This is a genomic window from Algibacter miyuki, assembly GCF_030409805.1.
Lineage (GTDB): Bacteria > Bacteroidota > Bacteroidia > Flavobacteriales > Flavobacteriaceae > Algibacter > Algibacter miyuki.
This window is the reverse complement of the sequence record NZ_JAUFQP010000007.1, coordinates 692058-807400: the sequence shown is the minus strand read 5'-3', so window position 1 is coordinate 807400 and position 115343 is coordinate 692058. Positions and strand designations below refer to the sequence as shown.

General features: G+C 34.4%; 97 protein-coding genes and 1 tRNA gene (2 of these 98 cut by a window edge). 67 read left to right on the top strand and 31 right to left on the bottom strand.

What is annotated here, in order from left to right; all coding sequences use genetic code 11:
* From QWY92_RS06505 to QWY92_RS06450, 12 genes are all read left to right on the top strand, one after another.
* On the top strand, nucleotides 1-999 hold the 3' portion of the coding sequence (locus QWY92_RS06505; RefSeq protein ID WP_290269514.1) for a vWA domain-containing protein. It extends 9 nt beyond the left edge of the window; only the last 999 of its 1008 coding nucleotides appear in the window; its start codon lies beyond the left edge, outside the window; its stop codon occupies nucleotides 997-999.
* 82 nt (nucleotides 1000-1081) lie between these two features.
* Nucleotides 1082-2119 carry a vWA domain-containing protein gene (locus QWY92_RS06500; protein WP_290269512.1) on the top strand — a complete coding sequence of 346 codons (1038 nt, stop codon included), beginning with the start codon at nucleotides 1082-1084 and terminating at the stop codon, nucleotides 2117-2119.
* 56 nt (nucleotides 2120-2175) lie between these two features.
* Nucleotides 2176-3039, top strand: a complete 864-nt coding sequence (locus QWY92_RS06495; protein ID WP_290269511.1) for a tetratricopeptide repeat protein — start codon at nucleotides 2176-2178, stop codon at nucleotides 3037-3039.
* Nucleotides 3040-3118: 79 nt separating this feature from the next.
* A complete protein-coding gene (locus QWY92_RS06490; protein ID WP_290269509.1) occupies nucleotides 3119-4891 on the top strand; it encodes a BatD family protein in 1773 nt (590 codons plus the stop codon).
* Between the two features lies 1 nt (nucleotide 4892).
* Entirely contained in the window at nucleotides 4893-5651 is a 759-nt protein-coding gene (locus QWY92_RS06485) for a tetratricopeptide repeat protein (protein WP_290269507.1), read from the top strand.
* 63 nt (nucleotides 5652-5714) lie between these two features.
* Nucleotides 5715-6011: a hypothetical protein gene (locus tag QWY92_RS06480; RefSeq protein WP_290269505.1), complete on the top strand. Its 297-nt coding sequence runs from the start codon at nucleotides 5715-5717 to the stop codon at nucleotides 6009-6011.
* Between the two features lie 99 nt (nucleotides 6012-6110).
* A complete protein-coding gene (locus QWY92_RS06475) occupies nucleotides 6111-7703 on the top strand; it encodes a SulP family inorganic anion transporter (protein WP_290270006.1) in 1593 nt (530 codons plus the stop codon).
* Nucleotides 7704-7709: 6 nt separating this feature from the next.
* Nucleotides 7710-8522, top strand: coding sequence for a universal stress protein (locus tag QWY92_RS06470; protein ID WP_290269503.1), 813 nt, complete (start codon nucleotides 7710-7712; stop codon nucleotides 8520-8522).
* Between the two features lie 17 nt (nucleotides 8523-8539).
* Nucleotides 8540-9166, top strand: a complete 627-nt coding sequence (locus QWY92_RS06465) for a carbonic anhydrase family protein (RefSeq protein ID WP_290269501.1) — start codon at nucleotides 8540-8542, stop codon at nucleotides 9164-9166.
* Between the two features lie 21 nt (nucleotides 9167-9187).
* Nucleotides 9188-9853, top strand: a complete 666-nt coding sequence (locus QWY92_RS06460) for a DUF2490 domain-containing protein (protein WP_290270004.1) — start codon at nucleotides 9188-9190, stop codon at nucleotides 9851-9853.
* A 67-nt stretch (nucleotides 9854-9920) separates the two neighbouring features.
* A complete protein-coding gene (locus QWY92_RS06455) occupies nucleotides 9921-11783 on the top strand; it encodes a SulP family inorganic anion transporter (RefSeq protein WP_290269499.1) in 1863 nt (620 codons plus the stop codon).
* Between the two features lie 48 nt (nucleotides 11784-11831).
* Nucleotides 11832-12458, top strand: a complete 627-nt coding sequence (locus QWY92_RS06450) for a carbonic anhydrase (protein ID WP_290269497.1) — start codon at nucleotides 11832-11834, stop codon at nucleotides 12456-12458.
* Nucleotides 12459-12553: 95 nt separating this feature from the next.
* Here QWY92_RS06450 and trhO read toward each other — a convergent pair whose 3' ends face one another.
* The 4 genes from trhO to QWY92_RS06430 form a co-directional block, all read right to left on the bottom strand.
* Entirely contained in the window at nucleotides 12554-13630 is a 1077-nt protein-coding gene (trhO, locus tag QWY92_RS06445) for an oxygen-dependent tRNA uridine(34) hydroxylase TrhO (RefSeq protein WP_290269494.1), read from the bottom strand.
* Nucleotides 13631-13994: 364 nt separating this feature from the next.
* Nucleotides 13995-14855 (bottom strand): reverse transcriptase family protein, encoded by an 861-nt coding sequence (locus tag QWY92_RS06440; RefSeq protein WP_290269493.1) that lies wholly within the window; start codon nucleotides 14853-14855, stop codon nucleotides 13995-13997.
* Nucleotides 14855-15145 carry a helix-turn-helix domain-containing protein gene (locus QWY92_RS06435; protein ID WP_290269491.1) on the bottom strand — a complete coding sequence of 97 codons (291 nt, stop codon included), beginning with the start codon at nucleotides 15143-15145 and terminating at the stop codon, nucleotides 14855-14857. Before QWY92_RS06435 ends, QWY92_RS06440 begins: the two co-directional genes overlap by 1 nt.
* Nucleotides 15146-15179: 34 nt before the next feature.
* Complete coding sequence (locus QWY92_RS06430; RefSeq protein ID WP_290269489.1) at nucleotides 15180-15425, bottom strand: hypothetical protein; 246 nt, start codon at nucleotides 15423-15425, stop codon at nucleotides 15180-15182.
* A gap of 930 nt (nucleotides 15426-16355) precedes the next feature.
* Here QWY92_RS06430 and recA point away from each other — a divergent pair.
* From recA to QWY92_RS06410, 4 genes are all read left to right on the top strand, one after another.
* The gene (recA, locus tag QWY92_RS06425) at nucleotides 16356-17363 is read left to right on the top strand and encodes a recombinase RecA (protein ID WP_290269487.1); all 1008 of its coding nucleotides are present in this window, start codon (nucleotides 16356-16358) and stop codon (nucleotides 17361-17363) included.
* Nucleotides 17364-17545: 182 nt separating this feature from the next.
* A complete protein-coding gene (locus QWY92_RS06420) occupies nucleotides 17546-17959 on the top strand; it encodes a hypothetical protein (protein ID WP_290269485.1) in 414 nt (137 codons plus the stop codon).
* Nucleotides 17960-17983: 24 nt separating this feature from the next.
* Complete coding sequence (locus QWY92_RS06415) at nucleotides 17984-18526, top strand: RNA polymerase sigma factor (protein ID WP_290269483.1); 543 nt, start codon at nucleotides 17984-17986, stop codon at nucleotides 18524-18526.
* Nucleotides 18526-20037 (top strand): hypothetical protein, encoded by a 1512-nt coding sequence (locus QWY92_RS06410; RefSeq protein WP_290269482.1) that lies wholly within the window; start codon nucleotides 18526-18528, stop codon nucleotides 20035-20037. The genes QWY92_RS06415 and QWY92_RS06410 overlap by 1 nt, the downstream gene beginning before the upstream one ends.
* A gap of 84 nt (nucleotides 20038-20121) precedes the next feature.
* On the opposite strand, the gene QWY92_RS06405 is transcribed toward QWY92_RS06410, so the two are convergent.
* Entirely contained in the window at nucleotides 20122-20859 is a 738-nt protein-coding gene (locus tag QWY92_RS06405) for a lysophospholipid acyltransferase family protein (protein WP_290269480.1), read from the bottom strand.
* 117 nt (nucleotides 20860-20976) lie between these two features.
* Here QWY92_RS06405 and trpS point away from each other — a divergent pair, with 117 nt between their 5' ends.
* Together trpS and QWY92_RS06395 are read left to right on the top strand one after the other, a co-directional pair.
* Nucleotides 20977-21945 (top strand): tryptophan--tRNA ligase, encoded by a 969-nt coding sequence (gene trpS / locus QWY92_RS06400; RefSeq protein WP_290269478.1) that lies wholly within the window; start codon nucleotides 20977-20979, stop codon nucleotides 21943-21945.
* A 49-nt stretch (nucleotides 21946-21994) separates the two neighbouring features.
* Entirely contained in the window at nucleotides 21995-22804 is an 810-nt protein-coding gene (locus QWY92_RS06395) for a DUF1853 family protein (protein ID WP_290269476.1), read from the top strand.
* A gap of 11 nt (nucleotides 22805-22815) precedes the next feature.
* On the opposite strand, the gene dprA is transcribed toward QWY92_RS06395, so the two are convergent.
* A complete protein-coding gene (gene dprA / locus QWY92_RS06390) occupies nucleotides 22816-23919 on the bottom strand; it encodes a DNA-processing protein DprA (protein WP_290269473.1) in 1104 nt (367 codons plus the stop codon).
* A gap of 103 nt (nucleotides 23920-24022) precedes the next feature.
* Here dprA and QWY92_RS06385 point away from each other — a divergent pair, with 103 nt between their 5' ends.
* The 4 genes from QWY92_RS06385 (at nucleotide 24023) to QWY92_RS06370 (ending at nucleotide 29173) form a co-directional block, all read left to right on the top strand.
* Nucleotides 24023-24958, top strand: a complete 936-nt coding sequence (locus QWY92_RS06385; protein ID WP_290269471.1) for an HU domain-containing protein — start codon at nucleotides 24023-24025, stop codon at nucleotides 24956-24958.
* Nucleotides 24959-25028: 70 nt separating this feature from the next.
* Complete coding sequence (locus QWY92_RS06380) at nucleotides 25029-25538, top strand: acyl-CoA thioesterase (RefSeq protein WP_290270003.1); 510 nt, start codon at nucleotides 25029-25031, stop codon at nucleotides 25536-25538.
* A 235-nt stretch (nucleotides 25539-25773) separates the two neighbouring features.
* On the top strand, nucleotides 25774-26538 hold the full coding sequence (locus QWY92_RS06375) for a UDP-2,3-diacylglucosamine diphosphatase (RefSeq protein ID WP_290269469.1): 765 nt from the start codon (nucleotides 25774-25776) through the stop codon (nucleotides 26536-26538).
* 214 nt (nucleotides 26539-26752) lie between these two features.
* On the top strand, nucleotides 26753-29173 hold the full coding sequence (locus tag QWY92_RS06370; RefSeq protein WP_290269467.1) for a TonB-dependent receptor: 2421 nt from the start codon (nucleotides 26753-26755) through the stop codon (nucleotides 29171-29173).
* Between the two features lie 63 nt (nucleotides 29174-29236).
* Here QWY92_RS06370 and QWY92_RS06365 read toward each other — a convergent pair whose 3' ends face one another.
* On the bottom strand, nucleotides 29237-29770 hold the full coding sequence (locus QWY92_RS06365; RefSeq protein ID WP_290269465.1) for a hypothetical protein: 534 nt from the start codon (nucleotides 29768-29770) through the stop codon (nucleotides 29237-29239).
* A 311-nt stretch (nucleotides 29771-30081) separates the two neighbouring features.
* On the opposite strand from QWY92_RS06365, the gene QWY92_RS06360 reads away from it, so the two are divergent.
* The 3 genes from QWY92_RS06360 (at nucleotide 30082) to dusB (ending at nucleotide 34404) form a co-directional block, all read left to right on the top strand.
* Complete coding sequence (locus tag QWY92_RS06360; RefSeq protein ID WP_290269462.1) at nucleotides 30082-32547, top strand: hypothetical protein; 2466 nt, start codon at nucleotides 30082-30084, stop codon at nucleotides 32545-32547.
* A 116-nt stretch (nucleotides 32548-32663) separates the two neighbouring features.
* A complete protein-coding gene (locus QWY92_RS06355) occupies nucleotides 32664-33317 on the top strand; it encodes a hypothetical protein (RefSeq protein WP_290269461.1) in 654 nt (217 codons plus the stop codon).
* A 91-nt stretch (nucleotides 33318-33408) separates the two neighbouring features.
* Complete coding sequence (gene dusB, locus QWY92_RS06350) at nucleotides 33409-34404, top strand: tRNA dihydrouridine synthase DusB (RefSeq protein WP_290269459.1); 996 nt, start codon at nucleotides 33409-33411, stop codon at nucleotides 34402-34404.
* Between the two features lie 261 nt (nucleotides 34405-34665).
* Here dusB and QWY92_RS06345 read toward each other — a convergent pair whose 3' ends face one another.
* The 5 genes from QWY92_RS06345 to rbfA form a co-directional block, all read right to left on the bottom strand.
* On the bottom strand, nucleotides 34666-35400 hold the full coding sequence (locus QWY92_RS06345) for an SDR family oxidoreductase (protein ID WP_336622090.1): 735 nt from the start codon (nucleotides 35398-35400) through the stop codon (nucleotides 34666-34668).
* Between the two features lie 43 nt (nucleotides 35401-35443).
* Entirely contained in the window at nucleotides 35444-36238 is a 795-nt protein-coding gene (locus QWY92_RS06340) for a haloacid dehalogenase type II (RefSeq protein WP_290269457.1), read from the bottom strand.
* Between the two features lie 56 nt (nucleotides 36239-36294).
* Entirely contained in the window at nucleotides 36295-36897 is a 603-nt protein-coding gene (locus QWY92_RS06335) for a TetR/AcrR family transcriptional regulator (protein WP_290269455.1), read from the bottom strand.
* Between the two features lie 306 nt (nucleotides 36898-37203).
* A complete protein-coding gene (locus tag QWY92_RS06330) occupies nucleotides 37204-38409 on the bottom strand; it encodes an ABC transporter permease (RefSeq protein WP_290269453.1) in 1206 nt (401 codons plus the stop codon).
* Between the two features lies 1 nt (nucleotide 38410).
* Nucleotides 38411-38809, bottom strand: coding sequence for a 30S ribosome-binding factor RbfA (gene rbfA, locus QWY92_RS06325; protein WP_290269450.1), 399 nt, complete (start codon nucleotides 38807-38809; stop codon nucleotides 38411-38413).
* Between the two features lie 274 nt (nucleotides 38810-39083).
* On the opposite strand from rbfA, the gene mce reads away from it, so the two are divergent.
* On the top strand, nucleotides 39084-39488 hold the full coding sequence (mce, locus tag QWY92_RS06320) for a methylmalonyl-CoA epimerase (RefSeq protein WP_290269449.1): 405 nt from the start codon (nucleotides 39084-39086) through the stop codon (nucleotides 39486-39488).
* Nucleotides 39489-39536: 48 nt separating this feature from the next.
* Nucleotides 39537-39610: transfer RNA gene (locus QWY92_RS06315), tRNA-Ile, on the top strand.
* Nucleotides 39611-39749: 139 nt separating this feature from the next.
* Here QWY92_RS06315 and QWY92_RS06310 read toward each other — a convergent pair.
* Nucleotides 39750-41834 carry a T9SS type A sorting domain-containing protein gene (locus QWY92_RS06310; RefSeq protein WP_290269447.1) on the bottom strand — a complete coding sequence of 695 codons (2085 nt, stop codon included), beginning with the start codon at nucleotides 41832-41834 and terminating at the stop codon, nucleotides 39750-39752.
* Nucleotides 41835-42476: 642 nt separating this feature from the next.
* Nucleotides 42477-43064: a riboflavin synthase gene (locus tag QWY92_RS06305; RefSeq protein WP_290269446.1), complete on the bottom strand. Its 588-nt coding sequence runs from the start codon at nucleotides 43062-43064 to the stop codon at nucleotides 42477-42479.
* 76 nt (nucleotides 43065-43140) lie between these two features.
* On the opposite strand from QWY92_RS06305, the gene pdxA reads away from it, so the two are divergent.
* The 8 genes from pdxA to QWY92_RS06265 all read left to right on the top strand — a co-directional run bounded on the left by pdxA (nucleotide 43141) and on the right by QWY92_RS06265 (nucleotide 49328).
* The gene (pdxA, locus tag QWY92_RS06300) at nucleotides 43141-44211 is read left to right on the top strand and encodes a 4-hydroxythreonine-4-phosphate dehydrogenase PdxA (protein ID WP_290269445.1); all 1071 of its coding nucleotides are present in this window, start codon (nucleotides 43141-43143) and stop codon (nucleotides 44209-44211) included.
* 130 nt (nucleotides 44212-44341) lie between these two features.
* Entirely contained in the window at nucleotides 44342-44884 is a 543-nt protein-coding gene (locus tag QWY92_RS06295) for a YceD family protein (RefSeq protein WP_290269444.1), read from the top strand.
* A gap of 9 nt (nucleotides 44885-44893) precedes the next feature.
* The gene (rpmF, locus tag QWY92_RS06290; RefSeq protein WP_042496062.1) at nucleotides 44894-45094 is read left to right on the top strand and encodes a 50S ribosomal protein L32; all 201 of its coding nucleotides are present in this window, start codon (nucleotides 44894-44896) and stop codon (nucleotides 45092-45094) included.
* Nucleotides 45095-45272: 178 nt separating this feature from the next.
* Nucleotides 45273-46274, top strand: coding sequence for a beta-ketoacyl-ACP synthase III (locus QWY92_RS06285; RefSeq protein ID WP_290269439.1), 1002 nt, complete (start codon nucleotides 45273-45275; stop codon nucleotides 46272-46274).
* 22 nt (nucleotides 46275-46296) lie between these two features.
* Entirely contained in the window at nucleotides 46297-46773 is a 477-nt protein-coding gene (accB, locus tag QWY92_RS06280; protein WP_290269437.1) for an acetyl-CoA carboxylase biotin carboxyl carrier protein, read from the top strand.
* Between the two features lie 89 nt (nucleotides 46774-46862).
* Nucleotides 46863-48215: an acetyl-CoA carboxylase biotin carboxylase subunit gene (gene accC, locus QWY92_RS06275; RefSeq protein WP_290269434.1), complete on the top strand. Its 1353-nt coding sequence runs from the start codon at nucleotides 46863-46865 to the stop codon at nucleotides 48213-48215.
* A gap of 241 nt (nucleotides 48216-48456) precedes the next feature.
* On the top strand, nucleotides 48457-48918 hold the full coding sequence (locus tag QWY92_RS06270) for a 3-oxoacyl-ACP synthase (protein ID WP_290269431.1): 462 nt from the start codon (nucleotides 48457-48459) through the stop codon (nucleotides 48916-48918).
* Nucleotides 48919-49073: 155 nt separating this feature from the next.
* Nucleotides 49074-49328 carry a hypothetical protein gene (locus tag QWY92_RS06265; RefSeq protein WP_290269429.1) on the top strand — a complete coding sequence of 85 codons (255 nt, stop codon included), beginning with the start codon at nucleotides 49074-49076 and terminating at the stop codon, nucleotides 49326-49328.
* A 94-nt stretch (nucleotides 49329-49422) separates the two neighbouring features.
* Here the strand turns inward: QWY92_RS06265 and QWY92_RS06260 are convergent, their stop codons facing one another.
* The 3 genes from QWY92_RS06260 to QWY92_RS06250 all read right to left on the bottom strand — a co-directional run bounded on the left by QWY92_RS06260 (nucleotide 49423) and on the right by QWY92_RS06250 (nucleotide 54017).
* Complete coding sequence (locus QWY92_RS06260) at nucleotides 49423-50796, bottom strand: hypothetical protein (RefSeq protein WP_290269427.1); 1374 nt, start codon at nucleotides 50794-50796, stop codon at nucleotides 49423-49425.
* 129 nt (nucleotides 50797-50925) lie between these two features.
* On the bottom strand, nucleotides 50926-51837 hold the full coding sequence (locus tag QWY92_RS06255) for an ABC transporter ATP-binding protein (RefSeq protein ID WP_290269426.1): 912 nt from the start codon (nucleotides 51835-51837) through the stop codon (nucleotides 50926-50928).
* A gap of 26 nt (nucleotides 51838-51863) precedes the next feature.
* Nucleotides 51864-54017 carry a prolyl oligopeptidase family serine peptidase gene (locus QWY92_RS06250; RefSeq protein ID WP_290269424.1) on the bottom strand — a complete coding sequence of 718 codons (2154 nt, stop codon included), beginning with the start codon at nucleotides 54015-54017 and terminating at the stop codon, nucleotides 51864-51866.
* 126 nt (nucleotides 54018-54143) lie between these two features.
* Here QWY92_RS06250 and QWY92_RS06245 point away from each other — a divergent pair, with 126 nt between their 5' ends.
* The gene (locus tag QWY92_RS06245) at nucleotides 54144-55100 is read left to right on the top strand and encodes a M28 family metallopeptidase (RefSeq protein ID WP_290269422.1); all 957 of its coding nucleotides are present in this window, start codon (nucleotides 54144-54146) and stop codon (nucleotides 55098-55100) included.
* A gap of 61 nt (nucleotides 55101-55161) precedes the next feature.
* Here QWY92_RS06245 and QWY92_RS06240 read toward each other — a convergent pair whose 3' ends face one another.
* From QWY92_RS06240 to QWY92_RS06225, 4 genes are all read right to left on the bottom strand, one after another.
* A complete protein-coding gene (locus QWY92_RS06240) occupies nucleotides 55162-56151 on the bottom strand; it encodes an aspartate-semialdehyde dehydrogenase (RefSeq protein WP_290269420.1) in 990 nt (329 codons plus the stop codon).
* A gap of 135 nt (nucleotides 56152-56286) precedes the next feature.
* Nucleotides 56287-56688: a large conductance mechanosensitive channel protein MscL gene (gene mscL, locus QWY92_RS06235; RefSeq protein WP_290269418.1), complete on the bottom strand. Its 402-nt coding sequence runs from the start codon at nucleotides 56686-56688 to the stop codon at nucleotides 56287-56289.
* A gap of 54 nt (nucleotides 56689-56742) precedes the next feature.
* Nucleotides 56743-57849, bottom strand: coding sequence for an alanine racemase (gene alr, locus QWY92_RS06230; protein WP_290269417.1), 1107 nt, complete (start codon nucleotides 57847-57849; stop codon nucleotides 56743-56745).
* Nucleotides 57842-58489 (bottom strand): thymidine kinase, encoded by a 648-nt coding sequence (locus QWY92_RS06225; RefSeq protein ID WP_290269415.1) that lies wholly within the window; start codon nucleotides 58487-58489, stop codon nucleotides 57842-57844. The genes alr and QWY92_RS06225 overlap by 8 nt, the downstream gene beginning before the upstream one ends.
* A 173-nt stretch (nucleotides 58490-58662) precedes the next feature.
* Between QWY92_RS06225 and QWY92_RS06220 the strand changes: the two genes are divergently transcribed.
* The 7 genes from QWY92_RS06220 (at nucleotide 58663) to QWY92_RS06190 (ending at nucleotide 64600) form a co-directional block, all read left to right on the top strand.
* Complete coding sequence (locus tag QWY92_RS06220; RefSeq protein WP_290269414.1) at nucleotides 58663-59406, top strand: DUF8457 domain-containing protein; 744 nt, start codon at nucleotides 58663-58665, stop codon at nucleotides 59404-59406.
* Nucleotides 59406-60080, top strand: coding sequence for a 16S rRNA (cytidine(1402)-2'-O)-methyltransferase (gene rsmI, locus QWY92_RS06215; RefSeq protein WP_290269411.1), 675 nt, complete (start codon nucleotides 59406-59408; stop codon nucleotides 60078-60080). The genes QWY92_RS06220 and rsmI overlap by 1 nt, the downstream gene beginning before the upstream one ends.
* A 79-nt stretch (nucleotides 60081-60159) precedes the next feature.
* The gene (locus QWY92_RS06210; RefSeq protein WP_290269410.1) at nucleotides 60160-61515 is read left to right on the top strand and encodes a dihydrolipoyl dehydrogenase family protein; all 1356 of its coding nucleotides are present in this window, start codon (nucleotides 60160-60162) and stop codon (nucleotides 61513-61515) included.
* 3 nt (nucleotides 61516-61518) lie between these two features.
* Nucleotides 61519-61863: a HopJ type III effector protein gene (locus tag QWY92_RS06205; RefSeq protein WP_290269407.1), complete on the top strand. Its 345-nt coding sequence runs from the start codon at nucleotides 61519-61521 to the stop codon at nucleotides 61861-61863.
* A 5-nt stretch (nucleotides 61864-61868) separates the two neighbouring features.
* Nucleotides 61869-62441, top strand: coding sequence for a uracil-DNA glycosylase family protein (locus tag QWY92_RS06200; protein ID WP_290269999.1), 573 nt, complete (start codon nucleotides 61869-61871; stop codon nucleotides 62439-62441).
* A 99-nt stretch (nucleotides 62442-62540) separates the two neighbouring features.
* Nucleotides 62541-63551: a dipeptide epimerase gene (locus tag QWY92_RS06195; protein WP_290269405.1), complete on the top strand. Its 1011-nt coding sequence runs from the start codon at nucleotides 62541-62543 to the stop codon at nucleotides 63549-63551.
* Nucleotides 63551-64600 (top strand): aminotransferase class I/II-fold pyridoxal phosphate-dependent enzyme, encoded by a 1050-nt coding sequence (locus QWY92_RS06190; protein ID WP_290269403.1) that lies wholly within the window; start codon nucleotides 63551-63553, stop codon nucleotides 64598-64600. The genes QWY92_RS06195 and QWY92_RS06190 overlap by 1 nt, the downstream gene beginning before the upstream one ends.
* An 88-nt stretch (nucleotides 64601-64688) precedes the next feature.
* Here QWY92_RS06190 and QWY92_RS06185 read toward each other — a convergent pair whose 3' ends face one another.
* The gene (locus QWY92_RS06185) at nucleotides 64689-66188 is read right to left on the bottom strand and encodes a SusD/RagB family nutrient-binding outer membrane lipoprotein (RefSeq protein WP_290269400.1); all 1500 of its coding nucleotides are present in this window, start codon (nucleotides 66186-66188) and stop codon (nucleotides 64689-64691) included.
* A 10-nt stretch (nucleotides 66189-66198) separates the two neighbouring features.
* Nucleotides 66199-69375 (bottom strand): SusC/RagA family TonB-linked outer membrane protein, encoded by a 3177-nt coding sequence (locus QWY92_RS06180; protein ID WP_290269399.1) that lies wholly within the window; start codon nucleotides 69373-69375, stop codon nucleotides 66199-66201.
* Between the two features lie 162 nt (nucleotides 69376-69537).
* Here QWY92_RS06180 and QWY92_RS06175 point away from each other — a divergent pair, with 162 nt between their 5' ends.
* From QWY92_RS06175 to QWY92_RS06125, 11 genes are all read left to right on the top strand, one after another.
* Complete coding sequence (locus QWY92_RS06175) at nucleotides 69538-69960, top strand: OsmC family protein (protein WP_290269397.1); 423 nt, start codon at nucleotides 69538-69540, stop codon at nucleotides 69958-69960.
* 63 nt (nucleotides 69961-70023) lie between these two features.
* Complete coding sequence (recJ, locus tag QWY92_RS06170; protein WP_290269396.1) at nucleotides 70024-71718, top strand: single-stranded-DNA-specific exonuclease RecJ; 1695 nt, start codon at nucleotides 70024-70026, stop codon at nucleotides 71716-71718.
* A 112-nt stretch (nucleotides 71719-71830) separates the two neighbouring features.
* Complete coding sequence (locus tag QWY92_RS06165; protein WP_290269394.1) at nucleotides 71831-73099, top strand: MFS transporter; 1269 nt, start codon at nucleotides 71831-71833, stop codon at nucleotides 73097-73099.
* A gap of 243 nt (nucleotides 73100-73342) precedes the next feature.
* A complete protein-coding gene (locus tag QWY92_RS06160; RefSeq protein WP_290269392.1) occupies nucleotides 73343-74173 on the top strand; it encodes a cupin domain-containing protein in 831 nt (276 codons plus the stop codon).
* A gap of 69 nt (nucleotides 74174-74242) precedes the next feature.
* A complete protein-coding gene (gene lepA / locus QWY92_RS06155) occupies nucleotides 74243-76039 on the top strand; it encodes a translation elongation factor 4 (RefSeq protein WP_290269390.1) in 1797 nt (598 codons plus the stop codon).
* 1015 nt (nucleotides 76040-77054) lie between these two features.
* Nucleotides 77055-78257, top strand: coding sequence for a glycogen synthase (gene glgA, locus QWY92_RS06150; protein WP_290269388.1), 1203 nt, complete (start codon nucleotides 77055-77057; stop codon nucleotides 78255-78257).
* Between the two features lie 36 nt (nucleotides 78258-78293).
* Nucleotides 78294-79562 (top strand): glucose-1-phosphate adenylyltransferase, encoded by a 1269-nt coding sequence (locus tag QWY92_RS06145; RefSeq protein WP_290269386.1) that lies wholly within the window; start codon nucleotides 78294-78296, stop codon nucleotides 79560-79562.
* 126 nt (nucleotides 79563-79688) lie between these two features.
* Complete coding sequence (locus QWY92_RS06140) at nucleotides 79689-81626, top strand: alpha-1,4-glucan--maltose-1-phosphate maltosyltransferase (RefSeq protein ID WP_290269384.1); 1938 nt, start codon at nucleotides 79689-79691, stop codon at nucleotides 81624-81626.
* A gap of 1 nt (nucleotide 81627) precedes the next feature.
* On the top strand, nucleotides 81628-83256 hold the full coding sequence (locus tag QWY92_RS06135; protein ID WP_290269382.1) for a trehalose synthase: 1629 nt from the start codon (nucleotides 81628-81630) through the stop codon (nucleotides 83254-83256).
* A gap of 6 nt (nucleotides 83257-83262) precedes the next feature.
* Nucleotides 83263-85170 carry a 1,4-alpha-glucan branching protein GlgB gene (gene glgB, locus QWY92_RS06130; RefSeq protein WP_290269380.1) on the top strand — a complete coding sequence of 636 codons (1908 nt, stop codon included), beginning with the start codon at nucleotides 83263-83265 and terminating at the stop codon, nucleotides 85168-85170.
* Between the two features lie 329 nt (nucleotides 85171-85499).
* Nucleotides 85500-87896, top strand: a complete 2397-nt coding sequence (locus QWY92_RS06125; protein WP_290269378.1) for a glycoside hydrolase family 31 protein — start codon at nucleotides 85500-85502, stop codon at nucleotides 87894-87896.
* A 400-nt stretch (nucleotides 87897-88296) separates the two neighbouring features.
* Here the strand turns inward: QWY92_RS06125 and QWY92_RS06120 are convergent, their stop codons facing one another.
* From QWY92_RS06120 to QWY92_RS06105, 4 genes are read right to left on the bottom strand one after another with little or no spacing between them, the layout of a single operon-like run.
* Complete coding sequence (locus QWY92_RS06120; RefSeq protein WP_290269371.1) at nucleotides 88297-89460, bottom strand: hypothetical protein; 1164 nt, start codon at nucleotides 89458-89460, stop codon at nucleotides 88297-88299.
* Between the two features lie 18 nt (nucleotides 89461-89478).
* Entirely contained in the window at nucleotides 89479-91080 is a 1602-nt protein-coding gene (locus QWY92_RS06115) for a SusD/RagB family nutrient-binding outer membrane lipoprotein (RefSeq protein WP_290269369.1), read from the bottom strand.
* A 22-nt stretch (nucleotides 91081-91102) separates the two neighbouring features.
* Entirely contained in the window at nucleotides 91103-94177 is a 3075-nt protein-coding gene (locus QWY92_RS06110; RefSeq protein ID WP_290269367.1) for a SusC/RagA family TonB-linked outer membrane protein, read from the bottom strand.
* 15 nt (nucleotides 94178-94192) lie between these two features.
* Nucleotides 94193-95419 (bottom strand): M14 family metallopeptidase, encoded by a 1227-nt coding sequence (locus tag QWY92_RS06105; protein WP_290269365.1) that lies wholly within the window; start codon nucleotides 95417-95419, stop codon nucleotides 94193-94195.
* 252 nt (nucleotides 95420-95671) lie between these two features.
* Between QWY92_RS06105 and QWY92_RS06100 the strand changes: the two genes are divergently transcribed.
* Nucleotides 95672-96073: an MFS transporter gene (locus QWY92_RS06100; RefSeq protein WP_290269363.1), complete on the top strand. Its 402-nt coding sequence runs from the start codon at nucleotides 95672-95674 to the stop codon at nucleotides 96071-96073.
* 22 nt (nucleotides 96074-96095) lie between these two features.
* Here QWY92_RS06100 and QWY92_RS06095 read toward each other — a convergent pair whose 3' ends face one another.
* Nucleotides 96096-97931, bottom strand: a complete 1836-nt coding sequence (locus QWY92_RS06095) for a cation:proton antiporter (RefSeq protein ID WP_290269361.1) — start codon at nucleotides 97929-97931, stop codon at nucleotides 96096-96098.
* Between the two features lie 101 nt (nucleotides 97932-98032).
* Here QWY92_RS06095 and QWY92_RS06090 point away from each other — a divergent pair, with 101 nt between their 5' ends.
* From QWY92_RS06090 to QWY92_RS06040, 11 genes are all read left to right on the top strand, one after another.
* Nucleotides 98033-98881: a universal stress protein gene (locus QWY92_RS06090; protein ID WP_290269358.1), complete on the top strand. Its 849-nt coding sequence runs from the start codon at nucleotides 98033-98035 to the stop codon at nucleotides 98879-98881.
* A complete protein-coding gene (locus tag QWY92_RS06085) occupies nucleotides 98878-101073 on the top strand; it encodes a SulP family inorganic anion transporter (RefSeq protein ID WP_290269356.1) in 2196 nt (731 codons plus the stop codon). The genes QWY92_RS06090 and QWY92_RS06085 overlap by 4 nt, the downstream gene beginning before the upstream one ends.
* Before the next feature lie 54 nt (nucleotides 101074-101127).
* The gene (locus tag QWY92_RS06080) at nucleotides 101128-101988 is read left to right on the top strand and encodes an MBL fold metallo-hydrolase (protein ID WP_290269354.1); all 861 of its coding nucleotides are present in this window, start codon (nucleotides 101128-101130) and stop codon (nucleotides 101986-101988) included.
* Between the two features lie 20 nt (nucleotides 101989-102008).
* Complete coding sequence (locus QWY92_RS06075; RefSeq protein WP_290269352.1) at nucleotides 102009-103616, top strand: S8 family peptidase; 1608 nt, start codon at nucleotides 102009-102011, stop codon at nucleotides 103614-103616.
* Nucleotides 103617-103672: 56 nt separating this feature from the next.
* Nucleotides 103673-105514, top strand: coding sequence for a M1 family metallopeptidase (locus QWY92_RS06070; RefSeq protein ID WP_290269997.1), 1842 nt, complete (start codon nucleotides 103673-103675; stop codon nucleotides 105512-105514).
* A 272-nt stretch (nucleotides 105515-105786) separates the two neighbouring features.
* Nucleotides 105787-106632 carry a hypothetical protein gene (locus QWY92_RS06065; protein WP_290269351.1) on the top strand — a complete coding sequence of 282 codons (846 nt, stop codon included), beginning with the start codon at nucleotides 105787-105789 and terminating at the stop codon, nucleotides 106630-106632.
* A 5-nt stretch (nucleotides 106633-106637) separates the two neighbouring features.
* Entirely contained in the window at nucleotides 106638-107042 is a 405-nt protein-coding gene (locus QWY92_RS06060) for a hypothetical protein (RefSeq protein ID WP_290269349.1), read from the top strand.
* A gap of 83 nt (nucleotides 107043-107125) precedes the next feature.
* Nucleotides 107126-107500, top strand: a complete 375-nt coding sequence (rnpA, locus tag QWY92_RS06055) for a ribonuclease P protein component (protein ID WP_290269347.1) — start codon at nucleotides 107126-107128, stop codon at nucleotides 107498-107500.
* A 10-nt stretch (nucleotides 107501-107510) separates the two neighbouring features.
* Nucleotides 107511-109145 carry a S41 family peptidase gene (locus QWY92_RS06050; RefSeq protein WP_290269345.1) on the top strand — a complete coding sequence of 545 codons (1635 nt, stop codon included), beginning with the start codon at nucleotides 107511-107513 and terminating at the stop codon, nucleotides 109143-109145.
* A gap of 101 nt (nucleotides 109146-109246) precedes the next feature.
* Nucleotides 109247-110125 (top strand): OmpA family protein, encoded by an 879-nt coding sequence (locus tag QWY92_RS06045; RefSeq protein ID WP_290269343.1) that lies wholly within the window; start codon nucleotides 109247-109249, stop codon nucleotides 110123-110125.
* 3 nt (nucleotides 110126-110128) lie between these two features.
* A complete protein-coding gene (locus tag QWY92_RS06040) occupies nucleotides 110129-111541 on the top strand; it encodes a T9SS type B sorting domain-containing protein (RefSeq protein WP_290269341.1) in 1413 nt (470 codons plus the stop codon).
* 41 nt (nucleotides 111542-111582) lie between these two features.
* On the opposite strand, the gene QWY92_RS06035 is transcribed toward QWY92_RS06040, so the two are convergent.
* The 3 genes from QWY92_RS06035 to QWY92_RS06025 are packed head-to-tail and all read right to left on the bottom strand — an operon-like array spanning nucleotide 111583 to nucleotide 113411.
* Nucleotides 111583-112026, bottom strand: a complete 444-nt coding sequence (locus QWY92_RS06035) for a GNAT family N-acetyltransferase (protein ID WP_290269339.1) — start codon at nucleotides 112024-112026, stop codon at nucleotides 111583-111585.
* Nucleotides 112027-112061: 35 nt separating this feature from the next.
* Nucleotides 112062-112976: a cation diffusion facilitator family transporter gene (locus QWY92_RS06030; protein WP_290269337.1), complete on the bottom strand. Its 915-nt coding sequence runs from the start codon at nucleotides 112974-112976 to the stop codon at nucleotides 112062-112064.
* Entirely contained in the window at nucleotides 112977-113411 is a 435-nt protein-coding gene (locus tag QWY92_RS06025) for an RpiB/LacA/LacB family sugar-phosphate isomerase (protein ID WP_290269334.1), read from the bottom strand.
* A gap of 1095 nt (nucleotides 113412-114506) precedes the next feature.
* Here QWY92_RS06025 and rnr point away from each other — a divergent pair.
* Nucleotides 114507-115343: the start of a ribonuclease R gene (gene rnr / locus QWY92_RS06020; protein ID WP_290269332.1), read on the top strand. Its footprint extends 1368 nt past the window's final position; the window shows 837 of its 2205 coding nt (coding positions 1-837); the start codon lies at nucleotides 114507-114509; its stop codon lies beyond the right edge, outside the window.

Below are 115343 nucleotides of genomic sequence, written 5' to 3'. Positions count from 1 at the left end.
GGCATCGAATTTGTAAATAAAGAATTTTTCTGGTTGCTACTACTGCTGCCACTTGCTATTGTTTGGTATATTTTAAAACACAACAAACAAACAGCAGAACTTAAAATGTCGAGTTTAAATGGGTTTAAAGTGACCAGCTCATGGTTAACCAAATTAAAACCTATCATGTTTGCGCTACGTTTATTGGCGTTGGCATTTATAATTATGGCCTTGGCTCGTCCTCAAACCGTTGATGTTTCATCTAAAACAAAAACTACGCGAGGTATAGATATCGTTATGGCTATTGATGTTTCAGCAAGTATGTTAGCCAAAGATTTAGAGCCAAACCGATTAGACGCATTAAAAAATGTAGCTGCAGAATTTATTAAAGGTCGCCCAAACGATCGTATTGGTTTAGTAGAGTATGCCGGAGAAAGCTACACAAAAACACCAATTACCAGCGATAAAGCCATTGTGTTACGCTCGTTAAAAAGTATAGAATACAATAATATTATTGAAGGCGGAACTGCTATTGGTATGGGTTTAGCCACATCGGTAAACCGATTAAAAGACAGTAAAGCCAAAAGTAAAGTCATTATTTTACTTACCGATGGTGTTAATAATTCTGGGTTTATCGATCCGAAAATAGCGAGTGAACTTGCTGTTGAATACGGCATAAAAACGTACACTATCGGTCTAGGAACAAACGGTATGGCACTATCTCCTGTAGCCATTGACCCTAGAACAGGACAGTTTCAATATGGTAGAGTAAAGGTGGAAATAGACGAAACACTTCTTAAAGAAATCGCAACCGTAACAGGTGGTAAATATTTTAGAGCCACAAATAATAAGAAATTAGAAGAAATTTATAGCGAAATCAATAAGCTTGAAAAAACCGAAGTTGAAGAGTTTAAATTTTATAATTACGAAGAAAAATACAGACCATTAGTGCTTATAGCAGGTTTATTACTTTTAATAGAATTGCTATTGCGAAATACAATTTTCAAAAGTTTTGTTTAAAAACATAGGCAAGTACTGAATCACGGAGTACGACCCCGTTTAACTTAGAAAACTGAATACTGAAAAAACAGAAGATTAAAAAATGTTTCAATTAGAAGAAAAAATATGGTTTTGGACACTAGCGATTATTCCCGTAATAATCCTACTTTTTTTGATGCTTCAATTTTGGAGATACCGCGCACAAAAAAAGTTTGCCGATAAAGAATTATTAAAACGTTTAAGTCCAAATAAATCGGTATTTAAATCCGTTTTAAAAGTGGTTGTTTTATGTTTAGCTTTTTTATGTTTCACCATTGCTTTGGTAAACCCGAAAATTGGCACAAAACTTGAAACGGTAAAACGTGAAGGTGTAGATATTGTGTTCGCAGTCGATGTTTCAAAAAGTATGCTTGCCGAAGATATTGCGCCCAACCGTTTAGAGAAATCGAAACAATTGGTTACGCAAATCATCAACAACTTGGCCAGTGACCGTGTGGGTATTATCGCTTATGCGGGTAAAGCCTTTCCACAGTTACCAATTACCACCGATTACGCTTCGGCTAAAATGTTTTTAAACAACATGAATACCGATATGCTGTCCTCACAAGGTACTGCTATTAGCGAAGCTATAAAATTAGCAACCACATATTTTGATGATGAAGAACAAACCAATCGGGTTTTAATTATTATTTCGGATGGTGAAGATCATACCGAAGAAGCTGCAGCCGTTGCCGAACAAGCACACGACGAAGGCATTCGAATTTTCACTATAGGTGTTGGTGATGAGAAAGGTGGCCCAATTCCTATTAAACGAAACGGTGTTGTTTTAAATTATAAGAAAGATAAACAAGGCGAAACAGTAATTACACGTTTAAACGAAGATACTTTAAAGAAAATTGCAGACGAAGCAAATGGCGCTTACATCAACGGAAAAAACACCACTGATGTAGTTACCAATATTAGAGAAATATTAAATGGTATGGACAAAACAGAGTTCGAAGCCAAACAATTTGCCGATTTTAAAGATCAATTTCAATGGTTTTTAGGTCTTGGACTTTTCTTCCTATTTATAGATATTTTCTTATTAGAAAGAAAAACAGGATGGCTTAAGAAATTAAATTTATTTAATGAGAATTTTTAATCGCATTATAATAACCAAATAACTGGGTTTAATCACTTAGAAAGCACACATTAGAGATGAAATATTTAGCAACTTTTATAATCCTATTTTCAACCTTTTGTTCTTTTTCACAAGAAGCAGAAGAGGCGCAATTACTAGCTTTAAAAAAGGCTAATAATTATGTTTACGAAGGCAATAGTTTAATTAATGAATCTGATTATGTTTCTGCAGAAATGGAATACAGAAAAGCCATCTCTGAAAATCCAACAAACATTGCCGGAATTTATAATTTAGGCAACTCCTACTACACAAGTGGCAGCATGGACGAAGCCTTATTTCGTTTAGAAGAAGCTGCAAAAACGGCCACTTCAAAATCTGAAAAACATAAAGCATTCCATAACATCGGCACCATTTTAATGAAAGGTAAAAAATGTAAAGAAGCTGTTGAAGCTTATAAAAGTGCTTTACGAAACGACCCGACAGATGATGAAACGCGTTACAACTTAGGCATTGCTAAAGCTTGTGCTGAACAACAAAAAGACCAGAACAAAGACGACGAAAACAAGGACGATAAAGAGGACAAGAACGAAGACGATAAAAAAGACCAAGATAACAAAGACGAGAATAAGGATAACAAAGACGGCGACGACAAAGAGGACAACAAAGATAAAAAGGACGAAGGCGATCAAGATAAAAAGGAAGGCGACGACAAAAAAGATGAAGACGGCAAGCCTAAAGACGAAAAAGAAGATAAAAATAAAGAGGACGGCAAAGGCGATCAAGACAAAAAAGAACAGCCCCAACCACAACCTGGCCAAATGTCGCCACAGCAAATGAAAAACTTGCTAGAAGCCATGAATAATCAAGAACAAAAAGTACAAGAGAAAATGAACGCCGAAAAAGTAAAAGGCGTTAAAGTGCAAACAGATAAAGATTGGTAAAACGCAATGTTTAAATAGCATTATATTTTCAAAAAATCCTACATCGTTTTAACGCTTTGTAGGCTTATAAATTTAACAAATGAAAGTAGTAAAACACATATACATTTTAGGTTTCATTCTTATTACAAGTATAGCTTCTGCACAGGTTAAATTTGAAGCAAAACTTAGTAAAACGACCTTAGGCATAAACGAACGTTTACGCATTGATTTCAACATGAATCAGGACGGCGATAATTTTAATCCGCCCGATTTTTCAAACTTCAATGTTAGCGGTCCGAACCAATCGGTAAGCAACTCCTGGATTAACGGTGTTCGATCTTACAACAAAACATACACCTATTTTTTAACGCCAAAATCCCGTGGAACTTTCACTATTGGCCAAGCCGAAATTACTATTGCAGGTACTTTATACAAAACCGTACCAAGTAAAGTAGAAGTTACAGCCGCTGTAGATAAACCAAAAGACCCAAACGACCCAAACTTTATTGCCGGAGAAAACATTCATTTAGTTGCTGAAATTTCTAAAACCAATCCGTACTTAAACGAAGCTATTTCTGTGGTTTATAAACTTTACGTATCACCAACGATAGCGGTAGATAATTGGAACGAAATTGATAGCCCGAGATACAACGATTTTTGGAGTCAAACTATAAATACTCAAGGTCAGAAAGTACAAAACGGAAAATATAAAGGTAAAGATTATCGTTATTTAGTACTACGTAAAACAGTGCTATACCCACAAAAAACAGGCGAATTAAACATTGAGCCTTTAACTTTAAACTTATCGATGCGCGTGCCAACAAACCGTCGCGATATATTTGGTGGTGCATTAATGACGCGCGTAAGCAAAACCGTATCGGCAGGAAATAACACTATTACAGTAAAGCCTTTACCTGAGAATGGAAAACCAGCTGATTTTACTGGTGCTGTAGGCGATTTTAGTTTCGATGTTTCTGCTTCTAAACAAGCGCTAGATGCTTCGGAATCGCTTCAAATTAAAGTAGGCGTTAAAGGAAGTGGAAATTTAAAACTATTTAAACTCCCTAAACTTTCATTACCAAGTTCTTTGGAAGTTTATGAGCCGGAACATGCTGAAAACGTGAAAACAAATTCCGCAGGCATGCAAGGTGATATTTCGGATAGTTATACTGTAGTGCCACAATTTAAAGGTAAATATCCAATTCCAAGTATTTCATTTTCCTATTTCGATTTAAAAACAAAAACTTATAAGCGTTTAAATTCAGACGAAATCATAATAGATGTGCAAAACGGACCGTTAAATACGCCTGCCACCACTTCGGAAAACGGAACTGCAAACAGCAATAAGCAAGTAGTTACAGCCAATAATGATCAGTTTGCATTCATCAAAACAAAAACAAATTTCACGAAAGTAAAACCTGAATATTTCTTTAAAACCACACTATTCTGGTGCTTATTATTATTGCCGTTTCTAGCGATTCCGATAGCTATTGTAATACGAAATAAAAAAGCAACCCGGGATGCTGATGTTTATGGCAACCGCATTAGAAAATCGGATAAACTCGCTAAGAAATATTTAAGCAATGCTAAAAAATCTTTAGGTAAAAAAGAAGCCTTTTATATTGCTTTAGAGAAAGCTTTACATCATTATTTAAAAGCCAAATTACACATTGAAACCAACGATTTAAGTAAGGATAAAATCAATGATTTCTTACTGAACAAACAAGTGGATGCCCAAGTTATTAAAGATTTCGAAGGTATTTTAGAAAGCTGTGAACTAGCGCGATACACCCCAATAGACATTGTAACCATGCAAGAAGATTACAATAAAGCCGCTAAAACTATTTCGTTAATTGATAAACAAGCTCGTTAATATGAAACATTTACTATACATACTTTCGTTTTTGTTCTGTTTTGGAGTATTTGCTCAAAACAATGCCCTTTTTGAACAAGGAAACGCCCTTTACAACGATGGAAAATATGCGGAAGCTATTGAAAAATACACTACCGTTTTAAAAACGAAAAAACATTCTGCCGAACTATACTACAATTTGGCCAATGCACATTATAAACTCAATAACGTAGCGCCTAGCATTTTTTATTATGAAAAAGCCCTACAACTAGCGCCAAACGATAAAGACATTAAAAACAACCTCGCATTCGCTAAAAACATGACCGTTGATGCCATTAGTGTAGTGCCTGAAGTTGGTTTTTCAAAATTATTTAAAAACATTACTCACAGCATGTCTTTTGATGGTTGGGCAAAAACAACTATTGGTTTAGTGTTTGCCTTTGTTATTTTGTTTTTACTGTATTATTTCGCGTACTCTACGGGCCGTAAGCGCTTAGCATTTATAGGCAGTATTCTATCTTTAATTTCATTATGCATCACGTTAGCTTTTGCCTTTCAAAAATATGCTTTAGACAAAAAAGATAACCCCGCTATTGTTTTTGCACAAGAAAGTCAAATAAAAAGTGAACCTAATGCCCGTGGCGAAGAAGTTTTTAGATTACACGAAGGCACTAAAGTACAGGTTATTGACTCGGTTAATAATTGGAAAAAAATAAAATTATCAGACGGCCAAACCGGTTGGATTACCGATAAAGACATCAAAATCTTAACAGCTTTTTAATACTTTTATTTTAAATACATCGATTTTAAGAACTATATTTGTGGCTTATTAAATTTATAATAAATGCCAAGAAACCTTGTTTCTATCTTCTTTTTATTAAATTTCCTGGTGTTTTTATCAGCACCAACCATCATCTCTATGGTAGATGATTCTATTGATGTATCCTTATTTTACAGCACCGCAGAAGAAGAAGAACATGGCAACGGTAAAAGTAAAAACGTTAAAAACTTTATTTTAGAAAATACGGACAACGAAGAGTTCTTATGCTTAAAAGAAGAAAAAAACCTCTTAAGCTATTATCTTAAAGACTACTCGAAACCGTACCTTAATTTAATTTCTCCTCCCCCAAAATTCGCTTAATAATATTTTAGTCAGTGGATAGTTTTGTCCCATCCGATTTATCAAAAAAATTATTAAAATCACTAAAAAGCCATGCTTTTTAGTCTAAGTGAATACATTATGTTTAAAAATATTAAGAACGACTTTCCAGCGAGTATAGTCGTGTTTTTCGTTGCATTACCATTGTGTTTAGGTATTGCATTAGCAAGTGGTGCGCCACTATTTTCAGGAGTTATTGCCGGTGTTGTAGGCGGTGTTGTTGTAGGGAGTTTAAGTGGATCTAACCTTGGGGTTAGTGGTCCTGCTGCCGGATTAGCAGCCATTGTTTTAACTGCCATTGGCACTTTAGGAGGTTATGAAAACTTCTTGGTTGCGGTGGTTTTAGGAGGTGTTATTCAAATTGTTTTTGGAATATTAAAAGCTGGTGTTATTGGTTATTATTTTCCATCTTCAGTTATTAAAGGGATGTTAACCGGTATTGGTATCATCATCATCTTAAAGCAAATTCCTCACTTTTTTGGTTATGATGCCGAAGTAGAAGGTGCTGATAGTTTTGTGGAAGCTTCGGGAGAAAACACATTTTCTGCTATACTAAATATTACAGACAACCTTATTTTAGGCTCACTAGTTATAGGCCTAGTAGGTTTAGGTATTATCCTTTTTTGGGATAAAGTTTTAGCTAAAAAAGCAAAAATATTTACCGTAATTCAAGGCCCATTAGTAGCCGTAGTGGTTGGTATTATCTATTTTGCTTTAACCCAAGACCACGATACTTTAAGTATTGCATCAACACACTTAGTAAGTGTCCCTATTCCAGATGATTTTGCATCATTCATTGGCCAATTTAGTTTTCCAAATTTTGCAGCCATAGCCAATCCAGATGTTTGGGTTATTGCCTTTACAATTGCATTAGTAGCTAGTTTAGAAACATTGTTAAGTGTTGAAGCTACCGATAAATTAGATCCGCATAAAAATGTAACACCAACCAACCGTGAGTTATTAGCGCAAGGTACCGGAAACATTATTGTTGGTTTAATTGGAGGTTTACCTATTACACAAGTAATTGTACGTAGTTCAGCAAACATTCAATCGGGAGGTATGTCTAAAATGTCTACCATCATCCACGGATTTTTATTATTAATATCAGTAGTGGTTATTCCGAAGTTATTAAACATGATTCCTTTATCGGTTTTAGCAGCAATTTTACTTGTTGTAGGTTACAAACTAGCCAAGCCAAGTTTATTTGTGAAAATGCATAAAATGGGATGGAAACAATCTATTCCGTTTACCGTAACCGTTTTAGGCATTGTATTTATCGATTTACTTTGGGGTATTGGTTTAGGTCTTGCTGTAGGTGTAGTTGTTATTCTTTTAAAAAGTTACCAAAACTCACATTTCCTTCATATTGAAGATAATAGTAACGGAAAACATAAAATAAAAATGACCCTTGCTGAAGAAGTTACATTTTTCAATAAAGGTGCAATTTTAAAAGAATTAGATAGTTTACCTATTGATACTCAGTTAGAAATCAACCTGATTAAAACACGTTATTTAGACAACGATATCATCGAAATTTTAGAAGATTTCCTTTTTAAAGCTGAAGAAAGAAACATCGATATCAAATTAGTTTCTAAACGTGGTATTGTTGACAACCCATCGAGTTTTATTAAATTTTTCAACGAAAGAGAAAAATCAAACTTAAGTTTAAGCTAATGCACTATGAAAAAACTAAAAATCTTAGTGCTTGCCGATCTTAAGAAGCACACTAACAGCACCGTAAAAAGTGCTGTTAGTTTATCTAAATTAATAAATGCTAAAGTCGATTTATTTCATGTAAAAAAAGCAACCGACGTTATTGCGAGCGACAGCCAATTATCGGCCATGCGTACTATAAATGAAGAGCAAAACCAAGCGAGAAATCAACTGGCAACGGTTTTAAATCCTTTTGCAGAAAACTACAATGTAAATATTACATCTCGTGTAGGTATGGGGCATGTAAAATCTGAAATTGAAGCATATATAAAAACATCGAACCCAGATATTATTGTTTTAGGCCAACGACAATCTAAAACACTAAAAATTGCAGGTGATAACGTAACCGATTTCATTCTAAAAACTTACAATGGCACGGTAATGATTGCTTCTAGCGAAAACGGTTTAGAGCCAGAAAGCGATTTGCATATTGGTTTTCTTAACGGAAACACAACAACATCTAACACCGCTATAACCAACGATTTATTAGCACAAACCAACACACCGCTAAAATCGTTTAACATTGTTAGCAATGCCGACCAAAAAGCAGCACAAACCAGCAATTCAACAAATAAAACTATAGATTACGTATTTGAAAAAAATGATAATACAATTAAAAATCTATCACATTATTTAGAGAAAAACCAGGTAAATCTGTTACTTATAAATAGAGATAACAACACAGAGTCTAAGTCTGAAAAATCTGAAATTAAAGATGTTATAAATAAAGTAAATATCTCTTTATTTATAACCAGTAACACACAAAAACAAGCTATTTAACCTTAAAAAAACATATCATGAAAGCACACACAAGAGAAACTCAAGCAACATTAACCCCACAAAAAGCAATCGATTTTTTAAAAGAAGGAAATCAAAGATTTCAAGGAAATTTAAAAGCGAATAGAAATCTTTTAGAACAAGTTAATGATACTAGCGACGGGCAGTTTCCGTTTGCAACCATATTAAGTTGTATCGATTCTAGAGTTTCAGCAGAATTAGTTTTTGACCAAGGATTAGGCGATGTTTTTAGCGTTCGTATTGCAGGAAACTTTGTAAACGAAGATATTTTAGGAAGCATGGAATTTGCTTGTAAACTTGCAGGCACTAAATTAATTGTAGTATTAGGACACACTAGTTGTGGTGCAATAAAAGGCGCTTGCGATCATGCTGAAATGGGCAACCTGACTAAATTAATTGAAAAAATTACACCAGCCGTTAATGCCGTTACAGAACCTAAAGATGAAAGCCAAAGAACCTCTAAAAATTTAGATTTCGTAGATAGCGTATCTAAAAAGAACGTAGAGTTAACTATTGACAGAATCCATGCTGAAAGTCCGATACTTACTGAAATGGAAAAAAATGGTGAAATAAAAATTATTGGTGCTATGTATGATATTAATACAGGAGCCGTAAATTTTTACTAAACCCATATGTGTAAAAAAATGATGAAAAAGAAGTTGAATATGGTAGCACTAACTTTAGTGTTAATGCTACCATTATTTACTCAGGCTCAAGAAAGCGATTTAGGCAATTGGCTTATTTACATCGGCAACAAGAAACTGGATAGCAAATGGAATATTCATAACGAAGTACAGTACAGAAATTATAATGCTGTTGGCGATTTAGAACAACTGCTTTTACGTACCGGATTAGGCTATAACATCACCGAAAAAAACAACATTTTACTAGGATACGGCTATATTCTATCGGAAAATTATATTGGAGATACAGACGAAAAAGAATCGGTTAACGAGCATCGTATTTTTCAACAATTCACAACAAAACAAAATATTGGAAAAATAGGTTTAAGCCACCGATACCGTTTTGAACAACGCTTTGTTGAAGACGATTTTAAACTGCGCCTCCGTTATTTTTTAGGTATTAAAGTACCGCTTCAGTATAAAGAAAATGGAAAAAACCCATTATACTTATCAGCTTACAACGAGATTTTTTTAAATACAAAATCATCGGTATTTGACAGAAATAGGGTTTATGGCGGACTAGGTTATACCTTTTCTGAAAAGCTAAGATTAGAACTTGGATACATGAATCAGTTTTTTGAAACCACAGGGCGCGACCAAATTAATGTTATTGCTTTTGTGAATTTCTAAAAAAAAGGATATCTTTTTTGCGATATTAAAAATTAAGCTACCTTAGAGCAAAGTTAAATATTTGTATATGAAGAAACTATTTTCAAACATTAAAGGTGATGCCTTTGGAGGAATTACCGCTGGAATTGTTGCACTACCACTTGCACTAGCATTTGGAGTGTCGTCAGGTTTAGGCCCAGAAGCAGGCCTGTATGGCGCAATATTTATTAGTTTTTTCGCAGCACTTTTTGGAGGTACTAGTACACAAATTTCTGGACCAACCGCCCCGATGACCGCTGTTAGTATCGTTATTATCGCAGGAATGGTTGCAGCAAACGATGGCAGCGTAGAAAAAGCCATGCCAGCCATTTTAACCGTTTTCTTATTAGCGGGAATAATGCAAGTAGGTTTAGGCCTTTTAGGACTCGGAAAATACATCAGATACATCCCTTATCCTGTAGTTTCTGGCTTCATGACGGCCATTGGTGTTATTATATTACTAACACAAATTTTACCTGCAATTGGATACTATCCAAAAGAAGACACCGAATTTGTTGAACAATTCAAACCTCTAGCCGAGGAAGTTATTCTTGAAAATATTCTTAAAGAAGAAGCAGGCGAAGGCATTTTGGTTCTTGAAAATTTCAAAGAAACCATTACACAAGCCAATGCCATTACTCCAGAACAAATATTAAACGAGTCTCAAACCTTAGCCGCAAAAGAAGCTTCTGGTACCGTTGGCGCCATAAAAGTAATGCCACGTGCCTTACAAAACATCAATTGGTTGGAATTTGCTTTAGCACTTGCTACTATATTTATTATTTACGGTTTTAAGCGTATTACCAAATCTATACCAAGCACACTAGTTGCCTTAATTGTGGTTTCTGGAGTTGCTTTTGGCTTCGGATTACCTTACCGCCCAATTTCTGAAATCCCAGGCGGTATCCCTATTCCGCATCTTGAAATATTTACCAATTTCAATATTGGAAGTATAACGCCGTATATATTTACAGCTTTAACTTTAGCCTTATTGGGTGCCATAGATTCTTTACTTACCAGCGTAGTTGCCGATAATATGACAAAAACCAAACACAAGCCAAACAAAGAATTAATTGGCCAAGGTATTGGTAATTCTATCGGTTCTATTTTTGGAGGCATTCCGGGAGCCGGCGCAACCATTAGAACCGTTGTAAACATCAATGCAGGTGGAAAAACAAAACTCTCTGGAATGATTGCCGGTATCATGCTTTTAGTGATTATGTTAGCCCTTGGCCCTGTAGCTTCCAAAATTCCTGCGGCAGTTTTAGCGGGTATTTTAGTTACCGTTGGTATTGGCGTTATGGATTATAAAGGTTTAAAAGCCATTCCTAGTCTACCAAAAGACATCAAATTAGGCCCTTTAAAACTAAGTTCAGAAGTATTAATTATGCTTGTTGTATTAGTATTATCAACTTTTTGGGATTTAATCTATGCTGTTGGTATTGGCCTTATTATTGCATCTTTAATGTTCATGAAAAAAATTGGTGATTTAACCGCCGAACGTTCCGATGTAAAAACATTAAAAGAAGAAGTCTGGGACGACGAAGTTGGTTTCCCTCAAGATTTAAAAGATCAAGTTTTCATTAAACACCTTAAAGGTCCTTTGTTTTTTGGCTCTACCAGTGACTTTCAAGCCTTATCACTTCAAATTCCAAGTACAGCACGAACAGTTATTTTACGCCTTGGCCGTATGCAATATATGGATCAGTCCGGCTTATATGCTATGGAAGATATGCTTCAGGAACTTAAAAAGAATAATATTGAAGTCCTGTTTGTTGGCCTACTAAAACAGCCAAGATACATGATGGAACGTATTGATATTATTCCAGATTTTATACCAAACGAACACATTTTTAAAACATTTAAATCCTGTATCCAATGGGTTAAGGACAACTTAAAAGACACAGATTAACCTATTTTCGCTTCCGCTGAAAATAATAAAACAACACTTCTACTACCAATGAATTTAGATAATGTATTTAAAAATAATGAAGCTTGGATTAAGCGACAATTAGCCACTTCTGAAACCTATTTTGACGACTTAGGAAAAGGGCAAAGTCCAGAATTACTCTACATTGGTTGCAGTGATAGCCGTGTAACAGCCGAAGACTTAATGGGCTTAGGTCCAGGTGAGGTTTTTGTACATCGTAATATTGCAAACATGGTTTCCGGTACTGATTTCAATGCTATGAGCGTGGTAGAGTATGCCGTAACCCACCTTAAAGTAAATCACGTTGTGGTTTGTGGTCATTATGCCTGTGGTGGCGTAAAAGCAGCCATGCAATCTGCCGATTTAGGCGTATTAAATGGTTGGCTTCGTAATATTCGCGACGTTTATCGCATACACAAAGATGAGCTTAACGCTATTACAGACGAAGAAGAAAAATACGATCGCTTAGTAGAATTAAACGTAAAAGAACAATGTGTAAACTTGATAAAAACCGCAGCAGTACAAAAGGCTTACCGCGATAGGGGTTTAAAAGTTCACGGTTGGGTTTTCGATGTGCACACCGGAAAATTAATCGATTTAAAAATTGATTTCGAAAAATACTTAAAAGATATCATGGAAATTTATCACTTAGATTAATTTCATAAACATCAAATTTTAGAATATAAAAAGCCGCTCTAATTGTAGAGCGGCTTTTCTATTTCAGAATTAATATTTCAAAGTAAAACCATTTACTACGCCTCTTTTTGAGGTTTCAAAACATCAAAAATGTTGCGTAAATCCTTTTTATACGGTAAGTGATCGGCACGACCTTTCTTGAAAATATCGTTGCTATTTCCTTGTCCTTTGCGAAGTTCTTTTTGTTCCTCGTAAGGCAAAGCGTGTATTTCTTTACAAGCTGTAGAACAACAACTATCCATTTCCGTTTTACAATTATCACACTGTATAAATAGCAAGTGGCAAGCCTCGTTAGCACAGTTTGTATGTACATCAAATGGTGTTCCGCATTGGTGACAATTTGCAATAACATCGTCGCTAATACGCTCAGCACGTCGCTCATCAAACACAAAATTTTGACCTAAAAACTTGTTCTCAAGCTTGTCCTCCTTCACTTGGCGCGTGTATTCAATAATACCACCTTCCAACTGAAAAACATTTTTAAATCCTTTATGCTTAAAATACGCACTCGCCTTTTCACAACGAATTCCGCCAGTGCAATACATCACTAAATTTTTATCTTCTTTGTGCGCTTTTAAATCGTCTTCAATAATATCTAAAGATTCTCTAAACGTATCCACATCTGGTGTTACAGCATTTTTAAAATGCCCAATTTCACTCTCATAATGGTTTCGCATATCCACCAAAACGGTGTTTTCATCTTCAATTAAATCATTAAATTTCCCAGCATCTACATGCACACCAATATTACGCACATCAAACGTATCATCATTTAAACCATCGGCAACTATTTTGTTACGCACTTTTACTTTCAACTTCAAAAACGACTTATTATCCTGCTCTACGGCAATATTTAATCGAATATCTTTCAAAAAATCTATGGTATCCAAATGCGCTTTAAACTCGTTAAATCGATCGGCTGGTAAAGATAATTGTCCGTTAATACCCTCGTGGGCCACGTAAATTCTGCCTAAAACCTCCATCGGGTCCCAAGTTAAAAACAAATGATCTCTAAAAATTTGTGGATTGCCAATTTTGGCATACTGATAAAAAGAAAGTGTTAATCGACTTTTTCCTGCGTTGTCAATTAATTCAGCTCTTTCTTCGGCGCTTAATTTGTTGTACAGTTGCATGCTATACTAAGTTTTTAAGGTTAAGAAATTATTTTAAGCCACAAAGATAATATTTTCAAAATAACTTAACAGTATAACAACACTATTTTGGGCGCTACCCGAAAAGGGTCGGGCTTTCACTACTCAATCTTTTTGTTTTTAAAGGAAAAACAAAAAGGATTTCAAACATACCGTTCAATCCCTAGCGCGAGTGTTTGCCGAGGCTTGGATAGTTATAAACAAATTAACTTACAATAAACGTTACCTATCCAAAAAAGAAAAGCCTTTACTGAAAAAAGAATGAAAAACCAGCGATTGTTATTACAAGTCAAGTCTGATTTACGATAATAACTGTTGGAGTAATTTAGTGAGTTTCACCTATTTTTTAGCACAGTACTTTGTTGGCAACTGGCTTTTTTCCGTAATTAGCTTTTGAAATCTTCTCTTTATACATTAATAAACCTGCATTTTGTTCAGGTGTTCTTTCTTCAGTTGATTCCAATTTATCCATAAACGACTTAGGTAATTTTAAGTGGTTGTTCATTGGATGCAATCCAGTAATATTTGGGTTTCTTGAGTAATTGGTCTTTTTGTGGCTTATTTTATATTCAGCTGTAATAATCTCTAATATTTCAGGAAGCTTTGCTTTAAAGTCATTTGCAGATGAAAAAGTCATATCGTCAACAAAAGATGTAAATGTCATATTGTGTTGCTGAGCATATTCATACAAAACGTCTCCAGTTTTCATAAAAACTAAATTGGCAAGCGTAGATGACGTTGGTGCTCCTTGTGGAATTTTTCCTTTGAATGTAGTGAGTTTAGTTAAAATACCAGAAACTTGATAAGAGAAACCTTGGCTAACGAACATTTCATTAACAGCTTTATTAGTAATAGAAGGAAAAAAATCTTTTAAATCAGTTGTGAATTTATATTTTTTTCCTTGATGCTGTTTAGCATTATCGACATTGTCTTTTCCTTTAACAGCACCAAATGCATAAGGCGGTAATTCTATCTTTAAAAGTATATTTTTTTGGATTCTTTTTTGAATTACTTTAAGCCTATTAATACTCGGATTTATAATTCTTTGTTTGGGAATTCCATTTTTATCAAGTTTTGGCTTTCCAAACTTGTCCAATTTTATGACAATCTTTTCTCGATAATGATTATCTATATTTTGTATTATGGATTGAATTTCTTTGAAATCAACTTGCAATGAATAGGCGAGATGCTTAGTTGATTTAATCATTACACAGCGAAAAACTGATTAACCAATGATTTTATAGAAGGTGCAATCATCTTAAAAGCTTCCTTTTTTTCTGGATTTATATCATCATTATCTAATGATAAAAAGAATAAAATTGGTAATGGTGTTCCAAGGTTATTAGAAATAATCTTTAAAATAGAAAGATTAGGTTCCTTATTGTTATTCTCTATTTGCGATAAGTACGAAGGTGTAATTTCGCAAAGCTCAGCAAATTGGTTTTGTTTTAAACCTTTTTGTTTTCTAATCGATTTTATTGCAAGTCCTAAGTCCATATTATTTGATTTTAAAAAAATTAAGGGGTGTCAGTTAAAAAAAATCATTCAAGTTTTCAAGGTTGGTAAATACCTTTAAAAGTATTTCAACTGCTTTAAAAACAATACTCCAATCAATAGGTTTTTCAACGTCTACTTTTTTAGAGTTTTCTAAATAACTAATAGTGTTATTTAATTGAACTTTTTCTTCTTCCGATAATGAACAACGGTCCTCGGAAAGGATAGCCCTTATATTCAATATAAGGCTATCGATGTTTTGATAATCTGTGCTTCTACGCATAATTTAATAGATTTAATTAGAGACGGAATTGTCCCTTGCCTATTTACAATACGCTCGTAATTAAATTCAATATGCGTTGCCCACATTATCACCCCAAAATTATTCTTGCCTTTATTAAAAGATTTAATAGAATAGCAGTTATTGGTATTACTCTTTTCAGAATATGACTTCTAACGTTTTTAGGGGTTGCCTAAATCAGTTTATAACATTTCATCAATAGCGTTAACGCGTGTGACTGGATGTGCTGTCGCCAATAGAACCATAATTGGTTGTGTAACTTAATACACTTTAATTGTTTTTGAATTTAATTACTTCAATTTTCAAAACTCTTTCAAAGAACTATGATGCAAATATAGAATGGATAATTCAATTACACAAGAAAAAACGTAAAAAAATTAACTGTGAGTTAAATAATATTACATTTTGATGTGTTTAAGGAAAATTTTAAATGTGCCGAAAGTGTTTTTTCAGCTTGTTGCCAACTTAATTATATGGATTAATAATTCGTCTATAATAAATTAAAAAGGAGGGATAAGCTTACTTTTTCTAGATAAATCCCATCCATATACTTATTTAACTTTATAAATATATGCTTTTTTTAAAACCCCTAACTCACTTACAACATCAAATTTTCCTACAACCAATAAACCGCATAAAAAAAGCACCTAAATAATAAATATCTAAGTGCTATTAAAATAGTTTGAGCTAGTCGTTATCAAGTGCTCGTTTGTTAAATTTCACAGCAAACAATTTTCCCTTTTTCATTTAATAGATGCAAAACAAACTAAAAGGTTGCGTAAATAGTTTCATTTTCTTCCAAAAACCAATAAATCAACCCTATTACAATCTAAATTATGTTGAAAACTATTATTGTGTTCTCCCAAAAGATGTAGTATTTTAGCAGACAAATCTTCAGAAAAAAAATATATAATGAGCAGCGAAAAAGAAGCGAAATTAAAAGCCCTAAAACTTACTTTAGATAAACTAGACAAAGCCTACGGAAAAGGTACGGTAATGAAAATGAGCGATGCCGCTATTCAAGACGTTGAAGCTATTCCTTCAGGTTCTTTAGGCTTAGATATCGCATTAGGCGTTGGTGGATATCCACGAGGCCGTGTTATTGAAATATACGGACCAGAATCGTCGGGTAAAACCACATTAACGTTACACGCTATTGCCGAAGCTCAAAAAGCAGGCGGAATTGCTGCTTTTATTGATGCAGAGCACGCTTTCGATCGTTTTTATGCTGAAAAATTAGGTGTAGATATTGATAATTTAATTATTTCTCAACCAGATAATGGTGAGCAAGCATTAGAAATTGCCGATAACTTAATTCGTTCTGGCGCTATTGATATTGTAGTAATCGATTCTGTTGCTGCATTAACACCTAAAAGTGAAATTGAAGGTGAAATGGGAGATTCTAAAATGGGATTACACGCCCGTTTAATGTCGCAAGCCTTACGTAAACTTACAGGATCTATTAGTAAAACAAATTGTACTGTAATTTTCATTAACCAATTACGTGAAAAAATTGGTGTTATGTTCGGTAACCCAGAAACAACAACAGGTGGTAACGCATTAAAATTCTATGCTTCTGTACGTTTAGATATTCGTCGTTCAACACAAATTAAGAATAGCAATGGCGATGTTTTAGGTAACAAAACCAGAGTAAAAGTTGTAAAAAATAAAGTTGCTCCACCATTTAAAATGGCCGAATTCGATATTATGTACGGTGAAGGCGTAAGTAAAGTTGGTGAAATTCTTGATGTTGCTGTAGAATACGAAATTGTAAAGAAAAGCGGTTCTTGGTTTAGTTATGATGAAACCAAATTAGGACAAGGTAGAGATGCCGTAAAAGCTATTATAAAAGACAATCCAGAGCTTTTTGACGAGTTAGAACAAAAAATAAAAGTCGCTATTAAAGAAAACCTGAAATAAGGAACACTTTTTTACTGAAAACATTAAAATCCCGATATATTCGGGATTTTTTTTTGCTTAAAAACGTACAACTGCTAACACATTTCAAACTAAAAATTAATGCCTGTTTATTACGCAACCTTTTAATAAAATGCGCATCTATTAAACAAAAACCCTATTTATTAATTTAAATAATTATTGAAATGAAAAAGTTACTTCTTATATGTTTAACGCTAATTTTAGCGTCATGTAGCATCGATGACGACGGTACAAACTATAGTTTTGAGATTTTACCTGTAGAAAGCGTAGTAATACCAGACGAGTTTACCTTAGGCGAAACCTACCCTATTACGGTGTCATACTATCAACCTTCCACGTGCCATACCTTTAGAGAGTTTTACTATCGTAAAAACAATAATATCCGCACTGTTGCGCCAATAAATTATGTTTTTGAACGCGACGATTGCGAAACACAAGACGATGTTTTAGTAGAAAATACGTTTAACTTTGTTGTAACAGGCAATGGCTCTTATATATTTAAGTTTTGGACTGGCGAAGATGCTGAAGGTGAAGACGAATATATCACCATTGAAGTACCCGTTGTAGAAGCGAACTAATTATTAATTAACACGTGTTTAATTTTGAGTTTAAATCAACTCATAGAAAATTGTAAAACTAACGATACTAAGGCACAGGGAGAACTTTACAAACGCTTTGCGAGTAAACTTTTCTCTGTGTGCCTTAAGTATTCGCGTAATTATACCGAAGCAGAAGATAATTTGCAGGACGCTTTTTTAACCATTTTCAAAAAAATAGACCAATTTAAAAATAAAGGTTCTTTTGAAGGTTGGCTAAAACGTATTACAGTAAACACGGTAATGCAGCGCTACCGAAATGAAAAAGTTTTCGATATTATAAACGAAAACACCATTGAAGATGTGGAAGTCGATATTGATGACACCGACCTTTCTATTGATTATTTACTGCGCATTATTCAAGAATTACCCGACAGATACCGACTCGTTTTTAACCTGTATGTACTAGATGGTTATTCGCATAAAGACATCGCAGAAATGCTAAAAATAAATATAGGCACTTCAAAATCTAACTTAGCGCGTGCCCGTCAGATTTTGAAACAAACTATAGAAACCCATAAAACCGCAACTAGTTTGCAATCATTATAATGCGTGATAAAAAACATATAGACCGAATTTTTCAGGAAGGCTTAAAAGATTTTGAAGCCATGCCAACAGATGCTGTCTGGAAAAACATAGAAGCACAACTTAATAAAGACGAAAAAAAGCGTCGCGTAATTCCTATTTGGTGGCGTTATGCTGGTGCTGCTGCTGCATTGATTTTACTTTTAACTATTGGCAGATCTTCTTTTTTCACGCAAAGCGAAGACTCCGAAAGCCTACATCAAGTTGTTGATACAGAAACCACACGCTCTTCTAACAACAGCAACCAAAGTGAACAAATTAAAGAAGTATTACAGGATACGAACGCAGTTATTTCTAAAAATCAGACTTCGGAAAATATCATAAATAATGCTTCAGAAACAGATAAAAACCATCAAAAAACGAACAATACTCATCAAAATACATCAAAATCAACGTTGAGTCCTGGAGTGAAATCATCAATCAACAAATCCAACATTCAACAAAATTCAAATAAAACATCAGTAGCCTATACTGCTTCCAAAGAAGAAAAAGAACAATCTTTAAACAAAAGCAACAGCACTAATGCCGTAACCAAAAACACTTCCGAAGAAGAAAATAACAAAAAAGAAGTTACAAGCCCAAATTCAACATCCAACAAAGCTACTTATTTGGCTACAACAAAAAACACTACTGAAACTCCAGAAAACATAGCTAACAACAAAGCCGCTAAAACTAAAATGACAATTGAAGAGGCTTTAGATGAAGTTAAAGATATTGCCGAAAACACCACTCCAATAAACCGATGGAGTCTTGCGGCTAATGCTGCGCCAGTATATTTCAATGCCGGCGGGAAAGGTTCGTCTATAGATCCTCAACTTAATAACAACTCCAAAACAGGCGAAATAAATATGAGTTATGGCGTTACGGCAAGTTATGCTGTAAATAAAAGACTTCGTGTGCGTTCGGGTGTGAGTCGCGTAAATCTTGGCTACAACACTAATGATGTGTTACTTTACCAATCTATTGGCTCTAGTGCTACATCAAGCACGTTACAAAATGTACGCCCGAATAACAACGAGATTAGCGATAGTTACCCTCCTTCAAGTAGTTTATCAGTTATTAACGCTGGAAACTTAAGCGAAAAAGGTACCGCAGATTTCCTAAAAACATCAAGTACCTCTATAAACCAGAGTTTAGGCTACATTGAAGTGCCGTTAGAATTGCAATATGCTGTTTTGGCTAACAAATTTGGCATCAATGTTATTGGCGGATTTAGCTCGTTATTTTTAAATAATAATGAAGTCTATTCTGAAGGTTCTACGGGTAGTCGTACGTTTTTAGGTGAAGCTAATAATATTAATAAAGTAAGTTATAGTGCCAATTTCGGACTAGGGTTAAATTATCAGGTTACAAAAAAAATAGATTTGAACTTAGAGCCAATGCTTAAATATCAAATAAACACATTCGAAAATACTTCTGGTGATTTTCAACCGTTCTTTGTGGGGGTTTACACCGGGTTAGCGATTAAATTTTAGGTTTTTGATTTAATCTAAATACTCATTTTCTTTTAACCAGAAAGTGATTTTCAGAAACTGCTCTAATTAAACTTAGGGCAGTTTCTACTTTTTAAAGCGTTGCAGTTGATTAAAAATAACCTCACGAGCTTTTCCATTCAAAGTTTTAGTGTCCTGAATAGTTAAACCTTCGGTTGGGATAAACTTATGGATTTTAGCACGCATTCTGCCTGGGCTTCCGCTAAAAAAAGTATAAGAAAAACGTTTTTTATTATCGGCAAAAGTAATGGGCACAATTGGAATTTGATGGTGTATCGCCAACCGGAAGGCGCCATCTTTAAAACTATCTAAATCTACTGCTTCATCCGGCACACCGCCTTCAGGAAAAATACAAATACTCACTCCTGTTTTCAGTCTACGTTGTGCTCTTAAAAACACAGCTTGTCTACTTTTAGGCGAACTTCTATCCACCAAAATACAAGTGCGTTTATAGAAAAATCCGAATAGTGGAATTTTAGCTAATTCAGCCTTTCCAACAAAAACAAAAGGGTTTTTAACCGAAACCAACATGAGCATAATATCAGCCATAGAAGTATGGTTGGCAATAAACATATAGCTTTTATGGCGTTCGGGAGTTTGTTCGCGTTCAATTTTATAGACAAACCCCATACCTACTAAAATTATTTTAGCCCAAAAACGTGCTAACCTAAAAAAAAGTGGATACCACGATTCTTTGGCAATAGAGACTAACAGTATCGGGAACAAGATAAGTATTGGTAAAGCGACCAATATATAAAACCAAATGCGGTATAAAACCCAGAAAATATATTTAAAAACCTTCATCGCACCCAAAAATACATAATTGTATTGAGCAATTCTATTAAAAAAATTACCTTTGCTTACATATAAAAATATTGAGTTTAATTTTAACGAGATTCCCAAAAACTAGGGAATGAGCACATGGCAAGAATACTTACAGGCGTACAAAGTACAGGAACACCACACTTAGGCAACATTTTAGGAGCTATAATTCCAGCAATAAAAATGGCCGAAGACCCAGAAAATAATTCGTTTTTATTTATCGCAAACATGCATACTTTAACACAAATTAAAGATGCAGCCACGTTACGCGAAAACACCTACTCTACGGCTGCAACTTGGCTAGCTTTTGGTTTAGATGTTGAAAAAACGGTGTTTTACCGCCAAAGTGATATTCCGCAAACCACAGAATTATCGTGGTATTTAAGCTGTTTCTTCCCTTACCAACGCTTAACTTTAGCCCATAGTTTCAAGGATAAAGCCGACCGTTTAGAAGATGTAAACGCAGGACTTTTTACTTACCCAATGCTTATGGCTGCTGATATTTTATTATACGACGCCAATATTATTCCGGTTGGAAAAGACCAATTACAACATATAGAAATGACACGTGATGTAGCATCGCGTTTTCATGCTAAAATGGGAGAAACTTTTGTATTACCAGAAGGTAAGATACAAGAAAACATCATGCTTATCCCTGGAACCAACGGAGGTAAAATGAGTAAAAGTGCTAATAACACAATCAATTTATTTTTAACCGATAAGAAGTTACGCAAGCAAATTATGTCTATCGAAACCGATAGTACAGCCCTTGAAGATCCAAAGGATTGGAGTACTTGCAACTGTTTTGCTATTTACAGCTTACTTGCCACCGAGGCACAAATTGCAACCATGAAAGCCAACTACGAAAACGGAAATTATGGCTATGGACACGCAAAACAAGCCTTGTTTGAGTTAATTGTAGAAAAGTTTGCAAAACAACGTGAACTCTACAGCTATTACATGAACAATTTAGATGAAATCGACGCAAAATTAGCTATTGGTGCCGAAAAAGCACGAGCGGTTGCTAATGATGTATTGAACCGTGTTCGAGAAAAGGTTGGGTTTTAAACAAATCCCTCTTCTTTTATTTAATCGCTTATGAAAACCCTGTGAATTCATGACAAAACGCATCCAAACCGTCCAAGACAGATACGAAGGTTTTTTAAAAACACCCTGTTTATGGAAAAATGATGCAGTTTTTGGTATGCAACAATTCGAGATACATTCTGAATCGATAAAAATGGATTTAGAAATTGATGACACACTTCGTGTTGGAAAATATATTGAACGCTTAGTTTCTTTTGAATTAAAACAAAACTCAACGATTAAGATTTTAAGTGAAAACCTTCAAATTCAAGACGAAAAAATTACTTTAGGAGAAATAGACTGTTTACTTTTAAAGGATGAAAACCCCATTCACCTTGAAGTTATTTATAAGTTTTATCTGTACGATAGTAGTGTTGGTGTTTCTGAAATAGATCATTTTATCGGCCCTAATAGAAAAGATGCCTTAATTGAAAAACTCAAGAAACTAAGCCAAAAGCAATTGCCTTTACTTTACTCAAAGGCTTGCAAACCGTACTTAGAACACCTGAATTTAATTGCTTCTGAAATTACTCAGCTGGTTTATTTTAAAGCGCAATTATTTATACCTTTAGGTGAAGATATTATGCTGAAAACTTTAAACCAAGAGTGTATTGCAGGTTTTTATTTGTCACGGAAAAACATAATGCAATTTTCCGACTGTAAATTTTATATTCCGAAGAAAATAGATTGGATAATTGCACCACATACCCAAGTTAACTGGTTAAATTACAATTCATTTTTAGAAATATCTCAACCCTATTTAGACCGTCAATTTTCTCCACTTTGTTGGGTGAAGCTTCCTAATGGTGTGCTTCAAAAGATGTTTTTAGTTTGGTGGTAACAAAAAGCTTGCTAAATAATCTCAAACAATTTTCCCGGCAACGGCCTTACAACGCCTTTCAATTCCATGGATAATAAAATGCTAGCCAATTTAAAAGTGGGTAAATTACAATTAATGGCAATCACATCGAGCTGTTGTTTTTCGTTATCTTTTAAGTAATTATAAATTGTTCGCTCTGTATCATCCAATTCAACAAACAACTGTTTTTGAATCGCAGGTTTTTGAGCATTTTCCAATTGCCAATTTAAAATATAAGGCACATCTAAAGGTGTTGTAAGCATGTGTGCACGCTGCTGTTTTATCAAATTATTACAACCAACACTTTGTATATCCGTAGTTCGGCCTGGCACAGCAAATAACTCCCGATTATATGATACCGCAATATCTGCCGTTACCAAACTTCCGCCTTTTTCGGCAGATTCTATCACAATAGTTGCTTCGCTTAATCCGGCAATCACCCGATTTCGTTTTAAAAAATTATTTCTATCAAAGGTATCCGTACTCCAAAAATCGGTGAAAAAGCCACCATTTTTCTCCATATCTACCATGTACTTTTTATGGACTTTCGGATAAATTTGGTCCATGCCATGCGCCAAACATGCCACGGTTTGTAAATTATGTTTTATAGCGGCTTTATGCGCGGTAATATCTGCCCCGTAGGCAAAACCTGAAACAATAACAGGATTGTAAGGCAATAACGTTTCTACCAATTTTTCGCAAAAGGCGACACCTTGTGTTGTAATTTTTCGAGCGCCAACAATACTAATAATACGCTGTTGTTTCAAATTAATATTTCCCGATTGAAATAGTACAATTGGCCCATCAATACAATGTTTTAATTTAGAAGGATAATCTTCTTCTTCAAAATACAAGGCCTTTATATGGTTTTCTTCAACAAAACGAAGTTCTTTCTCTGCTTCTTTTAAATGGTGTGTTTTAGCCAAACTATCTAAAATAACCTTACCAACACCATCAATTTTAACCAAATTCTGTCTTTTTTCATTCAAAACAGCTTCCGCAGAACCACAATGTGCAATTAATCGTTTTGCTGTAATGTCTCCAATATTAGGCACATGTTGTAGGGCTAAAGCATAAAGCAGGTTATTTTCTGTCATTCTAAAAGTCTTATTTTCAATATACAATAAAAGAATTTTTAATCTGTTAATAAAAACATTGTTATAAATTTTACCGAAAACTATTATTTTCTAACTTTGTTCTATGCAATTAGAAAACTACATAAGCGACTTATTATTTAGATACGAATGCGTAACCATTCCAGGATTTGGTTCATTTTTAACACAATCCGTATCTGCAACTATCGACGAAGCCACGAATGCGTTTTTTCCTCCTAAAAAAGTATTATCTTTTAACGAGCAAATTCAAAAAAACGATGGTTTATTAGCACATTACATTGCCGATGTAGAAAAAGTTCCTTTTGAAGTAGCCAACAAAAAAATTGCAAAACGCGTTAAAACTTTAAAGGCATACCTAACCGAAGGTGAAACTTTAACCTTTGAAAACATAGGGGAAGTTGTTTACAATAACGAAGGTCGTATTTTATTCGAACCATCGTACCATTTAAACTATTTAACCGATGCTTTTGGTTTATCTCAATTTGAAACGCCTGCTGTAACACGCGAAGTTTACAAAGCTGAAGCCGAACGTATAGAAAAAGTAATTCCAATTGCTGTAACTAACGAAAAACGCAAAAGAAAATCGTATTTAAAATATGCTGCTATAGCTGTAGTTGCTTTAACTCTTGGCGGATTAGTTGCTTCTAATTTTTATGTAAATCAAATTGAAACACATAACCAATTAGCACAACAAGAAGCTACAAAACAGTTAGACACAAAAATACAACAAGCCACTTTTAACCTAAACCCATTACCAGCTATTACTTTAGATGTTGCCAAACAATCGGGTAATTTCCATATTGTAGCAGGTGCTTTTAGAGTAGAAGAAAACTGCGACAAAATTGTATCAAATCTTAAAGCTGACGGATTCGATGCGCGTAAAATAGGCACCAACAAATACGGCTTACACCAAGTAGTTTATGCTAGTTACGAAACTCGTTTAGAAGCTACAAGAGCTTTAAACAGTATAAAAAGCAAACATAATAAAGACGCTTGGTTATTGGTAGAAAAACTAAATTAGTTTTCTTAAAACCCGCATGTTTTACTCCCATTATTGTTAACTTTGCCACATCATAAACCTAATTTTTTTGATGCAAGCAAAAACACCCGAACAATCTAGAACCGTAATGACCGATTTGGTTTTACCTAGTGAAACCAACCCATTAAACAACCTTTTTGGAGGCGAATTACTAGCCCGAATGGATCGTGCAGCCAGTATTGCCGCTCGTCGCCACTCGCGCCGCATCGTAGTAACCGCATCTGTAAACCACGTAGCCTTTAACCGCGCCATACCACTAGGTAGCGTTGTAACCGTAGAAGCCAAAGTATCACGCGCCTTTAAAACCTCAATGGAAGTCTATATCGACGTTTGGATCGAAGATCGCGAATCTGGCGACCGCGCCAAAGCCAACGAAGCCATTTACACCTTTGTAGCCGTAGACGAAACAGGACGACCTATACCTGTTCCAGAAGTTTCTCCAGAAACCGAACTCGAAAAAGAACGTTTCATTGCCGCACTACGCCGCAAACAATTAAGTCTGCTTTTAGCCGGAAAAATAAAACCAAGTCAAGCCTCAGAATTAAAAGCCCTTTTCGATTAAATCTTTAAAATAATTTGGGCGTTACCACAAGGGTCGGGCTTTCCGCTATATCTTTTTTTGGTCAACCTAAAATAAAACAGCCTAGATATTAAATCCACCACAGTTTTTAAAATACGATTTAAGCCAAAAAGATAAAAAAAGGATGCCGCATCAATCCCTAACGCGGGCTTATCTGCTAAGGGCAGTTCAAAAACCAAAATATTAATTTTCCGCCTAAAAAAGTTATATTTACAGCATGCAAATTCCCAAAGGAAAAAAAATATATTTCGCCTCCGATAATCATTTAGGCGCACCCACAAAAGAAGCATCTTATCCTCGCGAAAAAAAATTCATTGCGTGGTTAGATGAAATCAAGCACGATGCAGCCGTAATATTTCTAATAGGCGACCTTTTCGATTTCTGGTTCGAATACAAAACCGTAGTCCCAAAAGGCTTCACCCGAACCCTTGGAAAACTAGCCGAAATATCCGATTCGGGAATCCCAATTCACTATTTTGTAGGCAACCACGACCTTTGGATGAATGGTTATTTTGAAGAAGAACTCAACATACCCGTTTACCACAAACCAAAAGAATTCACCTTTAACAACAAAGTGTTTTTTATTGGTCATGGCGATGGTTTAGGTCCACACGACAAAGGTTACAAACGCATGAAAAAAGTGTTTACCAACCCATTTTTTAAATGGCTTTTTCGTTGGTTACATCCCGATATTGGTGTAGGTATTGCGCAATATTTATCGGTAAAAAACAAACTTATTTCTGGCGACGACGACGCCAAATTCTTAGGAGAAGACAACGAGTGGCTTGTACAGTACGCTAAACTAAAACTAGAAAGTAAGCACCGCGATTATTTTATATTCGGGCACCGCCACCTACCTATGGAGGTTAATTTAGGTCAAGATTCCCAATACCTCAACATTGGCGATTGGATTCAATATTTCACCTATGGTGTTTTCGATGGTGAAAACCTCGAACTTAAAACATATAAAAACGAAAAATAGCTGTTTGTAAATTTTCTTGTTAGCATCATTTAATATGTAAACTTAAATTCTTACCAACAACATTCAACCTATCTACCCTAAAAAATCAGCGTTTCTATTTTCCATTTCAACCTTACTACAACATTTATTCAATTCAAAATTAAACCTTTGGGTGTTTTTAAAGTCTAATTAACAATCTTAAAAGTTAACCATTTTTAAACATCTTCATTTTATAATGCCAAACCAGCTAATAAAAAAATTAAACCTAATAACTAAAAGCATTATTTTATTAATTGTTACTGCCTCTGCGGTAAATGCACAAGAAAAAAAGGAAGTACCAGATATTGAAAGCATATACTTGCACACCGATCAAACTCATTATACACTTGGCGAATCGTTGTGGTATAAAGCCTATTCCGTATACCCTTACAACAATCAACTTTATAGTAAAAGCAAAATTTTGTATGTAGAATTAATAGATTCTGACTCTAAAATTATTGCACGAAACAAAACAAAATTAGAAGATGGCTTAGGTAATGGCGACTTTAAACTAACCGATTCTACAGGGGTAAAAAAACCAGGCACTTATCAATTACGTGCTTACACCAATTGGAACAGAAATTTTGACGAAAGCTTTATTTTCAACAAAGAAATTGAAATTTTAAGTGTTTACAGCAGCCAAGAAGACAATAAAACCTCTGCTAAATCTAAAAAAAACAAAACAAAATCTGAAGAAATAAAACACCCCTTAAATATTCAGTTTTTTCCTGAAGGCGGCTCTCTTTTAGAAGATGTTAATAGTGTAATATCATTAAAAGCAGTGGACAACAACGGTTTCCCTATGAAAGTAGAGGGCGCAATTTACACCGCTAATGATTCGTTAGTTACTATTTTTAGAACCATTCATGATGGTATGGGAAAATTTCAATTAACCCCAACAAAAGGAGATAGCTATTATGCAAAAACATCCAGCATAAATGGTAATGAAGATGTAAAAACGATGCTACCACAAGTAAGACCTCAAGGTTATGTTTTAAGCTCTAGACAAGTTAAAGACAAACAAATGATTGTGGTTAAAACCAATAATAACACCCTTTTAAGTGAGCAAAATAAACCTATTAAAATTATTTGCACATTTAAAGGCGTGACATATTTTGAAATAGAACAACCCATTACCAATAACACTGTTTGGTTCGAAATTCCAAAAGCTCAACTTCCCGCAGGCATAAATCAAATCACTTTATTTGATGCCAACGAACGCCCACAAAGCGAACGTCTTATTTTTATTGATCAAAATGATGATCTCAACATCACCCTTAATACTGATAAAAAAATATACAAACCCAATGAAAAGGTAACGGTTACCGTTTCATCAAAAACAAAAACAGGCGAAGCGGTGCCTGCCAGCTATTCTTTAAGTAGTATTGATATGAATGGTTTGGAAGATAATAGCCTAACCTCAAATATTTGTTCTTACTATTTAATGGAGTCTGATATTAAAGGTAAAGTACACAACCCAGGACATTACTTTGATAAAAACAACCCTAGCCGACTTGATAAATTAGACTTACTATTATCAACACAAGGTTGGCGAGATTTTTTATGGAAAGAAATGCCTAAATTTAAAGACAATAGAGCTCCGTATTTGAGTGAGCAAGGCCTTAATTTAAAAGGCAGACTAACTCAAACTTTTGGTAATAAAGGCAAACCCGATAATCATATTACTTTGACCTTATATAATAAAGGTAAATTAAATATGCTCACCGCCATATCCGATGAATTAGGTCAATTTAGGTTTAATGATTTAATGTTTTACGGAAAATCTGATATGATATTGAGTTCCGTAAACGACAAAGGAAAAGGAAAGGGAATGATATCTTTAGATGACACGAGAGCACCTATGGCAGTAAACTTTAAACCAGCACTTATAAAGCCCGAAACCATACAAACAGAAGTTCTAAAAGAACATGTTTTAAAAAAATATGTCTCCTTTGGTGTAATGACAGAAAACGTTTTAGATGAAATTGAAATAACCGGAAAGAAAAAGGAAGAACCTAAGAGTATTTATGGCTCTCCCGACCATAGTTATTCCTTTGATGATGAAGTCCGATCGTTTTCAACAATTTATCAACTTATTCAATTTACCGTTCCGGGTTTAAGCATCAGTGGTAGCTCCATTAAATTTGCAAGAAACAATGGACCAGCACAAATAATGGTTGACGGTGTGCCATGGCCACAAAGCGATATTTCCTTTATGCAACCCGATGATGTTGCAAAAATAGAATCTTTTAACAGCGCGAGCACAGTAATTTTTGGATCTGACGGCGCAAATGGTGTCATATTAATTTACACCAAAGAAGGTGCGCTTAATAGGACTAAAAACGTTAATCATACCATAAAACAAGAATTAGAAGGATTCTATGAGGCTCGTGTTTTTTATACTCCAGAGCCTAAATCTATTTCCTTTGAAAACCAAAAAGAAGCCGTTAGAAACACGTTATACTGGAATCCATACTTACATCCGGGTGAAACAGGAACTACCCAAACAAGCTATTACAATAGCGCCGTAGAAACTAATGTAAAAATTACTATTGAAGGCGTTACGGCTACAGGTGTCCCGGTGGTTGTAAAAACTAATTATGCTATTGAAAAATAACCAAAAGCAGCATAACCGTATAAACCTAGATAAAAACTACTTATAGTCAATCTATAAAACAATTTACAAACCTAATATTTTAGCATCAACCCTAAATTTGGTATCTATAATAATCTCATGAGTTTCGCTTACTGTTTCATCAATAGTGGTTTTAACCCGTAAACTGTATGAATCTTTTTTAATATATGCTTTCAACTCTTGGTCTAAAACATCCAAATCTAGAGCGCTAGAGTTTGTGTTTTCTAAATCGTACATATTCGCTATTTCTAACTCGTCCAAGCCATCTGCTTCTATATAAACATGAATTTCTTTCAAGAAATTAAAGTTCCCATCTTCTGGTGTTTCAATGCTTAATTTTATATTTTTCAGCTTAATGCTTTCAATTAAATCTTTATTGGTGTTGTTATTTTCAAAAGTCGATTCCGATTCTGTGGTTACGTCAGGTGTTGCTAAACTCGCCGGAACATTCACTATTGTTGAAGCTGGAATGGAATATCGCGTTTGTAAGTCTAGATCAAATTTAGTTAACTCATCTAATACACTGCAACTGAAAAGCACAGCAAAAACGACAGAAAGTAGAAGTAGGTTCTTTTTCATGGGGAAAGTTTTTTTGTAAAGGTACTGCTTTACTTTTAACCCGTTTTTAGGTTAATTTTTGGTCATCACAAATACTACAGAGCGCAAAACTGATTACGATCAAAATAATACTTAACAAGAAGAAATATTACGCATTATGCAATTGTATTTCTTAAAGAAACTAGACAAATATTATTTATACAGTCTCAAAACTAAACCTTTACAGCGTTTTTAAGTCTTATTTATTTATTTATTTATGGCTACCGCTTAATTATAGAAATAATCTTATATTATAAAAATTTTACTTAAAACACCTAATTCGCATACTGTACATGAACCAACTACTGAAATGCTTTTTTATAATTATAGTCTCCACCACATCGCTATTTTCTCAAGAAAAAAATACAATTCCAGATATTGAAAAAACGTATATTCACACCGACAGATCGAAATACGTTGCTGGCGAATCGCTATGGTATAAAGCATATACGGTTTATGCTTACAACAATTTTTTATTTAATCACAGTAACATTCTTTATGTAGAATTAATTTCGGCCGACTCCAAAATAATCACCCGAAATACCACTAAATTATTAGGCGGATTGGGTCATGGTGATTTTGAACTAACCAAAGCCGCAGGTGTAAAACCCGGTAAATATCAAATAAGAGCATACACCAATTGGAGTCGAAATTTTGGCAAAGATTTTGTTTTCAAAAAAGACATTGAAGTTCTTGATGTGTTTAATGAGTTTACAGAAACCAGTAGCGAAGCAACTGCTGAGAGTTCAGAAACAAATAGCACCAATTCTACTACAAACGAAAAAGAAACTTTAAAAGTTCAGTTTTTTCCAGAAGGCGGATCGCTTATCCAAGATGTACCAAGTGTTGTCGCTTTTAAAGCGGTAGACCTTTACGGAAATCCAATAAAAGTACAAGGCAAAGTGTTTGATTCTAACAACGAACTTATTACTTTTTTTATGAGTGTTCACGATGGCATGGGCGTTTTTCAACTACAACCTGAGGCAGGCAAAACATATTACACTAAAATAACAGCTACAAACCACAATGACATAGAAGTCCCTCTTCCTGCTGCAGATTCAAAAGGAATCCTGTTAAGTTATAACGATATCAAAGGCCGAAGCATCATCACCATAAAAACCAACGAAGCTACACGTTTAGAGCATGCCGAAAAACCCATTACATTGCATTATAAATCTAAAGGACTTTTATATTTTGAAGAAAAACTAGCCTTATCAAACACCAAGTTATTGCTAGAATTACCTCAAGCCGAACTTCCGGAAGGCATTAGTCAAATCACGTTATTCGATAGTGATTTAAAACCACAAAGCGAACGTTTAGTTTATGTAGAAAAAAACGAAAATGTAAAAGTAGATTTAACCACAGATAAAACCACGTACAAACCAAACGAGAAAGTTACTGTAAACATAACATCAACAGATAATTCAGGCGCAGCAGTTCCTGCAAGTTATTCACTAGCGGTAACCGATCTTAATGGTGAAAAAAGTTTAAATAACAACGAAAGCAATATCAGTTCTTATTTTTTAATGGAATCTGATATTAAGGGTAAAGTGTATAACCCTGGCTATTATTTCGATGCTAATAATACTGCTCGATTGCCGCATTTAGATATGCTGCTATTAACACAAGGTTGGCGCGATTTTCTTTGGAAACAAGACCGAAAAGTTATTGAAAACCCAGATTTCAAAGTTGAAAAAGGCATTAATATTTCAGGACGTGTTAAGCATCTTTTCTTTCCCAAACCAAGCGTTGGTAATACAATTTCTCTAACCTTATTCAATAAAAGTATAAAAACCTTAAATAAGATTACAGATTCCTTAGGCATGTTTAATTTCGAAAACCTAGATATTATAGGTAAAGCCAGAGTTATACTCACTACTAAAAACAAAAGAGGAAAGAAAAACGGCATGTTTGTTTTAGATTCTATTTTTAAATCTCCCATGAATGTTAGTCCGATACCTAAAATACCAACCATTAGTTTTTCACCAGAAGTAAAACAGGTTAAACAAAATATTTATAAAAAATATATTGACTTTAATGTTATGCCTGAAAATGTTTTAAATGCAATTGAAGTTACCGGAAAAAAAGCAAAAGCAGGCGAAGACATTAACATACAAAGCAATATAACCAATGGCTATGTTGTAGATGAAAGCTCGCCAAAATTTGCAAGTATTTTTGAATTGTTAGAATACGCCATTCCAACACTCGATGTTGGTAATCGTGAAGTCATTAAATTTAGCCGAAACCCTGCAGGTGCATTAATATTAATAGATCAAAACCGCATACTAAACCCATTAGTAGAAGGAACGGATATAATTATTTCCATGTTAACCGATATCCAACCCGAAGAAGTCCTGAAAATAGAATATGACAACAGCGCTGTTTCAACTATGATGTATGGAAAAGAAGGACAATATGGCTCTATTAAGATTTATACAACACACAATTCAAATTCTAATTTTGGTAACGAAAGTCCTAAAGAAGCCTTACAAACCGTAAATAAACACATAGAAGGTTATTATGAAGGGCGTATTTTTTATTCACCCGATTTAGAGATTATAGCCGATAGTAAAGATAAAAACGCCTCTATACGTAACACACTATATTGGAACCCGTATGTTCATCCTGATACTACAGGTATTTCAGAACTTCATTATTACAATACTCGGGTTGAAACTAATGTAAAATTAAGTTTAGAAGGCATTACGGCAAGCGGTATTCCGGTTGTGGTAAAAACAACCTATTCTATTAAAAAATAGATTATTTTAAGGAGAGATTTGTTTTTCAACCAAACAAAATAATGGCGCATAAAGCATCAAAAGAGATAATTAAGAAATAAACATTAATTTTGCACTAACAATCAATACAAAAATTCATGTTTAAAAAGTCAATTGCTATACTCTCTCTCTTCCTTGTTTTAACCTCTTGTTGGAAAGATAAAAGCCCAGAAGATTTAATTCGATTAAAAGACAAATTCAAATCTCAAGTTGCTACGTTCGAAAGCAAAAAAGAAGTCGCCAACAAAAACGTAAACAAAGGTTTGGAATCTTTAGGCGCTTTAAAATTAGCTTTAGAAGATGCTAAAAACGAAGATAAAGAATTTGCAAAAGTTTATGGCGATTGGGAAAAGGTGGATAAACGCGTAACGAATTTAAATAAAGAATTCGAAGATTTAAAAACTAAAGCGGCCAATTTATTTACCGCTATGGAAACCCAAACCAATAGTTTAAGCGATGAACAAAGTAAAACCACACTCTTATCGGCTATAAATAAAGCTAAAACAAAATACAATGCCACACTAGCCAACACCTCTAAAGCCATCGATAAACTAAAACTTTTGCATAACGATGCCGTTGAAGTTGTTAAAGCTTTGGAAGTTGCTGCAGCATTAAATTCTTTCGATTCTATTAACGGACAAATGAAAAGTATTGAAGATCGTGTAGACGGTATTATGCAAGAGCTAAATGTAGCTATTGTAGAAAGTAAAAACCTCTACGAAAAGAAAATCACCGAATTAGACGAGCATTAATTTAAAGCCAAAGTCATTAAAAATTATCCGGTTGTATAAAACCCAATACATTTAAGTAAAAAACCTTAATTTTGCCCAAAAACAGAACCCATTGGTAAAAATAGATCACATAGAATTGCCCGATTTCCCATTGCTTTTAGCGCCAATGGAAGATGTTAGCGACCCGCCATTTCGCGCACTTTGCAAAGAACAAGGCGCCGATGTGGTTTACACCGAGTTTGTATCCAGCGAGGGTTTAATTCGTAACGCCGCAAAAAGCGTTATGAAACTCGATATTTACGAAAAAGAACGCCCTGTAGGCATTCAAATTTTTGGAGCAAACTTAGATAGCATGCTACAAACCATAGATATTGTAGCCGAATCTAAACCCGATATTATCGATATTAATTTTGGTTGCCCCGTAAAAAAAGTAGTCAGTAAAGGCGCAGGAGCAGGCATTCTAAAAGATGTTTGTTTAATGGAGCAACTTACCGCCGAAATGGTAAAACGCACCAATATTCCAATAACCGTAAAAACCCGTTTAGGCTGGGATCACGATTCTATTCGTATTTTAGAAGTAGCCGAACGCTTACAAGATGTAGGCTGTAAAGCCATTGCCATACATGGCCGCACGCGCGCTCAAATGTATAAAGGCGATGCCGACTGGAAACCTATTGCGCAAGTAAAAAACAACCCACGAATGCACATTCCTGTGTTCGGAAATGGCGATGTTACCACGCCAGAACGTGCCATGGAAATGCGAGACGAGTACGGCTTAGACGGCTGCATGATCGGTCGTGCTACCATCGGAAATCCTTGGTTTTTTAAGCAAGTAAAGCACTTTTTTAACACCGGAGAACATCTAGCACCAATAAGTTTAGAAGAACGCGTAGAAGCCGCCCGTCGTCACTTACAAATGGCCATCGACTGGAAAGGCGAAACCCTTGGCGTTTTCGAAACCCGTCGCCACTACACCAACTATTTCAAAGGCATTCCACACTTTAAGGAACACCGCATGAAAATGGTAACATCCGATCATTCCGAAGATGTTTTTGCGGCTTTCGATACCGTTTTAGAAAATTTTGCAGGTTATCAATTCACAGAATAAACCCTAAAACAGTTCAATTATAAAAATCAGGGCAAATGGCAAGCCACCCCGCTATCCGCTGTATCTTTTTGCGAAAAACAAAAAGGATGCCGCTACTATCGCTTTTGCAACAATCCGCTAGCACTATTACATGTTCTATAGTTTCTGTGTACTTTTAAAAGTCATTTCGACGTAAGGAGACATCACAAAATCTTTGTAGACGAAATATCTGTAATGTCTTCTATCGTCGAAATAACAGAAGATATATTATTTAAAGTAGAATTAAACCAACGCCCCGTTAGCGCCAATAACTTGCCCCGAAATCCATTTAGACTCATCGCTTGCTAAAAACACAATTACGTTTGCAATATCAATCGGTTTAGCCAATCTATTAAAAGCATTCATACTGCTCAATTTATCAATAAACTCATCCGATTTCCCTTTTAAAAACAGTTCTGTTTCCGTAGCTCCAGGTGCAATCGCATTTACCGAAATACCACGACCAATTTCCTTAGAAAACACACGTGTCATTTGCTCTACTGCAGCTTTAGACGCCGAGTAAAGCGCATACGTAGGAAACATTAATTTTACCGTACTAGACGACACATTTATAATATTTCCGTTATCGGCCAACTTACTACTTGCTTCTTGTAAAGTATTAAAAACACCACGCACATTAACATCAAACTGTTTAGTGAAATCATCTTGCGTATTATCTTTTAAGAGTTTACTTCGCATAATTCCAGCATTGTTTATCAACACATCAACACGGCCATAAGCTTCAATAGCCGTATTAAATAAATGAGTTACGTCCTCTTTTTTACTAACATCGGCTTTAACAACCAAAGCTGTCCCGCCATTTTCAACAATAGCATCAACCACGGCTTGCGCTTCTGTTGCACTATTTGAATGGTTTACAACAACTTTCGCTCCTTTTGCAGCTAACTGAATAGCCACTTCTTTTCCAATTCCTTTTGATGAACCGGTTACTATAATAACTTTATTTTCTAATGACATAATCTGCACTTTAGTTAAATAAATATTTTAATGTTTCATGGGGTTATTTCAATGCAATAAGGCGTTCCGCTATTAATGTTAAATCCGATTCTATAACTTCTGGAGCTACTGCCAAAGGATATAATTGCGCCCCTGGACGACTTACAAAAGCACCACGCCAACCCGCCCAAAGCGCACCAGCGATATCCCAACCATGTGCAGCAACTAGCATACACTCACTTGGATTAACGCCCATTTTTCGTGAAGCCCAATGGTAAGCATCGGTATGAGGTTTAAATTTACCAATATCCTCAATACTTAATCGTTCATCAAAATAATCGGTTAACCCTGCATTTTTAAATTGCGTTTCTACGCCTTTATTAGACGAATTTGTAAAAGATACCAACGTATATCCAGCATCTCTTAATTTTTGAAGCGCTGCTTTCACTTCTGGATGAGCCGGCAACGAACGAATAGGGCCTAATATAGATTCTTTTGCAGCCTCTTCCGTAATAGTAATGCCATGGTTAGCGGCTACCATTTGTAATGCCGCCGCACCAATAATTCCAAAATCTTGATATTGTCCACCTACTGTAGATACCAAAGAATATTGCAGCATGGTTGTAAACCAAAGGGGTAATAATTCGGATCGGCCACCAAGCGCATCTCCAACACTTTGTTTCATAACCGTTAAATCTAACAAGGTTTCATTGACATCAAAAAATAATACTTTCGGACGCTCTAAAGGTACCTCAATATTTTCTTTTTCTGATGCTGAAAATGCCAAATGCGGCGCTACTAAACCAGCCATAGCCGATTTTTTAATAAAATCTCTTCTTGTGTTCTTCTCGTTTTTCATATTGTAAATATTTTATAAAACATACTTATAAGTATGTTTTTGTTGTAAAAAAAATTCTAAACTTTCAGGTGTTGTATATAAAATGACAAACCAACCATATATTCATCAAGAATAGTATCGTTATCGTATAGTTTACGAATACCACGCACACCCTCGAAGGCACTTATTAAATACACTGCAACAGCCTCGCTGGACACACTTTGCTTAATGCTGTTTTCTAATTTCCCGCGTTCAATTAAGATAATTAATGCGGCGCGCCACTCTTCTATAATTTGCTTTAAGGCCATTTGATATGCACTTTCTAAATCGCCAATTTCGTTTATGAAGTTATTGGTTGGACAACCATGTTTTTTATCGTGCAGTGAAAATGATTTTAACCTTTCGGAAAAGGTATTCTCCAAAATACTAATCACGTTTCCTGGTTCTTGCAATGGAGCAATCATACCGTTGAAAACGCGTTCTTGCAACTTTGAACTAATTACGGCAAGACCCAATTCTTTTTTGTTTTTATAATGATGATAAAACGCGCCTTTGGTGAGTTTCGTGCTTTTCATTATCGTATCAACACTTGTAGTTTTAAATCCGTTTTGATAAAACAGTTTAAACGACTCGTTAAGAATGGTCTGTTTTGTAAATTCCGATTTTTGATTCTGTTGCATAGCACAAAGGTATCTAAAAAATACCACCTAGTATGTTTTTTAACGTTTCTTGTTAAATTCGGTGTAAACGCTGTAACTGTTATGAATGAAACTTAGCGGGTTTGCCCCGCGAGAAGGATTGATGCGGCATCCTTTTTTTGGTGCCAAGCCTTAAACTTTATAAAAAAGCTTGAATTTTTATTTTAGAACTGATTTTTATTGAAAATCCTGAAACTTAATGGCTCCACAAAAAGATATAGCGGAAAGCCTGTTTGCCATTTTTTATGGCAACTCGCCCAAAATATTTTCATCAACATAAAACGTCTTTTACAGACCTTTTACTAAGTTTTTGGTAATACGAACGGATGCAATTTTCGAGGCGATAATCCCTAAAACGGAGATGGTTAGGAAAACGATAAAAAAGTTTTCGACCCGAATAGCGACCGGATATGCGAGCGATGGCGTGATCATGACCAAGCTAAATGTTTTTTGAACAACCACGATAACTACTGATACAAGCAGGCCAATGAAACCGCCAACGATACTCATTAAACTGCCTTGATAAAAGAAAATACGACGTATATCTTTTACGGTGGCGCCAATGCTGAACAGTGTACTGAGACTTTTCTTTTTGTCGAGCATCATCATGATCAGTGACCCGATCACGTTGAAAAATGCGATGATAAGCACGAGCGTGAAAATGAGATAAACGGCCAAGTATTCGGTATTGAGCATTTTGTAAAGCGCATCGTTTAATTGGGCGCGATTTTTTACAATAATCTTGTTTCCTAAAATGGCTTGAATGCTTTGTTTTACTTGATCTTCGTTGGCTGCAGGTTGTAATTTAAACTCGATAGCCGAAATTTGATTATCCTTATAACTTAGCAATCGTTTTGCCAAAGTTATGGGCGCGTAAATGTAGTTATCGTTTAAGGTTTCGTTGATAAAAAACTCACCAACATTAACCACACGAAGCGTATTAAAAGCATCTTTTGTAGAACTTATTTGTCCTTTTCCAGGTTTGGGAACGTAAATACTTATGGTTTTTGTAAAGTCGAGAACCCCTAAGGAAAGATTTCTCGCAATGCCCCAACCTACAACAATTTCGTTAGTATTTTGTTCCAACCAACTACCGGTATCTATAACAGAGTCGATGCTTACAATGTTTTGGTAATGCGCATCTACCCCCTTTATTTTGGCAATGGTGGTTTTGTTATTTGAGGTAATAAAAATACGCTCTTCTATAATTTTAGAATACTCGGCAATGCCGTCTAAATTATTGAGTTTTTCAGCAAGTTCATCGGTAAGCATAAAGGATTTCCCAATGGTGGTTTCAGCCTTTAAATCGGGGTCTATTTCCGACGAAAATTGCAGGGTGAAATCTTTTAACCCGGCAAAACCCGACAGTACAATAAACAAAGATGCCGCACCCAAAATAACACCTATAATAGCAATATTGGTAATAAAATTTATAGCGTTATTACTGCTTTTAGAGCGTAAATAACGTTTTGCTATATATAGGGGAAAACTCAAGCTATGATTTTTTTCTTGGATCTAAAAAACTAGGATCTTTAATAGGGTTTTCTTCGCCTTTTAATGACTTATCAATTTTATCGATGTACTCTAGCGAGTCGTCTATAAAAAATTCTAAATTCGGCATTCTACGCAATTGATGTTTGGTACGTTGCGATAATTCGTGACGAATTAACGAGGTATTCGACTTTATACCAGCCAAAAGTGGCGCAGCTTTATCGTTCGGAAAAATGCTTAAATAGACTTTGGCTACCGATAAATCTACCGTTACCTTTACTTTAGACACTGAAATTAATACGCCGCGCATACCGCCCTGAGTGGCCGCACCTTGCAATACCTCAACTAAATCTTGTTGTAAAACTCCACCTATCTTCTTCTGTCTTTGACTTTCTTCTTCCACGTTATAAAATGCTTTTAGACTGCAAAAATAACGGATATTTAAAGATTATCTTGTTTTTAGTCCGCTATTTTAATATTTTGATATTACTTTTAAGATAAATTTAAGCATTTTCGCTTTCGCGGAAGGGATAATGGCTCGTTTATTCTTTTAGTCTAGGGTAAATTATTTAGTGACATTCTTGTTAGAACGAGGTTAAAAAATTCGCCGAAACAGGTTTATTGTTAGAATAAAATTTAGATTTTCGCCTCTGTGGAAATAAAAAAAAGGTTTTTCGATGAAAAAAATTGAACATATTGGCATTGCTGTGAAAAATTTAGAAGATTCTAACATTTTATTTTCTAAACTTTTTGGACAGTCTCCCTACAAGGAAGAAATTGTTGAAAGTGAACATGTGAAAACATCATTTTTTCAGGTTGGCGAAAACAAAATTGAACTTTTAGAAGCGACTCAAGAAAACAGCGCAATAGCCCGTTTTATTGATAAAAAAGGCGAAGGAATCCATCATATCGCTTTTGATGTAGATGATATTGAAGCCGAAATTAAGCGCTTAAAAAAAGAAGGTTTTACCGTTTTAAACGACACTCCAAAACGTGGTGCCGACAATAAATTGGTGGCTTTTTTACATCCAAAATCGGCAAACGGTGTATTAATTGAACTTTGTCAAGAGATAAAGCTGTAATTTTTTTGGTTACATCTAAAATAAATAGTAATATTGCACTCCAATTTCGGTCCCATAGCTCAGTTGGTTAGAGCACCTGACTCATAATCAGGTGGTCCTTGGTTCGAGCCCAAGTGGGACCACTTAGAAATTGTAAAGCTTCACAGCAATGTGAGGCTTTTTTTTGTGCATATAATTAATGTTTCCCTTGTTTTAATCGCTAAAAAAAAAGCCTTAAAATAAATTTTAAGACTTTTTCCTAATGTATTGTTTTAATATGTTTTATTCAATAATCATTTTTTTACTATCGATTTTTCGACCATCAACATATAATGTATAGTAATACATTCCTGGTGAAAGAGAATCGCTATTAAAAAACAATTCCTGATCGCCTAATTGATCGAGCCCAACATTGTCAATGATTTGCCCTGAGGTATTACTAAAAACAATAGCCGCTTGACTATACTTTTGTGGCACATAATATTTAATAGAAGTGGTACCATTGAATGGGTTAGGTATATTTTGATATAGAACAGCACCAGTACTTTCTTTAGCAACAACACCTTTTTCTTCTAAAGTAGAACAGGCACAGCCTTCTAATGTTGTAACTCTAGAAAGTAAATCGTCTATTTTTTCTTGTTGGGTGGTGTTTTCTGCTTCCAAATCGGATAAAATTGGCGACAAATCTATATTTACAGACGTTCCATTTTCAATAGCAACGGTAAGCGTATTCCCTGAAAGTGTTGCTGATGTTAAATTTTGAGCATCCGTATTACTCGCATATACTGACAGATCAATAGTTGTTGTGCTTCCTGAAATGCTCAAAACATCATCTGTAATAGCTAATTCCTGAGCGTCGGTATTATCTAAATAGCTAGATAAATCTACCGCAGTTTCATCATTAGTAACACTTAAAATATGTGTTTCGGTATCTAATGATAAATCTTGCGCATCGGTATTTGCTTCCGTAGTACTCCACGCTTCACCATCCCATAGAAATAAAGCATTCAAATCGGTATCATAAACCATTAAGCCTTTATGCGTAACATCAATCGGGGCTCCATCCGCCGCGGCAGTTTCAAGCGCTACACGTTGTACTGTTGTTAATCTATTAACTAAAAAACCTTTATCTGTATCTGCCAGTTCTAAAGACGCATTAGCATTGGCGGCTAGTGTGCCAACACCAACACTCACCCTATTAGCCAAAGTATCACCCCCTAAAGTTAACGTGTTAGCGGTAGTTGAAGTCACATCGTGACCTATTACAATGGCATTACTCTCCGTGGTACTACTATTAGCGCCAATTACAATTTGGTTGTTTTTATTAGAAACTATATTTGTTTTGGCATTATATCCAAGAACAATATTATCTGTACCGCGAACTGAGGAATTCGCCCCTATAAACACGTTTCTTTCTGCTCCACTATTACTCTCAAAATCCGCATAAGCACCAACACCAACATTATCTTGCCCTTCTCTATTAGTATATCCTGTAGAAAAACCTAAATATGTATTTCGATTGGCGTTGCTTGTTGAGTTTGTTCTATTATTATCCCAACCTGCTCTTGCTCCAACAAAGGTGTTGTGATCAGCATGCTCATTTGCCGCCCCAGCAGCTTGACCTATAAATGTGTTTTTAATACCAACTCCATTATCCATTCCTGTAGAGTCCCCTATAAAGGTATTCCAATATCCTGTAGTGTTATCATACCCTGCTTGATTTCCAAAAAAGGCATTTCGATATCCAGTGGTAAGATCATGTCCTGCAGAACTTCCAACAGCTGTGTTATCCGAGCCTGTTGCAGGGCTTGTTGTTGCACTGGTATTAACTCCAACAGAACTGTAACCACCACCACCTGCTGCTTGACCAACAAAAGTATTATCATCACCTTCGGTAAAATTTAATCCTGCTCGGTCGCCAACAAACACATTATCATTACCTCTCTTTAAATTGAATCCAGCACCAGCACCAACAAAAGTTAAATCGGAGCCAGACGTACTTCCGAAATTTACAAAATACCCTGCTTTATACCCTATAAAAGTATAGTCTGCACCATTAATATTATGAAAACCCGCCTGAGTTCCAATCATAACATTGTAATTAGCTGTAGTTTGATTGGCTCCTGCTAAAGTACCTAACATACTGTTGTTAGAACCTCCGATTAAATTTGCTCCAACGCCATCACCAATTAAAACATTGTAATCCCCTGTAGTTAAAGAAGAACCTGTTTGATAGGTAACATCAATACCCGAACCAGTACCATCATCTGCATCTGCTGTTGTTCCTAAAATTTCGTTTGCTGTTTGAGCCATTGCCAAATTACCTATGCAAAAAGCGCATAGGTATAAAAAATAATTTTTTCTCATAAGTGATTAATGTTAATTAGGTTGGTTAAAATTTAATTTTTAACAATATAACTCCTAAAAACCTCCCATCAAAGCACTTAGGAAGGTTTTTATTACAATTACATCAATAAAACAGATATTTTATGACAATAAACGACTATATTGTCTTTCTGAAATAAAATTGAAGAACCAATTAAAATGCCTTAATTAAAAAAATTAGCACCAAAAAGACGAATAATTAGAAAGAAAGTCTTTACAAAAAAAACACCATTTAACAAGAAGAGTTAATTATAACATGATATAGCCAGATAAAGAACACACAAACACCACCACATCATACTTTTTTAATGAAACCAACGTTACCTATCATGTAAAACCGCTGAAAACTACGCGTTTTATCGATTTTTTAAAACGCTTCACGGATGTTTTTAAGTTAAAAACCATGATTATAGTTTAAACATCCACTTTTTTTAATATTTTTGTTCTGAAATGACGATACAAAACAAAAGAATATTTGCCTCAATCTTATTTGTATTAATAAGTTTTGCTTGTGCATCTCAAGGGCCACCGCCACCTGCTCCACCGCCGCCTGTAGGTCTACCTATAGATGGAGGCGTTTTAATTGGAGCTGGCTTCGCTATTTTTTATGGTGCAAGAAAGTTATTAAAGCGACGTTAGTTTAGCCACATATTTTCCTAAAACATCAAATTCTAAATTAATTAATGTTCCTTTTTTAAAGGTATTAAAGTTTGTATGCTCGTAAGTGTATGGTATTATTGCCACACTAAAACTATCTTTTTTAGAATTCACAACAGTTAAACTTGTACCATTTACGGTTATCGATCCTTTTTCAATGGTTAAGTTCTTATTCAAATCAAAATCGTAACTAAAAGTAAATATCCAGCTACCATTTGCTTCTTCCACATTAGTACAAACCCCAGTTTGATCTACATGCCCTTGTACAATATGCCCGTCTAGTCTATCGCCTAATTTCATAGCACGTTCCAAATTCACCTTATCACCAATATTTAAGGTATTTAAATTGGTTTTATCTAAGGTTTCTTTTATAGCCGTAACGGTATATTTATCATTTTCAATAGCTACAACAGTTAAACAAACACCATTATGCGCTACACTTTGATCAATTTTTAATTCCGAAGTCACTTTACTCTTTACAGTAATATGTAGGTTATCTAATTCTTCCTTTAAGTTTGAAATCTCACCTATATCTTCAATAATTCCGGTAAACATAGTATTGTCTGTTTATTTAGTTAAATTTGCAAAAGCAATTGAATTTCAAAATTACAAACAAAAGTTGTCTTTTTTAATGAAGCAAGCAGAAAATATAATAGTAGGAATATCTATAGGAGACTTAAACGGCATTGGCGGTGAGATTGTTTTAAAGACTTTTGAAGACGAAAGAATTTTAGACTTCTGTACCCCAGTCATTTTTGCATCAATAAAAGTAATGAGTTTTTTAAAAACGCACTTTAATTCGAGCATCAATTTTCACAGTATTAATAGTGTGAACCAAATAACCGTTGGCAAAATCAATGTATTTAACGCCTGGAAAGAATCTTCTAAAATCAATTTTGGAGAAGAAGACACTAAAATAGGTGAGTTTTCGGTAAAATCTTTAGCAGCAGCAACCAAAGCTTTAAAAAATGGTGATGTTGATGTTTTAGTAACGGCTCCCATAAATAAACATAATATTCAGTCGGAAGAATTCAACTTCCCTGGACATACCGATTATTTAGCACAAGAACTAGAAGGCGAAAGCTTAATGTTTATGGTAACCGATACTTTAAGAGTAGGTTTACTAACCGATCATGTTCCCGTAAAAGACGTATCAACACACATTACGGCCGAGCTTATTCAGCAAAAAATTAATACCGTTTACAATTCTTTAGTAAAAGATTTTAATATTCAACGCCCTAAAATTGCCGTTTTGGGTATTAATCCACATACCGGAGATAACGGGGTTATTGGTAGCGAAGACGATGATGTACTGCGCCCAACACTTAAAAAAATTAAAGAATCTGGCAAATTAGTTTACGGACCTTATGCCGCGGACAGTTTTTTTGGATCGGATAATTATAAAAATTTCGATGCTATTATCGCATCCTATCACGATCAAGGGCTAATTCCTTTTAAAACCTTATCCTTTGGGCAAGGCGTAAACTTTACAGCAGGCTTAAATAAAATTAGAACTTCACCAGACCATGGCACCGCTTATGAAATAGCAGGAAAAGGCACGGCTGATGAAAATTCGTTTAAAGAAGCCCTGTTTACAGCCTTAAAAATATACAAAAATAGAACAGAGTTTGAAAATTTAACGGCAAACCCGCTGAAGAAAGCTCCGGCAAACGAACGTAGAAAAAACTACAAAGAGCGCTAATAACACTGTAGTTACAACGAATAAAAGGACTACATTTTTTTGTTTATAAAGATATAAACAAAAAAATGTTTATAAGTAATGCTTAGTAAATAAAATTTTATATATTTGCAGGCTCAAATTAGATGTGATAATGAAGCCATTAAAAGAGTTTACAATTCCATTTGTAGGGTTAAAGCTTGGTAAACATCATTTCGATTTTGATATAAAACAAGCGTTCTTTGAACATTTTGAGTATGACGATTTTAATAACGTCAACATAAAAGCCGATGTGGACTTTGAAAAAAAGAGCACATTACTTGAGTTGAATTTTAAAATCTCTGGTTTTGTTAATGTTAATTGCGACATAACAAACGAACCCTATGACCAAACTATAGAAAACGATTTTCGTTTAATAGTTAATTTTGGTGATGAATATAACGATGAGAATATTGATATTTTAATACTTGCCCATGGCACTTATGAAATTAATATTCAACAGTACATTTATGAACTCATTGTATTATCTGTACCAATCAAAAGGATTCACCCAGGCGTTGAAGATGGAACATTAGATTCCGACATACTTAAAAAATTAGAACAATTAAGCCCAGGGCTTAAAGATAAAAGCGAACAAAAAGAAGAGGATATCGATCCTCGCTGGAATACATTAAAGAAATTATTAACGGATAAATAAACATATAAAATGGCACATCCTAAAAGAAAAATCTCGAAAACAAGAAGAGATAAAAGAAGAACACACTACAAAGCAACTGCGCCACAGATTGCTACTTGCCCAACAACTGGCGAGCCGCACTTATACCACAGAGCGCACTGGCATGAAGGGAAGTTATATTACAGAGGTCAAGTATTAATTGACAACTCTGAAGTAGAAAACGTAGCATAACATTATGCATGCATATAATAAAACACTCATTTATGAGTGTTTTTTTTATGAAATTACTTTTCCAATTGCAAAAAAACGTAAATTGCATAAAATTCCGCTAAATACTAGCTGTTTTTCACCAATTTGAACGATTTTGTTCAATTTTAACGATTTTTAGGGTAAAACTAACTATAAAGTTATGGGTAAAATCTCTGCAGCCATTACAGCTGTTGGCGCTTATGTGCCAGAATATGTGTTAACCAACCAGATTCTTGAAACGATGGTTGACACAAACGACGAATGGATAACTAGTAGAACAGGAATCAAAGAACGTCGTATTCTTAAAGACGACGGCAAAGGAACCTCGTACCTAGCCATTAAAGCCGCACAGGACCTCATCAATAAAAAAGGCATTGATCCAAAAGATATAGAACTTGTTATTGTTGCTACGGCAACGCCAGATATGAAAGCAGCCTCTACGGCATCTTTTACAGCCTCTGAAATTGGCGCTGTAAATGCATTTTCATTTGATATGGATGCGGCATGTTCTAGTTTTTTATTCGGGATGTCTGTAGCCGCAAGCTACATTGAAACAGGACGCTATAAAAATGTATTATTAATTGGAGCCGATAAAATGTCTTCTATTATAAATTACAAAGACAGAGCAACTTGTATTATTTTTGGAGATGGTGCTGGCGCCGTTCTATTTGAACCTAATGAAGAAAATTTAGGTTTACAAGACGAATATTTACGTAGCGACGGTACAGGACGTGAGTTTTTACAAGCCACATACGGTGGATCATCACACGCCTTAACCAAAGAAATTATGGACGAAGGTGGCCAATACGCCTTTCAAGAAGGTCGTACTGTGTTTAAAAATGCCGTATTTAATATGGCCGATGCTGCCGAAAAAATATTAGAACGCAACAACCTAACCAAAGATACTGTAGACTGGTTAGCCGCTCACCAAGCCAACAAGCGTATTATTGATGCTACAGCAAACCGTATTAATTTAGCACCAGAAAAGGTGATGATTAACATAGAAAAATACGGAAACACAACATCAGCAACGCTTCCATTACTAATTAACGATTACGAATCCCAACTTAAAAAAGGAGACAACGTTATATTTGCCGCTTTTGGAGGCGGATTTAACTGGGGATCTATTTATTTAAAATGGGCTTATAATACAGCAAACTAACCAACAAAAAAAACACAAAATTATGGATATAAAAGAGATTCAAAACTTAATTAAATTTGTTGCAAAATCTGGAGCAAGTGAAGTTAAACTAGAAATGGATGATATCAAAATCACCATTAAAACAGGTTCAGAGTCCGATACAACAATCGTACACCAAGTTCCTGCTCAAATGCCACATATCGCACAAGCACCTATTCAAGCTGCAGCTCCAGAAGCCGCTGCTCCTGCTAGTGCTCCTGCTGCAACAGAAGATTCAAAATACATCACTATTAAATCACCAATTATTGGTACATTCTATAGAAAACCATCTCCAGACAAACCATTATTTGTTGAAGTAGGTCAAACTATTGCTGAAGGAGACGTACTTTGTATTATTGAGGCTATGAAACTTTTCAACGAAATTGAATCTGAAGTTTCTGGTAAAATAGTAAAAATATTAGTTGACGATTCTTCTCCAGTAGAATTCGACCAACCATTATTCTTAGTAGATCCATCTTAATTTGAAGTTTAAAGTTTAAAGTCTAAAGTCTAGCACCACGTGTTAAACTTATATTCTCATAAACCATAAACTCTTAAACTCATAAAGATATGTTTAAAAAAATACTGATTGCCAATAGAGGTGAAATAGCACTACGTGTTATTAGAACCTGTAAAGAAATGGGCATAAAAACGGTAGCCGTGTACTCCACAGCAGATGCCGAAAGTTTACACGTTAAATTTGCAGATGAAGCCGTATGTATTGGCCCACCAGCAAGTAGCGAGTCGTACTTAAAAATGTCTAATATTATATCTGCTGCTGAAATTACAAACGCAGATGCCATTCACCCAGGTTATGGATTTTTATCAGAAAACGCTAAGTTTTCAAAAATATGTGAAGAGCACGGTATTAAATTTATCGGTGCTTCTCCTGAGATGATAGACCGTATGGGCGATAAAGCAAACGCCAAAGAAACCATGAAAGCTGCCGGTGTACCTTGTGTACCAGGAAGTGATGGCATTATTGAAACCTTTGAAGATTGTGTTCGTGTTGCTGAAGAAACAGGCTACCCTGTAATGCTTAAAGCTTCTGCCGGTGGTGGAGGAAAAGGTATGCGTGGTGTATTTAAACCTGAAGATTTAAAAGATGCTTGGGATTCTGCAAGACAAGAATCTAAAGCAGCCTTCGGAAACGACGATATGTACATGGAAAAACTTATTGAAGAGCCAAGACATATTGAAATTCAAATTGTTGGCGATTCTAACGGTAAAGCTTGTCATTTATCAGAAAGAGATTGTTCTATTCAACGTCGTCATCAGAAACTAACCGAAGAGGTGCCATCACCATTTATGACTACTGCACTGCGTAAAAAAATGGGTGAAGCTGCTGTAAAAGCATCCGAATTTATTAAATACGAAGGCGCCGGTACCATTGAATTTTTGGTTGATAAGCATAGAAACTTCTACTTCATGGAAATGAATACACGTATCCAAGTAGAGCACCCTATTACAGAACAAGTTATTGATTTCGATTTAATCCGCGAGCAAATTTTAGTAGCTGCTGGCGTGCCAATTTCAGGTAAAAATTACACTCCGAAATTACACTCTATAGAATGTCGTATTAATGCTGAAGATCCATTCAACGGCTTTAGACCTTCACCAGGAAAAATAACAACTTTACATGCGCCAGGAGGCCATGGTGTGCGTTTAGATACCCACGTTTACGCGGGCTATTCTATTCCACCAAACTACGATTCTATGATTGCGAAGTTAATTACAACCGCGCAAACAAGAGAAGAAGCTATTAATAAAATGAAACGTGCGTTAGATGAATTCGTTATCGAAGGCATTAAAACAACTATCCCGTTCCATAGACAATTAATGGATCATCCAGATTATTTAGCTGGTAATTACACCACCAAATTCATGGAAGATTTTGTAATTCAAAAACAAGTTGAAGAATAAATAACTAAAAGCTCCGAAATTCATTTTTTCGGAGTTTTTTTTTGCTTTAAACCAAATAGCTTTACCGTTTCATTCAAGTTACCATCAACAAGCTTAAACCGGCTTATTTTCGCTTTAAACAGAAATAATCACGACCTCACAAACTTTATAACTCAAAATAAAATTTCTTCGGAAAAGGGACACTAATTTTAAAACTTCAATTGAAATAGTCTAATTTCGTATTAAAGTCGATTCCACTTCCATGAAAAACACCATAAAACTAAAACAAACCCTATTTAATAGCTGCTTAGACTTTATAGATTCAAGATTTACAACCATACAAAATACCATAAACGAAATTCAAGAATCTCTAACTTCTGAAACAAAAAGTAGTGCAGGCGACAAACATGAAACTGGTCGAGCCATGTTGCAGTTAGAACGTGAAAAAGCGGGAAATCAACTTTCAGAAATCAATAAAATAAAAGTCGCACTTTCTAAAATTGATGTTTCAAAAACAACCCAAACTGTGGGTTTAGGCAGTATTGTTTTTACCTCTAACTCCAATTACTATATCGCCATAAGCGCAGGCGAACTAACTGCTGAAAATAAAAAATTCTATGCCATTTCTCCCAATACCCCAATCGGGTTATTATTAATGGGAAAAACGGTTGGTGATGTGGCCACCTTCCGAGGTACACAAATAGAAATAACAGCTGTTATATAATATTTAGATTTAGCAACAAAACCTCCTATCCTCCCCTTGTATTTCCTGTAGAAAAAGAAGGGAAAACACCCCTCAAAAAGGGATAATAAACGATTTCAGGCATCGCTGTGTTTTATTAATTTTACCATATTATTAATCCACTAAAACACAACACTATGCCACATTATGCACAAGGAACTTCTGGTTGGACTAAATTAAAAGGCTATCAAGCCATTTGGGATCCCAAGATTGATCTTGGTAAATTTTACTTTACCACTTTTCAAGGAAAACGAGAAGAAACACCTTACATGACTGCCTCAAATTTTGCCAGAGTTATAGATATTTTAAGAAATGAAACACCCGTTTACGGTAACTCATCAACAGGTTCCGTAACAACACAAGGTGAAGAAATTGGAGAAGAAGAAAGTTAACAAAAATGCTATTATCTCAACAAATAAAAGAGCTAAGCGCTGTAAAAAGCCTTGGCTCTTTTTTAGTTTTTAATTAAGATAAATACGATTAAACCTATTTACGTTTTAACTTTGGCGCTCCGCTATCTGGATATAATTGAGATTTTACCAACTCCATTTTAAGTCTAGAATTATATATAATTTTAACAATGGATAAAAAACCTGCCAAAGCTATAATACTATAAATACAAAGTAAAGTAAATCCTTTTTTAATAACCGCCCTTTTCACCTCTTGATCTTCGATACTTATCAAGCTTTCATCTTTCGGATTATAAAAACCATATACTTCAACTTGGGTTTCCAAACTTTTTTTAATAGAAAACATCTCAGCTTCTTGTGGCCTAAAACACCCTTCGTTAAGTTTTAAAATAGTTGTTTTGGGTTTTAATTCTAAGAGAACAGCCTCATACTTTTTAGCATTAAACAAACGTTGATTATAGGTTTCCATTTGTTTTTTAAAAGCATAATCAATCGCCTTATCGTAAAGGGAATCAACTATTTTTTTACCAACAAATTTTTGAAATAATGCGTTCGATTTTAATCCTTCTTTAAAAGTCGTCTTATTAGGCTTAGCTCGTTTTATATCTTTCACAGAAAAAAAATAACGGTAATTATAATTTGATGATGGATGATTATATATACGGTTTCTTTCTACTTCGGAAATCATATAATTATTCCCATATAATGAAAATCCACCGTTGTATTGATACACCCAAGCTTGGTCTATTTTTATATAATTAGCTTCGTTAATACTTTTTAAATCTTCTCCCGAGTTTAGAACAACAGGGTGATTACTGGTTTTTGATAACTGAGAAATTTTCAAACCCGATTCTAAAGCGTCTCCTAAAGAAAGTATAAACACTACAATTACTAAAGCAATAATACTTATCACATTAAAAAACGAAATAGGTTTCGCTTTTTTTAGTCCATGTTCTATTTCGTAATCCAAAAACAAGGTGTCGTTTACAGAAACCAAATATCTAAAAGCACCTTCATTTATAGCCACTGCACCTGCCGTTTCAATATATTCATAAAGCACAGCCTCTTTTTGCTTTTTAAGGTAACTACGCCAATGCCATGGAATTTTAACCTTTACGCCATCAAAGGTGTCGTGATAACTGCCGTGTTTACCGTGACCTTCGTAAATACGTTTGTAAAATCCGCGACCTTTTTGAACACTTGGGTTAACCTGATAAGATTTATAACCTTTTACAAACCAATAGATGTTATAAAGTAATAAAATGCAAAGACCAAAACCCAAATTAATTGCAAAGTTAGGTGTGTCAACTTCGGTATACACAAAAAAGGCACATACAACTATAATTGCCGCAATGATAACAAACAAGCTATACATCCACCGTTGAGCTCGAGAGATTCGGTCTTTAATAAAAGCTAATTCATTAGCATTTAAATTTCTATTTCCAAACATATTTTGTGCTATAATAAGTTTTCAAAAATCGGTATTTTAATCAGAAAACAGCTTTATAAATTAAAAAAGTAGCCAAACTTTCGTTAGACTACTTTTTATATTTTTTTAAAATTTAAATTGAAAAACCTATTAAGTCATTATTTTAAGAGACACTACATCGTTGTTTTTTAAAGCCGTTTTATTTTCAAACAATACCATTTTGCCATCCAAATCGGCTTCAATTAAATAATAATGTCCTTTAAAATACGATTGTTTTACTGTAGCTTTTAAGTTTGAATTTTCAACAAATTGAAGTTGATGCGCATAAATAATGTTATTTTCAATCACGTTAAACTCTCCAAAAAAGGAAGCAATTAATGGCGTTTTAGGTGTATGGTAAAGCTTTTCAGGAGTTCCTACAACTTCCACTTCATGATTATTAAGAATAAGCATTCTATCGGCAAAGCCAAGCACATCTTCTTTATCATGTGTGGCTACAATACAAGCAATATTTTTTTCCTTTAAATACTTAAAAACATTACGGCGTAACGATTGCTTTTTGAAGTTATCAATATGGCTGAAAGGCTCATCGAGTAATATAATTTCGGGTTGTTTTGCCAAAGCTCGTGCTAGTGCAACACGTTGTTTTTGTCCGCCACTTAAAGTTTTTACTTTTACTTTAGCAAAAGCCGTAAGCTCAACAACCTCAAGCAATTCTTTGGTACGTTCTTGTTTTTCCTCTGGATAAAAATTAGACAAAAAAGCGCCAATGTTTTCGGCAACGGATGTAAAAGGCATTAAATCGAACTCTTGAGCTACGTATTTCATAAAATCGTAACCCACAACCAAATTAAATTTAGGACCTAAAACTTCGGTTTCTTTCCAAAAAATATGACCTTCATTTAAATCGAATTCCCCATAAATTAATTTCAGCAATGTACTTTTTCCAGAGCCACTTTCTCCAATAATAGAAAGCTGTTCGCCTGCTTCTACAGCAAACGAAATTTGTTTTAAAACTTCAGTTTCTTGATATGAAAATGAGATGTTTTTTACTTGAAGCATATTCTAAATTATTGGACAGTAATATTTTAATTTTCGATAGACGTTGGTAATTCCTCAAAGCCCATATTGTAAAGTGTAAAACCAAAAATATCAGCATACTGTTCAATAGTTTTACTTACAGGAGTTCCAGCACCATGACCCGCATCGGTTTCAATACGAATTAAAGTTGGGTTACTACCCGTTTGTTTCGTTTGTAACTCGGCAGCAAATTTAAAACTATGTGCCGGCACCACACGATCGTCATGATCGCCAGTAGTTATTAAAGTCGCTGGATATTCAACTCCAGACTTCACATTATGCACAGGAGAATATCCTTTTAAATATTCAAACATGGCTTTATTATCTTCAGCTGTTCCGTAATCGTAAGCCCAGCCTGCACCCGCAGTAAACGTATGATAACGTAACATATCTAAAACACCAACTGCCGGTAAAGCTACCTTTGCCAAATCGGGACGCTGCGTCATGGTTGCACCAACCAATAAACCGCCATTTGAACCACCACGAATAGCCAAATAATTTGTACTTGTATAGTTTTTATCCTTTAAATATTCCGCAGCAGCGATAAAATCGTCAAACACATTTTGCTTTTTTTGCTGTGTTCCTGCATCATGCCACGCTCTTCCGTATTCGCCACCACCACGTAAATTAGGCACAGCATATACACCACCTTGCTCCATCCAAATGGCATTTGTAACACTAAAACTAGGGGTTAAACTCACATTAAATCCGCCATAACCATATAAAATAGTTGGATTTTTACCATTTAGTTCCAACCCTTTTTTGTGCGTAATCATCATTGGTATTTTGGTTCCATCTTTAGAGGTGTAAAACACTTGATGACTTTCAAAGTCGTCACTATTAAAGGCTATTGCCGATTTTCTATACAATTCCACCGCTCCAGAATCTGCATTAAATTTATACGTGGTTCCTGGTGTATTATAATTGGTAAACGAAAAATAGCTGGTTTTTTCTTCTTTTTTACTACCAAAACCGCTGGCCGTTCCTAAGCCTGGTAATTCAATATCTCTAATAAATTTGCCATTATAATCATATTGCTTCACTTTAGAAATCGCATCAACCATATACGTGGCATAAAAATAGCCACCACCTTTAGAAATAGATAATACATTCTCGGTTTCAGGAATAAAATCAACCCAATGCTCTGGTGTTGGGTTTGCCACATCTACCGTAACAATTTTTTCGTTTGGCGCGTTTAAATTTGTTGCTAAATACAGTTTAGTACCCGCTGTTTCAATCACGTTAGTACTACTTTCTGTATGATTTAAAATGGTAACAAACTCGCTGTTTGGTACCGATAAATCTTTCATAAAAAGTTTGTTTCCTGTAGTAGAAATGCGTGGTGCAATAAATAAATATTTATCATCTTCGGAAACGTTAGCGTAGATATAACGGTGTTTTTCTTCGGGTGTACCACCAAAAATTAAAGCATCATTTTTTTGAGGAGTTCCTAATTTATGATAAAACACTTTATGTTGATCAGTCTTTGCTGAAAGCTCGCTTCCTTCAGGTTTATCATAGCTAGAATAGTAAAATCCTTCGTTTTTAAACCAAGATATTTGCGAAAACTTCACATCGATAAGCGTGTCTTCTATTATTTCTTTAGACTCCACATCCATAATTAGAATTTTACGCCAATCGCTTCCTCCTTCGGAAATGGCATAAGCTAGAATTTTTCCGTTTTTAGAAAAACTTGTTCCTCCTAAAGATACTGTACCATCTTCCTTAAAGGTATTAGGATCTAAAAATACAGTAGCCGTTTTAGCATCTTCTCCCTTTTTAAAACGATAAAGTACACTTTGATTTTGCAAACCATCATTCTTATAAAAATACGTGTAATCTCCCTCGTTGAAAGGCGCTCCTACTTTTTCGTAATTCCAAAGTTCTGATAAGCGATTTTTTAACGCTTCTCTAAAAGGAATTTTATCTAAATATGCATTTGTTGCTTTGTTTTCGGCTACAACCCAAGCTTCAGTTTCTGGGCTTCTATCATCTTCCAACCAACGGTATGGATCTTTAACATCAACACCAAAATAAGTGTCAATAGTATCTACGGTTTTTGTTTCAGGGTAACTCACTACAGGATGTTTTTTTACAGTTTTGTCATTTCCACACGCCCACAACAGGGTTAGTGAGAAAAAGGTAATTGCTATTTTTTTCATTATTTAGGGTATTAATCATCAAAAATACGCAAAATCATAATCTAAAGTTCCAGATTTATGTAATAATAGTGGAATTAAAACGCGGGTTAATTATATATTTGACAAAGCTATCCAAACCCAAAAAAAATGAAAAAACTTGCTTTATTCTCACTAATATTCTCTTCATATTTTAGTGTGTTTTCTCAAACGGAAGTTACAACGAGTGAAATAAAAAATCATATTGAATTTTTAATATCAGATAAAAACCAAGGCAGATATCCTGGCGGAAAAGCCAACAAACGTGTTGTAAAGTATATAAAAAAAGAGTTTAAACATGTTGGACTACAAGCTTTCAACAATAATTACAAGCAAGTTTTTAAAGCTAAATTACGCGTAGAAAAAGGCACAGACAACGCTCCAGAAGTAAACACCAGTAATGTCGTTGGTTTTATTGAAGGCCATGATCCATTATTAAAAAACGAATATATTGTTTTAGGAGCCCATTACGACCATTTAGGTCTTGGTGGTCCATCGTCTAAATCGGAAAAACGAGGTGTGGTCTATCATGGTGCTGATGATAACGCTAGTGGCACAGCGGCTTTACTTGAAATAGCTGAAAAGTTAGCCGCCAATAAAGATCAATTAAAAAGAAGTGTCATTTTTATCGCTTTTGGAGCAGAAGAACAAGGTTTATTAGGAAGTAAATATTTCGTTGAAAATCCATTAGTACCGTTATCCCAAATAAAATTAATGATAAACATGGATATGGTTGGACGACTGAATAAGAACAACCATGTTTACGCTGGAGGTGCTGGAACGTTTAACGGTGGCGTAGAATTCATGAAGGTTTTAGGGAAATCTTTAGGATTAAACCCGATAGTTCACGCTGGTTCGGTAGGCGGATCAGACCATGTTTCGTTTTACAAAAAGAACATTTCTGTTTTAGGTATTCATACTGGAGGACATCCGCAGTATCACACACCCGAAGACACTTTAGAACTTATAAATTTAGAAGGCGAAAAGCTGGTTTGCGAATATATTTCCCAAACCATTCTAAGCAAAGCTTCTACTCACAATAATATTGAATTTATAAATCAAGATTAACGCCATAAAAAAAGCCCCTGTAAAAATACAGGAGCTTAAAATATATTAATTAGTATGTAAATTATACTAAGTTATTTTCAACTAAATATTCAGCAATTTGCACCGTGTTTGTTGCAGCTCCTTTACGTAAGTTATCGGCAACAATCCACATATTTAATGTATTTGGTTGTGTTTCGTCTCTTCTTAAACGTCCTACAAAAACTTCATCTTTATCGTGCGCTAAAATAGGCATCGGGTAAATATTTTTAGAAGTATCGTCTTGTAAAATAACACCTGGCGTTTCGCTAATTAATTGACGCACATCTTTTAAATCGAAATCGTTTTCAAACTGTACATTTACAGATTCTGAATGCCCACCAGCAGTAGGAATACGCACCGCCGTAGCTGTTATAGAAAAGCTACTATCGCTAAATATTTTTTGTGGCTCACGAGCCAATTTCATTTCTTCTTTAGTGTAACCATTTTCTAAAAACACATCGCAATGTGGCAAAGCATTTCGTCCAATAGGGTGCGGATATGCCATTTCGCCTTCAATACCAGCAATTTCGTTTTCTAGTTGTTTTACTGCTTTTACGCCTGTACCAGAAACCGATTGGTAAGTTGAAACTACAATACGTTTCATTTTATATTTTTTATGAAGTAGCGACAATGCTAATACCATTTGAATGGTAGAGCAGTTTGGGTTCGCTATAATCTTATCATCTTTTGTTAATTCGTGTGCATTAATTTCTGGAACCACTAATTTCTTAGTTGGATCCATACGCCATGCTGACGAATTATCAACCACCGTAGTACCTGCTGCAGCAAATTTTGGAGCCCACTCTATTGATGTATCACCACCTGCAGAAAATATAGCAATCTCTGGCTTTGCAGCAACAGCATCAGCTAAACCAATTACGGTATATTCTTTATTTTTAAAGGTTAATTTCTTACCTACAGAACGTTCTGAAGCTACCAATAATAGTTCGGTAACAGGAAAGTTACGTTCTTCTAACACTTTTAGCATCACTTCGCCTACCATTCCAGTGGCTCCTACAACTGCTACTTTCATAATTTTATATTTAATAAATTTCTAAGAACAAAACTAAGTATTAATTCCATTGTAAAATCTAAAAAAAGCCCTCATTTTCGAAAAACGAGGGCTTTTTAACAACAAATAACACGATGTTATATAATTAACAGTTTGTTATTTTTTAAGTAAATCTCTTATTTCAGAAAGTAAATCTTCTTGAGAAGGTCCTGCTGGAGCCGCTTCTGCAACTTCTTCTTTCTTCTTCATTTTATTAACACCTTTTACAACCATAAACATAACAAAAGCAACAATAATAAAATCGATAATGTTTGTTAAAAACGCTCCCCAAAGTACAGCTACTTGTCCTTCCATAACACCTTCTGCATTTACTATTCCTTCTTTAACAACGTATTTTAAATCTTTGAAATCTGCATTGAAAATTAATCCAATTAACGGCGATACAATACCTCCTGTAAATGATGTTACCACTTCTTTAAAAGCTGCACCCATCACGAAACCTACTGCAATATCAACAAGGTTGCCCTTCATTGCAAATTCTTTAAATTCTTTTAACATAATTAATTCTTTATTAAATTGTTTTGTAGCACAAAAATATGCAAAAATTATTTGTTAACTTAAAATAATGCGTTTTACACGTTGTGAAATACTCGTAATCAGCTCATAAGAAATAGTATTTGCTGTCTGAGCCAAGGTTTCGGCCGTAGAGTTAGCATCGAAAACAATAACCTCATCACCTTCAAAACATTGAATATTGGTTACATCCACCATAATCATATCCATGCAAACATTGCCAATTATGGGTGCTTTTTGATTATTGATGGTTACAAAACCTTTACCATTTCCGTAGATTCGACCAATACCATCGGCATGTCCAATAGGTAATGTGGCCGTTTTTAAAACCGATTCACTTTTAAAAGCCCGATTATAACCCACCGTTTCACCTTTATTTATTTTATGAATTTGAGAAATACAGGTTTTCAATGCCGCTATGGGTTTAAAATTTTGATTTTCTACTTCGGAATTACCAAATCCGTACAAACCGATACCACTTCTAACCATATCGAAATGCGCCTCAGGGTAATTTAAAATTCCCGAGGTATTACACATGTGAAGTAAAGGTTTGTATTTAAAAACCTTTTGAAAATTATCAGCGATAGTTTTAAAAGTTTCTATTTGATTTTTAGTGAATTCTTTTTCATTTAAATCTTCGCTAGCTGCTAAATGCGAAAAAATAGATTTTACATAAATACTTTTGGTTTCACCTATAGTATTATTAACCATTTCAACATCACCTTGCCAAAACCCTAATCTATTCAATCCTGTATTAAACTTAAGATGTACAGGATAATTTATTTTATTTTTTTTAGAAACAGCAAGAATAAATTCTTTTAATATTTTTAAATTATATAGACTCGGCTCTAAGTTATATTTAATCAATATATCAAAATTTACAGCCTGTGGATGCAGCACTAAAATAGGCTTTGTAACCCCTGCATTTCGTAGCGCCACACCTTCGTTTATATAAGCTACAGCAAAATAATCGACACCCAAACGCTCTAAATATAAAGCCATTTCATCGGCATCATTTCCATAAGCAAACGCCTTTACAACTGCTAAAAACATGGTGTTTTTATCCAATTTCGATTTTAAATGCTTATAATTTTGTTTCAGCTTAGATAAATCGATTTCAAGAACAGTTTCCGCTGCCTTATGCATTAGATTCTTTTTTATTCAATGCCACTTCATCAGCAGTGTTCATTTTCATGCTTCTCAGTTTATCACTTGCCATCGCCTTATAATATGCTGCTCGGCTTAATGGTTCGTACTCGTCCACTTCACCTAAAAGCACCAAATTATCGCTTTTTGCTTTACGGTAACTGTACTGCGCCAAATTCCCTGTGCGGGTACAAACGGCGTGCACTTTGGTTACATATTCGGCAGTAGCCATTAAATTTGGCATGGGACCAAAGGGGTTTCCTTTAAAATCCATATCCAACCCGGCCACAATAACACGAACACCTTTATTGGCTAAATCATTACATACTCGAACAATTTCATCATCGAAAAACTGGGCTTCATCTATACCAACAACCTCGCAACCATCGGCCAAAATAGGTATGTTTGCTGCAGCTGGCACCGGTGTAGACCGAATTTCATTAGCATCATGAGACACCACTAACTCTTCGTCGTAACGTGTATCTATAGAAGGTTTAAAAATCTCTACTTTTTGCTTAGCAAATTGGGCGCGTTTTAGTCGGCGTATCAATTCTTCGGTTTTTCCCGAAAACATTGAGCCGCAAATGACTTCAATCCATCCAAATTGTTCTTTATGATTTACCGTATTTTCAAGAAACATTTCGTAATTTTAACACTAAATAAAAATTGATTATACCAGTATAGTTTTAAAATAATTTTAGACTTCCGCATAAAGTTTTATGCAGAACAGTAATTATTGCTTTTGTATAAAGGTGTAGCAAATTTATTAAAAATAAGACCCCTTAATACCTTTAAATTTTAAATTTATAAACAATGAAGAAGAAGTTAGAGTCTGAACTTGTAAGCATCGCCCACAGAATATTGAAACTAAAAGGCAAAGAAGACGTTATTAAAATGCATTCTGAAGCTAAAGAATTGTTTGAAAAACTATCGGTATTAAAGTTTGCACAGGAAAATTTTGAAGAAAAACTACCGAGTGTAGGTGACGATTCGTCGTTTTTCAGCATGCTTGGCGCCGCTTTCAATCATAAAATTAGCGATAATATCGAGATTGAAGATAAAACTTACATTAATCTTGACGACAACGAACACGCACCTATTACCGAACCTTTAATGGAAACAATTAAAGATATGGTAGCGCAAATGCCACATGAAACTCAGGCGGTAGACGAATTATTTGAACAAACCGAACCTAAAACAGCTCCTGTAAAACAAAATTTAGAGGATATTACCTCTGGTTTCGAAGATATGCCTATTTTCGACCCCGTTTCTAATTCTGAAAACAAAACGTCTTCAGAAAAAAAATCTTTAAATGATAAATTGAAATCGGGCGGATTAAAAATTGGATTAAACGATAAAATCGCATTTATAAATCATTTATTCGATGGTAAAAATGAAGATTACGATCGTGTGATTTCTCAATTAAACACCTTTCTTTCGTATAACAATGCCAAAGCTTTTATAGAAACTATGGTGAAACCCGATTATAATAATTGGAAAAACAAAGAAGAGTTTGAAACCCGCTTTATGGAAATTATTGAAGCTAAATTTGAATAATGAGTAAATTATATATTGTACCAACACCCATCGGGAATTTAAAAGATATCACTTTTAGAGCTATTGAAGTTTTAAAAGACGTTGATTTAATTTTAGCAGAAGACACTAGAACCTCGGGAAAACTCCTAAAACACTACGAAATTTCGACACATATGCAAAGTCATCACATGCATAACGAACACAAAACCGTAGAAAATATTATTCAGAAATTAAAAAGTGGAACCACCGTTGCCCTTATAAGTGATGCGGGAACACCAGCGATTTCCGACCCTGGATTTTTATTATCTAGAGCTTGTATTGAGCACGGTATAGAAGTCGATTGCCTGCCTGGTGCTACCGCATTTGTACCCGCTTTAGTAAACTCAGGGTTACCAAACGACAAGTTTGTTTTCGAAGGTTTTTTACCCGTAAAAAAGGGCCGCCAAACCCGTTTACTTCTTTTAGCTGAAGAAACCAGAACCATTATTTTTTATGAAAGTCCACATAAATTAATAAAAACATTAGGGCATTTTTGCGAGTATTTTGGCGAAGATCGTGAGGTTTCTGTATCTCGAGAACTCACTAAATTATTTGAAGAAACCATCCGCGGCACAGCAAAAGAAGTTTTAGAACATTACACAAACAAACCTCCAAAAGGCGAAATCGTTGTTATAGTGAAAGGAAAGAAATTATAGCAAATGAGTTAATTATTAAATCGTTAAGAACAATACATTATTATAAGTTTTAATAAGTTAGAAGTCTAATCTCTTTTTTATGAAATCTAAACATTATGATGTATTCGTAATAGGCTCAGGAATAGCAGGCCAAACCGTCGCTAAACTGTGTAGTGAAAATGGGCTTTCAGTTGCTATTTCCGACAATAGAGCTTTTGGAGGCACTTGCGCAAATAGGGGCTGCGACCCAAAAAAAATATTATTACAATTTTCCGATTTAGCCCATAAGTCTAATCAATTAACAGGATTAGGTATCAAAAAAGCGCCTAAAATAAGCTGGAAAGATGTGCAATCCTTCAAGAAAAAATTTACTAAAAAAATTCCTAAGGGTACTGAAAATTCACTTTCAGACTTAGGGATATCCATGTATCATCAATCTCCTAAATTTATCGCAAATAATAAAGTGGAAGTTGAAGGAAAACATGTTACAGCAGATTATTTTGTAATCGCTACTGGAAAAATACCAAGACCATTAAATATCGAAGGACACAAATTTTTAAAAGTAAGTGACGATGTTCTGAATCTTAAAAAAGTTCCTAAATCTGCTATTTTTATTGGAGCAGGTTACATCGGTTTAGAGTTTGCTTACATGCTTTCTGTTCTAGGATGTAAAGTAACTATACTTCAAAAAGACTCGGAAGCCTTATCACAATTCGATTCATTTTTAGTTGAAAAACTGGTAAAATCATTAAAAACTAAAGGTGTAGAATTTATATTTAATGTAGATGTAAAATCTATTGAGAAATTAAAAAAGAATTTCAAAGTTAATTATGATTCCGAAGGAACACTAAAATCCATAAAATCAAGACAAGTTTTTAATACCTCTGGCCGCATTCCTGCTATCGAAGAATTAGATTTAAGTTTAGCTTCAATTGAAGCGAATGACACAGGAGTTGAAGTTGATTTTTATTTGCAAAGCACAACTAATCCGTTGGTTTATGCTTGTGGAGATGTATCTAGTAAATCACTGCCCTTAACACCTCTTTCTGGCTTGCAAGGCTACATTGTTGCACACAATATTATAAAGGAAAAATCTAAAAAATTCGAAAACCCATTAGTGCCTTCAAATGTATTTACCCAACCCAATTTAGCCTCGGTTGGTTATTCTGAATCCGAAGCCAAAAAGCGGTATAAAAACATTAAAATTTATCAAGGAGATGTATCACATTGGTTTAATGCTAAAAAATCAAATGAAGACGCCTATGCCTACAAAATTTTAGTAAATGAACGTACGGACGAAATAGTTGGAGCTCATATTTTAAGTCCTGAGGCAAATGAAACAATTAATATTTTAACTTTGGCTATTAATAATAAAATAACGGTAAGTGCATTAAAGAAACATATATTTACCTACCCTTCTTACACAAACGATTTAAAAACAATGTTAAAAGACTAATTAATGACTAAAGATAATTTTAAAAACAAACTAAGAAATACACCCAACGAAATCGAGTTTTCTGAAACCATGAGTATTATTGAAAACTATTACGATTTCACCCCTACAGCCTTTAAAAACGGGGTATTAGAAAATGCTGCTGGCGAAAATTCTGGTTCCTGTAAATTATTTGCATTTGCAAAAACTGAAGGTTTTACAAAAGAAGAAACTCTAGCTTGTTTTGGGTCTTATTATTTTGAAGATGTTTTAAAAGCCCCAAATGGAGATGGACACCAAAACATTAGAAACTTTATGCAAACAGGTTTTGATGGATTAACTTTTGAAGGTACTCCATTAACCATAAAATAACAGTTCTGCAAGAATTACTAAACAACATCAGTCAATGTACCCTTTGCGAACCGCACTTAGCTTTAGGTGCAAGGCCTGTTGTTTCTGCTCATCCAAATTCTAAAATTGTTATTATTGGACAAGCACCAGGTACCAAAGTTCACGCTTCGGGAATTCCTTGGGATGATGCTAGCGGAAAACAGCTTCGAAAATGGCTAAATATTTCTGTTGAAGATTTTTACGACACTACCAAATTCGCCATTATTCCTATGGGGTTTTGTTATCCCGGAAAAGGAAAAACTGGTGATTTACCACCACGAACCGAATGTGCTCCACAATGGCACGAACCACTATTTAAGGAACTAAAACATGTTGAACTCGTTATTCTAATAGGCATGTATGCTCAAAAATATTACTTAGAAAAAACCGCCAAAAAAACCCTCACCGAAACTGTTGATAATTTTCAAGCGTATTTACCCAAATTTTTGCCATTACCACATCCTTCACCTAGAAATAGATTTTGGCTAACTAAGAATCCTTGGTTTAAGGCTGAAGTTTTACCGGTACTTCAAAAGAAAGTGAATAATATCCTAAAATAATCAACAAACCCAACTATAAAAAATTATAAATAAAATAATGAAGCATTAGCGAGGAAGATTATTTTTACTAACTTTATTTAAGTTTTAAAAACCCCATACATGCAAATAGAATTAAAGTCTTACAAACTTAAACTCAGACATACTTTTACCATTTCAAGAGAATCGCACGATGTACAACCGAGCTTAATTGCTTGTCTTAGCCTTAACGGAAAAACAGGTTACGGAGAAGCGACTTCAAACCCATATTACAACATTACTGTTGAAAGTATGACTGCTGAAATTAATGCGATTTCAAAGGATATTGAAAATTTCAACTTTACAACACCCGAAGTTTTTCATGCTTTTTTAGTTGAAAAAGGATTGACAAATTTTTCAATTTGCGCTTTAGATTTAGCAGCTCACGATTTATTTGGAAAACTTCAAAACAAGCCACTTTACGCTATTTGGGGAACAAATTTAGATAGCTTCCCTACCACAAATTACACCATTGGTATTGCTAGCATCGACGAGATGGTCTCTAAAATGAAAGAAACCCCTTGGCCAATTTATAAAATAAAATTAGGTACAGACGACGATGTAAACATTGTAAAAGCTCTTAGAAAACATAGTGATGCCGTATTTAGAATTGATGCCAATTGCGCATGGACTGCCGAAGAAACCATTAAGAATGCGCCACTTTTAAAAGCGCTCGGCGTTGAATTTTTAGAACAACCATTGAAAGCTAACGATTGGGAAGGCATGAAGGAGGTTATGAAACATGCTGTTTTACCTGTTATTGCAGATGAAAGCTGTATTCTTGAAAGCGATGTAGAAGCCTGTGGAAACCATTTTAACGGCATTAATATAAAACTTACCAAATGCGGTGGGTTAACACCCGCTTTACGCATGATAAGAAAGGGTAAAGCCATGGGTGTAAAAGTGATGGTTGGCTGTATGACGGAATCTACTGTTGGCATTTCGGCCATCGCACAACTCCTACCTCAACTGGATTATGTTGATATGGACGGTGCGCTTTTACTTAAAGAAGATATTGCTAACGGTGTGATAATCGAGCCTGATGCTAAGGTGATTTTCCCAACCTTAGGCGGTAGCGGTGTAACTTTGAAGTAATGGCACATTATCTTGATTCTTTTCCAGAACATCATATTTCAATCCATAATAAAACCTATATTTATTTTGGAGGAACAGCCTATTTAGGACTGCAAACCGATGTTGATTTTCAAAATATATTTATTGAAAACATTAGAAAATACGGCACTAATTATGGCGCATCGCGAAAATCAAATATTCGTATGGCTGTTTATGATGAAGCTGAAACATATTTATCTAAACTGGTTGGTAGTGAAGCCTGTATTAGCATGTCTTCGGGATATTTAGCAGGGCAACTTGTAGCTCATGGTTTAAACACGAACAATCATGCCTTTTTTTATGCTCCAAATACGCATTCTGCACTAAGATTATCATCAAATAAAAGTCAATCGTTTTCAACGTACGAAGACCTAAAAGAAGCATTGCATCTTCATTTAAAATTGAAAACAGACGAAACACCTGTAGTATTTTTAGATGCTGTTGATTTTTCAGGAAGTCATTTTCCGGATTTTGAAGGCTTAAAAACCTTGCCACTTTCAGAACTTATTCTAGTTGTTGATGACTCTCATGGCATCGGCATTCTTGGTGAACGTGGTGGTGGTATTTATAAAACTATTAAAGATTTAAATCCAAAAGAACTAATAGTTTGTGCTTCTTTAGGAAAAGGATTCGGCGTTCAAGCGGGTGCTATTTTTGGATGTAAAAGCAGAATTTCTTCATTAGAAAATACCGCTTTTTTTGGAGGCTCTAGCCCAGCATCTCCAGCAAATTTAGCCACGTTATTGCATTCCGAAGGGATTTATAACATCAAACGAAAACAATTAAAAGATAACACTGATTTCTTTATAGACAACCTGAATTTACTTGATAAATTTCAATATATGATTGGTCATCCTGCCTTTAGTTTTTCTGATGAACACCTGAATAATCACCTAGAAAGCAATGGTATAATAGTAACCAGTTTTAGATATCCTGATGAAAACTCACCTATGATGAGCCGTATTGTAATTAGCGCTTCGCATACGGAAACTGATATTTTAAGGCTTTGTGAGGTTTTAAATAACGCATAACACACCATTGTTAAACCATACCAAATGAAATAAAAAAAAGCCGAGTAGACATTATCTACCCGGCTTTTTTTATTATACTATTTAATGTTTATTCAGCCCACCAAACAGGTGTTATCGGCGTTTTCTCGTTCGCTTTAACAATATCAAAATTAGCATCCAATTCTGATGTTGGATAAGAAATTCTTCGAATCCATTCGCCTGCAAATTCGTTATCAGAATTATCTTCTTCCAAACGCAATGCTAATCCTTTAAATACATCTGCAGAGAAATTATAGCGTCTAAAATCGTTCCATGTTTCCGTATTATGAATGTTTGCAATATATTTTTCTTTCATAATATGATTCAACATTAAACCACCTTCTCCAACTGCCACCGCTGTGTCTGCTAAATAATCGGTTCCATCTACACCTATTTGATCCATACTGCCTTCAATTCCGGCAAGATAAGCGTTGTATGCTACTGAAGTTGTACCAGCACTTGATGTTGTACCTCCGTTTGCTAAAAACGCAGCTTCAGCTTTAATAAACATCGCTTCAGCATAAGTTAGCACTTCTAGCGGCGCACTTGCTTTGGTGTAATATCCACCATCTTTATAATAGGTATTTCCCGCTTCTCCGTCGGACGATTGTCCTGTTCCGCCGTTCATAAAACCACGCCATGGATCGGTATCTGGAGCTGGATCATTGACACCAATTTCCTTTACGAACATAGCTGGTAATCGTGGATCTACTTCTACCGTGCCACTTTCAAACGGATATGTTGTGCCATTTAGCATACTTACCAACTGATCGTTTGGAGCACGAAAATAATTGGAGGTTGATCTAGCTTGTACATTAGTGGCATAATACGGATTTAATTCACCTTCAGGGTAAGTCAGTTTAAAATTATCTGAATTAGAAGTAAAACCATTATTAATTGAGCTTAAAACCTCGCTTGCTGTTACACCTCCGTTTTTCATCATATGCAATTGCATACGCGCTTTAAAAGTGTACGCTAAACGCATCCACTTTGCCACATCTCCCTTATAAATAAAATCGCCAGAACTCAAATTAAACTTCGGATTTGAAGCACCCGAAAGCGCTGATATAGCCTCATCTAACAACACAATCATATCATTATAAACCACCTCACCATCATCAAATTCAGGTGCAGGGAATTCAAAAGGCTTACCTGCTTGCGTGTAAGGCACATTATCCCAATTATCTACTGCAAAACTTAAATTCATTGCTGTTATAATTTTAGCAACTGCCAAAAAATGCGGTGCATCTTGTGCAATCGCTTTTTCTTTCAGGTTTTCAATATTTGGCAAAACCTTAGTGTAAATATTGCTCCAAGTACTAGAATTAAAAGATTCTACCACAGGCGCAGTACCATATCCGGCATAATACTGCGTGTAGTTACATAATGATAATTCCGCATAGTAATACGCATAAACGGTATTAAACAATGTTGGCCCTAAAATGTCTTTCATATCTAGGTCTTCTACAGGGACAGCGTCAGATGGCGTATTGACATCTAAATATTCATCGCAGCCAGAAAAACCAGAGATCATTGTTATAAATAAAAAGTATTTTATATATTTTTTCATAGTTCTTTTTTTAAAATCCAATTGTTACTCCAAACGAATAGTTTTCTGTTAAAGGTATTCCTCTACCTGTAAAACCATATTTATTACTACCTGCACCATAATCACTGCCTTCTGGATCGAAACCATCAAAAGGGGTCCAAATTAGTACATTACTTAAGTTCGCTGACAGTTTTACACTCTCTAAATTTAACTTATCTAAAACACCACGGCTTAGGCTATAAGTTAACCCCACATTTCTTAGTTTAACCCATGATGCATCTTGTAAAAGCACTTCCGAATTACGTCGACCTAAAGAGGTAAAGTTAAAAAACTGATACCCATTGGCAGATTCTACTGAAAAATCAACTTCTGTATTATTTTCTATATAAGTCCCAGGATTTGCTGGATCTTCCATAACACCATCAAAAACATAAGTATCGTTTTCTCTAAACTGCATGGTGTATTCCGATGTTCCTGCTCTATTCATTTGGTAACGTTGCCAAGTATATTTATCTCCTCCTTTTTTCCATTCAAACAAAAAGTTTAATCCAAACCCTTTGTAATTAATGTTCGAACCTAAAGACGTAACAAAATCTGGAGTAACATCTCCAACAATAACTTTTTCATCAAAATTAGTTGTTGGCAAGCCGGCATCATTAATTAAAACTTCACCGTCAACTCTATTCCATTTATAACCATATAGTGTTCCTATTTTATCACCTTCTTTAGGTTGTAAATAAATATATGCTCCAGTAACATCGTCTACAAAATCTAAAAATGGAATTTCTTCAGGTAAATCAACTACCTCTCCGCTATTTGTTCCGAAGTTGAAAATCATTTCCCATTTTAAGTTGTCATTTTTAATAATATCACCACTAATTAACAACTCGTGTCCGTAAGTTTGATAAATACCTGCATTTCTAGTAAACTGAATAATACCAGTTGATGGCGCCGTTCCTACAGGAAAAATAGCATCATATACTTTCGAGTTGTAATATGCATAATCTAACCTAATACGATTTTTAAGAAAACGGAAATCTAAACCTAACTCGTAACCTTTGGTGCGTTCAGGTTTTAAATCTGGCGCGCCAACATATCTGTCAGCCACATAACCACCTGTTCCTGCCCAAGGGAAATTAGGATCAGGATAATTAAAAAATCCAACTTGTCCAAAAGTGGTTCCATTACCAACCTCGGCGTAAGACGCTCTTAATTTACCAAAAGACACCACGTTACTATCTCCAAAAACATCTTTCATATCATAAGCTAAACTCGCCGATGGATAAAAGTAAGAGTTATTGTCTGCTGGTAAGGATGAATCATTATCATTACGACCTGTTACAGATAAAAAGAGTTTATCATCATAACTTAATTTAAGTTCTCCAAAAAACCCAACAAGTCGCTTTTGAGTTACAAAATTAGATATCGATTGGTTTTCCTGAGTATTACTAATATGGTTAAAATATGGTAAATTTAAGCTTTGCCCATACATTCTGTAACTTGTTCTTTTATTATCTAAAACAGAATGCCCTAATAAGAGTGAACTACTTACTTTTTCAGAAAAATCATGACTAAGTGTTACTAATAAATTAGATTCTAAACCTTTAAAAATATAATTTTGATCAACAATATAACCGTTTACTCCAGAACCTCCATCTAAATCGGCAGGAACAAATCTATTTATCAATGTTGTAAAATTATCAATTTGCCCAGTATAGTTAACATTTATCCATTCTTTCGGATTCCAGTTTAGGTTCACACTACCAACCCATCGATCGGTATCCTCTGTTAATGCGCTTATATAAGCGTTATATCTCGGGTTATCAATAAAACCAGGAAACAATGCGCGATGCGATCCGTCTGGATTTAAATAATCGTTAATAGGAAATGAAGGCGACCACCATCCTAAAGCACTCATCACCGATTTATCACCACCAGTTGCTTTAGTAGAACTAGAGTTTGAATAATTTACGGTTGCTCCAATTTTGAAGTTGTCGGTAACTTGATACCCAGCTTTAAATCGTGATGAAATTCTAGCAAATTCAGAATTAGGTAAGGTTCCATCCGAAGACGTATTTCCTATAGACATATAGTAATCAAACTTCTCATCAGCACCAGAAATATTAAAATTTTCGGTATGCGAAACTCCTGTATTAAACAATTCGTACGGATTGTAAAAACGGTCGTTACTTAAATCAATAACAGTACCGTCGGTATGCGTATAAGAATCATCTGTATACCTAACACCCCAAGACATTGGTCCGTTATAATTACCAACACCTGTAACCGTAAATCCTGTATCTGTTTCTGGCGTGTACGTTCTGTAAGGCGCTCCATATCGTCCTTCTCTAAAAGTAGACTGAATACCTGGCGTTGTTGCAACCGTATTAAACGTTGTACTTGCAGAAAACCCCACTTTAGGTTTTCCTAATTTCCCTTTTTTTGTTGTAATTATAATAGCACCACTTGCCGCTCTAACACCATAAAGCGCTGTTGCTGCTGCCCCTTTTAGTACATTATAGCTTTCTATATCTTCTGGGTTTATATCACTCGCTCTATTTGAAAATGAAAATTGCGAATCAGAGCCCGCAGAATTAGTTCCCGATGTTGGCAAGATATTACCAGAAAATGTATCATTATTTATGGAAACTCCATCGATAACAATTAACGGTTGATTGTTCTGACTTGGATTCATAGAAGACATCCCTCTAATTAAAATATCCACACCACCACCAGGCGTTCCTGAAGTTTGAGAAATTTGTAAACCTGCTACACGACCTTGTAAAGCCGTCATCGCATCATTTTGCCCCGTTAAATTAAGATCTTCCGTTTTCACTTGAGTTACGGAATATCCTAAAGATTTTTCTTTTTGTGCTATACCAAAAGCCGTAATAACCACTTCGTCTAATTTACCCGCATCTTCTAATAGAGATACATCTAATTTCGAACTAACCACTGTAGCTTCTGTTGTTTTAAAACCCACAAACGAGAATATTAAAATATCACCTTTTGCTGCCTTTAAACTGTAGATACCGTCAAAATCTGTTGACGCACCCGAATTTGTCCCTTTAATTTTTATGTTCACACCCGGTAACGGCATGCCAGAAGCATCAGTTACCACACCATTTACATTATAATTTTGTGCAAATAATAATGAAAAAGTAGTTGCGAAGAAAAAAAGAAAGTTTAGAGTTGTTTTTTTTCTCATATTAAAATTGGTTTTGATTAATTATGATAAATTTAACAAAAATACCTTACGGAATAAGCTATCAACATCCTTTTTATTTCCATCGAGTAAAAATTCATTAATTCATATTAATATTCCAAATAGGTTTATTTATAGTATTTTTGAAGAAAATAATTCAGAATAATGAAAAATCTTATCACTACAACCTGGTTGGGCGAAATGAAGTTTGAAAGCACAAACCCATCTGGACACAACTTATTTATAGATGCCGGCGAAGAAAACGGCGGCAAAGGAGAAGGTTACCGTCCAAAAGCATTAATGCTATCTGGTTTAGCAGGTTGTTCTGGGCTTGATGTAGCCTCGTTAATTAAGAAAATGAAACTTGAGGTAGACACTTTTAAAATAGAAATCGAAGCTAATCTTACCGAAGAACATCCAAAATATTACGATAAAGTAACCATGCAATTTCATTTTTATGGTAGCGATTTAAATGAAAAAAAGCTTCAAAAAACAGTCGATTTATCGATTGAAAAATATTGTGGCGTTATGGAAATGTTTCGTCAGTTTGCCGAAATGAAAGTTGAAACCCTGTTTCATAAAAAATAACTTACTGATTTTTAACCTCCTAACTTTAAATGTTATACATTTAATTCTGACTCCCTAAGAACTATGCGTTGGACACTAAAAACAGAACCCGAAACTAAAAAAATAGAAGCCTTACAAGAAGCACTTCAAGTTGATGCCACAATAGCAACGTTATTATTACAACGCGGTGTAGAAACTTTTGAAGATGCTAAAAAATTTTTCAGACCTAGCTTAAAAGAATTGCACGATCCTTTCTTAATGAAAGACATGGACAAAGCCGTTGCACGTATTGAAAAAGCGATTGCAAACAACGAAAACATTTTAGTTTATGGCGATTATGATGTTGACGGAACCACCTCAGTAGCCCTCATGTCTACGTACTTAAAATCGGTACACAATTTAGTTTACACCTATATTCCAAACCGCTACGACGAAGGTTATGGTGTATCTTATAAAGGCATCAATTTTGCTTTAGAAAACAATTTCACCCTAATCATTGCATTAGATTGCGGTATTAAATCGGTTGAAAAAGTAGCCCATGCTAAAAGTTTAGGCATCGATTTTATTATTTGCGATCACCACAGACCGGGCGATCAAATACCTGAGGCTTCAGCAGTTTTAGACCCTAAAAGAGAGGACTGCGAGTATCCATATAAAGAGCTCTGCGGTTGCGGTGTAGGTTTTAAACTGATAGAAGCTTTAGCTTCAAAAGAAGGCAAAACAGCCGCAGATTTAACCGAATATTTAGATTTAGTGGCTACTGCCATTGGCGCCGATATTGTGCCCATCGATGGAGAAAATCGCGTTTTAGCCTATTTTGGTCTGCAGGTGATAAACACCAATCCGCGGCCTGGAATTAAAGCTATTTTAACTCAAGTTGAAAAAACAGAGCTCACCATTACCGATGTTGTTTTTGTAGTCGCACCACGAATAAATGCTGCTGGCCGAATGAAACATGGTAATTACGCCGTTACTTTATTAACGGAAGAAGATGAAACTTTAGCCACAAAATATGCTGAAGAAATTAACGATTACAATCTGGAAAGACGCGAAACCGACAAAAAAATAACAGAAGAAGCACTTAAGCAAATTATAGAACACAAAGAACAAGACCGTTTAACCACCGTAGTTTATCATGAAACTTGGCACAAAGGTGTAATCGGTATTGTAGCGTCTCGCTTAACAGAAACCTATTATAGACCCACTCTAGTTTTTACTAAAAGTGGCGAATTTTTAGCGGCTTCAGCACGCTCGGTTAAAGGGTTTGATGTTTATAATGCCCTGGAAGCTTGTTCCGAACATATAGAACAATTTGGAGGACATAAATATGCTGCCGGATTAACATTAAAAGAAGAAAATTACGAAGCCTTTAAAAAAGCTTTTGAAGATGAAGTGTCTAAAACCATAGATCGCGATTTATTAACGCCAGAAATTAAAATTGACGCCAAAATTGAATTAAGCACGATAGACTCTAAGTTTAATAGAATTTTAAAACAGTTTGCGCCTTACGGCCCTAATAATATGACTCCCGTATTTTTAACCGAAAACCTCGTTGATACCGGCTACGGAAAACGTGTTGGAGGCGATAAAACACATTTAAGACTCACAGCAAAACATCCTGATGCTCCAGAACAACTGGTTGGAATAGGTTTTAGTATGGGCGATAAATTTGATATTATTTCCGAAGGAAAACCATTTAAAGCCGTTTATTCTATAGATGAAAATGAATGGCAAGGCAATGTGAGTTTACAAATGAAATTACGCGATATTAAGTCTTAAAAAAGGCCTTTTCGGAAAACATTAAAAAAGTATAATTAATTTATTAGTTATACTTTTTTAAGTTTGAACTTTATTTGAAAACAAAAATCAAGTTTTCAACAAGATAATAACCATGGCAAAAACCGATCCTTACGCCGCTCTGCGGATTAAAGAATTCAACATATTTCTATTAGTGCGTTTTGTACTTGTTTTTGGCTGGTCTATGCAATTTATCGTTATAGAGTGGCAAGTATACAGCATTACTAAAGATCCGCTTTCACTTGGTATTATTGGCTTAATGGAAATTATACCAGCTTTTACCATGGCACTTTTTGCAGGGCATATTGTAGATCAAAAAGAAAAAAGAAACCTTTTAGCGCTATGTATTGCCGCATTTTCACTCATTAGTTTTGGTTTATTCTTACTCACATGGGATAAAGTTGTGGGCAATTGGAGCACTACAACCATTTTATATTCCATTTACGCTCTCGTCTTTTTTGGAGGTTTTTTACGATCCTTTTTTGGACCAACCATTTTTTCCTTAGTTGCATTAATTGTTCCTAAAAAAATATATCCAAATGCCGCCACTTGGAACAGCTCTACATGGCAAATGGCAGGTGTTTTAGGGCCTGCTTTTGGAGGCTTCTCCATCGGTTGGATTGGTGTACATTGGTCGTTATGCATTATTTTCGGACTCGTACTTTTATCCTTTTTTATTCTATTAAACATAAAACGTAAACCTATCTTAAATCCGAAAATTGGAGAGCCCGTTATTCAAAGTTTAAAAGAAGGTGTCAATTTTGTATTTAAAACCAAAGCCATTTTAGGCGCTATGACTTTAGATATGGTTGCTGTACTTTTTGGCGGCGCCATTGCATTGCTTCCTGTTTTTGCTCAAGATATTTTAAAAGTAGGTAGCGAAGGTTTTGGTGTTTTGCGTGCTGCACCAGCTGTTGGTGCGTTTCTAACCATGTTGGTTACGGCTTATATTCCGATAAGTAAAAATGCCGGTTTAAAACTACTAGCGGCTATTTTTGGTTTTGGAGTTTGCATTATTGTGTTTGGGTTATCTTCTATTTTTTGGGTTTCCGTTATGGCTTTATTTTTCAGCGGTATGACCGATGGTGTATCTATGGTGATAAGGCAAACCATTCTTCAAATAAAAACACCCGACCATATGCGTGGACGTGTATCATCGGTAAACTCAATGTTTGTAGGGTCTTCAAATGAATTAGGCGCTTTTGAAAGTGGAATTACCGCTAAGTTTTTCGGAGCCGTAACCGCTGTTGTTTTTGGTGGTACCATGACGCTACTTACTGTTGTTGCTACAGGATTAGTTTCACCTTCATTCCGGAAATTAGATTTAACAGCCGATTTAGAGGCTCACGAAAAAGCTGATTAATACGGTGTTTAAAACATCTTAAAACGGAAGTATTCCGAAGTAAATCTTCCTTTTCAAAAGGAAAAACACCCTGAGTTTTCATTCATTTTCAATATTTTATAAAACGTTATTTCTTCAGAATAAAAAATTTAACACATTCGTAAATACGTCGTAAAACCTATAAAAACTAAAGGTTTCCGCTCCTATTTCAAATTAAAATAATAATTGTATTTTAACCGAATACTAAACGAAACATAGATAAACATGAAAAAACAATCATTCATATTATATTTTGCGCTTGTACTTTTATCATTTACAACAGTAAACGCACAAAATATACCTGTGGAAAGTCTGAAAACAGATTTACCTGAAAATGTTCAACAATACACTAAACCAATTCTAGAAAATGAAATAAAAGGCATTTTTGTAGAACAGATAGCTTTAACAAGCAGCAATGCCATTTTAGACGAAACAAAAGACGGTTTTAAAACTATTTACTTGTTTTTTAAAGGCGAAGGCCAGGTAACAGCCGGCGATAAAAATTATGATATTGTACCGGAAACCATTTTATTACCTAACGCTATTAGCACTATTAAGGTAAAAACTACGGAAAATGATACGTTACATTACTTGAAAATATCAAGTAAATTAACAGACCAGGATCTATTAGATTTAAAAGAATTCCCTGCGGAAAACACACAGAATGTATATTATGCAAAATTCACCGATTGCGAACCTTACACCGAGCCTATAAAAAGTCCGAATACAGTAAGTCGTACCATTATGCCGAACAAAATTATCCCAAGAATTGCTATGGGAACCGTGCAAACTAAAGGCCCAGACAAAGTAGACCCGCACGAACATCCCATGTTAGAACAATTATTTTTAAGCTTATCGGAAAATAATACCATTGTTTATGCCGATGAAGACCAGGTTGCTTTACCAGAATACGCGCTACTTCACATCCCTTTAGGCTCTAGCCATTCGGTAACCGTAGAAGAGGACGATGTGATGTATTATGTGTGGATGGATTTCTTCTTAGACAAAAAAGGAGAAGAATGGTTAAAAACGCATAAAAAAATTGAAGATGAATAAGAGTTCTCATTATTATTAGCTAAATAATTAAACTATCTTTGCAAATCTTTTTTAGAAGAGATTCCTTATATGAAAAACATTAGAAACTTCTGCATTATTGCACACATCGATCACGGAAAAAGCACACTTGCCGACCGTTTGTTAGACTTTACAGGCTCGGTAACGGCCAGAGAACAACAAGCACAACTACTTGATAGTATGGATTTGGAGCGCGAACGTGGTATTACCATAAAATCGCATGCCATCCAAATGGACTATGAGTTAGATGGGGAAAAATATGTATTAAATTTAATAGACACTCCCGGTCACGTGGATTTCTCTTATGAAGTGTCTCGATCTATTGCAGCATGTGAAGGTGCTTTGCTTATTGTTGATGCCGCACAAAGCATCCAAGCGCAAACCATTTCTAACTTATACTTGGCTTTAGAGAATGATTTAGAAATTATTCCAGTGTTAAACAAGGTAGATTTACCAAGTGCAAACCCAGAAGAAGTTACCGATGATATTGTAGATTTATTAGGCTGCGACCCAGAAGAAGTTATTCACGCTAGTGGAAAAACAGGTTTTGGAGTAGAGAATATACTAAAAGCCATTATCGATCGTGTTCCTGCACCTAAAGGGGATCCAGACGCGCCATTACAAGCCTTAATTTTCGACTCGGTTTACAATACTTTTAGAGGTATTGAAACCTATTTTAGAGTTTTTAATGGTGAAATAAAAAAAGGACAAAAAATTAAATTCGTTGCTACAGATAAAGAATATTATGCAGACGAAGTAGGAACTTTAAAACTAACCCAAGTTGCCAAACAAAGTGTAAAAACGGGCGATGTTGGATACTTAATTACTGGTATTAAAACCGCTAAAGAAGTTAAAGTTGGAGATACTATTACCGATTTTGCTAACCCAACTACCAATATTGTTGAAGGTTTTGAAGACGTAAAACCAATGGTATTTGCAGGTATTTACCCTGTAGACACAGAAGATTACGAAGAACTTAGAAACTCTATGGAAAAGCTTCAATTAAACGATGCCTCTTTGGTATTTGCTCCAGAAAGCTCTGCCGCACTAGGTTTTGGTTTCCGTTGCGGATTTTTAGGAATGCTACACATGGAAATTATCCAAGAACGTTTAGAACGTGAGTTTGATATGACGGTTATTACCACTGTTCCCAATGTATCGTACCACGCGTTTACAAACAAAAACCCTGAGGATGCCTTTATTGTAAACAACCCATCGGATTTACCCGATCCTTCTACCGTTAACCGTGTTGAAGAACCCTATATTAAAGCTACTATTATTACAAAATCTGACTTTGTTGGTAACGTGATGTCGCTTTGTATTGAAAAACGAGGTATTGTAATCAATCAAACTTATTTAACGCCAGAACGTGTTGAACTTACTTTTGAAATGCCTTTAGCAGAAATTGTTTTCGATTTTTACGATCGTTTAAAAACGGTTTCTAAAGGTTATGCCTCTTTTGATTACCATCCAATAGGTATGAAAACATCTAAATTAGTACGTTTAGATATTTTATTAAATGCACTTCCTGTTGATGCGCTTTCAGCTTTAATTCATGCAGATAACGCTCAAAATATTGGTAAAAAAATGTGTGAGAAGTTAAAAGAACTTATTCCACGTCAACAATTTGATATTCCAATTCAGGCTGCTGTTGGTGCTAAAATTATTTCGAGAGAAACCATTAAAGCACTTCGTAAAGATGTAACAGCAAAATGTTATGGTGGTGATATTTCTCGTAAAAGAAAATTATTAGAAAAGCAGAAAAAAGGTAAGAAACGTATGCGTCAAGTAGGTAACGTAGAAATACCTCAGCAAGCGTTTATGGCTGTTTTAAAGCTTAACGACTAAATATTCCTTTAAAAAAAAGGTATATTTAAAATATAAAAGACAGCATTAATGATAATCATTAATGCTGTCTTTTTCTTTACAAGCATTTTTTTATCTAGGTTGCTTTCCTTAATTTCAAACTAAACCTTCTTATTAGCTCATATCTATCGCTTTTAAACGCGTAATATAAGTTAACCCTAAACATCAACTTCAGCAGAAATAACAGCGGTAAGAATAGCGCTATAACTAACATCGCCTAAAACAACATTATGAATTTTAAAAATTCATACATTTTACATAAAATAAGCTCCAATATCTCCTTGAAATTTTCTGGATAAGGTGATAATTATTCCGAAGAAAAACACTCTAACCAAACATCACAAAAGGCCGAATAGCTCTTTTTTATGATGCCTTTATTTCCTACAAAACAGCGCAACACCCATATTACATTTTATCATATATTAAAAATTTCATAAACACTGAATTATTCTTATTTTTAACTAAAAATACAGCATATTTCAAATATTTTTAAGAATAAAAATCACGATTTCGCAAGTCTAATACGTTTTAAGCAAAAATTATTATTAATAATTTCGATTAAAACCAATAACACCTTTTTTTCTTTAAAAATATTATATCAACAAATTTGTTAACAATTATTTTGTATGTTTATAACATAGTAATTTTTTTTATTAATTAAACTTGCAACAACACATAACATCAACGTGTTTAACCTATTACAAACTCGAGTTATTTATTTAATTTTCACAAAGTAATTACTAACAATTTTTCAAATTCTGAACGTCGTTTTGTTTCTTTTGCAACAAAACATATCATATAAAATGATGTTAATATTTTTTTAAAATAGTATTTAAAAAAATTAATAATTCAATCTAATTGTTGTTGTTTTATGTGATATTAAATGAGTTAGAAACAATTTAAACAAGAAACATGAACATAATCAAAAACATAATTGCTCCAAAAAATTATTGATACGCCATGTTTCTACTAACAATAAAACAACAAAAACAACTAAATGAAAGCACTTTTTTACACAAGAGAATTTCCACCGTATGTCTACGGAGGAGCAGGCGTACATGTTGAATATTTAGCCGATGAGCTCGCTAAATTAATGAAAGTAGATGTGAGATGCTTTGGAGATCAAGACTCTAAAACAGATCAATTAAGTGTAAAAGGTTTTCCGTTTGACAACCCAGTTTTCGATGGTGCAGACGATAAATTAAAATCGGTTTTTAAAACATTAAGCACCTGTATTCAAATGAATACAGAACCTATTGATGCCGACGTAGTGCATTGCCATACGTGGTATGCTCATTTTGCCGGTATTGTAGCCAAACTTTGCTACGGCACACCTTTAGTTATTACAACGCATTCTTTAGAACCTTTACGCCCTTGGAAACGCGAACAATTAGGTCGTGGTTATGATGCCTCATCATGGGTAGAAAAAACCGCCATTGAAATGGCCGATGCTCTTATCGCCGTTTCTGAAGAAACTAAAGAAGATGTTTTAAAACATTTTGATGTTGACGAAAAAAAGGTACACGTTATTTACAACGGCATAAACCTAGAGCAATATGTTGAAACCACAGCAACCTCAACTTTAGACGAATACCAAGTAGATAAAACAAAACCTTATGTCCTTTTTGTAGGCAGAATTACACGTCAAAAAGGAATTATTCACCTTGTAAACGCTATTAAATATATAGATCCAGATACGCAAATTGTACTTTGTGCAGGCGCTCCCGATACTCCAGAAATTGGAAAAGAAATGGAAGATGCCGTAAACGAAGTTAAAAAGACACGTAAAAACGTGATTTGGATTGATAAAATGGTCACCAAAGAAGAAATAATTCAACTGTATTCTCATGCTGAAGTATTTTGTTGCCCATCGATTTACGAACCTTTCGGAATTATAAACATAGAAGCCATGGCCTGTAACACAGCTGTTGTTGCCAGTGCTGTTGGTGGTATCAAAGAAGTCGTTGTACATGGCGAAACCGGCCTACTTATTCCGTTAGAACAACAAACCGAAGCACCTTTTGAACCCATTGATCCCGATAAATTTTCTAGAGATTTAGCAAACGGCATAAATACCGTAATAAATGATAAAGCTTTAAGAGAAACTATGGCGGCTAATGGAAGAAAACGCGTTGAAGATTACTTCGACTGGGTAGCTATTGCACAACAAGTAGAAACACTATACAAGTCATTGATATAACTAATTAAATAACAAAACTAAAAAAAACCAAAGCAGATGATAAACGACAAAGTTTTAGCCATTGTTTTAGGAGGTGGCCAAGGATCTAGACTCTACCCATTAACCGACAGAAGATCTAAACCCGCAGTGCCTATTGCAGGAAAATACAGACTGGTAGATATTCCAATTTCCAACTGTATCAATGCCGACATTAAACGCATCTTTGTATTAACACAATTCAATTCAGCATCATTAAATAAACACATAAAAAACACCTACCACTTTAGTTTTTTCAGTAGTGCATTTGTTGATGTATTAGCTGCCGAGCAAACGCCAGAAAGTAAAACATGGTTTCAAGGTACTGCCGATGCGGTTAGACAAAGTATGCATCACTTTTTAAGCTACGATTTTGAGTATGCTTTAATTTTATCGGGAGATCAATTATACCAAATGGATTATGATAAAATGATTGAAGCTCACGAAGCCGCTGGTGCCGAAATTACTATTGCAACCATTCCGGTTAACGCTAAAGACGCCACGTCTTTTGGTATTCTTAAAGCTAATGATGAAAACGTAATTACATCTTTCATTGAAAAACCAGATGCAGAATTATTACCAGAATGGACTTCAGAAGTTAGTGACGAAATGAAATCTCAAGACCGAAACTACCTGGCTTCTATGGGGATTTACGTCTTCAACAAAGATTTACTAATCAAACTAATGGAAGATCCGGATACTATTGATTTTGGTAAAGAAATTATCCCACAATCTATCCACGACCATAAAACCTTAAGTTACCAATATGAAGGCTATTGGACAGATATTGGAAATATCGATTCGTTTTTCGAAGCTAACCTTGGCTTAACCGACGATATTCCTCAATTTGATTTATACCACGAAAAAAAACGTATTTACACGCATGCTAGAATGTTACCAACGACCAAAGTAGCAGGAACGGTTTTAGATAAAGCCGTAATTTCTGAGGGTTGTATTATTGGCGCTGCAAAAATAGAAAAATCAGTTATTGGTATTCGTTCTAGAATAGGTAAAGAATCAACAGTGATAAATACCTATATGATGGGTAGTGATTACTATGAATCTTTAGAAGAAATTGAATCTAAAAAAATAACTGTACTCGCTGGTATTGGAGAACGCTGCTTTATTAAAAACTGTATTTTAGACAAAAACTGCCGTATTGGTGATGATGTTAGAATTAACGGAGGAAAACACCTAGCAGATAAAGAAACCGATACTTACTTAATTAAAGACGGTATTGTCGTGGTTAAAAACGGAGCAACAATTCCTTCCGGATACGTTATTACATGATAAAAAAACGCGTTTTATAAACGCTATATTCACTAAAATAATAGTCCACTTTAGCTGCTAAATTGAATTTGGCAGCTAAAGGTGGCTAAACAATAACCTATTGATTACCTTATAATTAAGCAAATAATGCAAAATCAAAAAAGAGTTGTAATTGACTATGTTTCGCCAACGGTTAATGATGGCAAATTTTACATTAAGCGTGTTGTAAATGAAATAGTAAATATAGAAGCTCACATTATGGCCGATGGTCACGATGTTTTAGGCGCTTCCGTACTATTCAAACACGAAAACGATAAAACCTGGCAAGAAACCAGAATGGTATTAAGCTCTAATGATGAATGGAGAGCTGACTTCACGGTTGAAAAGCAAGGGCTTTACGACTACAAAGTGGAAGCTTGGGTAGATTATGCCTTGAATTGGAGATATGGCCTAATAAGAAAGATAAACGATGGCCAGCACGTAGTTTCAGAATTACTTGAAGGTGCAGAATATATTGAACCGCTTATTAAAAAAGTAAACACCGAAGATAAAATATATCTAGAGCATTTATACCGTGTTTTTAAAGATGAAAATCAATACGGTGAAGCTATTACCGAAGCCGCAAAAGGACGTCTTTATGATATATTCTTTGCAAACCCAATAAAAATATTAGCAAATACATCGAAAACATATCAAGTTTATGTCGATAGAAAACGTGCACGTTTTAGTACTTGGTATGAGTTTTTCCCACGTTCAACTTCAGAACACAAAGATGTACATGGCACATTTCACGACTGCGCACGCTTACTACCAAGAGTAAAAAACATGGGCTTCGATGTGGTTTATTTACCGCCCGTACATCCGATTGGAGAAGTTAACCGAAAAGGAAAAAACAATACTACCGAAGCTAAACATGGCGATGTAGGTTCTACTTGGGGCGTTGGTTCGCAATATGGCGGCCACAAAGATATTCACCCACAATTAGGCACTTTAGACGATTTTAAACACCTCATTCAAGTCGCAAAAGATAACAACCTTGAAATTGCTATGGATTACGCCTTACAGGCAGCGCCAGATCATCCTTGGGTAAAAGATCATCCAAAATGGTTTAAGTGGCGCCCAGATGGCACGGTACAATATGCCGAAAATCCACCAAAAAAATACCAGGACATTCTTCCTATTTACTGGGAAAGTGAAGATTACAAAGCGCTTTGGAACGAATGTTTAGACGTCATGCTATTTTGGGTAGATTGTGGAATCAAAGCTTTTAGAGTTGATAATCCGCACACGAAACCGTTCTATTTTTGGAACTGGATCATTTCTGAAGTAAAAGCAAAACATCCCGATGTTATCTTTTTAGCTGAAGCCTTTACGTCACCAAAAGTGATGAAACAGCTAGCTAAACAAGGTTATACACAATCGTACACTTACTTTACTTGGCGCGAAAGCAAACACGAGATTATCGAGTATGTTGAAGAGTTAACTACTAGCGAACTTAGTGAGTATATGCAACCTAATTTTTGGCCAAACACACCAGATATTAACCCATATCACTTGCAAGGAGCCAACGAATCGAAACACATTCAACGTTACGCACTCGCAGCTACTTTAAGTTCTAGTATCGGTATTTACGGACCGGTTTTCGAGTATATGTTATCAGATCCATTATTAGGAAAAGAAGAATATTTGAATTCTGAAAAATTCCAAATCACTCATTACGATTGGAACATTCAAAATAAATTAATCACGATTATTGCGAAAATCAATTTCATTAGAAATCATAATCCAGCTTTACAGCAAACCAACAATATTAAATTTTGCTATATAGAAAACGATAATTTATTAGCATTCTATAAATGGAATGATGATCGTACCAACGAAATTCTAGTGGTTATCAGTTTAGATGAGCACAACTCACAACAAGGCACTGTACAGATTCCGTTGCAAGATTTAGCCGTACATCAAGGTCACAACCTAGAAATGCACGATTTAATCACCGATAGTCGCTACAATTGGAATAATGAATGGGCGTACGTAGAATTACATCCAACAATGCCTTTTCATATTTTCAAGATAAATAAATAGTATGTCAGAAACTGCTACAATATCAACTTTAAAACAACCTTTCCAATTTAATAAAAGCTGGGAAGCGTTGCTTGATAATAACGACTTTGTAAAAGTGTTTTTATCAGATGTTTTAGAGGATTATATTGTGAAGCAACGTTGGTATGGAGGAAAATCAAGCCAGCTAAAATACATTGAATTAGCGCAGTTTTTTAAAATCCAGCACGAAGGCGAAGTTTATTATGGTCTAATTTTAGAAGTTAATTTTGTTGAAGCTTTTTATCAGCATTACTTTTTACCGATTGCTTTTGTAACCGATGAAAACTTTGCTCCAAAAGAAAGAATACTTCCTATTGAAATTGACGGAAATGCGGGATACATTATTGATGCTATAAACCTAGAGGCTTTTAGGGCCTTAGTATTTAAACGTATTGCAAATGCCGAACCCAAAGACACCACCACCGTACAATACCATAAAAGCCATTTGTTCGAAAATAAAACGTACGAATCGTCACGGTGTATGGGTATAGAACAAAGCAATACGTCGTTAATTTACAACGATCAATATGTGTTGAAGTTTTTCAGACGCATTTTTGCCGATAAAAATCCGGATTACGAAATGAGCCGGTTTTTATCAGAAAAAAAAGAATTTAAAAACACGCCATCCTATCTAGGAAGCATCAATTTAGTAGATTCTGATCATGTTAATATCACCATCGGACTTTTACAAAATATGGTGCCCAATAGCGGTAATGCGTGGGATTTTATTCTGAAGGAATTACACAACGTATTTTTAAATTTAGAGCACAAAAATATTTGTATTGATACCTTGCCTAATACTGCGTTGTATCAACGTTTAAAAATTAATGATATTCCGCCACAAATTATAGATTGGGCAGGTTTAAATTTATTTATGCAAGTGCAAACTTTAGCAACACGAACCGCAGAAATGCACATTGCTTTAGGTTCTGAATTTGAAGAAACCGCATTTACACCAGCACATTACAACGGAGATTACGAGGTTTGGCTTAAAAACAAAATGCTGCATCAATTTCAAAACAGATTAAATATTGTTGAAAACAACATCCATAAATTAGAAGGCTTGGCCGTAGATTTAGCCAAGGAATTCCTTGATAAAAAAAATGATATTAGAAAACGTTTTATCGATTTCAATTGGACCAAATTAAAAGGTGAACGCATCCGTATTCATGGCGATTATCACCTGGGACAAATATTAGTAAACGATAATGATTTCTGCATTATCGACTTTGAAGGCGAACCAGAAAGCACCATTAGAGACCGAAAAGTAAAACAGCCACCACTAAAGGATGTTGCAGGTTTATTTAGGTCGTTTCATTACGCTATTTATGCAACTATTTTCAATAATAAAACAGAGTATCCTGCTGAACAAGAACCGTTATTTAAAGCCGGTGAAATATTATACCGTTACATTACCAACTTGTTTTTAGGTACTTATATTAAAAAAACACAAAACGCCAATTTAAACGTTGGTTACAGTCAAGAACGCATTTTTATATTAAAATACTGCTTATTAGAAAAAGCAGTTTACGAATTAGGTTACGAGCTTAATTCGCGCCCGAAATGGGCTGTAATTCCTTTAAAAGGAATTTCTAACATTATAAATCATTAAAATTTTATGGCACAAGTAAAACCGTATAGTTTATTTACCGAATTCGACATCGACCTCTTTAAAGGAGGTAAGCACTACAGACTTTACGAAAAAATGGGGTCGCACCTAGTTACCGTCGATGGTATTGAAGGCACTTATTTTGCCGTTTGGGCACCTACTGCAAAGCAAGTTTCTGTAATTGGTGATTTTAATTACTGGATGGAAGGCGAGCACCAATTAAATGTTCGTTGGGATTCTAGCGGTATCTGGGAAGGTTTTATTCCACTTGTTGGAAAAGGCACCACGTACAAATATAAAATCCAAAGTAATAATAACGATATAAAAACTGAAAAAGCAGATCCATACGCACGTCGTTGCGAGCACCCACCAAAAACAGCTTCTATTGTTTGGGACGATTCTTACAAATGGAAAGATAAAGATTGGATGAAAAAGCGTAAAGCAAAAAACGCTTTAGACGCGCCGTATTCAGTATACGAAGTTCATTTAGGATCTTGGAAAAAGCAAGTTGAAGAAAACCGTTTTTTATCGTATTTTGAATTGGCAGACGATTTAGTAAACTACGTAAAAGAAATGAATTTCACACACGTAGAGCTTATGCCTATTATGGAGTTTCCTTACGATCCGTCGTGGGGTTATCAACTTACCGGCTATTTTGCGCCATCGTCTAGATTTGGATATCCAGAGGAATTTAAATATTTAGTTGATAAATTACACCAAAATGATATTGGATTAATCCTGGATTGGGTGCCATCGCACTTCCCAGAAGATGCACATGGTTTAGGCTTTTTCGATGGGTCAAATCTATACGAACATCCAGATCCTAGAAAAGGATATCATCAAGACTGGAAAAGTTTAATTTTTAACTACGAACGTAACGAAGTCAAATCATTTTTAATTAGTAATGCCGTGTATTGGATGGACCAGTTCCATGCCGATGGTTTACGTGTTGATGCCGTGGCTTCTATGTTATTTTTAGACTATTCGCGTGAAGATGGCGAATGGGAACCAAACATTTATGGTGGCCGAGAAAACCTTGCCGCTGTAGATTTCTTAAAAGAATTAAACCAAGAAATATACGCATCATTCCCTGATGTACAAACCATTGCTGAAGAGTCTACGGCATTTCCAGGAGTTTCAAAACCTGTGTTTTTAGGTGGTTTAGGTTTTGGTATGAAATGGATGATGGGTTGGATGCACGATACCTTAGAGTATTTCGCTAAAGATCCCGTGTATCGTAAATTTCACCAAAATGATATCACCTTTAGTTTAGCTTATGCGTTTTCAGAAAACTTTATGCTGCCGCTTTCTCATGATGAAGTGGTTTACGGCAAAAAATCGATTTTAGAACGTATGCCTGGTGACGAGTGGCAACGCTTTGCCAACCTGCGTTTGCTCTACGGCTATATGTTTACACACCCTGGAACAAAATTAAATTTTATGGGTGGCGAATTTGCTCAGTACAAAGAGTGGGATTTTGCAGGTAGCTTAGATTGGGATTTACTACAATATGATTCTCATAAAGACTTTCAAAACTACTTTAAATCTTTAAATAAATTATACACCTCTACACCTGCCTTGTACGAAAAAGCATTTTCGGGTGAAGGTTTTGAATGGATAAGCTATGACGACAATGAAAATTGCGTAATATCATACATTCGTAAAGGCAAAATTGACAAAGATGATGTTGTTGTAGTTTGTAATTTAACACCAACAATTAGAGAAAACTACCGTATTGGTTTACCTATAAAAGGCAAACTTAAGGAGATTTTTAATAGTGATGCTAAAGAATTTGGTGGTAGTGGCGTTTCAAACAAAAAGCAAATCGCGATAGAAAAAGAAACTTGGAACGGTAGAGATTTTTCAGCCGAAGTGACTTTATCTCCTTTAGGCGTAACTGTTTTTCAATTTAAATAACGTAAACAACAAACGGAAGGTTTTTCTGCTTTTCCAATAGAACAAGAAACACCAATGGTTTATATTTTTAATTAAGATATTTCTTATTGGTGTTTTTTAATCTATCGGTGCTTATACCCCGTGCAGCTTCAAACAACACACTTTTTATATTTTTTTTAACATTTCAAACTTACTAAAAGGGATTATTTTACAATAGTTTAAACATTCCACGACTAAACCCCTATATATTTGAGTTTTATACATTATTTCGCTTTTATTTTTACTAAAAAGAAGTCTAGTAACTTTATAAAATTCAGTAAATTTGTTACTTAATTTTTAATACCCTCCTTATGATATTAAATACGGAATTGGAATACAAAGGGAATTTATTTCCCTCAAACATAACAAGTTATAAAAAAGATGTAGACGTACTACATTTTTCCACTTCAAATAATGTAATTCTTAAATTAACTGTACTTCGCGATAGTATGCTTCGATTTACTTACACCACTGTTGGTAAATTTGAAAGAGATTTTTCTTATGCTATAAACGAAGACGCAAGTAGAGGTTACAACCATTTAGAAATTAATGACGACGATGAAAAATACGTTGTTACTACGTCAAAATTAATTTGCCATATTCACAAATCGGATTTAAGAGTTTCTTTATATGATGCTGTGGATAAAACGATTATTTGTGAAGATGAATTAGGTTTTCACTGGGAGGAAAGTTACGAACTAGGAGGTGATATTGTTAAAATGAGTAAAGCCGCGCAAAACGGTGAAAGCTATTACGGTTTAGGTGATAAACCGCAACATTTAAACTTAAAAGGACGTCGTTTTGAAAACTGGGCAACCGATTCTTATGCCTTCGGAAAAGACACCGACCCGATTTATAAAGCAATTCCGTTTTATACCGGTTTACACAATGGTAAATCTTATGGAATTTTCTTTGATAATACTTTTAGAACATACTTCGATTTTTGTAGTGAACGTAGAAATGTAACGAGTTTCTGGGCACAAGGTGGCGAAATGAATTATTATTTCATTTACGGTCCTAAAATGCAAGACGTTGTAACCAGTTATACAGATTTAACAGGAACTCCAGAATTACCACCATTATGGGCTCTAGGGTATCACCAATGTAAATGGAGTTACTACCCAGAATCTAACGTAAAAGAAATTACCTCTAAATTTAGAGAACTCCAAATACCATGTGATGCCATTTATTTAGACATCGATTATATGGAAGGTTTCCGTTGTTTTACTTGGAGCGACGAGTATTTCCCGAATCCAAAACGTATGGTAAAAGAACTTGCCGATGATGGTTTTAAAACCGTAGTTATTATAGATCCAGGTATTAAAATAGATAACGAATACAGCGTATTTAGAGAAGGTTTAGAAAAAGACTACTTCTGTAAACGTGCCGATGGCCCTTACATGAAAGGAAAAGTTTGGCCAGGTGAGTGTTATTTCCCAGATTTTACCAGACCAGAAGTTCGCGAATGGTGGGCTGGTTTATTTAAAGAATTAGTAGAAGAAATAGGTGTTAAAGGTGTGTGGAACGACATGAATGAGCCTGCTGTAATGGATGTACCAGGAAAAACATTTCCGCCAGATGTACGTCACGATTACGACGGCAACCCTTGTAGCCACAACAAAGCACACAACATTTACGGTATGCAAATGGCCAGAGCCACATACCATGGTTTAAAACGCTATAATTACCCAAAACGTCCGTTTGTAATTACACGTTCGGCATATTCTGGAACGCAACGTTATACCTCAACTTGGATGGGTGATAATGTCGCTTCTTGGGAACATTTACAAATAGCAAACATACAAGCGCAACGCTTAGCTTTATCAGGATTCTCGTTTGCAGGATCGGATATTGGTGGCTTTGCAGAACAACCAAATGGCGAATTATACGCACGTTGGATTCAATTAGGGGTATTCCACCCATTCTGTAGAACACACTCTTCTGGAGATCATGGCGATCAAGAGCCATGGGCTTTCGATGAAGAAATTATCGATGTTGTTCGTAAGTTTATTGAAATTAGATATCAATTATTACCATACTTATACACATCATTCTACCAATATTCGGAAGATAATGTACCGATGTTAAAATCGTTAGTTTTATTCGATCAAGATGATGCACAAACACATTACAGAACAGACGAATTTATTTTTGGTAACCAAATTTTAGTTTGCCCAATAAACGAACCTAATGCCAAAGGCCGCCGCATGTACATTCCAAGAGGCGAATGGTACAACTTCTGGTCTAAAAACATGGTTGTTGGTGGAAAAGAAATGTGGGTTGATGCCGATTTAGATAGCATGCCAATTTTTGTAAAAGCCGGAGCTGTTGTGCCAAGATACCCAATACAACAATATGTTGGTGAAAAGGTTATTGATCAATTAAATTTAGATGTTTACTATAAAGCAGGAAAAGAAGATTCTGAACTTTATGAAGATGCTGATGATGGTTACGATTACACTAAAGGACGTTACAGCCTAAAGAAATTTAACTTAGCTGGAACTGAAGATAAATTAATTATCAGAATTCATAAAAGAGGTCAATACATTACCACTTATGATACTTTTAAAATTAATTTATACGGTTTACCTTTCGAAGTAAAATCTATAAAAGTAGATAATGAGTATGTTGATTTAAAAGACGTGCAATTCGAAAACAATACCTTAGTTGTTACTAAAGAATTTACTAACCTTCAAATTAAAGGTTAATACACAATAAATTATTTCATATAAAAAACCCTTTTAAGTCTATACTTTTAAGGGTTTTCTTTTTTTTAGCAAATGGCAAGCCACCGCGCTATCCGTTACTAGTTTTGGCTCGATGCGCGCCTCGCCAAAAGCTAACCACTACTATCGCTTTTGCAACTATCCGCCATAGTATTACCTGTTTCTAAGTTTAGGTTCAATCATCTTTTCCTTGTTCTTAGAATATTGATAACCTCAAATTTTATATATCGAGATAAGACAGACGTGCTTTTTTAGACGGTATCAATGCAAGGGAATAATGTTAAAAATAGCCTACAAACAAAAAAAACCTGCAAAGTGTAAAGCACCTCGCAGGTTAGTATAAAAACTAGTTTTAAGTTTAAAATATATCGTTTCTATTAAATTATTCTTCTGGTACAAAAACTAACATTTCATCAAAAAAGAATCGTTCAGTTGGTTGATTAGCTTCAGCATCGATAGTTAACGTATACGACACCACATTTTGCAAGAAATTGGTACCAACAGTATTCCATCTACCCATAAAATCTTCCATAGCGTCCGCACGTAAATCCACTAAATCTCTAACTTCTATAACACCTCCAGCCTTTTCAATTTCAACATAAATATGTAGAAAATCGATAGTTTCCCAAGAGGTATCTGCAAGAAAATATTTTATTTGCACACCTGTAGAAGGGTTTACACCAGGATCTATAACAACTTTATCAAACACCAGTTTAATTAGACCATCGGCATCCTCAATTTGATAGCCTTGAACACCATCAGGATACGATCCAACTTGAGTTGTTGATGTTGTAACGCCTATTGGTTCTGACACAAAACCATTGTCGCCAGCACCATTACCTGTACTTGTAAAAAAAGTTCTAAACCCTATTTCATCATCGACACCAGTTCCTTTGGCAACATACATCACTGGACGCTCTCCAGTGTTATTTAACAATTCACCATCTACATCTTGAACTGCTGCAGGTCTTGTATAGTTAGCATCATTAGTTTCAGGTTCCTCAAACGAAGTTCCTCTTAATTTTTTTGGAGGTGGAACAAAAAAGCGTACAGTAAAATCCATGGCTTGTTTTGTGGTATTAATTAATAATCTGGGCACCGTATTACCGCCTTCATTTTCATTTGTAGTAGAATTAAAATCTGGTACTTCACCTGAATATATGCCATCTGGTGTTGTTACCGTAGCTACAAAACGAAACTCATCTGTTTCATCTACATCTGCCATAGTAAGTCCAAGCGCATTAAGAATGGTTGGGAAATCAATTGACAAATTTGCTGGAAAAGCATTGAATACTACAAAATCTAACACTTCATTGTCTTCATGTATTAAAGCTAATGAATACTTTGTTGCATTATTATTGGCATCAATTAATTTAGATTCTATATTAAAACTATCAATCTTTAAAAAATCGTAATTAAATACTGTTGGAACTTCTTGAAATTCTATATAACCTCCTCGGTAAGAATGATCTTCCAACAAATTATTGTCATTGGTAGAACAGCCGAAAAGTAAGACACAAAAAAACCATTTATATATATGTTTCATAATTATTTTTTTTAGTTATTATTTGATAAAACCATCTGGATTGTTATCCCAAAACACTTTTACTGTCGTTGTTTTTTGGTTCAATGAGGTATTGGCATTTATAGCTTCCTTTGGATACAGAAAAGTTCTTGGGAATGGAATGCTTACATTATCAACAGGCTCCTGTATATTAGAAGGGTATCCTGTTCTTCTATATGCGTTATAAGCTGCTATAGAATTTCCAAATCCTGCTAAATAAGATTCAGTAATAATAATATCCAGTTTTTCAGCATCTGAAGCAGCATTTGCATAAGATGCCATAACCTCAGCAACATAATTATCTACATCTGTAGTTGTGGCTGCAAAAGCAGGATCAACAGGTGAAAAATTTAAAACCTTGTCCATAGATAACCTAATACCTTCTTCCAATAAAACAGCTGGATCTCCAGTGGTTCCTAATGTTAAAGCAGATTCGGCCATTAGAAACTTAACGTATGACGCTGACAATAGTGGTAAAATACCTGCGCCACCTAAATTTGGCGATTCTACAGCCGTTACAAAGTTATCGGCATCAAAAGCACCACCACCAGGATATAAGCCGTAAATAGTTCTTAAAAAGCGGTCGGCACGGCCTGTTCTTTCATCTCCATGGTCTATTCCTGAATACAAATCGCCTACGTAGCAATAATCATAATCTGGATTTCCAGTACAGATTATAAAACCCGTAGCCACAGGGTCTGTATCAGACTGTCTGTAAACATAGTAACGTAATCTTGGGTCTGGTTCGTCCTTCGAATCTTTAAGCATATACATAAAATAATTACTTATATATTCGAACATCCCGTTTGTTGAATAACCTCTTTCAAAATAAAAATGTCTGCCATCAGGCGATATCTCTGTAGAATAACTAAATTGAAAATCGCCCGCTCCTGTTGTCGTTACGCCACTAGCTATTAAATTATTTATTTCGTTAACTATATTTGGAACGCTTGAAAAATTTGCATTAACCAAACGTGTTTGAAGTAACATTTTCAGTTTTAACGAACGTGCAAAATTAATCCACTTTTGGGTGTCACCTTTAAAATATAAATCGGTGAAAGGTTTAACAGTCGCTACATTCAAATCTGCTATAGCATCATCAATATCCATCAACACACTATCATAAATAACAACACTATCATCCGTTTTAGGATTTGGACTACTTAAGCCTTGAAGCGCTTCAGAAAAAGGAATATCACCAACATAATCTACCATAGTTGCTGTTGCATAACCCGTTAATAGTTTGGACATGGCACTATGAAATTTTAAATCTTCATTGCTTGCTGCTAATTCTTGAAGAATTTTATCATTAATTCTCATGCTATATAACGAGGACCATTCTAAATTTAGCACATCATCTGAAACGACATCTGAGTAAGAATCTGTCATGGCTTCATAACGCATAATATCGTCCGTATTTCTTACATGTTCTCTCATAATGAGTTGAAACTGATATTGCACTTCGTTTAGTAAAAAATCAGGACTTACATCTTCAGGGGTTAATTGACTTGGGTCGTCCTGAAAGTCAAAGTCTTTCAGCTCGCATGAAACACATAATATGCTTAATACGATACTTGTAAATAAAAATATTTTCTTAGTCATTTTTATAAATTTTATATATGAATTAAAAAGTAACAGCAAAGCCTAATGCAAACCTTTTTGTAGTTGGAACGGTTTGATCTCCTAAACCGTTGTCGTTTTCTGGATCGTAGTTTGAATACTTAGGAAAATCTGGTGCATTAAACCATAAATTTCTTCCACTTAAAGTAAGCGTCATCGTTTCAAAAGGTATTTTTGAATTTGTTGCCTTATGAAAAGTATAGCCCAATGCTATTTCACGTAATCTCAGTACAGACCCATCAAAAACACTTAATTCATCTGCATTATAATAATTTGAAAACACGGTTCTTTGCGCGTTTTGCTGTATAGTATTTGGAATTTTATCACCATTTACATCTAACAAAGCTGTGCCTGTAACAGGATCGCCATAAACACCAGGTACTATAAAAGAACCTTCTCTATTTTCTGTATCTCTAGTAACTCCTCTTTCTAATAAATCTTGAACGCCTAAACCAAGAATATCACCACCATGAGTATATTCAAATTGCGCCGATAAGTTGAAGTTTTTATAACTAAAGCTATTAATGGTTGTTAGTGTCCAATCTGGTGTTGGATCACCTATGATAATATCTTCCTTTCCTTGCTCACTACTAATATAAAGTTCGCCAATATCTGGATTTATTAAAAAATTACCTTCATCATCTCTAAGTGCGTAGCTTCCTTTCATTACACCAAAAGGTTGTCCTTCAATAGCAAAACGACCTCTACCTTCTCCATTTATACTTAATTCAAGTTCGCTTTGCGGAAGTGAAACAACTAAAGATTCATAAGCTGTAAAAAGGTTTCTGAAATTCCAATTGAAATTATTTGTTTTAATCACATCGATTCCTAAATCAATTTCTAAACCTTTAGTATCAATTCTACCAGCATTAATAGTTGTTGAAGTATAACCCGTTTCCGGAGCTAGACTTGCTTCTAAAATCTGATCTTCAGAAATACGTTTAAAAGCAGATGCTTCTAAATTAACTCTATTATTAAACAATCTCGCTTCTATACCTAGCTCAAATTCTCGGTGTAACTCCGGACTTAAGTCTGGGTTTGCATATTCATCATCAGAACTATTTGTAACTAACACTTGTCCATTTGCATCTACAAAACGTCTTGGGTTTGTATCCAAAGTTTGTCTTGTTTTAAATCTTGACGGAAATCCAGAAGACGTACCATAAGCACCTCTTAGTTTTAAATAATTTAAGACTTTTGAATTTAAATTAAATGCAGAAGTAGGAATGAATGAAAAAGAAGCCCCTGGATAAAATAATGATTGGTTTTCTTTTTCTACGGTAGATCCCCAGTCGTTTCTTCCAGATAACGTTAAATAGAAAAAACTATCATAACTAAATTCGAATTGACCAAAAGCACCTGCTAAATTTTCGTTATAATCAGAATATGATGCTTGAGTGGTTCTATAATTTCTAGGATTTTGAAAGCCAAACACAATCTGATCAGAAGAATTAGAACTGTGAGATTTTCCTTTTAAAAATTTTGAATTGATACCTATTTGTGAATCTAACCCAATATGTTCTCCTATTTTAAGATTGTTTAAGGCTAAAATAATGCTTTGATCTACGGTAACGGCTTTATCATAATCTAAATCAAGAAACCCGAATTCATTATCTCCAAATCCACCCTTGTTAGAATAATCAAATTCATCTTGTGAATCGTTATCAACACCAGCGCGGTATGATAAACTTAATTTATCAGTAAAATTATATTTAGCATTTATAGTACCAAATACACGAACCACATCATCATACAAGCCTGTGTTATTCATAACCCATAAAGGATTTTCACTAGATCTATAATAAATAGAAGCTCCTGTTTGTGGGTGTTGATACGGCAAGTTTATTAAATCAAGATCTCTAGGAATGAATGTTAATAAATTAAAAATTTCATCTGCTTGTAACCTATTTACCTTTCTGGTAGAATAATTTAAGGTTGCTGACACATTGAAATTATCTGTTAATTTAATTTGCCCTCCAATACCTAAGTTAAAACGTTTTAAATCATTATTACCAATAATACCTTGTTCATCGGTATACCCTACAGACATATTAAAAGCGGTTTTTTCTTGGGTAGAACTTATGTTTGCAGAAGTAATAGTACCTCGTCCTGTATTGAAAAAGTCTTTTACGTTATTTGGTGAAGCCTCATAAGGAATCATTTTATCCTTATATTCAGGAAAAATATCACCATAAATAGCGTACGGATGTGGTACTTCATCTAATTCTGTAAATGCAGGTCCCCAGTTTCCTAAGTTTCCACCAACATAACCAAACTCAGACCCAGCACCATATTTATTTTGATACTCTGGTAAGTTAGCCACTTGGTTAACATAAGTGGTAGTTGATACAGTAGCTTTAAACGATTTTTCTCCCACAACAGCGGCACCACTTTTAGTTTCAATAAGAATCACACCATTTCGACCTTCACTACCGTATAACACAGAAGCGTTTAAACCTTTAAGAACGCTCATGCTTTTAATATCATTAGCATCTAGATCCCCCATAAGTCCAGAGAAAGGCACACCATTAACCACTATTAAAGGTGCATTTGATTGATTAATAGATAAGGACGAACGTATTCTAATACTAGTACCTCCGCCGGTTTCTCCATTTACAGCAGAAATATTAACACCCGCAATTTTACCTTGTAGTGTTCTTGCTAAATCTGCTTCTGGACGTTGTTCTACATCTTCACTATCTAAAGTGGTAATCGCGTAACCTAAGGCTTTTTTAGATTTTTTAATACCTTGTGCTGTAATCACTACTTCAGACAATGCTTCCGTATCTTCTTGTAAAGCGACATTAATCACGGATTGATTGCCCACTGATATTTCCTGTGTTTTATAGCCCACATAACTAATTACCAATACATCGGTTACTGTTTGGGTACTTATACTATAATTTCCGTCAAAATCTGTTGAGGCTCCATTAACAGTACCTTTAATTACCAGGTTGACGCCAGGCAAAGGCAACCCATTGTTATCGCTTACAGTACCTGTAACTGTTTTTTGAGCATAGATACATGCACTACTAGACAGCATAAAAACAAGCACAAAAAAAAGTAATTTTTTGTTCATACGTTTTTGTTTAAATTAATTGTTTGAGTTAGTTAAAATGTTCATCATTTGTTCGGCAGAAACCCGCCCTATCAATGCAATAGTCTCTTTTGGAGTGTGATCTCCTATCTCATAAGTTATTCCAACAGCATTATGGCCATATAAAAACCAGCCTTTTGAAACCGGTTTTGTACTATTTCCGGCGGCTTCATTAACTTTATAATTAGGTATATTAGCTTCTAAAGCTTTAAACCAATCTGAAATAAAATTAGGGTATGTAGTGCCCTCTCTTAATTTATTTGTATAAAATACGTCTTCCCAAGTGGAATGAAAATCTATTCCTAAAACGATTTTGGAATCATTCCTATTTAAAACTTTTTGAATATATTTAACCGCTTGTTTTATTTCTGGTTGATTGTAAACCGCCCAATCCCTATTGGTATCTACCCCATTTGCATTATGCCGCCACTGCCCTAAATCGACTCCATCAGGATTCATTATTGGAAATGCTAAAACATGGTATTTACTTAAAAATGCTTTTGATAATGAAGAATTATTTAAAACAGTTTCCAAAAACTTCTGAAAAGCATAATACCCAGTTACCTCTGGTGGATGCTGTCTAGTTAAAAGCACAATAACATCTTTCCCTTTTAGATTTCCTGTACCCATATTCAGCACAGGTAAATCTTTCCCTAAAGCCGATTTTCCGAAAACCTCATATTTAACAACGTTTTCTTTGTCTTTAATTAATGTTGTGTACCAAGACTTAACATCCTTCGATGATTCTATTACTTGAGCAGCAACAGTTATTGGTGTTTTGGTTAAATTGAGTTTTACGGTAACTATAGAATCTTCTTGAAAAACATTTTCAGTATCAATAATGCGCCAAGTTCCATCTATTTTTAGTTTAGGAATGTATCTATGTTTGTAACCTTTTGGGTATTTAAAAGTAAAATAAAAAGGTTTCGGTTTGCTAGACCATGTATTAAAAGCGTAATAAGCACTATTGTTAATAGGTGTGTTTTCGGGTGAGATTATTACAAAAGCTGTTGAATCGTTTAGTTTTTTAAACCCGTTCAAGCGTGCGCCATCAAATTGATTACTTGCATAAACATCACTATCTTCCAATTGATAGGTTTGTTTTATTTGAACATCAATAGGTTTTGTAGTGGTATCAACAACATTATCAAAACTTACCGTTTTAATAGTTGAGCATGCCACTAAAAAGAAAATACTTAAAACAAAAAATAATGGTTTCATCATTTTTGCAACTTGATAAGTTATGTATATATAAATCTAATTAATTTTTCTCAACTTTAAACTTTTTATTTTTATTTTTTTAAACATTAACTACCTGGCCTATACGAAGGAATATTCAGTTCAATTATTTTTTCGGTTTTAAGTATGATATATTCAGAATAACAATCATCATCCATATGGAAATCATCTTTTACTCTGTAGAAAAAATGTTTAAATTTGCTTACCAACAATATTCTTTTAAAAATATAAAGCGCTATGGAAGAGAAGTTAAAAGTGATTAAAATGATACATTTTGCTTTGTGCGCAGGTTTAGTTATGGCTTATGTTTTTGTAGGAGATGTTACCACGATAAGTTTTAATATGCCGCCCTTAAGCCAATCTAACATCGTTTATGTGCTTATTCCTGTAATCGCTTATATCTTTAGTAATTTCATGTTTAAAACGCAGTTAAAAGCCGCAGATAAAACCTTAAAACCAGAAGCTAATATGGCCGTATATCAAACCGCATCTATAGTTAGATGGGCTATACTTGAAGGTGCCGCGTTTTTAATTTTATTTCTGAATAAAGATTTTGTGCTTTTCGGTATCCTTATCATTATATATTTAGCACTTTTACACCCTACGGAAATTAGAATAGAAATGGATTTGAGTAAGTAAAATGCTTTAAATAAATATTTATTTACTCCTTCTCCATTCCGAAAACTTTTCCTAAATACACCAATTGAAATCCTTTTTCGATAGTTCCAACCGATAAATTATTAGCAGAAAGAATATGTAATTCTCCTTCATTATCCTTTATAAACAAAGGAATAATATCTTCATCTTGTTCGGTGATTTTTATTAAACTTTGGTAATGCGCATCATCTTCTAAAGCTATTTCTTGAATAGAAGGATGTTTACGAGTCACTTCCAATAACCTTGTAAAATCGTCGGTATGACTAAATAAACCTTCTTTCGGATTGTTTCCAGAATCGAGCATTTCTTCGTTAGTAACCAATCTAAACGCGCCATTTTCACCAAACTGTTTGCTAAATTTATCAATAGCAAACTTGTTTATATCCGAATTTCCGGTAAGTGCCATAATATAACCAACATCATTCAATTCAATATTATCCATTAACGAATCGGAATAAATATTAGCACTCATAGCTTCCAATCCATACTCTTTTGCCTTTTGGATGTTACGTTCATTACTATCAATAATTACCACATGCCTTCCACTTTTTTCTAAATAACGACCTAATAATCGGGATACTTTAGAACCTCCAATAATTAAAATACCTTCAGATTTTTTCAAGAAAACCCCAACCATTTTAGCAAATAATCGCGCTGTTGTGGCGTTTAATAAAACCGTTCCTAAAACAATCATAAACACTAAAGGTGTGATATATTCGGCTCCCGAAATACCTTCTTTAGCTAATTTCAAACCAAATAAAGAGGCAATACCTGCAGCAACAATTCCACGTGGACCAACCCAACTTATAAATACGCGTTCATTAAATTTTAAAGAAGACCCTTGTGTACTCATAAAAACTCCAATTGGTCGAATAACAAAAACAATGATGGCAAAAAGTCCAACTGTTTTCCAATCGTAAATCAGCATTAAATCAGACACATTAATATTGGCCGCCAATAGAATAAATAAAATTGAAATTAATAGTACGCTTAGCGATTCTTTAAAATACAGTAATTCTTTTAAATAAGGCGAATTAGAATTCCCTAGAACCATACCCATAACCACTACGGCAAGTAAACCAGACTCGTGTGCAAAAGTATCAGACAGTACAAAAACACCAAGTACAGCAGCCAAAGCAAACACATTTAATAAATAATGTGGCACTAACTTTCTATTAATTATAAAGTTCATGGCGTGAGCAAAAGTAAAACCAAAAGTAAAACCGAAAAGTACAATTTTACCAAATTCAATTAAAGCCGTTTTAGTGAACTCACCTCCAGCATCTACACTTATAAATTCGAAAACCAATACGGCAACTAACGCACCAATAGGATCTATTAAAATCCCTTCCCATTTTAAAACGGCCGATACATCTTTTTTCATCGGAATATTTCTTAAAATAGGTGTAATCACCGTTGGTCCCGTTACAATAATTAATGCCGAAAATAAATATGAAATTTGCCAGCTTAAAAGGAAAACGTAATGAGCCGCCAAGGCTGCTCCAAAAAACGTAATTGCCGATCCTATGGTAATTAATTTTGTAATTACAGGACCTACATTTTTAATTTCGCTAAATTTTAAAGTCAGTCCGCCCTCAAATAAAATAACACTAATAGCCAAAGACACGAAATAAAATAAACTTTCTCCAGGAAATAAACCTTTGGTGCCATTCCATATAGGTTCTATCCATTTACTTCCATCCTCACTTAAAAATTCGGCGGCAATAGGCCCTACTAATAAACCTATTAAAATAAGCGGTAAAATAGCCGGAATTTTAAATTTCCATGCTACCCATTGTGCTAAAATGCCTAAAATTATTATTCCTGCTAGTTCTATCATATATAATATTCTATAAAAAAAGACTAATTTAAGTAAAACAGACGACTTGTTGTTTTTAAAAAATGTTATCTTTCAACTTTGAGTAAAAAATAGCAAAACCCGTGAGTTTAAAGCCTTTTAAAAGTATTGGAATTGGTGTAGCATTTTCACCAAACCTAAAAGCGAACCTTTTTGAGGCCGCTAGATTGTCTGTGTTTTTTGATGCAAAACTATTTTTAATTCATGTCGGCGAACCCTCTGACGATAAAACAAATACACTTCACGATTTTCTAACAAGCTTTGAAAAAGACCATTTAAACTTTGAAATTGTATTTAAAACCGGAAACCCTGTAGATGTGATTTTATCTACTTCGGAAGAAAAAAAAATAGATTTACTTATTCTTGGTGCGGTACAGCGTGAACGCTTTTTAAAATATTACGTCGGTTCTATTGCTCGAAAAATTACACGCCAAGCCAATTGTTCTATTTTATTACTTATAAAACCATCAGTTGTTAGATCGCCCTGTCAACATATTGTGGTTAATGGTTTAAAAGACCCGAAAACAGAAAACACCATTACGGCAGCTTTTTACGTGGCCAACCAATTAAACGCTAAAAAAATAACTATTGTTGAAGAAATAAACGAAGATCAAATTACTGTAAAAGTTGACGATGATAAATCATTACGCCGTGCAACTATTATAAAAGAACGTATTACACTTCGCGAAAACTCAAGAATAAAGGAAATTATAAGTCATATTCCAAAAGAACACACCATTGATAGAAACATAAAATTGCAGCCTATTTTTGGGCAAAAAGGGTATTCCATCGGTCATTATGCTCAAATTTCACGTGCCGATTTATTAATTATGAATGCACCCACCAAAATGACGTTTTGGGATCGCTTATTTCCACATGATATTGAGCATATTTTAACTGAACTACCAACCGATGTGTTAATTTTACAATGATTCAGAAAAAAAACAACATAAAAGATTTTTTAAAAACCTTACCTAAAAATATATTCTCTGGCTTTGTGGTTAGCCTTATTGCGCTACCATTAGGTTTAGGACTTGCCATGGCCAGTGATGCGCCGCCAATTTCAGGAATTATCGCCGCCGTTATTGGTGGTATAACCGTTTCTATTTTAGGGGGAAGCAATGTTACCATTGTAGGCCCCGGAAATGGTTTAGTTGGTGTTATTTTAGTTGCCATAACCACGCTAGGGTTGCAAGACGCCTATATGGCCATTGTCTTTTCGGGCGTACTTTTAATGGGACTTGGGTTTTTACGCATGGGTGCTTTAGCTAATTTTTTCCCATCGTCCGCCATTCAAGGCATGTTAGCTGCTATTGGGCTTATTATTTTAGGAAAACAATTCCATATTATGTTTGCGCATAAAATAAAGCGCGAAGACACCATAGATTATCTTCTAGAAATTCCATTTACCATAAACGATGCGTTACATTACGAAAGTAAAGGCCTTGTTTTTGCCGCTTTAGCCGGTGTACTAAGTTTGGCTATTATGCTCTTTTATTCAAAAATTAGAAATAAATATTTACAGCTTATTCCTGCTCCTATGTGGATTGTTATTTTATCCATTGCATTTAGTTATTATTTCGAAATTGGTTTGCACGAGCCCAACCCTATTGCCAAGGAATACATGATTTCGGGCATACCGAGTATTCAAAATATTATTGCGGAAATTCCAACACCAAATTTTAATGGTATATGGAGTTTCTCTTTTTGGGCAAGCGTTTTGGCGCTTACACTTATTGCAAGTATAGAATCACTTTTAAGTATAAAAGCCGTAGATAAATTGGACCCTGAAAAAAGACGTTCCAATGTTAACCGAGATTTAAAAGCTTTAGGTTTAGCCACCATAGGTAGTGGTTTTTTAGGCGGTTTAAATGTGGTTACCGTAATTGCACGAAGCTCGGTAAATGTTAACAATGGTGCCACCAACCGATCGTCAAATTTTTTCCATGCCTTTTTCTTGGTCTTATTTATTGTGCTTTTTAGTACGCAACTCACACGTATTCCGTTACCCGCTTTAATGGCTATTTTGGTATATACAGGCTATAAATTGGCCTCACCAAATGTAATAACCAAAATATTTTCTATAGGAAAAGAGCAACTCATTATATTTTTTGTCACTTTAATTATTACCTTAAAAATTGGACTTATTTCAGGAATTATTTCTGGAGTCATTACCACATTAATCATTCATATTATCATTAATAAAAGTGCTAGTTTGTTTATTAGAAACCTACTAAAACCAAATGTTTTAATGTATCAAGAAACTGGAGAGCAGCATAACTATTACGTTAGTGTAAAGCATTTTTGTAGCTTTTTAAATTATTACAAACTTAAAGAGCAACTAGATAACGTGCCCGAAAACCAGGATATTATTGTTGATTTTTCACTCTGTAAATTTGTAGATCATACCGTAATGGAGAACATGAATAATTACCGAGAATTGTTTAAAAAACGCGGCGGTCATTTTGATGTTATTGGTTTAGATATGCATGATACCGACTCTAAACACCCTTTCGCTTTACGCCGTATGCTTCCGGTGCCAAAAATTATTAAAAACAACCTTACTAGGCGTCAAACTAGTATGGAAACTTTAGCTGCCGATTATGATTATAATTACAGTGCTGAACATGAAAAAGAGGTATCATTCTTAAATAACTTCAAATTTTTCAATACCAAACACATCGATCATGTTTATAATAAATTATCGCATAAGGATAAAAGGATGAAACTTTTTGATATTGAATTTTCCGAAGGAGAATTTATAGCCAAAGAAGTGATTAGAAAAACCATGCTTTATATTAACTTAGATAAACAAATTCCAGAATTTACTTTAGATAAAGAAGGTTTTTTAGAAAAAGTATCGGCCCTTGCTGGTATGAAAGATATTGATATTGAAAACCATGACGATTTCTCGGATCGTTTCTATCTTTTAGGAGAGAATGTTACCGAAATTAGTGCCTTTTTTGATGATGATATCACGCACTTTTTCGAAAGCAATCCATACTATCACGTTGAATCTAACGGCTCTGCACTACTTGTTTTTGGTAGACAACGCTTGGCAGGCATGAAAGAAATAAAAGCATTATTCGATTTTGGAAAACGTTTAAAAGCCGTTATTTCTTAATATATTCTTAACGTTTTTACCGATTAACAATAGATTCCGTAATTTTACACTCTTATGAACTTATACCCTATTAATTCCGGCAATTTTAAACTCGATGGTGGCGCTATGTTTGGCGTGGTACCAAAATCATTATGGCAACGTACCAACCCAGCAGACGCCAATAATATGATCGATATTGCGGCTCGTTGCCTCCTTATTGAAGATGGCAATAGGCTTATTTTAATCGATACCGGTATGGGGAATAAACAATCGGATAAATTTTTCGGGTATTATCACCTTTGGGGAGACGATACTTTAGAAAAATCTTTAAAAACCCACGGTTTCCATCCCGATGATATTACCGATGTATTTTTAACACACCTGCATTTCGATCATTCTGGTGGTTGTGTGCAATGGAATAAGGATAGAACCGGCTACGAACCCGTTTTCAAAAATGCACATTATTGGAGTAACGAAGACCATTGGCAATGGGCAACACAACCAAATAATAGAGAAAAAGCTTCTTTTTTAAAAGAAAATATTCTTCCTTTTGAAGAAAGCGGACAATTAAAATTTACGCAACTTCCTGAAACCAATTTACTTAAAAATTCAACCTTAGGATTTGATATCTTTTTTGCCGATGGCCACACCGATAAACAAATGATTCCGTTAATAAATTACAACGGAAAAACCATCGCCTTCATGGCCGATTTATTACCCACCGTTGGCCATTTACCAATACCTTTCGTAATGGGTTATGATACCAGACCCTTGCTAACTTTAGACGAAAAAGAACACTTTCTAAACCTAGCCGCTGATAATAATTACTACTTGTTTTTAGAGCATGATGCTCACAACGAAATTATTACGGTAAAACACACCGAAAAGGGCGTGCGCCTTAACAACACATTTTCAACCCAAGACATTTTCAAATAAATAATTATTAAACTTCAAACATGAACACATTAAAAGCAATCACATGTTCTGCATTTGCAGCACTATTAATTTCTAGCTGTGGCGGTGCAGCCGATATTATTTCAACACCTCTTGAAAATATCGATAATACTCCTTTAAAAGTTTCGGATTTAACCGAAATTGAAAAACACAATTGGGGACATTTAGATTTAGTAAAAGATACCATTCCTGGAATGAGTGTTGATAAAGCTTATGCCGAAATCATAAAAAATAAAAAAGGAAAAAAAGTTATTGTTGCCGTTATCGATTCTGGAATTGATATTGACCATGAAGATTTAAATGATGTTATTTGGACCAATAAAAAAGAAATTCCAAACAACGGCATAGACGACGATAAAAATGGTTACATCGATGATATTCATGGATGGAATTTTCTAGGTGAAGCCTATAATGAACAACTAGAATTTGTTAGAATTTTAGCAAAAGGTGATACCAGCGATCCTGTTTATGCAAAAGCACAAGCAGAATACGATGAAGATTATCAAAAATACATGGGTTATAAAAATAATTACGACCAAATGTTATTGCAAATTTCAAATGCCGATGCCGCATTAGCTAAGCATTTAAACAAAACAGACTATACTAAAGCAGATGTAAACAGTATTAAAACCGAAGATGAAACATTATCACGTTCAGTTCAAATTGCAAAATACTTTTATAGCAATGGCTTAGAATCTTTAAGTGAAGGAAAAGAAGAATTATCGAATAGCTTAAATCAAATAAACGATCGTTTAAATTATAACTTAAACAAAGATTTTAAAGGCCGTATAAATGGTGATGATGCCGATGATATGTCGACAAAATTTTACGGAAACGGAAATGTAAAACCTTCTGTTAAAACCGAAAGTCATGGTACACACGTTGCTGGTATTATTGCTGCAGAACGCAACAATGGTAAAGGTGTAAATGGTGTTGCTAATAATGTTGAAATTATGAGCATTAGAGCCGTACCAAATGGCGATGAATACGATAAAGATATTGCTTTAGCTATTCGTTACGCTGTAGATAATGGCGCGTCTATTATAAATGGAAGTTTTGGTAAATACTACTCACCACACAGTGATTGGGTACGTGATGCTATTGCTTACGCCGGGAAAAACGATGTTCTTTTTGTAAATGCTGCTGGTAACGAAGGTATTAATTTAGATGAAAAAGATGTATATCCAAACGATGCTGTTGGCGTTGGTCCAGAAGTATCAGATACTTTTATTACTGTTGGTGCTTTAGAGCCTAAATACGGTTCGGGTATTGTTGCAGGATTTTCTAACTACGGAAAAATAAATGTAGATGTATTTGCTCCTGGAGCAAAAGTATATTCTACAGTACCAGAAAACGAATACGATACTAAAGGAGGAACATCTATGGCTGCACCTGCGGTTGCTGGTGTTGCTGCGTTAATCCGTTCGTACTATCCAAAATTAAGTGCTGCGCAAGTAAAGCAAGTTTTAATGGATTCTGGCTTAGCTGTAAAAAGTAAAGTGATTGTTGGTGGCGAAACGAGTAATGTAAAACCTTTTGGCGATTTAGTAAAATCGTCTAAAATGGTCAACGCTTATAACGCTCTAATAATGGCCTCAAAAATGAAATAATTAACAATTAAAAAGAGGCTTTAAACTGCCTCTTTTTTTATTTTCAATAGATTATGATGAAACACATTTATATTTCAGTTTTAAGTATCGCCTTGTTTTGGTCTTGTTCTACTACCAAAAGTGTAACAACAGATTCTAACACATCTCCGGTACTTAATTCTCCTGCAACAAGCACGTATTGGCAACAACATGTAGATTATAAAATGGCTATTGATATGGATGTTAACACCTATCAATACCAAGGAAAACAAACGTTGGTTTACACCAATAATTCACCCGATGTTTTAGATCGTGTGTACTATCATTTATTTTTTAATGCCTTTCAACCTGGCAGCGAAATGGATGTACGTTCGCAAACTATTGCCGATCCAGATGCGCGTGTTGGAAACCGAATTGGAAACCTAAAACCAAACGAAATTGGTTATATAAAAGTAAACAGCTTAAAGCAAAATGGTACAACTTTAAAACATGAAACTGTAGGAACCGTGTTAGAAGTAGCGTTAGCAAAACCTATACAACCTGGTGAAAAAGTAACTTTTACTATGGATTTTGACGCGCAAGTTCCTGCACAAATACGTAGAACAGGCAGAAACAGTGCTGAAGGTGTCGCATTATCTATGTCGCAATGGTACCCAAAATTGGCTGAATATGATTTTGAAGGTTGGCATGCCGACCCATATATCGGACGTGAATTTCACGGTGTTTGGGGAGATTTTGATGTAAAATTAACCATTGATAAAGATTATACTGTTGGCGGATCGGGCTATTTACAAAACCCAAACCAAATTGGTCATGGTTATGAAACAGGAACGGTTACCAAACCGAATACTGATAAATTAACTTGGCATTTTATAGCACCAAACGTACACGATTTTACTTGGGCTGCCGATAAAGATTATATTCATGATACTATGCAAGTGCCAAATGGCCCGCTTTTACATTTTTTATATAAAAATACGTTAGATGCCGAGCATAAAGGGTATTGGAAAAAAATGCAACCAAAAACAGTGGAGTTAATGCAATATTTTAGCGAAAATATTGGTAAATACCCATACAAACAGTATTCAGTAATTCAAGGTGGCGATGGCGGTATGGAATACGCTATGAGCACACTAATTACAGGAAATAGAACCTATGGTAGTTTAGTTGGTGTTACCGCACATGAGTTAGCACACACTTGGTTTCAGTTTTTATTAGCCTCTAACGAGTCGAAACACGAATGGATGGACGAAGGTTTTACTACCTACATTAGCAACTGGGCCATGAACGAGGTTATGAACGAGAATAAAGAAAACCCCATAGCATCCTCATACAGAGGTTATATTTCTTTAGCAAATTCTGGTAAAGAGCAACCCTTAACTACACATTCCGATCGTTATGCTTATAACCGTTCATACAGTATTGCGGCTTACAGCAAAGGCGCCGTGTTTTTAAGTCAGTTAGGTTATGTTATTGGTTCTGAAAACTTAAAGAAAACCATAAAAAAATACTTTACTGATTTTGCTTTTAAACATCCTAAACCACTAGATATTGTACGCACCGCTGAACGTGTTTCTGGTTTAGAACTAGATTGGTATTTAACAGATTTCGGACAAACCACAAACACTATAGATTACGCTATAGAAAGCATTAACGGAAAAGCCATTACTTTAAATAGAATTGGTTTAATGCCAATGCCTATAGATTTAAAAGTAACTTATGTAGATGGTTCTTCGGAAGATTTTTACATTCCGTTACAAATGATGCGTGGCGAAAAACCAACCACAGCCACTATAATAAAAGATTGGGCTTGGGCATACCCTACTTATACCTTTGAAGCTTCAAAAGCTGTAAAAACAGTTGAAATTGATCCTTCGGGCTTAATGGCAGACGTAAACCCTTCCAATAATAAAAAGTAAAATATTTTAAGTAAATTTATTAAAGCCTTTTCGTTTAAACGGAAAGGCTTTTTTTATGCAAACCACTAATAAAAACCTATTTATAACACAACTTAAATAATTATATATCAACACAATAAAAAAATAATTAACTGAAATAAGCTTATAAAAAGAATCATTTTATGGGAAAAATTTCATATTTTAGTTAAAGTCAAATTACCCCAATTTATCTACACGTACTTATTTTCAAATTTGGTTCATTATTAATTTAACCAACAAAATCTTATCAAGCCATGATAAAATATCTGAAAATTTACAGCCTTGCATTTCTCTTCATTATAAGCGCATCTAGCTGTGCAAACCTAAAACATGTAAATGCTTATGCTTCGGAATCGTTAGAAGCTATTCAATATTTCGAAACTTTAAATTATAGTTTTCAACAAGCGTGTTTAGATAAATGTGTAGAAAAAAAAATAATAAATTTAGAATTTCGAAATGTAAACTGCCCCTGCGAAGCCGAAAAAGAGGCGGATAGTATCAGTCTAAAAATTTATAGTTCAATATATGGTTATTTTGATGGCCTTTCAAAATTATCAGATAATGCTTTAACCTCTTACAAAACCGATGCTTTAACCAATGCCTTATCCGAAGGACAATTTGGTTCGGTTCTTATAGAAACGGAACAAGTAGAATCCTATTCAAAAATATCTAAAATTTTAATTGATGCCTTCACTAATTCATATAGAAAAAGGAAAATTAAAACCTATGTAAAAAATGCAAATACGCCTCTTAAAACCTTAATTTCATTTTTAGATTTTAATATTTCAGAAAACTTAAATGGTAAATTAAAGGTAAAAAAAGAACGCATAAAATCGGATTATCTTGATTTAGTAAATGATTCGTCACTTTCGAGTTTTGAACAACGCAACGCTATAAAAGAATATTATAATACCCTCCAAAATATAGAACAGCAGCAAGCCATATTTTTAGCATATTCTACAACACTCTCTGTAATTTCCGATGGTCATCAACAATTATATGATGATATAGAAAACTTAACGGTAAAAGAAATACAACAGCACCTTTTTCAGTCGGCTAGTGAAATTAAATCTGTTATTTCCGAATTAAAAAAAATATAGAAACCATGGCAAAATTAACTTCAAAACAAGCGAATAAATTGGCTAATTATTTTTTAACGCTAGCGCAAGCCATGGGAAACTATCGGGTTTTAAACTATCAAAACTTAACCAAACTTCAGCATAAAAAATTAAGAGAAACTCATAAAAAAACCCTCGATTATTCTGATGATTTATTCACCATGTCGGCACAATTAAGTATGGATGATATTTCAGATTCTTTTGAGACTTTAAATGCTATTACTACCAAAATTGAAACTTCATATCAATCTTTAAAAGATGTTCAAAAAGCCATCAATATTTCCACTCAAGTCGTTACACTTGGCGCTTCCATTTTCAGTTTAAATACACAGGCAATTGCGAGCTCTTTAGGAAACTTAAAAGATGCCATTAAAACCGATGAGGAAGCTTAATTTTATTTAAACAAAACATTTACAGAAAACCACTTCGCGCCCATTTTTTAATTTGCTTACCTTTGGAGCATAAAATAAACGCATTGAGTTTCGCATACCCACAAAAAGAGAAATTAAAAAGCAAAAAGCTAATAGATAAACTGTTTACCGAAGGAAAATCGGTTTCGGTATATCCGTTACGCATGATGTATTTATCTACCGTTTTTGAAGATGATGTTTTAACAAAAACAGGTGTTTCGGCAAGTAAACGCCATTTTAAAAAGGCGCCTGATAGAAACCGTATAAAACGTTTGCTAAGAGAATCTTACCGACTAAATAAAGCCGAGTATTTTAACAATTTAACCGCACCACATGCGTTTATGATTTTGTACATTGGCAAAGAAAAACCTACTTTTTCACAAGTTGAAAACAAAATGAAATTGTTGTTCGAAAAATTTTCAAATAAGATTTCTGAATAAAAATTGACCCATGAAACACTTTTTCAAAAAGAAAATAATTATTCCTGTGATAGCTGGCATGCTTTTATTAACAACGTCTGCCTTTAAAAACGACTTTTTTGAAATAGCCAAACAGCTAGAAATTTTTACCACATTATTCAAAGAACTTAATATGAATTATGTGGATGAAACCAACCCTGGAGATTTAATGGATACCGCTATAAAAAGCATGTTAGCCAATTTGGATCCGTATACCACATTTATGAACGAGCAAGATGTGGAGGCTGCTAGAATTAACAATACTGGTGATTACACAGGTATTGGCGCAAAAATTAAGACCCATAAAGATAAGCTCGTTGTTGTAGAACCTTATAAAGATTATCCGGCCGATAAAGCGGGCTTAAAAGCGGGTGATGAAATTATAAAAGTTGGCGATGTTTTAATAGAAACTTATAAAGATTATGCTGGCGATTTACTAAAAGGTGCTCCTAATTCTTCCGTAGAAGTCACTTATAAACGTCAAGGAAAAACACAAACAGCAACCATAAAACGTGCCGAAGTAGAAATTAAAGCCGTACCCTACTTTTCACTAATTAACGATAAAACAGGCTATATTGTGCTTAGTAAATTTAATAATAAAGCACATAAGGAAACCTTGTATGCTTTACGAGATTTAAAAGCACAAGGTGCCGAAAGTATTGTTTTAGATTTACGTGGAAATCCAGGTGGCTTATTAAATGAAGCCATTAAAATTGTGAATCTTTTTGTACCAAAAGGGCAATTAGTAGTAACTACAAAATCGAAAGTTAAAAAATATAATAAAACCTATTACACGCAGGATGAACCTACGGATCTTAACATACCTGTTGTGGTTTTAATTAACGGCCGTTCGGCATCGGCAAGCGAGATTGTTTCTGGAGCTTTACAAGATTTAGATCGCGCTGTAGTTGTGGGCTCTCGTAGTTTTGGAAAAGGCTTAGTGCAACGCCCCAAAATACTGACTTATGGTACGCAAGTAAAAATTACTATTTCAAGATATTACACCCCTTCGGGCCGTTGTATCCAGGCTTTAGATTATTGGCATCGAGATGAAAAAGGCGAAGCCGTTCGTGTAAAACAAGAACAATATAATTCGTTTAAAACAAAAAATGGTCGTGAAGTTTTTGATGGCGGCGGTGTTTATCCAGATGTACTTGTAGGAGCAACTAAAAAATCACCTGTAGCAACAGCTATCCTAGATAACGATCTTGTTTTTAATTATGCAACCGATTACTATTACAAGCATAATATTGAAAATATAGACAACTTTGAATTTTCGGATTCTGATTTTTCAGATTTTAAAACTTATCTAAAAACTGCAAATTTCTCTTTTGAAACAGATACTGAAAAAGCCCTTTATAAAGCTTTTGAAACGGCTACTAAGGAAGAATTAAACGATAATATTGAAAAGGATTTTAATACCCTTATTTCAAACTTAAAACAATCGAAATCGGATGTAATCGACGAAAATAAAGACTTTTTAATGGAAGCCTTAACCGAAGATATTGTGAAGCATTATGTTTATAGAGAAGGTTTATTCGATTACTATAAAACCCATGATGCGCGTATAAAAAAAGCAACCGAAATACTTAATAATCCTGCTAAATACGCCGAATACTTAAAATAAATAGTTAACTGTTAATAACGGTTTAAGATTAATAAAATTCGGTCATTTTTTTAAGAGCTCTTAAAATCTGTATCTTTATACCCACAATAGGCTCCAAAACTATGTATAAACACGTTTTATCAATCTTTTTTCTTTTTAATATTGGTATCACCTTTTCACAAAGTGAATTCAACCACGACGTTTATTTTGATACCGATAAATTTAAAGTGCCATCAACTGAAGAAAGCAGGTTGCTCCTTTTTATTTCATCCTTATCTGATATTGATATTGAATCCATTTCCATCTATGGCTTTTGTGATGATGTTGGTGCCGATAGTTATAACCTTATACTATCTCAACAACGAGCTAACGCTATAAAAACAATATTTTCTAACTATGAAATTAATGAAGATTTAATTAGCAATGTGGATGGTAAAGGCGAAATTTTACTGAAAATTATTAAAGATGCTAATGTTTTAAACATTCGTGGTTTAAATCGAAAAGTTGAAATTATAGTAAAGCCAAAACCTCCTGTTGTTGAAAAAGTTATCGAAGAAGAAGTTATACCTGTTGAAATACCAGAAACGCCAAAAATTCCAAAAAACACAAAAGAAAAACTAGAAGGAGAACTTAAAATTGGCGACAAAATAGTTTTAGATAATATTCTATTTAAAACCGGATATAGCACCATTTTACCAGCATCTAAAAAAACATTAGATACTATAGCTCAAGTTTTATTAGACCGAAAAAACTTATATTTTACCATACAAGGCCACGTGTGTTGTACACAAAATAGTCGTGACGCAATAGATAGAAAAACAAAAGAACGTAACCTATCGGAAACGCGCGCCAAATACGTTTACGAATTTTTAGCAAAAAAAGGTATTAACAAACGTCGTATGCGTTACATGGGCATGCGCCGGAAATTTCCGCTTGGTGGCGATCCAAAATTAGATAGACGGGTAGAAGTTTTAATAACCTATGTAGGCGATTCTAACTAATTTATGATACACAGAAAAACATATTATTTATGGGTTTGTCTGTGTACATTTACAATCTGTATACAAGCTCAAAATACGGCCATTCCAGATGCGAATTTTGAACAAGCTTTAATAAATTTAGGTTTCGATTCAGGGCCGTTAGACCAATTAGTTCCTACAGTCAACATCAGCAGTATAACAAATTTAGATGTTGCCGATTCAAATATTTCAGACCTTACTGGTATTGCAGATTTCAAAGCTTTATCTATACTGAATTGCTCTAAAAATAATATTTCAAGTTTAGATATTTCAACCAATACACAACTTACCGAACTCTATTGTAATACTAATATAATTAGTACTTTAGATGTTACTACTTTACCTCTATTGAAAATATTTTGGTGTGATAATAATCAACTTTCCGAGCTAGATATTAACAAGAATATTAATTTAATTTCTTTGGTTTGCGATGCAAATAAATTAAACTATTTACAAACAAATAATAATACAAAACTCACCATATTATCTTGTGCTAATAACCAATTAAACAGCTTAAATATTTCTAAAAACACCAATTTAAATTCCTTATTAGTAAATAATAATGAACTGTCTTTTTTAGATCTTTCTAATCAATCTATTCTCACTATTCTAAATTGTAGTTTTAATAATTTGGTAGATTTAGAACTTGCCGCTGTTAATAAACTACGGGTTTTAAACTGTGCTAACAACTCCATAAAACAACTTGATTTATCTAAAAATAGCGACTTAACCACCTTAGATTGTAACACTAACGACCTGTGTTTACTCAATTTAAAAAATGGAATAAATTCAAAACTAAATAGCGTAGATTTTAGCTTTAATACCAATTTACAATGTGTGGTTGTAGATAATGTTTCTAATAATCATTCCGGTTGGCAACCTAGTACATTTTCAAGTTATGTAAATTCTGCTGCAGATTGCACTATTAATGTTCCGGTAGATACTTTAAATAATGTTGTAGGTATGAGTTATACTTTACCCCCATTAATTAACGGAAATTATTATACTGAACCTAGCGGAAGTGGTTTAAAATTAAGCCCTGGCGAAGTTATTAACAAGTCTCAAACTATATTTATTTATAATGAAACGGTTTGTGATACTAACCAATCTTTCTTTACGGTTACTATTTTAGGCGAAGGCTTTTATATTCCGAAATATTTTACGCCAAATAACGACGGAAACCACGATTTCTGGCAGGTTTATGACGCTTTAAACCTTGTAGAACGCATTCATATTTTTAACCGTAATGGGAAGCTTTTAAAAAGTATGGACTCTAAAAACTTAGGTTGGAATGGTTTGTATAATAATCAACCCATGCCATCTACAGATTATTGGTATGTTATTACTTTAAAAACTAAAGAGACCTTAAAAGGGCATTTTACACTTAAACGCTTTTGAAATTGTTAAAAAATGAACCATAAATACATTAGCTAAAATATTTACTCTTTTATCATGGCAATGTGCGGAATACCATCTTCTAAGTAAGATGCTCCAATTTCAGAAAAACCTAAATTATTATAGAATTTTTTAAGATATACCTGTGCTGAAATTTTTATAATACTTTGGTTAAAATGCGTCTGTATTGCATCCGCGGAAGCATTCATAATATCGTAACCATATTTATGCTGTCTTTCATTTTTAGCCACTACTACCCTACCAATACTGGCTTGTTCGAAATAATCGCCTGGTTTAAAGATACGCGTATAAGCAACAATATTATCATTTTTAATTCCTAAAACATGCAATGCTTTTTGATCTTTACCATCAATATCTTGATAAACACAATCTTGTTCTACACCAAAAACTTCGCTACGTAATTGCAATAAATTATATAATTCTTGCTTGGTTAATGCTTCGAAGGTTTTTACTTCAATTTTAATCATAAAACGGGTAATTGGAGTTATTAACAATTGGGGATTTAATCTTGAACTATAATATCTTTAGAATCGTTTTTATCGAATTCTGGCTGAATAGTAACGTGGTTAATATCATGATTTTCATGCAAATAAACTTCTATCTGACTTAAAATAGCATCGAACTCAGTTATTAACACATTTTCTTCTAAATCTAAATGTGCCTCTAAATGTAGCTCATTATCACTTAAATTCCAGATATGCACATGGTGCAATAATTTCACCTTTTCAAACTTATTAACATCGCTAACAAGGCTATTAATATCAATATGTTCGGGTGTAAATAGCATCAACATTTTGGTAGAAGTCTTTAAAAGATCGAATCCAACCCAAATAAGGTACAATGCAATCAAGAATGTTAATAAACTATCAACCCAAAAAAGCTGGTAATATTTCATTAATAAACCACCAATAAATACGGCGACACTAGCCAACATATCGGTTAATAAATGGATATAAGCCGATTTTATATTGATATTATTTTTAGCATCATTTTTAAGTAATAAAACGCTAAACCCATTACCAGCAATAGCTAACAACGCTAAAACAATAACTAAATTAGACTCAATACTTTGCGGATTTTGAAATCGCAGCACAGCTTCTCTTATTAAAATAACGGCAACAATAATTAAAGTAGATGCATTAATGAAAGCTGCCAAAATTTCGGCACGTTTATAACCAAATGTGCGGTGCTCGGAAGCTTTCTTTTTAGATAATTTAGAGGCTGCATAACTTACTACTAACGATATAACATCGCTAAAATTATGCAGCGCATCACTCAATAAAGATAAACTACCCGAAATTAAACCACCAATAACCTGAGCTACCGTTATAACGATATTTAAAAGAATAGAAATCAATAGATTTTTATCCTTCATATCGTGATGGTGTGTGTGACTATGCGAATGGTTATGCGCCATTTAGCAAGATACCGGAATTTTATCGATACGGTTTTGGTGACGACCACCTTCGAATTCGGTGTTTAAAAATACATCCACCATTTCTATAACTTGTTGTACGGCAGTAAAACGCGCTGGTATACATAATATGTTAGCATTATTATGACTACGTATTAAATGTACAATTTCTTTATTCCAGCATAAACCAGCACGTATGCTTTGGTGTTTATTAGCTGTCATAGCCACCCCATTGGCACTTCCGCAAATTAAGATACCGTAGGTTGATGTTTTGTTTACAACATCGGTAGCTACAGGATGTACAAAATCGGCATAATCTACACTATCATTAGAATCGGTACCATGATTGTTAATAATATATCCTTTAGCTTCTAAATGTTTAGTGATAGCTACTTTATATTCTGTTCCTGCGTGATCGTTTCCTATAGAAATTGTCATTTTTAATGTATTTTTGATATGGTTGTGTTTTATACCTACTTATATGTTCAAATAAGTACTACTTATACACAAAGGTAGCAATTATTAACAATGTGCATTACTATATTCATTACTTGTTAATAAGTGTTCATTAGTTTGTAAAAGAAAAAGCTTGAATATCCAATAATTTTCACAATCAGTAACATATACTTAACATGCAAATAAGTTAGCGTAAATTTTTGGTTAAGTTATTGCACCTAAAAAGGGTAGTTTTTAGAATTGTTAATAGCGTTAGTTATTAAACATTGTTGTTAATACACGTTATTAACAATTGTTAATAGCATTTTTAAAAAGCTTAAAAAATAACGAGTTAACGTATTTTTTAATGTTCATTTAGTATCAACAACATTCAATAAGATACAAATCAAAATAAAGCTTGTAAAAGTTATACCGCTATTAACACACTATAATAAGCACTATTATTTTTTTTAAATTTAAAAGAAAAACTGTTTATATATATATATATGTGGATAACTCTAAAATTTAAGGAATTCTGAATGTTTTAAACAAAACTGTAGATTGAATATATAATTATTGTTTTACTTAAAATACTATTAAAAAAAAGAAAAGGCTTTAAAGTATATTCTGCTTTATATTTTTTTAATTGAATAACTGATTTATTGAACAAAGGATTAAATACTAAGATTTATTAAATAACTTTTGAGTGTATATAACTTAGGATATTTATTTTAGTTAAACTTAGAGCTTATATGTAAGTATTTGAAAAATAGATATTTATGATTTATAGATAGGCGAGTATTATAATATATGTATTTAATCGGTTAAAAATAACTTTTAATCGATTATTAATATTGAGTTGTTATAGGTATATATAAATCTAAGAACAGTTTTAAAAAACTCACATATTTATGTTTTTTTTTATGTTAAAAAAACAAATTAAAAAGCATTAATTTTATAGGATTAACCTTAACAAAACATCCATTTAATATTAAAACCGTAGCTTTGTAAAAATAAATAGCGCATCTTCTCCTAAAATTACGCTATTAGATAACAGAATTTCCATTATCTTAGGAAATCCAAATGATTACAAATTAAATGACAAGAAAGAAAAAAGGAAAATCCAAAAGTAAAGGGATTTCCAACCTATCAAATACTATTTTAAGTATATTAAAAAAAGAAAGAAACCAGACTTTTAACTATAAGCAAATTGCAGCCAAAATAGGTGTTAACGATGCCAGTAGTAGAAATCAAATTATAAAAAAACTTCGCGAGTTACAAGGTAAAAACGACATTGAAGAAGTAGAACGCGGTAAGTTTAAAGCCGTTATAAATGCAGAATATCATACCGGAATTTTAGATTTAGCAGCACGAGGTAATGGTTATATTATTTGCGACGATTTTGAAGACGATGTTTTTATTGCCGCAAACAATATCAACAAAGCATTAAATGGTGACGAAGTAGAATTTTACGCTTATAAACGTAAAGTACGTGGAAAAATGGAAGGTGAAATTACCAACATTATTAAACGTGCTAAAAGTGAATATGTTGGCGTAATCCAAATTCACGAAAAAAAGAATTTTGCCTTTGTAGTTTGCGATAGCAACAAAATGAGCAAAGATATTTTTGTGCCTATTAATAAAATTAATAAAGCCGAAGATGGCGATAAAGTACTCGTTTCATTAGAAGATTGGCCAGAAAAATCCGATTCTCCTAACGGAAGAGTGATAAAAGTACTCGGTAAACCAGGCGAGCACAACACGGAAATTCATGCCATTTTAGCCGAATACGGCTTACCAATGGAATTTCCTCATGAAGTAGAAGAGTTTGCTAATAATATAGATACTACAATTACTGAAGAAGAAATTGGAAAACGTCGAGATATGCGTAAAGATTTAACCTTTACCATAGATCCAAAAGATGCTAAAGATTTT

Coding starts and splice junctions, on each gene's coding strand:
- QWY92_RS06295 (WP_290269444.1), top strand. CDS start 44,342: ATGAAGCCATTAAAAGAGTTTACAATTCCATTTGTAGGGTTAAAGCTT.
- QWY92_RS06250 (WP_290269424.1), bottom strand. CDS start 54,017: ATGAAAAAAATAGCAATTACCTTTTTCTCACTAACCCTGTTGTGGGCG.
- QWY92_RS06385 (WP_290269471.1), top strand. CDS start 24,023: ATGCAATTAGAAAACTACATAAGCGACTTATTATTTAGATACGAATGC.
- QWY92_RS06380 (WP_290270003.1), top strand. CDS start 25,029: ATGCAAGCAAAAACACCCGAACAATCTAGAACCGTAATGACCGATTTG.
- dprA (WP_290269473.1), bottom strand. CDS start 23,919: ATGACAGAAAATAACCTGCTTTATGCTTTAGCCCTACAACATGTGCCT.
- QWY92_RS06490 (WP_290269509.1), top strand. CDS start 3,119: ATGAAAGTAGTAAAACACATATACATTTTAGGTTTCATTCTTATTACA.
- QWY92_RS06145 (WP_290269386.1), top strand. CDS start 78,294: ATGATAAACGACAAAGTTTTAGCCATTGTTTTAGGAGGTGGCCAAGGA.
- QWY92_RS06355 (WP_290269461.1), top strand. CDS start 32,664: ATGTTTAAAAAGTCAATTGCTATACTCTCTCTCTTCCTTGTTTTAACC.
- QWY92_RS06100 (WP_290269363.1), top strand. CDS start 95,672: ATGGAAGAGAAGTTAAAAGTGATTAAAATGATACATTTTGCTTTGTGC.
- QWY92_RS06310 (WP_290269447.1), bottom strand. CDS start 41,834: ATGAGAAAAAATTATTTTTTATACCTATGCGCTTTTTGCATAGGTAAT.
- QWY92_RS06225 (WP_290269415.1), bottom strand. CDS start 58,489: ATGTTTCTTGAAAATACGGTAAATCATAAAGAACAATTTGGATGGATT.
- lepA (WP_290269390.1), top strand. CDS start 74,243: ATGAAAAACATTAGAAACTTCTGCATTATTGCACACATCGATCACGGA.
- QWY92_RS06270 (WP_290269431.1), top strand. CDS start 48,457: ATGAAAAACACCATAAAACTAAAACAAACCCTATTTAATAGCTGCTTA.
- QWY92_RS06035 (WP_290269339.1), bottom strand. CDS start 112,026: ATGATTAAAATTGAAGTAAAAACCTTCGAAGCATTAACCAAGCAAGAA.
- QWY92_RS06395 (WP_290269476.1), top strand. CDS start 21,995: ATGACAAAACGCATCCAAACCGTCCAAGACAGATACGAAGGTTTTTTA.
- QWY92_RS06140 (WP_290269384.1), top strand. CDS start 79,689: ATGCAAAATCAAAAAAGAGTTGTAATTGACTATGTTTCGCCAACGGTT.
- QWY92_RS06115 (WP_290269369.1), bottom strand. CDS start 91,080: ATGACTAAGAAAATATTTTTATTTACAAGTATCGTATTAAGCATATTA.
- QWY92_RS06460 (WP_290270004.1), top strand. CDS start 9,188: ATGAAAAAGAAGTTGAATATGGTAGCACTAACTTTAGTGTTAATGCTA.
- mscL (WP_290269418.1), bottom strand. CDS start 56,688: ATGTTAAAAGAATTTAAAGAATTTGCAATGAAGGGCAACCTTGTTGAT.
- QWY92_RS06125 (WP_290269378.1), top strand. CDS start 85,500: ATGATATTAAATACGGAATTGGAATACAAAGGGAATTTATTTCCCTCA.
- QWY92_RS06360 (WP_290269462.1), top strand. CDS start 30,082: ATGAACCAACTACTGAAATGCTTTTTTATAATTATAGTCTCCACCACA.
- QWY92_RS06165 (WP_290269394.1), top strand. CDS start 71,831: ATGGCAAAAACCGATCCTTACGCCGCTCTGCGGATTAAAGAATTCAAC.
- accB (WP_290269437.1), top strand. CDS start 46,297: ATGGATATAAAAGAGATTCAAAACTTAATTAAATTTGTTGCAAAATCT.
- QWY92_RS06495 (WP_290269511.1), top strand. CDS start 2,176: ATGAAATATTTAGCAACTTTTATAATCCTATTTTCAACCTTTTGTTCT.
- QWY92_RS06085 (WP_290269356.1), top strand. CDS start 98,878: ATGATTCAGAAAAAAAACAACATAAAAGATTTTTTAAAAACCTTACCT.
- rpmF (WP_042496062.1), top strand. CDS start 44,894: ATGGCACATCCTAAAAGAAAAATCTCGAAAACAAGAAGAGATAAAAGA.
- QWY92_RS06220 (WP_290269414.1), top strand. CDS start 58,663: ATGAAGAAGAAGTTAGAGTCTGAACTTGTAAGCATCGCCCACAGAATA.
- QWY92_RS06430 (WP_290269489.1), bottom strand. CDS start 15,425: ATGCGTAGAAGCACAGATTATCAAAACATCGATAGCCTTATATTGAAT.
- QWY92_RS06120 (WP_290269371.1), bottom strand. CDS start 89,460: ATGAAACATATATATAAATGGTTTTTTTGTGTCTTACTTTTCGGCTGT.
- QWY92_RS06365 (WP_290269465.1), bottom strand. CDS start 29,770: ATGAAAAAGAACCTACTTCTACTTTCTGTCGTTTTTGCTGTGCTTTTC.
- QWY92_RS06045 (WP_290269343.1), top strand. CDS start 109,247: ATGTATAAACACGTTTTATCAATCTTTTTTCTTTTTAATATTGGTATC.
- trpS (WP_290269478.1), top strand. CDS start 20,977: ATGGCAAGAATACTTACAGGCGTACAAAGTACAGGAACACCACACTTA.
- QWY92_RS06375 (WP_290269469.1), top strand. CDS start 25,774: ATGCAAATTCCCAAAGGAAAAAAAATATATTTCGCCTCCGATAATCAT.
- QWY92_RS06335 (WP_290269455.1), bottom strand. CDS start 36,897: ATGCAACAGAATCAAAAATCGGAATTTACAAAACAGACCATTCTTAAC.
- QWY92_RS06190 (WP_290269403.1), top strand. CDS start 63,551: ATGGCACATTATCTTGATTCTTTTCCAGAACATCATATTTCAATCCAT.
- QWY92_RS06060 (WP_290269349.1), top strand. CDS start 106,638: ATGGCAAAATTAACTTCAAAACAAGCGAATAAATTGGCTAATTATTTT.
- QWY92_RS06440 (WP_290269493.1), bottom strand. CDS start 14,855: ATGATTAAATCAACTAAGCATCTCGCCTATTCATTGCAAGTTGATTTC.
- QWY92_RS06180 (WP_290269399.1), bottom strand. CDS start 69,375: ATGAGAAAAAAAACAACTCTAAACTTTCTTTTTTTCTTCGCAACTACT.
- QWY92_RS06195 (WP_290269405.1), top strand. CDS start 62,541: ATGCAAATAGAATTAAAGTCTTACAAACTTAAACTCAGACATACTTTT.
- QWY92_RS06305 (WP_290269446.1), bottom strand. CDS start 43,064: ATGTTTACCGGAATTATTGAAGATATAGGTGAGATTTCAAACTTAAAG.
- QWY92_RS06030 (WP_290269337.1), bottom strand. CDS start 112,976: ATGGCGCATAACCATTCGCATAGTCACACACACCATCACGATATGAAG.
- recJ (WP_290269396.1), top strand. CDS start 70,024: ATGCGTTGGACACTAAAAACAGAACCCGAAACTAAAAAAATAGAAGCC.
- alr (WP_290269417.1), bottom strand. CDS start 57,849: ATGCATAAGGCAGCGGAAACTGTTCTTGAAATCGATTTATCTAAGCTG.
- QWY92_RS06260 (WP_290269427.1), bottom strand. CDS start 50,796: ATGTTTGGAAATAGAAATTTAAATGCTAATGAATTAGCTTTTATTAAA.
- QWY92_RS06025 (WP_290269334.1), bottom strand. CDS start 113,411: ATGACAATTTCTATAGGAAACGATCACGCAGGAACAGAATATAAAGTA.
- QWY92_RS06255 (WP_290269426.1), bottom strand. CDS start 51,837: ATGCTTCAAGTAAAAAACATCTCATTTTCATATCAAGAAACTGAAGTT.
- QWY92_RS06070 (WP_290269997.1), top strand. CDS start 103,673: ATGAAACACATTTATATTTCAGTTTTAAGTATCGCCTTGTTTTGGTCT.
- QWY92_RS06080 (WP_290269354.1), top strand. CDS start 101,128: ATGAACTTATACCCTATTAATTCCGGCAATTTTAAACTCGATGGTGGC.
- QWY92_RS06040 (WP_290269341.1), top strand. CDS start 110,129: ATGATACACAGAAAAACATATTATTTATGGGTTTGTCTGTGTACATTT.
- QWY92_RS06485 (WP_290269507.1), top strand. CDS start 4,893: ATGAAACATTTACTATACATACTTTCGTTTTTGTTCTGTTTTGGAGTA.
- QWY92_RS06095 (WP_290269361.1), bottom strand. CDS start 97,931: ATGATAGAACTAGCAGGAATAATAATTTTAGGCATTTTAGCACAATGG.
- rsmI (WP_290269411.1), top strand. CDS start 59,406: ATGAGTAAATTATATATTGTACCAACACCCATCGGGAATTTAAAAGAT.
- QWY92_RS06050 (WP_290269345.1), top strand. CDS start 107,511: ATGAAACACTTTTTCAAAAAGAAAATAATTATTCCTGTGATAGCTGGC.
- glgA (WP_290269388.1), top strand. CDS start 77,055: ATGAAAGCACTTTTTTACACAAGAGAATTTCCACCGTATGTCTACGGA.
- QWY92_RS06245 (WP_290269422.1), top strand. CDS start 54,144: ATGAAAAAACTTGCTTTATTCTCACTAATATTCTCTTCATATTTTAGT.
- QWY92_RS06285 (WP_290269439.1), top strand. CDS start 45,273: ATGGGTAAAATCTCTGCAGCCATTACAGCTGTTGGCGCTTATGTGCCA.
- QWY92_RS06240 (WP_290269420.1), bottom strand. CDS start 56,151: ATGAAAGTAGCAGTTGTAGGAGCCACTGGAATGGTAGGCGAAGTGATG.
- glgB (WP_290269380.1), top strand. CDS start 83,263: ATGGCACAAGTAAAACCGTATAGTTTATTTACCGAATTCGACATCGAC.
- QWY92_RS06135 (WP_290269382.1), top strand. CDS start 81,628: ATGTCAGAAACTGCTACAATATCAACTTTAAAACAACCTTTCCAATTT.
- QWY92_RS06405 (WP_290269480.1), bottom strand. CDS start 20,859: ATGAAGGTTTTTAAATATATTTTCTGGGTTTTATACCGCATTTGGTTT.
- accC (WP_290269434.1), top strand. CDS start 46,863: ATGTTTAAAAAAATACTGATTGCCAATAGAGGTGAAATAGCACTACGT.
- QWY92_RS06470 (WP_290269503.1), top strand. CDS start 7,710: ATGAAAAAACTAAAAATCTTAGTGCTTGCCGATCTTAAGAAGCACACT.
- QWY92_RS06105 (WP_290269365.1), bottom strand. CDS start 95,419: ATGATGAAACCATTATTTTTTGTTTTAAGTATTTTCTTTTTAGTGGCA.
- QWY92_RS06480 (WP_290269505.1), top strand. CDS start 5,715: ATGCCAAGAAACCTTGTTTCTATCTTCTTTTTATTAAATTTCCTGGTG.
- QWY92_RS06160 (WP_290269392.1), top strand. CDS start 73,343: ATGAAAAAACAATCATTCATATTATATTTTGCGCTTGTACTTTTATCA.
- QWY92_RS06370 (WP_290269467.1), top strand. CDS start 26,753: ATGCCAAACCAGCTAATAAAAAAATTAAACCTAATAACTAAAAGCATT.
- QWY92_RS06265 (WP_290269429.1), top strand. CDS start 49,074: ATGCCACATTATGCACAAGGAACTTCTGGTTGGACTAAATTAAAAGGC.
- QWY92_RS06065 (WP_290269351.1), top strand. CDS start 105,787: ATGATAAAATATCTGAAAATTTACAGCCTTGCATTTCTCTTCATTATA.
- QWY92_RS06465 (WP_290269501.1), top strand. CDS start 8,540: ATGAAAGCACACACAAGAGAAACTCAAGCAACATTAACCCCACAAAAA.
- QWY92_RS06420 (WP_290269485.1), top strand. CDS start 17,546: ATGAAAAAGTTACTTCTTATATGTTTAACGCTAATTTTAGCGTCATGT.
- QWY92_RS06110 (WP_290269367.1), bottom strand. CDS start 94,177: ATGAACAAAAAATTACTTTTTTTTGTGCTTGTTTTTATGCTGTCTAGT.
- QWY92_RS06210 (WP_290269410.1), top strand. CDS start 60,160: ATGAAATCTAAACATTATGATGTATTCGTAATAGGCTCAGGAATAGCA.
- QWY92_RS06345 (WP_336622090.1), bottom strand. CDS start 35,400: ATGTCATTAGAAAATAAAGTTATTATAGTAACCGGTTCATCAAAAGGA.
- QWY92_RS06075 (WP_290269352.1), top strand. CDS start 102,009: ATGAACACATTAAAAGCAATCACATGTTCTGCATTTGCAGCACTATTA.
- QWY92_RS06410 (WP_290269482.1), top strand. CDS start 18,526: ATGCGTGATAAAAAACATATAGACCGAATTTTTCAGGAAGGCTTAAAA.
- mce (WP_290269449.1), top strand. CDS start 39,084: ATGAAAAAAATTGAACATATTGGCATTGCTGTGAAAAATTTAGAAGAT.
- QWY92_RS06500 (WP_290269512.1), top strand. CDS start 1,082: ATGTTTCAATTAGAAGAAAAAATATGGTTTTGGACACTAGCGATTATT.
- QWY92_RS06475 (WP_290270006.1), top strand. CDS start 6,111: ATGTTTAAAAATATTAAGAACGACTTTCCAGCGAGTATAGTCGTGTTT.
- pdxA (WP_290269445.1), top strand. CDS start 43,141: ATGAAGCAAGCAGAAAATATAATAGTAGGAATATCTATAGGAGACTTA.
- QWY92_RS06435 (WP_290269491.1), bottom strand. CDS start 15,145: ATGGACTTAGGACTTGCAATAAAATCGATTAGAAAACAAAAAGGTTTA.
- trhO (WP_290269494.1), bottom strand. CDS start 13,630: ATGCAACTGTACAACAAATTAAGCGCCGAAGAAAGAGCTGAATTAATT.
- QWY92_RS06340 (WP_290269457.1), bottom strand. CDS start 36,238: ATGAAAAACGAGAAGAACACAAGAAGAGATTTTATTAAAAAATCGGCT.
- QWY92_RS06205 (WP_290269407.1), top strand. CDS start 61,519: ATGACTAAAGATAATTTTAAAAACAAACTAAGAAATACACCCAACGAA.
- QWY92_RS06455 (WP_290269499.1), top strand. CDS start 9,921: ATGAAGAAACTATTTTCAAACATTAAAGGTGATGCCTTTGGAGGAATT.
- QWY92_RS06450 (WP_290269497.1), top strand. CDS start 11,832: ATGAATTTAGATAATGTATTTAAAAATAATGAAGCTTGGATTAAGCGA.
- QWY92_RS06175 (WP_290269397.1), top strand. CDS start 69,538: ATGAAAAATCTTATCACTACAACCTGGTTGGGCGAAATGAAGTTTGAA.
- QWY92_RS06185 (WP_290269400.1), bottom strand. CDS start 66,188: ATGAAAAAATATATAAAATACTTTTTATTTATAACAATGATCTCTGGT.
- recA (WP_290269487.1), top strand. CDS start 16,356: ATGAGCAGCGAAAAAGAAGCGAAATTAAAAGCCCTAAAACTTACTTTA.